Source organism: Peribacillus sp. SIMBA_075 (assembly GCF_046534585.1).
This window is the reverse complement of sequence record NZ_JAWRYN010000017.1, coordinates 1-89,739: the sequence shown is the minus strand read 5'-3', so window position 1 is coordinate 89,739 and position 89,739 is coordinate 1. Positions and strand designations below refer to the sequence as shown.

Below are 89,739 nucleotides of genomic sequence, written 5' to 3'. Positions count from 1 at the left end.
TCCCCTCTCAGATAGACTGTTAAGAACATTTTATCATGCTCTCTTTTTACTCTGTCTACCTGTAGGGGATAATACCATCCGCTTTAATGGACAACCCTCTTATTATGCACCGATGTGGGATGGTTGATAATCCAGTTGGCTGATTGCACGCCATAATTGAACATGACGTACTTTTCTAGGAAGGAAGCGTCCCATTTCTTCTTCGTTATAACCGGCATGTAAATTCTTATGGTCAAAAATAATTGGTCGGCGAAGTAAATCCGGGTTATCTTGAATAAGCTTACAAAGATCATTTAATGGTGTATTATTTATATCGATATTTAAGCTTCTGAATTTTTTAGAACGGGTTGAGATGATTTCATCTGTACCGCCTTCTGTTTTACGTAAAACCTCTTTAATTTCTTCAATAGAAAGTGGTTGTGAATATAAATTACGTTCATTGTAGGAAATTTCGTTTTTCTTAAGCCAAGCTTTTGCTTTACGACAGGCTAAGCTGCTTGGAGTAGTATAAATTGTTACCATATAAAATCGACTCCTTCAAAGTGTTAATGTTTATGGAATGAAATTATTTTTGTGTATTTGTTATACTCATACTTTAACGTTTCTTTGTGTCAGCAATATGTCAAGAAAAATAAACTTGAAAGTTATTTTAATTCCTGTACATGAACAACAGTATGTGTTCGAACCATTCTATCGGGGTGAAAACAAAAAGTAGAAGGTACGCGGTTTAGGTCTGGGACTGCCGTTCAGTAAGATGCTAGCAAAAGCGCAAAAGTGAGATCTTGTGCTTAAGGAAAGCAATGAAAGAGGCGCCACCTTCACGATCGTTATAGAGAAAGCGGATCAGATATAAAAAAGGGTTGTCCATTATCGGACAACCCTTTTTATGGCACTTGTACATGCTAACTGATTAAGCCAATTGGCTGATTGCATGCCATAACTGTACATGACGGACCTGCCTTGGAAGGAAACGTCCCATTTCTTCTTCGTTATATCCAGCATGCAAGTTCTTATAGTCGAAAATGATCGGACGGCGAAGTAAATCCGGGTTATCTTGAATAAGCTTGCAAAGATCATTAAGTGGTGTACTATTTATATCGATATTCAGGCTTTTGAATTTTTTGGAACGGGTTGAGATGATTTCATCTGTACCGCCTTCCGTTTTACGTAAAATCTCTTTTATTTCTTCAATGGAAAGAGGTTGGGAATATAGGTTGCGTTCATTGTAGGAAATTTCGTTTTTCTTAAGCCAAGCTTTTGCTTTACGACAGGCTAAACTGCTTGGAGTAGTATAAATTGTTACCATTTAAAATCGACTCCTTCAAAATTAAAAGTTTATTGGATGAAATTATTTTTATATTTGTGATACTCTTACTTTAACGTTCCTATGTGTCAGCAAGATGTCAAGAAAAATAAACTTAATAGTTATTTCAAAAGGAAAGGGAGAAAATGAAATGCAATCTGCCTTTAATGAAAAAAAAAACGATTCGGTAATATGGCCGATCAAGGACCTGCATAGGCTGATATTTTACATGGATGTGCGGATAATACCATGACAGGGGATTTTTGGTCACCTGTCAGGCTATCGATACAGGTGGCGGGACTAGCGGGTATCCTTGTTTTCATTTTAGGGATTATCCTGGCGCGAATGATGGCTAAAAAGCAATTCAGGGGAAGAGTCCTGTTGGAAACAGCATTTTTATTGCCGCTCGTTTTGCCACCGTCTGTCGTAGGTTTTTTATTGATTGTGATTTTTGGGAAGAATGGAATACCAGGCCAATTCATCGAAAGGGTTTTTGATCAGCCCCTAATGTTCACTTGGTGGGCGGCGGTTATTGCATCCACCGTTGTAGCTTTTCCGCTTATGTACCAATCCGCTAAAACAGGCTTTGAAGGTATTGATGAAGAAATCGAAAATGCAGCAAGAGTTGACGGGGCGGGCGAGTGGAGATTGTTCCTTTTTGTATCCCTTCCATTGGCAGTCAGATCCATCGTCACAGGTGCCATATTGAGTTCTGCACGTGCATTGGGGGAATTCGGGGCGACACTAATGTTTGCCGGAAACATCCCCGGACAGACACAAACCATACCAACCGCGATATATGTCGCCATGGACTCCGGGAATATGACATTGGCCTGGCTATGGGTTGCTGTGATCATCGTCATCTCATTCATGATGCTTTTTGTCGTGACGTACATAAAATGAATGCTGTTTCTCAAATATGCTTATGAAAAGATTAGGTGCGGCTTCTATGTCTTCTTTATGGGTAAAGCCGTTTTTTTCATATAGCTTCCGTGCAGGCAGGTTCATTTTACCGGTCGAAACGGATATCTTTTCCCAGCCGCCTTGTAATTGAAGGTCATTCAAAAGGGCATCCGCAATACCCTGACGAAAATAAGCGGGATGGACGATCATTCTGCAAATCCGCATTAGTCTATTTTCTATTGTATAGGATATCGCTCCAGCTAAGGCATCACCTTCTAAAAAGCATATGAACGATTCATTACAATGAATGAATTGCTCATATGTTTCCAATAAAGGAGGGATATCGGCAAAGCCGATCAAATCCGCTTCCACCGTATAGGATTTTTTTTGAAGTTTAAAAAGTTGCTGGCCAAAATCGGAATCCAAGTCCCGAATTTTCATGATCAAATCATATCACTTCCTTTCATTACATTATAAAGGAAGAGGGAGATTATTGTTTCTTATCAGTCTGTGTTATAATCGACAAACAATATGAACTAATGAAATGAGGAAGAAATTTGTTAACATTTGAAGAAAAATTGAGCATCATTGAAACTTTTCCGGAATTACAGCGAAAAGACGTTTCATTGGGGCGTGTGAATTTCCATTACCCAGAAAGTGTCCAGGAGAAAAAGATAGTCGTTCAGCATTTGCATCCCAATGGAAATGGATTCGTTTACGCTGGGCATATGAGAAAAAAAGATACTGACCGTAAAGGATTTATCAATATACGTGACTATAATGAAGCGGAATTAAAAGAATTGATTCAAAAAAGCATGGATTATCTTTCTGAACCTCCTGTTGAAATCGAAGAAGAGGAAAACGAGTTCGCTAGGTTGGAAGGAACATGGATTGGCCGTGAAAAGCAAGAGCTTTCACTTGAAAGGGAAGATCAGCTTTGGAACGTGTATTCAGGCTCGAATCTTGAGGAGTGTTTCGAGAGTCCAGTAGAGGCGGAGCGCTACTTATTGGACGAAGGTTTCCGTCAAAGCAAGAAGCGGAAAATGTAGAATTTTAGGATAATTTGTCGGTGGAATTACTGCGATAATCTTGTTTTTTTTGGATTTTCCATGATATAATATGAGTAATTATTTTTGTTCGGAATAAGTTTGATAGAAGGATTTACTGTTATAGGATTCCTCTTGAAACATTATCCAGAACCAAAAATAGTAATAAAATGGATTTTTCCAAACACAGGAGGAACTATCATGGTACAAGGTAAAGTAAAATGGTTTAACGCAGAAAAAGGTTTCGGTTTCATCGAAGTTGAAGGCCAAGACGATGTATTCGTACATTTCTCAGCTATCCAAGGCGAAGGCTTCAAAACTCTTGAAGAAGGCCAAGAAGTTTCTTTCGAAATCGAGCAAGGCGCTCGTGGACCACAAGCAGCTAACGTTCAAAAATAATTGAACACATATAAAAAAAGACTCCGATACTGGAGTCTTTTTATTTTCCCCTGTAAGGGAAACCACGTTTATTATTCTTTTTTTTCGGCCATTTCCCTTAATGCTTTGTCCAATTTTTCCTCGATCCGTTTAGAACGATTAAAATGCCCTGCCAGGTAAAAAACGATGAATATAACGAATACGACAAGCACTAGCATAAACAGGATAGGCAGGAACTGGGTTAAATTTTCAGTCATTGGATATTATCCCCTTTTTATTCCATTATACTTCATGCTTACCGCTGCTATGATATAGGGAGACAAATTTTTAAAAAAATACTAAAAGGTGATATGCGAAAACGCATATCACCTTTTAGTCAGTTCTGGAATAGCGAGGCGAACTTTTGAAGTCTGGGCAAGTCTGATTCTTGATACATCTGTTCTATCTTCAATGTCACCAATAACTGGCTTTTGGCGAATAACATGTCCCGGAAATGATCGACCGCTCCACAAAAATGATTATAGTTGGTTTCACCAGTGCCGAAGACTCCCGTTTTCAGATGAGCAATAGGCAACTGTTCCAGTTCTTTGTAAAGGGCTGCTGATTTGGCAGGAAGCTCCCCATTTCCCCATGTATAGGTACCGACGATCAATGCATCGTAATCGGGCAATGTACCTAAATCGAATTCATGCAGTTGATATAGTCCAGCTCCAGGTAATAGGGAAGCGATGGCTTCAGCAAGAGCTTTTGTATTTCCTCCGGCAGAATGATAGACAATGGCAACTTTATAGCTCATCGAATCCATTGCTGGCATTTACTTGACTGTAGGTCCTTGACTTCTGTTCGAAGAAATCGGTTTTGGTAAGGCCGATGGATTCATCATCGAACGTTTTGATCCAAGGCATCGGGTTTTCACTATACTCTTTATACAAGTTTTCAAGGCCTAGCATGCGAAGCCGTTTGTTGGCGATATATTCGATGTATTCATTGAACTCTTCCAAATCGAGGTCGGCTTTGGTTTGGATATCTTCAAGCATATACTCAGACCATTCCTTTTCGAGTTCGACGGCTTTTTCAATCGTTTTATAGATGAATTTCGTGTTTTCTTCATTATTTAACTCTGGATATTCATACATCAAGATTTGAACGAGCATTCCAATGAAATCGAAATGGACCATTTCATCGCGATGGATATAGGATATCATCGTCGCCGAGCCGGTCATAAGGTTCTGGCGTCCTAAATTATAATAGAAGGCGAAAGCCAGATAGAAATAAATCCCTTCGAGGTTCGTTGAATGGATCAGTGCCTCGAATAAATGCTGAGGGCTTGGATCGTCCACAAACTTTTGATAGGCATCCACGATCGGTTGATTACGCTTAATCACTTCCGGATGTTCTTTAATGCGGTCGAAAAGCTGTTTTTGCTTGCCTACCGGTATCAGGGAAGCAAGGATATAGGAATAGGATTCATTATGGATGGATTCCTGCTGGGCCATGTTTGCCAGGATAGCTTTTGCCGCAGGATCCTTTATATACCGAAGGATTTCTACTAAAGTAGGCGTTTGTAGACTGTCCATTCCAGCAATCATCGTAAGGATATCAAGAAAAGCGTCCTGGATATCTTCGTCCAATTCTCCCCACTGCTTTTTATCCTGAATCATGTTCACGCTTGAAGGCTTCCAAAAGTTATTGATGAGCTGTGTATAGGTATCATAGAATTTCTCATACTGAATATCGTTCCAAAGGAGAAAGCCTGAAGCTTCTCCTTTGAAAACACCGGTCGCTTTAGTTGGATGCGTTGGTTCCAGCATCCGGATCTTTTTTATATGATTGGTCATTCGTGAAAACTCCTTTAAGAATAGATTACTAAGGGTTTGATCGTCGTTAACTAGAACAGCTTTCGCAGGCATTGTCATATTCGGAAGAAGTCGAACGAACATAATACGTTGATTTCAACCCGGATTCCCACGCCGTTAAATGGATATCCAATAGGACCTTCGCTTTGATTGTGTTGTGTACATACAGATTAAAGCTGATTGCTTGGTCAATATGGCGTTGGCGGGCTGCATTTTGCCTGATGCTCTCCAGTTGGTCCAAATTAAAGCGGGTCTTTTTATAATATTCATACGTATTTGGCGTCAATCCTGGTGCGGTCACCTTGAATTTGAAGTTTTTCTTTTCCTCGTAAAATTCAATTTCATACAAAGGATCGATTCCATCCGTTGAATTACCGATTTTAGCAGTCGATGAATTGGGGGCAATAGCCATTAAATATCCATTACGGGTACCGTGCTCCTGCACATCTGCTTTTAAATCCATCCATTTTTGATCTGTATAGTCACGAAGTTCGAAATATTCCCCTGTATGCCAATCGGATCCTTCGAAATATGGGTATGATCCCTTTTCCTTGGCCAACTCGTTGGATGCTTTGATTGTTAAGTAAGCGATCTTTTCGTATAAAGCATCGGCATAGTGAACAGCCTCATCCGATTCCCAATAAATATTCTGAGTGGCAAGTAAATGATGCCATCCAAACGTTCCTAGACCAATTGCCCGGTAACGTTTGTTCGAGATGGATGCTTGCTTGACCGGAAGATTATTGACATCAATGACGTTATCCAGCATCCGGATCTGAATGGGAATTAACCTCTCCAAAACATCGCTGCTCACCGCACGGGGCAAGTTAATGGATGATAGGTTGCAGACAACGAAATCGCCGCTTTTACGGACCACAACGACATCTCCATCTTCTGTTTCATATTCATCCGTGATCGTCGAAGGGCTTAAGTTTTGAGCAATCTCCGTACAAAGGTTAGAACAATAAATCATGCCTTTATGTTTATTCGGATTCTTCCGGTTCACTTCATCGCGGTAGAACATATATGGTACGCCTTCTTCTAATTGAGAAATCATGATGCTTTTCATGATGTCCATCGCATTGATTTTTTCAAAGCTATAGTTTGGAAGTGTACCGTTTTCTGCGGCCTCGACAGCAAGTGCATAATGATTCCTGAAGCTTCCTTCGCCTTTCTTCTCGTCATAAAGATCTTCAAGTGAGAATCCAAGGGTTTGTTTGATGGTATGCGGATCGAAAAGATACCATTCTTTTCTGTCGCGTACAGCCTCCATGAACAAATCAGGAATACATACACCTGTAAAAATATCATGGGCTTTTAATCTGTCATCCCCGTTTTGGGTCTTCAAATCAAGAAAGCTCATAATATCTTTATGCCAGGCATCCAAGTAAATCGCGATGGCACCTTTACGTTGCCCCAATTGATCGACACTGACAGCTGTCTGGTTGAATAGCCGGATCCAGGGAGTCGTGCCGGAACTGTTTCCAGAGAAACCTCGGATATCAGAACCAAGCGAACGAATCTTACCAACGTAAAGACCTACACCGCCGCCGAATTTTGATACTTTTGCAGCATCGTAGTTAGATAGATAGATGCCGTCAATGGAATCCTCAATTGCGTCGATAAAACAAGAGCTTAACTGTCCATGCGTTTTACCTGCATTGGATAGAGTAGGCGTCGCAACAGTCATATAAAGGTTGGACATAGCCCAGTAAGCTTCTTTTATTAGTTGAAGACGATGCTCCGTTTTTTCCATTCGCATGATTTCCATCGCGATGATCATGAAGCGCTCTTGAGGCAGTTCGTAGACCTTGTCTTTTTTTGGGCGGGCTAGGTAGCGATCGTTTAATAAGTAAATGCCTATGTAAGAAAATAATTTATCCTTTTCCGGGTCGATCACCGAACCCAATTCCTCAATTTCCGCTTTCGTATAAGAAGCTAGCAGTTCTGATTTATAAATGGGATAACGCTGGCCTTCTGAAAGTTGCGAGAGTTCCGTGATCAGTTCATAGAATGGGCCATAACTCATGCCTTCATAACCTCGATTTGCCTGTGCATCCCTATACATCGTATTCAATAGTTCTGCTGCAGCAACGAACGTCCAATCGGGAGCATCTATATCCACACTTTCAAGAGCGAGCTGAATCAGTTTTTTTGATGCCTGTTCATCGGTTGAGTCACTTTTGCGATCAAGCCATTTTATAAAACGCTTTTTGAACTTTTCCATATCGAGACGGCCTTCGAATTCCTTTGATAACATCTCAAGCTGGATTGAATTCGTTTCGGTGTCATTTTCGCTTATGGTAGAGTTATATGTTTGAGTCATTAATAATCCTCCTTGTAAACTTCCGCTAAAATAAAAAAACCGCCCAAATGGATTGAGCGAATCAAACGATAGAATAAAGGAACCATGAAAAAATAGCCATTATACTATCGTTTCATCATCTCAATCCCCGAAGAATAAGAAACATGAAAAAATCAAGGCAGGTCTCCTGACTCATGATCATCCTACTTTGAGTCCTTCCCGTATAGAGAGAGCTATACAGTGGTTTCTCATTTCGTCACATTTACAGTTGCGGGGACAGTTCCGGGTTTACACCGGATTCCCTTTTCAGCCATCACTGGCACCTTGGATTATAAAATATTCTATATATAGTTATTAGTATTGTTTGTGTAATCAATATCTAGTATTTCTGCTTATATTATCGTAAGCCATATACGATGATAATTCAACTAATATATTTGAGAAAAACCAACCCTTATCTATTGACAAAGTGAAGGTAGAGGGATTGAGAATGAAAGATTTTATTGGGGAATGGGTAATTCGAGCACTGAATTTACGGGATTTTGTGTTAAAATAAAGTGTATAGTAAAGGTGGGTCTCCCTTATTGCGATGAGGGGATTCGCGGAAAAATATTTATGAAAAAGGGGTTAAAATCTTGGAAAAAGTATTAGTTTTTGGACATAAAAACCCGGATACAGACACAATCTGTTCAGCAATCGCTTATGCAGATCTTAAAAAGCAACTAGGTATCAACGCTGAACCAGTTCGTCTGGGTGAAGTGAATGGTGAAACTCAATATGCGTTGGACCAATTCAAATTCGAAGCTCCCCGCCTTGTGGAAAAAGTGGCAGGGGAAGCGGATGGCGTGATTCTGGTCGACCACAACGAACGCCAGCAAAGTGCAGAAGATATTGACCAAGTCCGTGTGTTGGAAGTTATCGACCATCACCGTATCGCTAACTTTGAAACAAGCGATCCTTTATATTACCGTGCGGAGCCAGTTGGCTGTACGGCAACGATTTTAAATAAAATCTATAAAGAAAACGGCATTGAAGTCCCTAAAGCGATCGCCGGACTTATGCTATCTGCCATAATTTCCGATTCTTTATTGTTCAAATCCCCGACATGCACAGAGCAAGACGTTGCAGCAGCTATGGAACTGGCTGATATTGCGGGAGTAAACGCTGAAACATATGGCTTGGAAATGTTGAAGGCGGGAGCTGACTTGAGCGACAAGACGATTGCCCAGTTAATCACTCTTGATGCAAAAGAATTCTCCATGGGAATGGCTAAAGTTGAGATAGCTCAGGTCAATGCTGTAGATCCGAACGAAGTTCTTGCTAAGCAAGCTGAAATAGAAGCAGCCATTGAATCGGTCATCGCTGTGAAGGAATTGGATTTATTCCTATTCGTCGTAACGGATATCTTGACCAATGATTCTGTGGCCTTGGCTCTTGGAAAAGCGGCTGATGCAGTGGAAAAGGCATATGACGTTTCATTAAACAATAACATTGCCGTCTTAGAGGGCGTTGTATCGCGTAAAAAACAAATCGTTCCGGTTTTAACGGACGTATTCAGTAAATAATATTGGAAAAGGGGTGCCCATTCAATACTTTGGGCCCCCTTTTCTGTACATCAAAAAAAGACTCAACCATCCATTTAAAGGTGTTTGAGTCTTTTTTTTTAATTTAAGGTTTCCTTTTCTTTTTCATAGGCGATGACAATCAGTTCTTTATTGGCTTCCTCGCCAAGTTTGCTTTCAAAGCTTTTCAGTTCATTCAATAAATCTGGTGACAGATTCGCTGCTGTATAATCCTGATCGGATGTCATGCTTTTCGCTCCTTTCAAAAGGAAATATTTCATGTTATCTATTTTGTCGGTTTGAAAAGTTTCTATTCAGCAGAATTATACTTTTTCAAGATATTTTACTTTCTGAGGTGGCGAGTTTTTCAAGCAATAACGAACTCTCCTCGTCCAGGCCTTGCACCTGGACAGGTGTACCCTGAAACTGATATTTAAGGACAACCGTATCAACAGCACCGACTGCAGAAGCATCCCATATTTTAGAATGGGAAAAATCGATGATGACCGTTTCGGCTTTTTCCTTGAAATCGAACTTAGAAACAAAGTCCTGAACCGAAGCGAAAAATATTTGTCCGCTGATACGATAAATGATTTTCTTAGCATGGATGTCTTCCGTTTTCTCAACAGCCACTTTAGAAATTTTAGCCGAGAAGAAAATCATGCTCAAGAGCACTCCAGCAAATACCCCTTTAGATAAGTCATGTGTATAAAGAACAATGAGGACCGTCACGATCATCACTGCTGCATCCGTCTTTGGAGCTTTAGTGAGCCGCTTTAGGGAAGACCAGTCAAAGGTCCCGATTGAAACCATGATCATGACTGCGACAAGGGCAGCCATCGGTATTTTAACAAGGACATCATTCAATACCACGATTAATACCATAAGAAATGCGCCAGCTACAAAAGTGGAAAGCCGGCCCCTTCCTCCCGATTTAATGTTGATACCGGATTGGCCGATCATCGCACATCCTGCCATTCCGCCAAAACATCCGGCAATGATATTCGAAATTCCTTGGCCTTTGGCTTCCTTATTTTTATTACTGTCCGTGTCAGTCATCTCATCGACTATTTGAGCGGTCAATAATGATTCAAGCAACCCGACAAACGCAAGGGCTATGGAATAAGGGAAAATGATCGCCAAAGTTTCGAAGGTCAAAGGGATGTCTGGAAGCATGAACATCGGAAGGGCTTCAGTCAATTGCCCCATATCCCCAACCGTACGCACCGTAGCTCCCGTGGTAACTGCAACGATTGTCATGAATATGATGGCGACAAGTGGTGAAGGTATGACTTTCGTGATCAGCGGAAAAAGATAAATGATAGCTAATGAAATGGCTGTCATGAGATACATGATCCATGATTCGCCCACGAAATGGGTAAGCTGTGCCGTGAAAATCAAGATGGCTAGAGAATTCACAAAACCAGTCATGACCGGCTTCGGGATGAACTTCATTAATTTCCCGATTTTTAAAACCCCTAGTAAAATTTGCAGCAAACCAGTCAATATAGTTGCAGCAAGTAAATAGTTCAAGCCGTGATCTTTAACAAGATCGACCATTACGAGTGCCATTGCTCCAGTGGCAGCCGATATCATTCCCGGCCTTCCGCCGAAAAATGAGATGGCGATGGCAATGCAGAATGAGGCATATAGACCTACCATTGGGTCAACACCAGCAATGATCGAAAAGGCAATCGCCTCTGGAATCAATGCCAAGGCAACGACAATTCCGGAAAGAACATCCCCCCGTACGTTCCCGAACCATTCCTGTTTGTATGCTGATGTATTCAAAGAAACACTCCTTCTTTCTTTTATATATGTGTGTTACTTTCATTGTTAACGCACTAAATTATAGCATGTGACCTTCTTTCTATCTATATGGATATTTCCAGGACTATTCATGCCTAAAGAAGGAAGCATTGGTGCAAAAAGTGCTTGAGCTATCATGTGGGGGGACCAGGGCTGAAGATGCCTCGATTTATCTATACGAAGGATCGGTAAACTATGTTTGTTTACAAAGCCCTTCGATAGGATCCCCAAAACTTTAGTAAACGATTACGGTAATGGGGGGAGAATGAATTACATGCCTATTTTCCTTTCACTGAAAAATCGGGTGGGTTTCAGTTGCCGGTTCTGTTGGTAGTGTGTCTCAAGACTGCGGAAATGATTTACATTGGGGCGAGTCACTGCCTAACCATCTGAACCTGATTGTAAGGCAGGCAGAAAAAGCCTTGGAATGGGATCATATGAAAGAACAACTGTATCTTAATAAAGAAATCATCATGACTAAAAGCGATGATATAATGGTATCCGTGGAAGGGAAAGTGAACTCGCACCCCGTATAGGAGGAGATATAGCATTATCTTAATGGACAGCTATTTTCAATAAGCTTTCCTTGGCGCTACATATTGGGATGGGCACCACCATTAAGCTGGAGGATTATTATTAGGTCTATAAACAGGGCATGCATGCTTATAAATTCAGCAGAACTGGATTTCCAAAAAAATAGCTTGGCCATTTTTGACGAATTGGGCTCTTACAAGCTCTTGGATAATTTGAAAGACCCTGCACATGCCGAAGGGGGGAGCAAATCTGATGGGTACATTAAGTGTCTACCTATTCAATAACGGTAATTCAAAAATACTATCGATTTCACTTTTCAAACACCGCAGTGCATTGCGTTACCGAATGGAACGGATCCATGACATTCCGGACATGGTTTTAGAAGATGCAGAAAACACGATTGAATCTGATGATTGCTGATAAACTGCACCGTTTATACCAATCGAGCCAATTATAGTCCGACCGTACACCTTTTAAGACAATGATAAAAGTCCTTGAAGGATCTTTTTTTATGTCGTTTTGTGCCTTAACTTGATTAGGCATAAAGTAAGGAAGCTTTACTTACCGGAACGATATTTTCCCTTTCACCTACTTCGTAGAGGGCAGTGTTAAGTGGCTATTCCTTATCAAGGATACTGGATTTACACTTTGGACATGTCACTTCTTTATAATGCTTGAACCTGATCTTTCGAAGGTCGCTTCTTGTCAACGTTGCGAATACATTATATCTTGTGCCGCATGCACATGTATTTTTATCTTTAACTATGTGTCTCTCATCCGTAGCAGCTGAATAAATGGTTGGAAAAAACATATATAACCCTCTTTTTTAAAATTTTTAGGCAAATTAAAAAGGGGCACGAAATAAATGATTAAGCGATTTAATCAAGATAAATCATGGCGGCCCGGCTGCCATGACAACTAAGTTGTTGGTTTAGGCCCGTGGCTTTGCGTCTTTTACTTTCATAAAATTTGCCTAAAATAATCTTAACATAAAATTGAAGTGCAGAAAAAATACTTATCAGTTTATGGGTGGGTATGATGATATTAAAGTGGTTAGCCTAAAGCTATGACCTTCAGGAAGTTTGATTCATTTCTTTGGAACCTATCTTTACAAAGCATGTTATTTAACTGATAGGCTTGAAAGTGCACTCGCTTCAAATCCTTTTCTGGTTTCCTTCGATGATTCCGCATTCACAATAACTCTGATGTTTGATGATATGTATTTTTGAATAAAGTAGTCGATCTCGGCATCACTGCCTTAATCGGGATCCGACCGAAACAAGATCCAGCTTCAGATGTATCTGGCAATACGGCTGTATATGCGTTAAACAGATAAAAACCTGACTTCCATCTGGAAGCAGGTTTTCTCGCCCGAATTTGATTAATGTGATCTGGCCAACTCCGGATTGCGGTGCATCGCGTAATAGAGGACCAGGCCAGCGATAAGGAGCAAGGTACTGGTCGTGATGAAAACAGCGGAGAATCCATAGAAACCAGCTACCATACCGCCCATTGCAGGTCCGATGATATTGCCTAAAAAGCGCAGGCTCGTATTGTACCCAAGTACTTCCCCCTGCATTGCGACCGGCGCTTCTTGGCGAATGTAGGCAATCCTTACAGGGATGATGCCGCCTATTGCCATGCCCAGTATGAAACGTACAAAAACAAGCTGCCAAAAATGATTGATGAAGGCACCAGGCAAGTAGACAGTGGCAGTAAGAAAAAGAAGCAGCACAAGAATCTTCACATGTCCATGCCGATCACCTATCTTGCCCCAGTGACGCGCCATCAATAAATTCCCTAGGCCTGCCGCAGAAAAGGCGATACCTGAATAAAATCCAAGATTGGAAGTTCCATGCAGCTCGCCAACGTATAAAGAAAGAATGGGCTGGATGCTGAAGTGGGCTACTTGAACAAGGGTCGAAATGAGCATGACATTCACTAGGATCGGATTCCGCATGATATGCGAGAGAACCTCCTTGCTTGTATAGCTCGACTTTGTTCCCTTTTGCCGTTCCATTTGATACTCCTTGGTTGCAAAAACAAGTAGTCCAGAGATGAAAATGGTGATAGAGGTGAATTTAAAGGCGGTTGAATAGCCGAGTGTGTCTGCAAGAATGCCGCCAAGCAATGGTCCGAAAAGTGAACCAGTTATATTTCCCGTTTGCAGTGTTCCCAGTACGCGTCCGGCAATCTCTTTCGGAGTTTGCGTTGATATGAAGGCCTGTGACATGGAAATGAAGCCAGTGAATATTCCCGTGAACATCCTTAAGACGAAAAGCTGCCAAACATTTTCAACGAATCCCATCAAGAAAATGGACAGTCCCATCCCAAAGGCACAGGCAATCAAGATTTTCTTTCTGCCATACCGGTCGCCAATCCGTCCCCAAATAGGAGAAAATAAAAAGGCAGTCACAAAGGTGATACCAAATGTCCATCCGGACCAATGCTGGATATATTGGGTCGAATAATCCCCGAATGTACCAATGTATAAAGATATGAATGGAAGAACCATTGTCATGCTTCCGCCTATGAAGAAGTTGGCGAACCACATGATGAAAAGATTCCGTTTAGCTATTTTATGAGCATTCATTTTACATGCAACACTTCTTTCCTTCGAAAAAATTTCGGGTTCCTAAATAATAGTATACAGAAATTAACTAATTTATTAAATGAATTTGATTTTTGCTTATAAAAACTGGTTTTTTAATGAATGTGCAAATGGTATAATTTGAAAATATTGATTTTTCCGAAAAATTAGATAAAATGAAAGACGTTCATTTTCAAATTAAAGGAGTTTTTTACATGTTGACTTTTTTAGGATTTAGCATGATTTTAACGTTTTTGGTATTAGTCATCACAAAGCGTCTATCCGTAGTCGTCGCTTTTATCCTCACGGCGATTGCTTTTGGTGTGATTGGCGGTTTTGCATCTGAAATGGGAGATATGATGGTGGCAGGTATTTTAAAGGTAACACCAACAGCAGTCATGATCGTTTTTGCTATTTTATATTTTGGATTAATGATTGACGTTGGTTTATTCGAGCCCATGATCGCTAAAATACTGAGTTTTGTAAAAGGCGACCCGCTAAAGGTTGTCATGGCAACTGCCATAATAACCATGTTGGTAGGTTTGGATGGGGATGGTTCTTCTACATTCATGATCACCGTTTCCGCCATGCTGCCGCTTTATATGAAATTAGGAATGAATAGACTCGTATTGGCCTGTGTCGTTGGTTTAGGCGCGGGGGTCATGAATATGATTCCTTGGGGAGGACCTTTGGTGAGAGCGGCCGCGAGCCTTCAAGTTCAAGTATCGGAGTTATTCATTCCTCTCATTCCAGTCATGATTTGCGGGCTTTTATGGACACTTTTTTCGGCATATGTACTTGGCAAAAAGGAAAGAGAGAGATTAGGAGTCAGGTCGATGGGAAGGACCATGCCACCTGGTATGAGTGAACAGGCTGCAGCCGCTGAAACCACACCTGAAGGAACATCCAAGTTATTTTGGTTTAATTGGCTCTTGACGATTTTACTGATGGTATTGCTGGTGATGGAATTGCTGCCAATCCAAATCCTATTTGCCTCCGCTTTTGCTATTGCGTTATTGGTTAACTTTCCGAACCCACAAGAACAGCAGGAAAGGATTTTAAGTCATGCCAATAGTTTCGTAATGATCTGTACACTCATTTTTGCTGCAGGGATATTTACGGGTGTATTCACAGAAACGAAGATGATGGACTCGATGGCCGCTTCAATTGTAACCGTCATTCCGGATTGGCTTGGGGCACATTTGCCACTGGTCGTAGCGCTTTCGAGCATTCCGATGGGGTTCATTTTTTCACCTGATGCCTATTACTTTGGCATTCTGCCGATTATCAGTGAAACGGCATCGAACTTCGGTATTGCCCCTGTTGAAATCGGAAGGGCGGCTTTATTAGGTCATTCAACCACAGGATTCCCATTATCGCCATTGGTGCCTGCCACATTCATATTGATTGGTCTTGTAGGGGTGGATTTTGGGGATCACCAAAAATTCCTGTTTAAATGGGCGTTTGGGACAACCATCATCATGACGATTGCAGCCATTGCTTTCGGTGTCATCACTTTGTAATATGTGAGCCCATTAAGCTATAATATAAGATCCTTGTCTGTGAATTTAGTAAGAGGTTCTGCTCGCTGGTATAATCTATTTTCCTATTTATCCCGCTTTCTGTTTATTTTTCCATAATAGTGGTAAATAATAAGAGGAATATACATATAAGAGAGTGAGGGGATTTATCATGAACTATAAGCAAAAATTTGTGCTGCCTATGTGTGCTGCCTTTTTACTGTATGGATGTAATTCAGCGGATGATTCAAATCAGGGCGACAAAAATGCCGAAGATATGAATACAGTGGGACAAGGAACAGATACAGAGATGGATCCGCAGGTGAAAGCAGAAGTTAAAGATATAAAAGGTAAAACCCTTGGTACTGTAAACTTTTCCGCGGAAGAGAATGCTGTGGTGATCGAGACCACTTTGGAAGGCCTTGAGCCAGGCTATCATGGATTCCATATTCACGAAAACGCAACATGTGACGCACGTGCTAAGGAAGGCCCTTTCACTACAGCGGGAGGACACTTCAATCCAACTGATGAAACGCACTCGAATCATGCAGGGGACATGCCCCCTCTCTATGTAAAAGAAGATGGGACAGCAAAATATACGGCAACATTGGATAACATGACAATAGACCAACTGAAGAAAGAAGAGTTGGCTGTCATCGTTCATGCAAATCCTGACAACTTTGCCAATATTCCTGATCGTTATGAAGCCAGTGGAGAAAAAGGATCTGATGGAGATACATTGAAAACTGGTGATGCGGGCGATAGACAAGCTTGCGGAATTGTTGTGAGTGCAGAGGCAAACTGAAATTATTGATGCAGGAGCGATTCCTTTTAAGAGGAATCGCTTTTTTCATCAAGGGACAATCATGAAAAAGCTTTAGAAGTTAGCGGATTGATTCTTTCTTTTGCTTATAAAGAAGGTTTTTTCTATTTTGATATAGAAGTAAGAATGTAAGTAATTTTCCGGTTTGGGCAGTTTTGAAAGTTAACAAGTTTAATCTTCGGAAAATTGGATATAGGCTATAAAAAAACCCGAATAGGGATCATGTCCACTGATTCGGGTTTGCTTAATCATTTTGCCGTGAAGGTTTCTTCGATTTGCTGTAATCTCTCAGATACTTCTTCTTCAGAAAGGTTATGCTCGACTACATAGCGGTTACGTGGATGCACTCGGCATTCGTGAGTGCAGCTGCGCATATGTTTGTGTTCGTTCTCTTCACTGCATAGGATTTTCTTGTTGCATTCAGGGTTAGCGCAATTGACATAGCGTTCACAAGGCTCGCCGGAGTAAATGTCGCGTCCGACAATGACGTGTTCCTTTTGGTTGATGGGTACGGCAATTCTTTCATCGAATACATACATTTGTCCATCCCAAAGGTCACCTTGGACTTCGGGATCCTTCCCGTATGTTGCGATGCCGCCATGAAGCTGGCTAACATCCTCAAAGCCTTCTTCGACAAGCCAGCCTGAGAATTTCTCACAGCGGATACCGCCTGTGCAATACGTAAGGATTTTTTTGCCTTCGAACATTTGTTTATTTTCACGGACCCAATCCGGAAGTTCGCGGAAATTTGTGATTTCCGGCTTGATTGCACCCCTGAAATGTCCTAAATCAAATTCATAGTCATTTCTGGCATCAAGGACGATAGTATTTTCATCTTGCATTTGCTCGAAGAACTCCTTCGGGCTCAAGTATTGGCCTGTCGTCCGGTTCGGGTTGATGTCATCTTCCAGACGAAGCGTGACAAGTTCATTTTTCGGACGAACATGCATTTTTTTGAAAGCATGTCCATCAGCTTCATCTATTTTAAACACGATATCGGCAAAGCGGGAATCGCTTTTCATCATGTCCATATATTGGTTGGTTTGCTCGATCGTACCTGAAACAGTTCCGTTGATACCTTCTGAGGCGACCAGAATACGACCTTTCAATTCAAGTGCTTTACATGCCGCAAGATGCTCGGCTGCAAATTCTTCGTGATTCTCGATAGGTACATACAAATAATAAAGTAATACTCTATATGGTTTTGTTTCCATTTTTTAATTACCACCTATGTTTTATATTTGCAAGATATAAAGGGTGATCATTTAGACACTTATCTCTTACAGATAATCATTATATCAAGAAAACGTAAAAATGATAAGGGCATGAGTAAAAATCAAAAGGGAGTTGTGTGGAATGTTCAAAGATTTACTGAGATATCCAATCATTCAAGCACCGATGGCAGGAGGAGCCTCCACTCCACGGCTTGCGGCTTCAGTATCCAATGCGGGAGGATTGGGATTTCTTGCCGCTGGCTATAAGAGTGCAGAACAGATGAAAGACGAGATAGGGCAGACTCGTAACTTGACCCAGCGCCCATTTGGCGTGAATGTATTTGTTCCAGGTAACGAAGTGGTGGATGAAACTTTATTATTTGCCTATCGTGAAAAAATTGAAAAGGAGGCCAAGAATGTAGGGGCTGAGATTGGAAAAGCCGATAGTGATGATGATGATTGGGAAAATAAACTAACTGCATTAAAAGAGGCTCGGGTCGATGTCGTCAGCTTTACGTTTGGTTGTCCTGCGGAAGATGTAATAAGGGAGCTCCAAAGCGTCGGTTCCCTTATTGTCGTGACAGTAACCAACCTTCAGGAAGCAAAAAGGGCGGCGGGTGCAGGTGCGGATGTTCTATGTGTACAGGGGATTGAGGCAGGAGGGCATCGAGCCAGCTTCGAAAACGGCACGGAAGACGATTACGGTCTTTTAGTATTAATACGGATGATTGAAAATGAACTGAAGTTACCAATCATTGCAGCGGGTGGACTGATGCATGGAAAGGATATCGCTGCTGTGCTTGCAGCGGGAGCGACAGCCGCACAATTGGGAACAGCTTTCCTTCGCTGTCCCGAAAGCGGGGCAAGTCCCGTCCATAAGGCAGCTCTCGGAAATCCCCGTTTTACCCAGACCTCAGTTACCCGCGCCTTCAGCGGCCGGAGGGCACGCGGGTTGGTGAATCACTTTTTAAGGGAATATGATAGCATTGCACCCGTCGCATATCCTTATGTCCATCACATGACACAGCAAATGCGAAAAGCGGCGGGACAAAAAAACAATCCTGAATTGATGGCTTTGTGGGCAGGGCAAGGGTATAAGTTGAGCAGGGAACTTCCGGCAGCAGAATTGATGGAACTTCTTTTAGAAGAACTAAAATGAGAAGGGTTTGTATGGGGATGAAGATAAGGGGATTATTGGTGGATGAGTCACCGCCGATGCATTTGTTGCTTTTGGCTGATCCTTCAAGGAAATTGGTAAAAGCATACTTGGGAAGTGGGACGTGCTTTGTTGCCGAGATGGATAAGCGAATCATCGGAGTTTATGTTTTGCTGCAAAAAGGTCCTGAATTGATAGAGATAATGAACATCGCAGTGGATGAACGGCATCATGGAAGAGGAATCGGAAAGCAATTGATTGAACACGCCATAAGCCATGCAAGGGAACAAGGTTATAAAACGATTGAAATCGGCACGGGAAATTCGGGGATAGGGCAGCTTGCCCTTTACCAAAAATGCGGTTTTAGAATAACTGGGGTCGATCGCGATTTTTTTAATAGAAACTATTCCGAGGCCATTTATGAAAATGGGATTCAGTGTCAGGATATGATTCGATTGTCACAAAGTTTAGACTAAGCAATGATCATCCAAGTTTGACGAAAAAGCTTTACAGACAAAAATGCGAGTCGCATTGCTTAGAGGGAATGAACTTGTTCGTTGGAGATATGATTTATCTTCTTTTTACTTTACTAATGCTGTTTTTATTTGCGACTGTCGTTTGCATTTTCATTCGATCAACGAAAAGGCAAAAGGATTCATTAACTAAAATTGAATCGGGTCATAAAGATTCACCTGAAAAATAACAGCAAGAGAAAAAGAGTGTCCCAAAAATAAGCGGCACTTTTTTTCTCCTTCTTCACCTTGCCAAAAAAGCTTCCAAGTTCCTTTTCACACAGGACCATTCGTGCTCGAGAATGCTGTAGACCACCGTATTCCTTATCCTTCCACATTGCAGTTTTTTCTCCATCCGTAAAATGCCTTCTTCAAGGGCACCGAGCCTGGCTATTGCTGCACGCGACCTTTTGTTCAATTCGTCCGTCCTGAATTCAACCCGTGTCATGTGCCACTTTTCAAAAGCATGCTGCAATAGCAGGTACTTACATTCTGTGTTAATGGCTGTCCGCCATTTATCGGGATGATACCAAGTCGAACCGATTTCCAGGGACTGATTATGAAATTGAATATTTCTGAAGCTAGTGCTGCCAACTATCGTATCATTAGTTTGATCGATAACGACAAATGGATGATGAAGTTCCTGCTCCCTTGCTCGGATGCCTTCCTTTACATAGGAAATCGCCTCTTCATATGACAAGATCTTTGTTGCGCTCCATTTCCATATTTCAGGTGGCAGGGAAGCAGCGTAAAGCCGTTCGATATGATGCTCCATCATTGGGGTTAGTATCACGTGTTTCCCGAGTAATTCGATATGTTCCATAATCTCCTCCTCTTGATTGATATTTTCATTATAAAAATATCCTGGTCCTATAATAAGGACCAAGGCTGATATAATTTATGGAACCAGTTTTTAGGAGGACCAAATGTTTGAAATCACTCTAACCTTAGATAAGACGAATAAAGAAGCTTTATATGTCCAATTGTATAAATACTTTAAAACGGAAATCGAGAATGGGCAAATAAAGGCAGGAATGAAACTGCCTTCTAAAAGAAAACTAGCCATGCATTTAGGAATAGGCCTTAATACAGTAGATACTGCTTATCAGCAGTTGATGGCAGAAGGGTATGTGGAAAGTCAATTAAGGAAAGGTTTTTACGTAGCTGATTTAGAACCGATCTCACCTTTGAATGAACCGTTGCATGTTACCGAAGAGAAGATGGGCCCTAAGGATGAAAGGAATATGATCGATTACAATCATGGCCGGGTGGACATGGATTCTTTCCCGCATGCTGTGTGGAAAAAATGCTTAAACAATACTTTGTATCTACAGGAAAGAAAAATGTTCATGAGTGGTGATCCCCAAGGGGAATGGGGGCTCCGGGCTGAGATCTCTTCCTATCTATTTCAATCGAGAGGAGTTCGCTGTGGCGCTGATCAAATCATCATTGGGGCAGGTACACAGTATTTCATCCATCTTCTGCTGTTGCTTCTTGGAAATGAGCGGATTTTTGGGTTGGAAGACCCTGGATTTCATCGGGTTAGGGAGGTACTGAGGTTGGAGGGAGCCAATATGGCTTTCATTCCATTAGATGAAGGTGGAATTAGTGTGGACTCTTTGAAAGAGAGTGCAGCGAATGTTGCCTATGTCACTCCTTCCCATCAATTTCCTTCCGGCATGATCATGCCGATAACTAGAAGGGTGGAATTATTGAATTGGGCAGTAGAAAAAGAGGGTTATATTATTGAAGATGATTATGACGGCGAATTCCGTCATGCAGGTAAACCGATTCCATCCTTGCAGGGGTTGGACACAAATGGAAAGGTCATCTATCTTGGCACGTTTTCAAAGTCGCTAATCCCGTCAATCAGGGTGGGCTATATGGTTTTACCCAAGGAGTTGGCTTTCGACTATCAGCAGAAGTTAATAGGATACAAACAGACCGTTTCCAGAATTATTCAGGAAACGCTCTGTCTTTTTATGATAAATGGACATTGGGAACGCCACCTGAATAAAATGCGTACGATTTATCGTAAAAAGAATAAGGTGTTGCTGAATGCAATTGAAGAGAATTTCCATGATCATGTAGCCGTAATCGGTGAAAAGTCAGGATTACACGTTCTTTTAAAAGTAAAAAACGGCATAAGTGAGTCAGAGCTCATTCAAAAAGCTGCCAGTGTTGGGGTTACAGTCCATCCAACTTCGGTTTATCACTCAAAAAACGTAAAAGGGCCGACTATTTTGATTGGGTACGGTGGTTTAACCGAAAGGGAAATCGAAGAAGGAATCCGACTTTTAAAAAAGGTATGGCTATAGCTTGATTCGTACAGGAAAATGGAAAGGCCGTGATTCTCTCAACAATAATATAAGACACCCATTCAGTTTCTTATATTATTGAGGATTTTAAGGACCGTCTGGAAAAACAAGTCCTGTTCTTCTTCAGTAATGCCATCCAGGGCTTTTCCTTCAATTTTCTCTGCAATTTTAAGGCATTTTGTATGTACCTCTTTGCCCCGGGGAGTCAGCTCGATCCGTTTTTCCTGTTCATCTTTACCAGGGACCTGTTTAATCATATTATTCTGTTCCATGCTGTTGACCGAACGTGTGATAATAACATTATCTACATCCAAGTAATTACAGATATCTGGGATTGTGGAATATCCACAGTTTTTTAAATAATTCAGGATTGTCCACTGATTATGATAAATTTCAAGGGCTGTAATTTGTTCATTCATTTTGCTGACTAATGATCTGGATACTTGTAAATATTGATGAAATAATTGAGTAGGGTTCGTCATAGGATTCTCCTTTATAATGGTCGACCAGTCCATTATATTCTTTAATTCTTAAAAGTCTATTGTAATGAATCATTTATTTCAGTCAATGTTTATTTTTGGAAACACTTCAGGAATGGGAAAGATAATGGCTGAATGAATAGAATTAATCGAGAACCCAGACTCGCAAAATCCTCACAATGGGGGAAGGATATACAAGCTGATAAGAGGAAGCTTAATAATGGATGGCGCATATTTTTTTCCATGTAAATGAATTTTTTTGCCCGTAACCTGATGGAAAACAGACTGATTTCCCATGAAAAGCAGATATGATAAAAAAAGCAATGGTGAAAAAGGGGATGGAAAATACCATCATTCAAAAGGTGCCCATATCGGTAACTGTATTTCTTCAAGAAAAGGGCTGCCAAATAGCACACTTTGAAGCTGAATGCAAAGATATCCCGCAAACAAAAAACCAGCCTCTTTAGTGGCTGGTTTTTGCTTTAAAACCTGTCGCTGGTGGAGCGGTGTTTTTTTTCCTTTTTATTTCTTTCTTCTTGTCGTTCATATTTAATTTCATCAATTGGTAAATCTTCAATGGGCATGACTACTTGATCACGTTCCAGCTGTTTTTCCTGATTTTTTTTGAATGCCTTGGATTTATCATTGCGTTCTTCAAGATACTTTTCTTTATCTTTATTATCCAATGTCAATCCCTCCATCTCTTTGTAACTCTTTTTCCCTTTATTGAGAAAATAAAACGTATAAGCGAAATATATGTGACCCAGTTTCATAAATATAAGGAGAACAAGAAAGTGCAAGGAGGGTTTGTTCAGTGAATGTCGCTGTCTTTTTCCGCTGGTTTTGGAGGGGTATTTTCCTTTTAGGCATATTAATCGTCATTCCCTATTCATGGGCTTTGATTTTAGCATTACTCACAGCCATTCTATTGGATGGATTGGTCCGCATGATTGGTGAAACGGCAAAACTGCATCGGCTTTGGGCAGTATTGATTTCATTTGTTTTATATGTAGGCGGGCTTATGAGCATCACTTATTTTTCCTTTTCGGTTTTAATCAAGAAGATCATTGTCTATTCTGAAGAATTTCCTGGATTCATACGTGAAATGTATTTGACGGCGATATTGCCAGTCATAAGGCAGTGGGAACGATATTCCCAAACATTGCCGCCAAATCTCATTCTGTCAATAGAACAAACGATGGAAAAGGGGGTCAAGGCTCTAGAGGGGTTCACAGAGGGCTTTGTTCAGGATATGGTGCAATTCGTTACGCTTATTCCGGGATTTTTCATTGATTTTTTAATTTATTTAATCGCTTTATTCTTAATTAGTCTTGAATTGCCAAAGTTAAGAAAAAAGGCATTCCTTTATTTGAAGATATCCACCTATCAAAAGATATCGCTAGTTTATCAAAATTTAAGTATAGCAGCAGTTGGCTTCATCAAGGCACAAATCCTATTGAGTTTAATTACGTTCATCATGGCTTATGGAGGACTATGGTTGTTAAATGTGAAGTATATGATTCCATTGGCACTGTTAATAGTTGTTGTGGACATTCTTCCTATCTTGGGGACGGGGTCTGTACTGGTTCCTTGGGCAATAATTGTTTGGGCGCAAGGAAACCATCATCTAGGGATTGGCCTCGTTATCCTGTTCCTGGTCATTACCATTATAAGAAGGACCATCGAACCAAAAATTTATTCAGCAAATATGGGATTGAGCCCATTGGCATCGTTGGTCAGTCTTTATTTAGGGTTTAAAATGCTTGGTTTCATTGGGCTTTTCCTTGGACCTTCGATATTGATCGTTTATGATACGTTTAAAAAAACTGGTGTCATTAAATCCAATTTCAAAATATGAAAGATTATTAGAGGTTTTTTGCCTGGTTTCTTAAATTTGACATATCTTTTATCGCTTTTCCTTGACCCTTGCAATGATTGCAGTCCCGGGAAAAGAATTGTAGAAAACGGGTTTTCCCTTTCCCTTTGCAGTGTTGGCAAATGGTTATGAGTTTCATAATTCCTCACTCCTTCAAAAAGTATCGCTTTTCTAACAGTATGAAACAATAAAGGTAGAACTATACTTAATTATTATCATTCAATCTAAATGCAGCAGGTTTTATATAATATGTATTTATTTTATTTCATGTACCGGTTGAAAAAAAATAACCCCCTTTCCTAATGTCAATTAGGAAAGGGGGTTATTATCATGAAACGATTTCAGTTTGTGATATCATCGGAAATTCTTTTACTTCGCTTACGACTTTAGCTGGTTTATATATTTCAATATAACAGATATGGTGATCTTTCATTTCTTTTATCTTAAAGTTATAGGGACCATAAGTCAGGATATCACCTTGTTTGGCTTCGTAATTCTCGGTAAGGATCCATCCGCCCATCGTATCAATATCCTCATCGTTGATATCCAATCCAAGTAAATCATTCACTTCACTGATTAATACCTTGGCATCGATGATATAGTGATCTTCTTTTAATTTGCGGACATCCGGCACTTCATCCAGGTCGAACTCATCGCGGATATCGCCGACGATTTCCTCAAGGATATCTTCAACGGTCACCAAACCTGATGTACCGCCGTATTCATCCATGAGGATAGCCATGTGAATGCGTTCCTTTTGCATTTTTAAAAGTAAATCATGAATAGGGATGCTGTCAATGACACGTATGATCGGACGAACATATCGGTTGATCACTGATGCGGCCTGGTTGTTCTTGTCGATCATTTCTGTGAATAGCTCTTTGATATTGACCATTCCGATAACATGATCTTTATCCCCATCGATGACAGGATATCGTGTAAAGTTCTCTTCCGCCATAACGGTGAAAAACTGTTGGATCGTATCATCTTTGGATACCGTTGCTATTTCTGTACGTGGAACCATGATTTCTTTTGCAATCCGATCATCGAATTCAAAAATTTTATTCACATATTTAAACTCTGATTGGTTAATTTCGCCACTTTTGTAGCTTTCAGAAACAATGATACGTAGCTCTTCTTCTGTATGAGCCAAATCATGTTCGGAAACTGCTTTTAATCCTAGCATTTTTGTAAGCGTCCTTGCAGAGCCGTTCAGTACCCAGATGAAAGGATACATGACCTTGTTAAAACCAATTAAAGGTTTGGAAACCAATAATGTTACTTGCTCCGCTTTTTGAATCGCCAATGTTTTCGGTGCCAATTCCCCTACAACCACATGTATGAAGGTAATGGAAAAAAAGGCAATTGCAACTGAGAGTGCATGTGAAGCGGAATCTGGAAGATTCAATTGATTTAAGAGCGGGTGCAAAATGGTTTCAACTGTCGGTTCTCCAAGCACCCCAAGCCCTAAAGCGGTAACTGTAATCCCGAGCTGGCATGTTGAGAGGTATTCATCCAGGTTGGATATTACCTTCTTTGCTGAAAGTGCATTCGGCTTTCCTTCTTCAATTAATTGATCGACCCTCGTGCTTCTCACTTTAACAATCGCAAACTCCGTAGCTACAAAAAATGCTGTTAAAGCAATTAAAATGGCAATAAGAACCAAGTTTATTATGTCCAAATAGTCTCCCTTAACTCGCCTACGAGACGAATAAGGAGTCCACCTCCTACATTTTTAAAATATACAAGTATATTTTTTTTGCCTTGCTGAATATTTTCGGGAATCATTCAAACTAGCTATGGTATATGGATGTGCAGCTGCTTGAACTCCCATTTTTTTAAGTGATGAAGAGAATAAAAGTATATGCCGATAAGCGATGCGTAGACGGGAAATAGAAGAATTTCTGTATGAAGGAGTGCAGCCATTTTTCAAGAATATGCACATATCCGTTACGCAAAGCAGCGTCCGTCCGTCAAAACGAACATTCTTTAATGCCCCATCAAATCACCTCAATTTAATTAATTTAAATACTTTCATTATAGAAAGAGTTAATGATTCAGTCAAATAGCTTACGGCTCCTTAAATCCGGTAAATTGCTTGTAAAGGATCAATTTGAGCTAATATTTAGCGATATTTGACTGTTTTCTTTACTTTATTGCATTCTATTATAGAATATTCAGAAAACCGAGGACCTGCTTCATAAAAAATTGGTCAGTTTCATTATTTTTTGGACGGTATAAACATATTCTATAGAAACTGGACAGGTTTTAATGCAGATTAATGGGGGTGGCGGCCATGAAAATCATGGAAAGGATGGCAGCGATCATTGCCGGCAGCATGCTAGTGGGTGTGGGTATCAATTTTTTTCTGATACCTTTTCATTTATTGGATGGGGGCATGATAGGTATTGGCCTGATTTTTCATTACTATTTTGGACTGCCAACAGGCCTTGGTGTGATTTTGAGCAGCATTCCATTATATATATATGCTTGGTTCTTTGAAAAAAAACTATTTCTGAACAGCTTGCATGGCTTGCTTTTTTCCTCTTTATGCATCGATATTTTTTCCGATGCCGTCACCGGATGGGATCTCCCCATATATGTAAGTGCGATAATTGGGGGAGGGTTGATTGGCCTTGGAATAGGCTTGATGCTTCGGTATGGGACCTCTACAGGCGGAACGGATATGTTGGCACAGATCCTTTCCAGGAAGAGTGGGCTCAATGTCGGTTTGCTGATTTTTATCATTGATGGATGCGTACTGCTTTGCGGATTAAGCGTTGTAGGGACTTCCATTTTTTTATATTCATTTTTAACAATCATCGCGGTAGCCATGCTGACTTCAGTTACCGTGATGAGAACTGGTTGATGTGGATGATGTATAAAAATCCGAAAAAAGGAAAGGATGGGGAATATGGAAAGAGTAGATTTCTAGTCAAATAAATTGTAAGGGGAAGTTATTATGAAAAAATTCTATATGTGTTCTGCGTTGTTATTCATGCTGGCTGGGTGCCAAGAGTCTGAAATGCCAGAGGATAAAGAAGTGAACAGCGCTGTTCCAGAATCGATGGATGCATCGATCGTCATTAAAGGGAAATTGGAGCCTGGAAAAGAAGTCATTCTTGAAACGACAGTAAAACAAGGAAGCCAATTGGTGAATGAAGCTGATGAGGTAATGTTTGAAGTGAGAAAGTCCGGACAGGATAAACGGACAATGCTGGAATCGAAGAGTACTGGAAGTGGCAAGTATCAAGTGATGCATACATTTGATGAACAAGGCAAATATATTGTGGTTTCCCATGTAACTGCCAAAGGCCTTCATGTGATGCCGGCAAAAGAAGTGGTCGTTCCAGAACATGAAAGTGAAGGTGCATCAGCTCATCCGAGTACGGATGTATCAATCGAGTTTCAAAGTAACCCTGTAAAGGCAGGAAACAGTTCGAACTTTGAAGCAAACGTAGAATTGGATGGGAAGCCACTGACAAATGCAGATGTGAATTTCGAGGTGTGGAAGGAAGGCAGTGAGGAGAGTCATTTCACCAAAGCAGAAGAAGATGGAAATGGTACATATCAAAATAAGGTATCATTTGAAGAATCGGGAACATATAAGGTGCAGGTACATGTAGAAAAAGATGAAGTGCATGAACATCAACTGCAAACCATTCAAGTAAATTGACTCCGTGTAAAATGTTTTTTTGGAAGGAATGTTTTAAATAGGTTTTATCCTTTCGTTAAATGGGAAGTTAATGGATAACGATACAGCTGAAAGGGAGGGTAAGCATGAATAATCAAATGATCAACAAGTATAAAAATCTCGGGATTCATATTGAAAAAACGAAATCACGCCAGGAGATTTTCACTAATGTTTCACAAAATGATTCATCCTTACTCACCACGGCTGCTTTTTCTCAACTTTCCCAAAAACGGGAGCTAAAAGAATATTGATGCAATGAGACCGGAGCACATATCAGCTGGTCTTTTTTTGTGCATTCCTAAAAGTGATATAAAGTGAAGCAGGATATGAAAAATCGAATAGAACCTTATAAGCTGAAATAGGATAGAAGGACAAACAATTTGAAATCAGCGGTAAGGGGAGTCCGATTGCATGATATCACAGCTTATTATGACTATATTGAATTGGTTTGCAGAAATGGGGTATATTGGGATTTTATTGGGGCTTATGGTTGAAATCATCCCGAGTGAGCTTGTTCTCGGATACGGTGGTTATTTGGTTGGCCTGGGGAAAATGACTTTTTGGGGAGCTGTCCTTGCAGGTGTGGTAGGTGGGACGATGGCACAATTATTTCTCTATTGGGCTGGTTATTATGGCGGACGGCCCTTTCTCTTAAAGTATGGAAAATATATTTTAATTAAAGAAAATCATATCGTAATGGCTGAAGAGTGGTTTCAACGTTATGGGGTAGGCGTGATTTTTACGGCTCGATTCATTCCTGTGGTTCGCCATGCCATTTCCATCCCTGCGGGAATTGCAAGGATGTCTGTATGGAAGTTTATATTTTATACGGTTGCCGCTGTCATCCCTTGGACCATTTTGTTTCTATCCTTAGGACGGATCCTAGGCGAAAATTGGCAGCAAATCAGGGAAATAACTGCACCTTATATAATTCCGGGAGCTGGTTTTTCCGTTGTCCTTATTATGCTTTATATCATATGGAAAAAAAATACTACGCCTCCAATCGTAACGGTCAAAAAAATGGGACGGTTATCCGATAAGTGAACACAAAAAGCCACGTAAAATGACTTTATACGTGGCTTTTCTTAATAATTATCCTTGGGGAAGGTCCTCTTCCAAAGGAAGCTGTACGACCTTTTTTGTTACCTCGATGGAACGAATGGCGTGGTCTTCCATTTCAATCACTTTAAAGCAGAATCCGTCTTTTTCCATGATGTCCCCTACATTCACATCATAATTTTCAGTAAGGACCCATCCTCCTATAGTATCGACATCATCTTCATCTAAGTGAATGCCAAGTAAATCATTCACTTCCTTTACAAGAAGTTTAGAGTCTAATATATAGTGTCCATCCTTAATTTTCCTGATTGATGCAACTTCATCGATATCGAATTCATCACGAATTTCCCCAACGATTTCCTCTAGGATGTCTTCAACTGTGACAAGGCCCGAAGTTCCGCCGTATTCATCCATCAAAATAGCCATATGAATGCGTTCTTTTTGCATTTTCAACAGCAAATCGTGGATGGGTATATTCTCCATGACTCGAATGATCGGACGAGCGTAATTTTCAATCGCTTTGATGTGGATTTCACGATTCTTTATAAGATCCGAGAAGACTTCCTTTAAGTTCACTAAGCCGATGACATGGTCTTTATCACCTTCGACAACAGGATATCGAGTGTATTTCTCCAATTTGGCCACATCGACGAATTCCTGTACCGTTTCATCTTTTGATATGGTCATGATTTCTGTCCTAGGAACCATGATTTCCTTAGCAACACGGTCATCGAATTCAAAAATGTTGCTGACATATTTAAATTCCGATTGGTTAATCTCTCCGCTTTTATAGCTATCAGATAGGATGAAACGCAATTCTTCTTCCGTATGTGCTATTTCACTTTCGGATGCAGGCTTGAAGCCAAATAATCCGACAACGAAACGAGAAGAATGATTCAATATCCAGATGAAGGGAAAGGCAATCTTATGGAAAAAAATCAGAGGGCTGGCAATAGCCAAGGCTACTTGCTCGGCCTTTTGGATGGCAACGGTCTTTGGAGCCAATTCACCTACAACCACATTCAGGAACGTTATCAGGGAAAACGAAATGACAAATGTCAGAATGTTTGTGACTTCTTGTGGGATGTTCAAGGCATTGAATAAAGGCCCAACCAATTTGAGGATGGTCGGTTGTCCTAGCCACCCCAATCCTAGAGCGGTAACGGTGATTCCAAGCTGTGTGGCGGATAGGTATTCATCCAGATCGGATGTAACCTTCTTGGCCGCAATGGCTTTTTTGTTTCCCTCTTCAATCAATTGATCGATCCTAGAGCTGCGAACCCTTATGATCGAAAATTCCGAAGCTACAAAAAAGGCAGTTAAAGCGATTAAAATAATGACTAATAAAAAACTTAATATGTCCAATTAGTGTGGGACTTAATTGAATCGCCTGATGTACCGAACGACTTAATTATCCCAGTCACCTCCCAAAACCAATAATGAATGAACTGATGGTAGTGTATTAAATGTTAGAAGAAAAATAAGTATCGTTTATCTTGTATGAAATTATGATGGTTTTTATTTTCAAACTATTGGTCATTCACCTCGATTAGTAGTGGAACCTAACTATTAGTATAAGTAACTGGACGCCAATCAGTCAAAAATTTCAAACTGAAAACCCAAGGAAATAAGGATATTTATCCATTATTTAGTTTTCAATTGTATGGAAAAGGTCGTCAGGAAATCGGTAGAGTGGCAGGATAAGGTTCCTTGATGTTTTAAAACGATTTCTTTACAGACGAATAGTCCCAATCCCGTTCCCCTTTTTTTTGTGGTGATGAATGGTTCAAAAATATTCGGCAGGACTTCGTCCGGTATCTTTGGCCCATTGTTGGAAATGTTTAAAGTAAGAATGCCGGGTGGTGATTCAGAGCCTGATATATAAATGGACGGGGATGGCATTCCGGCGACCACATCAAGAGCATTTAAAATGATATTAAGTAAAACTTGGCGAAACTCTTCTTTAGAACCGGAAATGACGGCATCATCGGCAATATTACATGTTATCGAAGCATTTACTTCCAAAATGCTGGGATATAAAAATTCGATTACCTCATTCACTAGCTGAGCAATCGAAAATAGATCAGTTTGTGCTTCTGAAGTTTCTTTTTTGGAAATATTAAGAAATTGAGTGATCCGGTAATTGAGCTGATCCAATTCCTTTGAAATGATATCAAGATATTTTATCTTTGGTTGCTCTGCCTGTAACAATTGTATGAATCCCATTATGGAAGTCAGTGGATTTCGGAATTCATGGACGAAGCTTGAGGTCATTTGGCCAAGGAGCGTCAAACGGTCTTTATGGTTTGGGCTAATGAATTGATAGCGTTCTTTAAGTTCCATCGTTTTCAATTCGGTATAACAGGATAATGCAAAATGAATTAGTTTATCGAAGTAAACGTTTATTTGCTTAATTAAATCGGATACTTCTTCTTTCGTTGCCTCGGAATTCAAAACGTGCTCAACGATGGTGGATCTGCCGATGGTTGCAGTGGAAAAGAAATTTTCCATATCCAATTGTTTATTGACTCGATCACACGCAATTTTTTCACCTACGACCTTCAGTACATCGTCTATGTCAGTATCCGATTTCCCAAGCTGATCCATTAGCAGATTGAAAATATGTTCCACTTCTCCTTTAAAATACCCCATATATCCGTCCGATAAATGGAGCAACTGATCTTTCCATTTGGAAATGATGCTGTTTTTTTGAGAAGATAAAAAGTGAATGGTCATTTCTCGATTAGATACCATTTTGCCCTCCATACTGTAGGAAAATGAATTTTACTTTCGACCCAGAAATTAATTTATTTGAATAAAATACAAAATATTAAAATAATTATTTTGCTTTTATGATAACAGATTAATGTTTTTTACACATGTGTCAATTGGATAAATATTCGGCAATTAATCGATAAATACCTTTTTTTGACACAGTTTTATTAAAGGAATTGCAGGATTTAATAATAAAAAAAGGTATCCGCAAAGTTAATGACGGTTACCTTTTTTATTAAATGCATATGGTTCAATGTGAACGATCACATGCTGGATGTTATATTCCTTCAAAAGATTCTCTTCGATTTTAACCGTAATATCGTGACCTTGGATGACGGTCAAAAGAGGGTTAACATGTACGGTAGTTTCGAGCAGGATTTCACTTCCGTGCATACGGGCTTTAATTTCACTCATGTCCTTAACGCCTTCTGTCAGTATAATGGTTTGTCCGATCTTTTGCAGGAGCTGCTCGTCGAAACCATCGGTTAAAGAGATGGATGCATCACGGAAGATATCCCAGGCCGTTTTACAGATGATGATCCCTACTACAGCAGCAGCTATCGCATCCAGCCAAGGGATTCCCATCTTAGTACCGATGATTCCTATAAAAGCACCAACACTGACAAGGGCATCGGAACGATTATCCTGTGCAACGGCGTAGATGGAAGAGCTGTTGATCTTTTTACTTAACGCTAAGTTATAACGGTAGATTCCGTACATGAAGATTGCAGAGAAAAGAGCGACATAACCGGTCAGCATATTTGGAACGGTTGTTGAATCTTGCTGGAAGAAGGATTCTATAGCACTGTAAACAACCTGGATGCCCACGGTAATCATGATGAAGGCAGCTACCAGCGAGGCTATGGTTTCTGCCCGTAAATGACCATATGAATGATTATCATCAGGAGGTCTCTTCGAAATTTTCAAACCAATCAATACGGCTATGGAAGCGATGATGTCGGTCGTATTATTTAAACCATCTGCCCAAAGCCCTTTAGAATCACCGAAATAACCGAATGACAATTTAAGAGCAGACAAGAATATGTAAGCGGCAATGCTTATGTAGGCGCCTTTTTCAGCTGAAATCGAATGTTTATCCATGTCTAATCCCTCCCCGGTGTAAATTAAAAGATATCAAAACAAACCTTAGTGAGTCTATAGAAAAGTTGTTGCATTTAGCCATCTAACCTGGTTAATTGCAGATGTATTGAAGTTGGTTAAAAGAAAGGGTACCTCCATAAATATGGGAGTGGTAAGTTTTTATGATATGACATTTTCTTTAAGTTGTCTTTTATAGAAACTAGTAGTATATTCTAACCGAGGATCGAAAATTAAATACTTCCACAAGGGGAGCCAAAAGGCTGAGAGTGAACGGTTGAGTTCAGACCCTATGAACCTGATAGTTAACACTAGCGTAGGGATGTGGTTTTGGATACAAGCAATACTGGGCATCCATTACCGCCCCGGTGTTGCTTTTTTGTTTGTGCAAAATCTGGCAGGGAGGGAACTCATGGACACTTTTCATTTTTGGAGAAGGGAGAGACATGATGAAAAATAAAACGTTATTCATGACAGAGGTTGCCATTTTTGCTTCACTGGCTTTATTACTGGATTTGGTTTCTGGATTCATTTTTTCAAGAATCTGGCCGCAAGGAGGCTCGATTTCAATAGCCATGGTACCGATTTTTCTGATGGCATATCGGTGGGGCATCAAAGGTGGTATGTTAACCGGATTGTTACTTGGGCTTTTGCAGATCGTCAGTGGTACAGCATGGATCAGCACGCCGATTCAAGGCTTCATTGATTATTATCTTGCCTTTACGGTTGTCGGGATATCCGGTGTATTCATGAATAAGTTTGTAAATAGCTATAAAAAGGAAAAGCGTTCCAAAGCGAAGTGGTATGGGATTGGCGGCATGTTTTTGGGCAGTTTTCTGAGGTTTCTGTGTCATTTCATATCCGGAATCGTGTTTTTTGGCTCTGCAGCTCCAAAAGGACAGCCAGTAGTGATTTATTCATTCATTTATAATGGGACTTATATGCTGATCAGTTTTATTTTATCGGCCCTTGTGGTGATGATGTTATATTCGGCTGCTTCAAGTGTATTACTGAAAAAAGCCTATTAACAAAAAAAGCCGGATTCTATAAAGAATTCGGCTTTTTTCGGAGATTAAGCAAATTGAGTCTTACAGGGCGAAACGGCTCAATCCTCATTTTGCAATGAATACCGAACAGGGTGCGTTTTTCGCAATGGAGCTGCTTGTACTGCCAAGAAAGAATTTTTCCAAACCGCTTTTAGCGCTATTGCCTACAACGATGAGGTCGGCAGCAGTTCTTGCCGCATATTCACATACGCTATCTGGCGCATGTCCTTCCAATATCTCGAATTTCCCCTTGACTTGACATTCACTTAGCAATCTCAACGTATTACTTTCTGCGTTCTGAACACTACTCTCAACGGCGGAAGGGGTGTTATTGACCATTTGAATTTCTGGTTGTTCGACTTCAACGACGGGATGTGTCTGGACGGGATCCACATAAAATCCAGCAGCCGGTACAAACCCCGGCGCCGAGGCGTTTCCCATGATACGCTGCTCAACCTTATCAAATAGGACATGAACTACGGTCAGCTCGGCCTCAGGAAAGGCCTTTTTCAATGTTGCTCCATATTCCACGGCACGTTTACTTTCTTCATTTCCATCAAAAGCGACGACAATATGTTTTAAATTTTTTTTCATGCCATCTCCCCCCTTTTATAAGTCTTTAAAGTGTTATACCCACTTTTTAAGGGGTTCACGCCATTAATCGGTATATAGATTGCAAATTACGGGTAAAGGATAGATACGGTCATTATTAAAAATGGTAGGATGAAAATCCTGGTCCTTCAATTAGTCGCGGGCTTATTTTTCATTCGGTGAAGGGGGTATCATCGGCAAGGAAACCGATACCCGGGTATAGTGCTAAAGAAAAGGCGACTTAGCTTAGGCCTTTTAGTCAATCGACGAGTTTTCTTTAATAAAAGGGGTAAAATATTTTTAATGAAACATGTCGCAGATTGGAAAATGGGGGTACAAATGAGAGGGTTAGTGAAATTAGGTCTAATTATTATATTGGTGATTGTGGTTTTAGGCGCCGGTTCACTTTTTTATTTCAGACAGGTTGCAGATATAAGCCATCTTCAAAATATTCTTCAGCAACCAACAGGAATCTATGATCGGGATGGAAATCTTGCCAGCACGATCACGGCAAATAAATCCGAAGGTGTTTCGATAGATGAAATACCGGAACATATGAAACAAGCGGTGGTTTCCATTGAGGATCACCGTTTTTATGAACATCACGGCATAGATTATCAAGGGATTTTGCGAGCGCTGATTAAAAATGCGAAGGCCGGAAGTGTTGTTGAAGGAGGGAGCACGCTTACCCAGCAGCTTGTGAAGATTACGATGCTGGAGTCGAATCGAACACTGAAGAGGAAGATTGAAGAGTTTTTTCTGGCCCAGGAAGTTGAAGATAAATATACAAAAGCTGAAATTCTGGATATGTATTTGAATCAAGTTTATTTTGGCCATGGGGCATGGGGAATTAAAAAGGCCGCAAATATTTACTTTTCCAAAGAGGTCTCTGAATTGACCGTTGCCGAGGGAGCCTTGCTGGCAGGTGTCATTAACTTGCCATCCAAACTTGATCCATATAAGAACTTAGACGGGGCAGTGAAGCGGCGTAATTTGGTTCTTTCTAAAATGGCGGAACATGGTTATTTGACGAAAGATGAAGCAGCGGCTGCAAAAAAAGATACAGTGACACTTCACATGGGGGAGAAGGAAACCGATCCATTAAAAGGGAAGTACCCTTATTATGTCGATCATGTTTTATCGGAAGCATCAAGCAAATATGGAATAAAGCTTGAGGACCTGCTTTCAAAGGGCTATAAAATATACACGACACTGGACCAATCCATGCAGCAGGCTACAGAATCCGTGTATGCAAATGAAGCCAATTTTCCAGTTGGAACGAGTACAGGAGAAATGGTTCAAAGTGGATCAGTCCTCCTTGATCCTAAAACAGGAGGGATAAGGGCAATTGTCGGTGGGAGAGGAAAGCATCAATTTATGGGATATAACCGGGCAACCCAGCTGACAAGATCTCCTGGTTCATCCATTAAACCACTTGTCGTTTATACTCCAGCGGTTGAAGAGGGATACGGCATCACTGCCCCTTTGAAGGATGAAAAAATGAGCTTTGGGGAATATGAGCCAACAAACCTGAGCGGTGTATATAAAGGAGAAGTACCCATGTATGAAGCGGTGATGAATTCCTTGAATGTACCAACGGTTTGGCTTTTGAATGAGATTGGCATCGATAAGGGGCTGGATTCTCTTAAACGGTTTGGGATTCCTTATGAAAAGGATGATCGAAATCTGTCGCTTGCTTTAGGAGGGATGAAGAAAGGTGTGTCCCCGCTGCAGATGGCAGGAGCCTTTTCAGCATTCGCCAACAGCGGGGAACGTATGGAAACCCATGCCATTGTAAAAATAGAAAATAATGATGGAAAAGAGGTAGCCGCCTGGAAAAAGGAAAGCACCAAAGTAACCTCTAAAGGCGTCGTCGATAAAATGAATTCCATGTTGCTTGGTACAGTGGAATATGGCACAGGGAAAAACGCAGCTGTATCGGGTTATGAAATAGCAGGTAAAACAGGTTCAACACAAGTTCCCATCGAAGGAATATCAGGGGTTAAAGATCAATGGTTCATCGGTTATTCACCTTCGTTGGTCGGTGCAGTATGGGCTGGATATGATAAAACGGATGAAAAGCATTATTTAACGACACACAGCAGTCAGGGAACTGCAATCATCTTTCAAAAAATAATGTCGAGAGCATTACAGAATCAAGCATCTCAATCTTTTAATACTCAAGATATCGGACCGCTTATAGCTAAACAACAGGCAGTTATAGCTGAGCAACAGGTAAAGAAAGAAGAGGAGGACAAAAGGAAGCAATATTGGATTGATAAAGGAAAAGAAATTCGGAATGGTTTGAAAAAATGGAGGGATTGGGATGTGCCGTGGTAATTTTCATGAAATGGGAGCATGGCACGCCCGTACTTTCCAATAAATTAGCATAAAAAAAAGACTGTCAATCATTGACAGTCTTTCATCATTCATTAAAAAATGAGATTTGCTATTATGCCGATTACGACGATTGCGCCTATCACCATTAAAATGGTTCTCACTTCTATACACCCTCTTCATGACGTAGTTGGAATCATTTAAATATTAACGGTTTGGTTCGATTGGAATCCAAATGCACTTTCATCATTTTCTTTACAAATAGCCTGTACTTTTTCTAGCATGGCATGTACATTCTCGCCTTCAAGTATGACTTTCATGGTTGCACACTCTTGAAGAATGAGCACAAAGGATACGAAAGTCGAAAGTTTCTTGGCATCGACCAATTTATGGTTGCAGATAAAATATATATTCCCTTTAAATTCTTTTGTAACTTGATATAGGTTCATGATTTGTCGCATGGATAATCTTTTATTTGTTTTAATATCAGAAGAAATCACTTTATTCATGTCGTTTACTCCTTTTGTTTTTATACTTTTGGAAAAGCATAATCAAGATGTCAATTCAGCTACAACACTTTTTAAAATGAACAAGTATGTTTGGTCTTTTTTATGTAATTGTTAGCGGGTCATGTTGTATATTTACCCGAGTGAAAGATTTTGAAACCTATTTGAAAATTTCAATTTTTGGAGGGGGAACGAACTATGCTAACACTTATTAAAAATGGGGAGCTTTATGGTCCGGAATATATGGGCCAAAAAGATATCCTCTTGGTTGGAAAGCAAATTGGCTTCATTGAGGACAAGATTGATGTCCCTGCAGAGTTCGTTGAAATGAAAGTGATTGATGCGAGTGGCCAAATTGTGGTTCCGGGTTTTATAGATGCTCACGTACATATTATCGGCGGAGGTGGGGAAGGGGGCTTTAAAACGAGGACACCAGAAATCCAATTAACAGATGCCACTTTAGCGGGTATAACGACATTGGTAGGGGTCATCGGAACAGATGGGACGACAAGGACCATGCCAGCACTGCTTGCTAAAGCGAGAGCGCTTGAAGAAGAAGGCATTAGCTGCTTCGTTCATACTGGTTCCTATCAAGTTCCAGTCAAGACGTTAACCGGTAAGATCGAAGATGATTTGATTCTTGTGGATAAAATTATCGGTGTTGGCGAAATTGCCATTGCCGATCATCGTTCTTCACAGCCGACTGTAGCTGAACTGGCTAAATTGGCCTCTCAAGCGCGTAATGGAGGTCTGTTGTCTGGGAAAAGCGGTATCGTCAACATTCATGTCGGCGACAGTCAAAACCATTTGCAGGTAATTGAAGAAGTTGTCGAGACAACGGAAATACCGATCACACAGTTTTACCCTACACATATAAATCGAAATCCGCATTTATTCAAAGCAGGGATGGAATATGCAAAAAAAGGGGGTTATATTGATTTTACGACAAGTACGATCAAGAAGTTCCTTGAAGAAGGGGAGGTCAAAGCAAGTACAGCAATAAAGAGAGCACTAGAAGAAGGGGTAGATATCAGGCAGATCACCTTAACTTCAGATGGGCAAGCAAGCCTGCCTGACTTCGATGGCAGTGGCAACCTGCGCGGTTTGAACATTGGTACATGCATGTCCTTATATGATTCTGTCGTAGATGCGGTCACCGAGGATGGAGTGTCAATTGCCGATGCCATACGAGTTGTGACGGAAAATCCGGCAAATATTTTAAACCTCACTAAGAAGGGTCGGCTTGAGGTAGGGAATGACGCCGATATCATCATATTGAAGAAACAAACGTTAGAAATAAATAGGGTTATCGCGATGGGGCAAATCATGGTCAAAGATGGTGAAGCGGTCGTGAAAGGCACATTTGAAAAATAGATCTTTCTAATACCGTGTAGTGGGGTAAGGAAAAATGAAATCTTGTTGGTAAAGTAAACCTCGATCGAGCGAATATCTAAGGTATATTGAATAAATGTCAGTTTAACTAAAATAACCGGATTAGTACTTGGGCGTCTACCTCTGAATACATATCTTTCACCAAGTCATATATGAATGCGAAGTCAATGGCGGCCTTCATTTTTCGAACCAAATGGTTCGCTGGCACCAGTTAATCTAAAGTAATCATTTCAAGTTGATTTCGCTGATTAGAATCATGTTTGGAAGCATCCTTATCACCCCAAGTTTTTATGCTTCTATTTTAAACAATAAAGACTGTAGGCAAAAGAGATTTTAATTGTATAACAAAGTTGATGAAACGGAAGGTGCGAGACCCCGCAGGCGCAAGCCGAGGGAGGACCGCCCACGGAAAGGGAGTGCACTGCGTTTCAATCAACGTTCAAATTGTACAAGCCATAAAAAAACGTTTGTCAACAGTCTGAGACCCATGATTATAATGGGTCTTTTTGTGCTGGATCCTGATTTTGATGATAGTGGATGTACTTTTTTTATTTAGGCAGCCCTTGAATGGATGCTAGCTAACAAGTGACTTGAAAAGGTCGGAGCATATCCCAAAACTTGCCGGTAACCCGCTGATTTTACATTGAATTTTTCCATAATCGGGCATATTTTCAAAATGAAGGTGAGATATAAGGAAACACATTCTAAATAAAGGTAATATACGAAAAATTCATTCTATTTAACATATTATTAAAATCTTGGATGTATTATCCTTTTATATAAGCAAATGTAGTTTATGAAACAGTAATTATTCACAGACATAAAAGACCAATGAAAACTTTTTGGGCTGTTATTTCATGACTGTTCAAATCCTTGGTAAGTTTGCGAAACAAATCTATCTTAAGGGGAGAAATGAAATGGAAAAGACGGGAAACCCAATAATGAAAGCGTATTCAAATGAAGGTGAGCCGGAAATGTTTCGTGTATTGACACCTGACGGAGAAATAGTTGGAACGATTGATGGGAAAATCGATAAATCATTAATGTTAAAGATGTATGAGAGCATGCTACTGCTCAGAACATTTGACCGTAAATCAATTAATCTCCAGCGCCAAGGCAGAATGGGAACTTATGCACCTTTCGAAGGACAGGAGGCATCCCAGGCAGGAAGCGCTTTAGCGTTGTCGGCAGGTGATTGGATGTTTCCCACATACCGTGATCATGGAGCGGCAATCATTCATGGACAGGAATTGTATCGTGTTTTCCTATACTGGATGGCACATTTTGAGGGTTCAATTTGTCCGGAAGGTAAAAGGATATTACCTCCTAGTGTTCCCATTGCCACTCAAATGGTTCATGCGGTAGGAACGGCTTGGGCAAGTAAAATTAAAGCGGAAAAGAATGTAAGCATTGCTTATTTTGGTGATGGTGCCACTTCTGAAGGGGACTTTCATGAGGCACTGAATTTTGCAGGTGTTTATAAAACCCCGACAATCTTTTTCTGCCAAAATAATGGCTATGCGATCAGTGTGCCTTTTGAAAAGCAATCAGCATCTAAAACTATATCCCAGCGTGCTGCTGCTTATGACATACATGGGGTTCGAGTGGATGGAAATGATATCTTTGCAGTATGGCTGACTGTAAAAGAGGCTGTCGAAAGGGCGCTTAAAGGTGAAGGACCTACTTTAATCGAAGCCATAACCTTTCGCTATGGTGCCCATACTACTGCAGACAATCCGAACATATATCGCGATCAGGACGAAGTTTCAACGTTCTGGAGGGAAAATCGTGATCCGATAACGCGTCTTAAAAAGTATTTGAATAAAGAGGGTTACTGGAATGAAGAACAGGAAGGAATGGTGTTAAAACAATTCAACGAACTGATAGATGCTCACCTCCAAAAGGCGGAAGGTTATCCGAAATCCAATCCGCTCGAAATGTTTAAACATGTATATGCTGAGGAGTCATGGCACCTAAAGGAACAGAAGCAGGAATTGAACCAAATCTTAAAGAAAGGTGTGAAGAAATAATGGGCAAAAGTTTAACGATGCTCCAGGCTATTACGGAAGCGCAGGACCAAATGCTGGGTCATGATGATCGTGTGTTGATCATGGGTGAGGATATTGGAGTGAACGGCGGAGTTTTCCGATCGACGGAAGGGCTTTATGAAAAGTATGGAAAAGATCGAGTTGTGGATACGCCATTAGCTGAATCCGGAATCATCGGCTCTGCCATTGGTTTAGCCCTTAACGGACTGCTGCCCATAGTGGAGATTCAATTCCTCGCCTTTATTTATCCGGGATTCGAGCAACTCGTTTCCCATGCTGCCCGTATGAGATACCGGACTCGTGGGCAATTTAGCGTGCCCCTCGTAATCCGTACGCCATATGGTGCTGGAATCAGAGGACCTGAACTTCATTCCGAAAGTGTCGAAACCTTCTTTGCCCATACTCCGGGTTTAAAGGTAGTTGCACCCAGTAATCCATACGACGCAAAAGGGCTTCTAATTGCCGCAATTGAAGATCCTGATCCGGTAATCTTTTTGGAACCGACTAAATTGTATCGTGCTTTTAAGGAAGAAGTTCCCGAAGAAATGTATCGTATACCAATTGGTCAAGCAAAAGTGGTCCAGGAGGGAAGCGATCTGACGATTTTTGCATGGGGGGCTATGTTAAGGGAGGCATTGAATGCCGCGAAAAAGATTGAAAGCGAAAAAGGCTGGAAGTGTGAAGTGGTTGATCTTCGAACATTATACCCTTTAGATAGGGATACCATCGTGCAATCCATTAAAAAGACAGGTCGTGCATTAATCGTCCATGAAGCCCATAAGACTGCCGGATTAGGTGCGGAGATTATTTCCATCATTAATGATGAAGCTCTTATTTACCTGAAAGCTCCGATCAAGCGTGTAACAGGATTTGATGTTCCGGTTCCGCCGTTTTCAATAGAAGATCATTATCTACCGACTGTTGACCGGGTAAAACAAGGAATAGTGGAGACGATTTCATTTTAATTGATAATTAAGGGAAAAGGAGGAAGGCGCATGATGGAATTTAAACTTCCTGATGTAGGGGAAGGGATGCATGAAGGAGAAATTATCCAATGGCTGATCAAGGAAGGGGATGCGGTGACGCAGGACCAACCCATTGTTGAGGTGCAAACGGATAAAGTTAATGCGGAATTGACTGCCCCAGCAACGGGAGTGGTCAAGAAAATATTCTTTTCCGAAGGGGATATCGTGGAAGTGGGAACCACTATATTCACAATTCAAGAAGGGAACCATATGCCTGCTCCGGAAACAGGCATTAGTGAAGGAGATATCCAAGTCATTCAATCTGATGATGTAAAAGTAAATGGAGAGCATGTTACAGGCAAACCGCATCTTGATGCAGTGCGTGTGTTGGCTACCCCATTCGTGCGTCAAATGGCAAGGGAAATGAAGGTTGATATCGAGCAGGTTAAAGGCTCCGGTCCTGCTGGGCGAATAATCGAAAGTGACTTGAAGCAGTTTAAAGAAAATAATTCGATAATAAGGGAAAATGCCAATAACAATGATGACAAGATTCTTCAAGTTATGTCCCCAATGAAGTATGCCGTCAAGGCAAAAGGATTGGAAAAAGAGTGGGAAGAGCGGATTCTCCTTAAGGGCATTCGTAAAAAGATCGCTGAACATATGGTGAAGTCGGTTTCGACCATTCCTCATGTAACCCATGTAGATGAATTGGAAATGGATCGATTGAAGGAATTGAAAGATCAATTAAAGGCGTATTCCGATGATAAGGATATTAAATTGACCTTTTTGCCATTTTTCGTAAAAGCCATTGTAATCGCTTTAAAGGAGTTTAAAACTTTAAACGCTTCAATTGATGAAAAAACCAATGAAATCATCTTGAAAAATTATTATCATATTGGGATTGCAACGAATACAAAAGAGGGTCTCATTGTTCCTGTCATAAAGCATGCAGATCAAAAAACCATTTTCCAACTGGCTGATGAAATCAGGCAATTGGCAAACCAAGCCCGGGAAGGGAAGTTGGGCATAGATCAAATCACAGGCAGTACATTTACGATAAGCAATGTAGGACCCATCGGTGGGATGCATGCGACCCCGATCATTAACTATCCGGAAGCGGCCATATTAGCGTTGCATAAAATGGAACAACGAATGGTCGTCCGCGATTTGGAAGGTGTAATCCGTTTAATGATGAATATGTCTTTATCTTTCGATCACCGTTTAATAGATGGTGTTACAGCTGTGCATTTTACAAATAGAATCAAGGAACTGCTGGAAAATCCAATTCGTTTAGTTGTGGAGATGAGATAAATGGTAGTAGGGGAAGTTGCTGTAGAGACGGATGTTATCATCATGGGAGGAGGTCCGGGGGGATATGCTGCGGCGATCCGTCTCGGACAATTAGGGAAATCGGTCGTGCTTGTTGAAAAGGATAAGCTGGGCGGGGCTTGTCTTAATCGGGGCTGCATACCTTCGAAGGCTTTAATTCACGCAGCCGATCAATACCAAAAGCTTAACGATTTAGGGAAAATGGGGATCAGGCTGTCTCAAGAAAGAACTACAATGGACTTGGGAATTTGGCAGGATTGGAAAGAGGGCATCACTTCCCAGTTGAACCAAGGTATTGCCCATCTGTGTAAAGAAAATGGAGTGACTGTGGTTAAAGGTCAAGCCTTCTTTTTATCTGATGACCGTATCGGAGTCGAAACCGATGGCGATTTTGAAACCTACAAGTTTGAACAGGCAATTATTGCGACGGGATCCAGACCTTTCATTCCATCATTCATTAAAGTCGATGGAGAGTATATTTTGGATTCAACAGCAAGTTTGCAGCTGCATGAAGTCCCATCTAGTTTGTCGATCATAGGCGGAGGCTATATCGGAATCGAATTGGGTATGGCATTTGCAAAGTTAGGTACTAAAGTGACCATCATTGAGATGGCCAACCGCATTCTCCCCCAGGTTGCCGAGAACCTTGTCAAGGAAGTTACCCGTAATGCCAAGAAGCTAGGCATGGATATTAAAACATCGGCGCGGGTAGAAAAGGCGAGTGTAGTGGATGGCCAAGTACACCTTCATGTTTCCTCGGAAAACCAGGGGGCGGAAGTGGTAGTGAGCGAAAAGACCCTGGTTACAATTGGCAGGATTCCTAACACAGAAGAGATTGGCCTGAATCAGGCAGGCATTACGGTTAGTGAAAAGGGCCATATAGCTGTAGATATGGAATGCCGTACAAATGTGCCGCACATCTTTGCCATCGGTGACATTACACCTGGGCCGGCTCTTGCACACCGAGCGTCCAAACAGGGTATCGTGGCAGCGGAAGTAATCGGGGGGGTGCCAAGTGCCATTGACTCCCCGTATGTCCCATATGTAATCTTCTCGGAACCACAAATAGCAGGGGTTGGTTTAAGCAGTGAAGAAGCAGAACAACAGGGATACAGAGTCAAGACCGGGAAGTTCCCGTTCAGTGCCAATGGAAGGGCGCTTGCAACGAATGAAACAGAGGGATTTGCTGAAGTGATTGTGGATGCAAAAAGCCACATATTGCTTGGAATGCACATGGTTGGTGCAGATGCCTCCAACCTTATAGGTGAAGGGGTCCTTGCACTTGAGTTGGCAGCTCGGGTCGAAGATATAGCCCTCAGCATGCATCCTCATCCAACTTTGACCGAGGGGTGGATGGAAGCGGCGGAGGCAGTTTTGGGACATGCGATTCACATCGTAAATAAATAAGATAACTGGAAGATGTAAATTCATGGGGATTACCAATGTAGTCCCCGGTTGGAGTGTTTCATTTTAATAGTTTTAGAAACCTGGTCATTGGTCCCCCATAAGGCAAGGCTATCAGGAAATTTACTCCATATTGAAGGATCAGGCCCGGATAACGGCGTTTGACCAACAGGAGCAGTATTAGCTTGCAATCATACTCTTGTAAAACTAACGGCATATTGATATCATTTTTATTTGGTGAAGTATGAGGTGATTTTTCAAGAAGGCTTTGCATCCTTCCACTCCTAAACCATAAGGATTGATGAGATAACTTATCTATTCGCCTTTCAACGATTGAAATGGGTTTTGATTTTTATAAGAAAAATTATGGGAAAAAGGAGGCAGCTGTAATGGAATCAAATGGTGGGTCACTGCAAAAGAGGTTGTTGCCGAGGCATATTAGCATGATGGCAATGGGAGGGGCAATAGGTACTGGGATTTTTAAAGGAAGTGCCGAAACCATATCGTTAGCAGGGCCAGGAGTCATTTTTACTTATATTTTTGCAGGATTATTACTTCTTGTAGTCATGGGAGCTATAGCGGAAATGGCAATCGCCTATCCCAATACGAATATGAAAGGTTTCGTTCAGAAAGCATTCGGTAAGCGAAGTTCCTTCATTATAGGCTGGATGTATTGTTTCATGTGGCTGTCCGTATGTGTCATTGAGGTAGTGGTGGCAGGAAGCTTTTTGCAGTATTGGCTCCCAACAATCCCGCTATGGATATTGAGTTTAGGGTGTGCTGCTTTAATCATTGGGGTTAACATGATGAATGTTAAAAATTATGGTGAATTCGAATTTTGGTTTGCCGGCATTAAGATTACAATGATCATTCTATTCATTATCTTGGGAGCCTGTATTTTATTTGGGGCCATCCCAAGCGGCGGATCTAATTACCTGCAAAACTTCACAGGGCACGGAGGATTTTTCCCAAATGGGTGGATGTCCATCTTTTCAGCATTACTGATCGTTATGTTCTCATATGGCGGTTCCGAGTTAATAGGCCTGACGGTAACGGAAGCAAAAGATGCTGAACGAATTTTACCGAAGGTCATTAAAAGTTATATTTGGAGAGTCGTATTATTTTTTACCTTACCGATACTTGTAATCTGCGGTCTGATTCCTTGGAACGAAATTAGCGACCAAGCAAGTCCGTTTGTACAAGTTTTGTCAATGTCCGGTTTTCAAGGATCTGCCCACATCATGAACTTCATTTTAATTACGGCCGTCTTATCTGCCGCTAACTCCGGAATATATGGGTGTACTCGGATGCTGCATTCTTTAGCTGCAGAAGGGGAGGCACCCAGGTCATTCTCTTATGTATCAAAGAATGGCGTTCCCTTGTATAGTTTAATCCTAAGTGCCGCTGCATTGGTCGTCGGCTCCATGATTACCTACGTTGCCCAGGATCGGGCATTTACTTTATTAATGGCGTTTCCGGGTTTTGTAGTATCACTTGTATGGATCAGCATTTGTTTAGCGCAGCTAAAACTTCGCAATTCATATCCTAAAGCTCCGAGTTTTAAATTGTGGGGCTTTCCATATATAACCTTATTTGCAGTAATCGCCTTAAGCATCATTTGTGTCACGTTCGTGTTCAGTGAACAGAATCGGATCAGCATCGTTGCCTGCCTTATTGTGTTGGCTACATTGATCTCCATCTCGATCTTTAAATTTAAAAGTGTGGATGAACAGGAAACAACTAGAATAGAAAAGGAATCTTGTTAAATAAATCCACGTAAAAGATACGACATGGGCAAAGGCGTCTATGTCGTATCTTTTATCTATTAATCATCAATCATACTGCAACTTCATTTCGTAGTTCAAGTACTGGACGTTTTTTTGATTGCATGTTGTAAGGAGGTTATGAATCTCTCATTTTCAAGCGGAGTGCCGATGGTCACGCGGATCGTATTTTCATAGCCTAGCAAATGACCAGAACGGATGATGACACCAGAAATCAATAGCTTCTCGAAAATGTCCCTGCCAGGATGGTTCAGTTTGACCATCAAGAAGTTGGCATGTGAAGGGAAGAATGTTAATCCCATCTCGCTTAGTTCGTTTTCTAAATATCTTCTTCCTTCCTCATTCTTACGAGCACATTGCTCTACAAATGTATGGTCATCGAGGGAAGCGAAGGCCGCAGCCTGTGCTAAACGGTTGGTATTGAAGGGTTCTTTCACTTTAACTAGCTCTTGTATGATGGAAGCATCCATTAAACCGTATCCAATCCTTAATGCAGCCAATCCATAAATCTTTGAAAAAGTGCGTAAGATGACCAGATTTGAATGGGTATTTAGAAGCGGCAAAGTTTCTAAATAATCTTCATCATCGACATATTCATAGTATGCTTCGTCAACGACCAGTAAAATATGTTTCGGCACCTTCTCGATGAAAGATGTTAATTTTTCTTTTTCGACGATCGTTCCTGTCGGATTATTGGGGTTACAGACAAAAATCATTCTTGTTTTCTCAGTTATGGCATCATACATACCCTGCAGGTCATGTACACCATTAATAAGAGGTATCTTTACAGGTGTACCGCCGTCAATCAATACATTCGTTTCATACCGTGGAAATGTAACATCAGCCATGATGACTTCATCATTTTGTTGGATGTAGGTTCTTGTTAACAAACGTATCACTTCATCAGACCCATTTCCCAGGATGATTTGATCTTGATTGATATTCAATTTCCTTGCCAGCTTTTCAGCTAATGCAGGTGCCATACCTTCAGGATAAAAGGAGATTTGCTCCATTTCGGTAAGCATGGCTTCTTTTGCTAGAGTTGAGCAACCGAATGGATTCTCATTGGATGCCAATTTAACGATCGTTTCAAGACCAAGTTCACGTTGCACTTCTTCAATTGGCTTACCGGAAACATATGAGCTTATGTCTTCAATGTTTTTTCGAACCGGGATTTTCGTAAAGGTCAATGCAGGTTCCTCCTTTAGTTGAATTCTGAATTTTCTTTTTCATTTACTAATTTTAATGATAGAATATTAACTGTTAAAATTACATACAAAAAAGAATGTTTTTTCACTTTCCATACAACATTTTACAGATATATTAGCTAATAATCCTTCATTATGAAAGGCGGTTGCTTCATGGATGAAATAGACGTTTGTTTACTGGAACTTTTACAGTTGAATGGACGCATTACGATTAGTGAACTATCGAAGAAATTGGCTCTCAGCCGGCCCAGTATTTCTGAACGTATGTATCGCCTGCAAGAAAAGGGAATCATTGAGGGGTTCAGTGCAAGGGTTTCACCACTGGCAATAGGAAGAGGTGTACTTGTGTTCATTCAGGTAAGTGAACTTAAGGTTTCCGTTTCCGATTTCGAGCAGTTAGTTAAAAATGATTTAGACATTATCGAATGCCATCGTGTAACAGGAACAGTTGGATATTTTTTGAAAGCGGCTTTAGCTGATATGGACAGCATGAGATTACTTATAGATCGATTAATACCCTATGGACATCTGAATACTTCCGTAGTTTTGACATCCCCGGTGCCTTCCCGCTCCATTCTTCCAAGGATCAATGAAATGGATGATCATGGTGCGAAAACCTAGCTGGAATTCAATTTATGCTGGTATATGACCCGAATGGACGGGTCAAACTACTGAAGGGTTTATAGGCTTTTTGCAAAAAGGAACGAGGCGAGATGCCTGTTCCTTTATTTGCGTTATTATAAATCCATCAAAGCCCCGAAATATTGCTGGGCCGTCGTAAAACAAATGAATGCCAATAGTTCAGAAATCTCTTCATCACAGAATACCTCCTTCAATACTTGGAAAAACTTTTCCTCTGTTTTTTCACGTTGAATGAGGAATACTTCTGCAAAGGCGATTGCATAGCTTTCTTTCGCATCTTCTGGCTTTAATGGAATACCTTTTGCCTGACAGTATGAACAGCCATTACCGTATGCCAGTACCCTTCTGACGTTTTCCTTTAACTCTTTCGATAGTTTCCCATCCGCAGATATGCAATTTGAGAGGTCCGACCATTTATGCGAAATCTCTTCTGAATGAAATAATCTTTGATACGGACTGGAGCCAATCGGCGAATTTTTTATTCTTGTCATGAGCATCTCCCCCTTGAGATAATCCTAATATAAAAAAACAGGAATATTAATTACGCTTGTAAAATATTTCGGTTGAATATTGTATAAATATAAAGAAAAAGAGAGGAATAATTTCTAAATGAAAATAGATGAAAAAGACCGGAGCATCCTTGCAGAATTAACGCTGAATAGCCGGATTTCCATGAGGGAATTGGCAAAGAAAGTAAAACTATCTGCCCCAACCGTTACCGACCGGGTACGGCAAATGGAGTCGTTCGGGATCATTAAAGGGTATGTTGCCGAGATTGATCATAAAAAGATCGGTTTTCCTATTGAGTGTATCGTGGAAGCAACGATAAAAAATGGGGAATATGAGAAATTCAAAAAGTATATCTCGAAGCTGCCGAATGTTGACTTTTGCTATCGAATTGCCGGGCAGGCTTGCTTTATGCTGAAAATCCACAGTGAGAACCTTGAAGAAGTGGAGGAATTCATCAATCGGACAATTCCTTTTGCTGCAACCGTTACACATGTAATCCTTTCTCAAGTGGAGCGTGAACAGGAATGAGTATTTTTATTTATTTTCAACTGTTATGAAAGTGGCTAATCATAAATGGAAGAATCAGAACGGTTTAACCGGCAAAAAAGGAAGCCATATTTTTGAATCATTCCTGAATAGTTTCTGAAGAACCCGAAAAATCACGTGTACATCAAGGTATAATATGAAAAGGTAATACATCTATATGAAAGTTTCTAGCTTTTTAGGTGATAACATAAATCTTCACTGATTATAATACATTTTATTTAAAAAGGTAGGTGGAGTGGAGTTCATGAGTAGTTTTGAAAAACTTGCCTTGATTGTATGTGGGGTTATTTTATTGAGCCAAAGCATATATCTATTTGTCGATGCAAGGAAGAATGGCTTTAACCAGTGGATGTGGGGTATTCTTGGTTTGATTCAAGCCCCAATACCGTTAATTTTTTATTTGATCGTAAAAAAAATCAAAAAAAAGGAAGAGGACGAACTATATGATTATCGTGACTACTAATACCGTTCCTGGAAAAGAAATTAAAGAACTGAAGGGGCTTGTTAAGGGGAACTGCGTTCAATCGAAACATATTGGAAAAGATATTCTTGCGGGATTGAGGACCATTGTCGGCGGTGAAATCACGGAGTATACGGAAATGATGAAAGAAGCCAGACAAAAAGCAATTGGCAGGATGGTCGATGAAGCGACAGAGAAAGGGGCGAATGCCATCGTTGCAATGCGCCTGGAAACATCGGCTATCATGCAAAACGCTAGTGAAATCATTGCTTATGGCACTGCCGTTCATGTTGAATGATTGAATGTGAAGATCTTTAGTTCTGGTTCATAAGGTCTTGCCATCTTGTTCTACTTACTATTTTTCCTATAATTATAAAAGCGATATAGAAAAACTTTTATTACATGATTTGTGCAGCGCCTGGATTTTTCCAGGCGTTTTTTAACGATCAATGCTTCAGGTGCATGTATGAACGGAAGTTTACCTTGAATAAGCTAATGGGATAAGGGGTACAGGTAATAACTAAGAACATGGATTGGAATTTGAAAAGATGGGGTGAGGTATATGGAGGGAAATGACAACTTTAAACCTGAACTAGTCAGAGAAGCAGTTAATGTGATTGAAAATGTAGCTGGAACATATCCCGGTTATCGGCGGGTGCATGCAAGGGGATATGTTTATGAGGGGGTTTTTACCCCAAACGGAAAAGCGTCCCCATTAACGGTGGCTTCGCATCTTCAGGATGAAGCCGTGCCGGTGATCATTCGGTTCTCAAATAGCTCGCCGATACCAAGCCATCCAGATGCCATATCCCCTGTGAAGGGCATGGCAGTCAAGTTTAAATTGCCGAATGGAGAGGCATCAGATCTCATTACTGTCACCATTCCGCTATTCTTTGCGAAAACACCGGAAGCGTTTGTTGATATTGCTGACTTTTTCAAGTCTGCAAAAGAAGGTTTCCCAAATCTGAAAGAGCTTACAAAAATCCTGTTGAAATACCCTGAAAGCAAGGCAAGCCTGCAAATGCTTAAAGAAATGCGTTCTCCAGCCAGTTTCTCAACATGTCAATATTACTCCATTCATGCATTCTATTTCATTAATGCGGAAGGACGGCGTCAGGCTATTAAGTATGAGTGGGTACCTGATGCCGGCCTTAGTATGCTAGCAAAAGAGGAGGTAGCCAAGCATTCGGCAGAATATCTGGAAGAAGAAATGGAAGAGAGGCTCAGGCAAGGTCCGGTGGGCTTTAAATTGAACATTCAAATAGGAGGGGAAAATGATCCGTCTGACGATCCAACCACTGCTTGGTCGGAAGAAAAACAGGTAATAACGGTCGGCCATTTAGTGATTTCTAATAAATTGGAAACGATTAGAGATCATTTATTGTTTGATCCAACCAATATTACTGAAGGAATCGAGTGCTCGGAAGATTCTATTTTACATTTTCGCCATAGGGCGTATGCCATTTCATATGAACGTCGGATAAATAACCAATGAAATGAAAACATGAAAAAGGGAAAGCCCTTATTAGAGGGTTTGCCCTTTTTCGTAAGTTTACATTTTTCCGGATCTGAAAATGGTGTAAAGCATAAGTAAGAACATCAGGGTTGCAACGACAAATCCAATCTCGATAACCGGTATTTTCCATAGGATCAGGGTTTCCCCACCTATTGCCGAGCCAATAATGAGACCGACCATGATTATGCTGAATGCAAGCAGGATAATACTGAAAGAAAGCCTGTTCGAGATTTGATCAAGCTTATGCAAAAAAACTTGAAGTTCGGGAATATTGATATCCAGTCGCAATTTCCCTTTTTTTATGATACCTGTTACTTCCTTGATATCCTTGGGTAGTTCGGCAATGGCTTCGGCAGACTCGATGAATTGATTCCAAGCGTTCTTCGCAATATTTTTTGGATTGTAGCGCTCCTTAAAAAGCCTTTCCCCGAAAGGTTCAGCTGCCTTCATGATGCTGAAATGCGGATCTAGTCCTTCAACAATGGCCTCCATGGTAAGCAGAGCCTTGCCGAGCATCGTGAATTCTGGAGGGATTTGGACTTGGTGCCGATTGGCAACTGTGAACAGGTCATTGACCGCTCCGCCTAAGCTGATTTGGCTCAATGGTATATCATAATATTTATTTCGCAGTTCATCAATATCCACCCTTAATGGCGCCATATCGGTTTCGTCCGTCAGAAGACCCATTTCTGAAAGTGTCTTGATCAGTCCATTGGTGCTTCCACGTTTCAGGTTGATGACAAGCGAGGCGAACTGATACTTCGTTTCATCCTCCAGACGTCCCACCATCCCGAAATCCATGAGTGCGACGACATTTCCTGGCAAAATGATGATGTTGCCAGGGTGGGGGTCGCCATGATAAAAGCCATCGATCAATATTTGCTGAAGCATGGAATTCGCTAATCTTTCTGCGATTTTCCGACGATCATAACCTTCATCTTCAAGCTGTTTATAATGATTGATCTTAATTCCTTGAATGAATTCCATCGTCAGGACCCTTTTTGTGGAATACTCCCAATGGATTCTTGGTATCTTAAACCCTTGATCATCGATGAATTGCTTGGCTATTCTTTCCCCGTTTCGGCCCTCGGAGTTATAATCGAGTTCTGCGCGAAGCGATTTAGCGAATTCATCAATCATTTTTCTGATTTGGTAGCGTCTGGCCCAAGATATGCGTGCTTCCATCAGTCTTGCCAAATCATCGAGAATTTCCAAATCCGTTTCCACAGTCGGCAGAATATCGGGCCGCTGCACTTTGATTGCTACGACTTCCTGTGATGGAAGCCGTGCAGTATGGACCTGCCCAATCGAAGCGGTAGCCAGTGGTTTTTCATGGAATTCAAGAAAAATGTTTTCCAAAGAATCACCCAATTCGGCTTCAATAATTTTGCGAACCTTATCAAATGGAAAGGGGGTGACCTGGTCCTGCAGCTTTTCAAGTTCGCGGATGATTTCTTCCGGAACGAAGTCACGCCTCGTGCTTGCAATCTGACCAAGTTTAATGAATGTAGGTCCCAGGCTTTGTAAAATCGTATGCAGCCGCTCTCCGATTGAGCGGAGGTTCAGGTTTTCGTCGGGCTGGAGTTTCGATGCCGCTTTACTCTCGGATAATCCAAGGCGATAGATGAAGTAACCAAAACCATTTTTCAAAAAGGCATTAATGATTTCCTGGTAACGATGTGCGTGTTTCAGTCGCTTGCCAAACATTCAAGTACCTCCAAATCACGATTGTTGGTTCTGTTTCTCTAAAATTTGGATGCGGCGCTCTAAGTCCTGAACTTCTTCTTTGGTTGCCAAGTTTAGGCCGTTGAGCGCTTGATTGACTTTGGCCTTGACGGAATCATCCAATTGTTTTTGGGCTAGTTCCCCCTTTTCGACCCAATTCTTAATAAGATCCTTGGAGTCTTCTTTGCTGATTTCGCCTTTTTTTACAAGAGAGTCCACTGCTTTTTCAATTTGTTCCTTTGTAGCAGCGGCAGCACCTAATCCTAAAGAAAACACATTTTTTAATAAGTCCATTTTTAATTCCTCCAATATAAATTTTTTACACTTTAAGAAAAATAATAGCGGGTGCCCTTCACCCTGGTTCTTTCTTGCTGTTTTTATTATCATACATCATTGGAGGCCGCTACAAAAATATAATGGGTCCTGCTGATTGTTGATGGGTAGGAAACGGATTTGTTGATCACCCAAGGGTAGTGTTTGTAGTGAAGCGAATTGGATATTATGATAAGGAAAAATAAGCTGGCGAAAGTGAGGGTGAAATGATGGGTTTTGCAAACAAAACGGTGATTGTAACGGGCGCTTCAAATGGTATTGGGAGAGGTGTAGCAAAGGGTTATGCAGAAAGCGGTGCATCGGTGGTTCTCGCAGATATGGACGAGCAGGAAGGTCTGCTGTATGCGGAAGAGCTCAAAAATAATGGGCATGAAGCCATGTTCGTTAAGACGGATGTTCGCAAGGAAGCTGACATCCAGCATTTGATGGATGTCACTCTAAAAACATATAAGACCATTGATATATTAATCAATAATGCGGGAATGGCATTGTTCAAATCGCTTTATGAGCTGACGATTGAGGAATGGGACGATATGATGAATACGAATCTACGCAGTGTTTTCCTTTGTTCCAGGGCAGCGGCTGCATCGATGCGGAATAATGAAATGGGAGGTGCAATCATCAATTTAGCATCAACAAGAGCGATAATGTCTGAGCCGGATTCGGAATCCTATGCTGCGACAAAAGGAGGGATCAAAGCCCTGACCCATGCACTTGCCGCTTCATTCAGTAATGAGAAAATTACGGTCAATTCGATTTCTCCGGGGTGGATTGAAACGGGTGATTATGACTCGTTGAGGGATGAAGATCATCAACAGCATTTTTCCAATCGGGTTGGCAAACCGGAAGATATAGCAAGGGCATGTCTTTATTTGACGGCAACGGAAAATGACTTCGTTACGGGTGCTGATCTTATCGTCGATGGAGGCATGACAAGAAAAATGATGTACGAGGAGTGAACTCATTTTTTCCGATAAAGATATTGAAGTTCAGTTCCGAGCTCACGGTTGAGCAGCTGTTCCATTTCTTCAAGCTCCTTTATGCCGATAGGGGCATCGGCAGCTGTCCAGTGAACGGTATAAACAAAATAGTAATCTCTTATTTTACGGAAAATAACAGGCGAATTCGGGAATTGATCAAAAAAAGCCCTGATATTATTGCGTCTCATGTAGGACCACTTAACAAGCTGCATGTAGATATCCATCCATCCTTTAAAAAAGTAATCAATGGCTGCCATGATGGCAGCCATTGGTTCCGGTTCTTATTTATCGTTGAATAAATTGAATAAACCTCTAGTAACACTGCCTTCGTCAGAAGATCCGCCATTTTGCGGCATTGCAGCGAATACACGGCTGGCAAGACGGCTGAATGGCAAAGATTGCACCCAGACGGTTCCGGGTCCTTTTAATGTTGCAAAGAATAAACCTTCGCCTCCGAATAAAGCGGTTTTCACGCCTTTTACGAATTCAATGTTATAATCTATTCCGCTAGTCATGGCTACTAAACATCCTGTATCCACGCGTAAGATCTCTCCTGCAACCAATTCTTTTTTATGGATTGTGCCACCAGCATGCACGAAGGTCATTCCATCTCCTTCAAGCTTTTGCATGATGAAGCCTTCGCCGCCAAAGAAGCCTGCACCTATTTTTCTCTGAAACTCAATTCCGACCGAAACACCTTTCGCTGCAGCAAGGAAAGCGTCTTTTTGGCAAATGATTTTCCCACCGAGCTCGCTTAAATCCATCGGAATGATTTTACCTGGATAAGGTGAGGCAAAGGAAACGTGTTTTTTTTCTCTTCCTTCATTCGTAAAAGCCGTCATGAAAAGACTCTCACCTGTAAGGAGCCTTTTTCCAGCGCCAAATAGCTTCCCCATCATTCCGCCGTCGCTACTCGAAGACCCATCACCAAAGATGGTTTCCATCTTGATTTGATCTTCCATCATCATTAAACTTCCAGCTTCTGCAATAACCGTTTCCTGATGATCCAATTCCACTTCAACAAACTGCATGTCATCTCCATATATTTTAAAATCTATTTCATGATTATTCATTTTCCATTCCTCCTATCCAACTTATGTTCATTGTAAAAGATAATCTCTTAACCTGCTAATATTTTTCAGTTTTTCGCCGTACTTTATATATTTTATGTTTTTACGGGTATATCAAGAAAAATGAAGAAAGAAAAAACAGCAAGACACTTAGGAATCTTAAGTGTAGGAGGAGACAACCATGGATACTTACATATTATCATTGGATCAGGGAACGACAAGTTCCCGGGCCGTTTTTTAATAAAGGCTGTTTTCACATACTTTGTTGCTATTTACCAGGTAGTGAGTTGTGGTGATTTCCCCTCCAGATGCTCGCTTTCCTTGGTGCGGGCGGTGAGCCTCCTCGGCGTAAACGCCTGTGGGGTCTCACCTGTCCCGCTGCTCTCGCATGCGTCTCGCACTTCCGCTCCAATCAACCTTAAATAGTTTCGTTTTAATAACAACAATCTTTACGAAAAGAGTCTTAATAAAAGAAGGGAAGGTTTGCATATTGCCCAAAAGGAATTCATCCAATATTTCCCGAATCCTGGATGGGTGGAGCACAATGCAAATGCAATTTGGGGTTCCATTTTATCGGTAATCGCTTCCTGTTTATCGGAAATGAATATAAAACCAGAACAGATTGCTGGGATGTTCGTTCTTCATCGGAGGTATATGGGAATACAGCGCCACATCATTTCTTTGGCCACGAAATCCCGATTGCCGGGGCAGCGGGGGATCAACAGGCCGCTTTGTTCGGCCAAGAATGTTTTGAAATAGGAATGGCCAAGAATACGTACGGTACAGGAGCTTTATGCTGATGAATACAGGAGAAAAGGCAGTGAAATCAGAGCATGGCCTATTGACCACGATTGCATGGGGGCTGAACGGAAAAGTCGAATATGCATTGGAAGGCAGTGTTTTTGTTGCAGGTTCGGCCATACAATGGTTAAGGGACGGGGTAAAACTCTTGAATGATTCGAAAGACAGTGAAAATGTATGCAAAACGGGTCAATTCAGCTGATGGCGTCTATGTCGTCCCAGCATTTGTTGGATTAGGTACCCCTTATTGGGATAGTGATGTGAGGGGAGCGGTATTCGGATTAACAAGGGGGACATCGAAGGAGCATTTCGTACGGGCAACATTGGAAGCTTTGGCCTACCAGACAAAAGATGTCCTTTGCGCCATGGAAATCGATTCAGGAATTAACCTAAAGGCATTGAGGGTCGATGGCGCGTTGGCAAAAACGACTTCTTGATGGAATTCCAAAGCGGCCTCTTGAATGTACCAGTCGAAAGGCCGGTTATTAGTGAGACGACAGCGTTAGGGGCAGCGTATTTAGCTGGGCTCCCAGTCGGTTATTGGGAAAGCCAGGAAGAGATTTCAAAGCTATGGGCCGTCGATAAGAAATTCGAACCTAAGATGGAAGAGCAGGAACGGAAGGATTTATATAATGGCTGGAAAAAGGCAGTCCAGGCGGCAAGGGTTTTTAAATAGAGCAAAAAAGGGTATAAATAGAAAGGAGATGAATTTAGAAGACGAACTTAAAAAAAGGGGTGGTATTATGTTAGTTAAGGATTTCATGATAAGGGAAGTCTATGTAGCCCGTCCTGATTTTACACTAAAGGAAATTCTGCGAATCTTGATCGAAAATAAAGTGGGCGGGGTCCCGGTTGTGGATGAACGCGATAAGCTATTGGGAATGGTGACGGACGGGGATATCCTTCGTTATTTGAAACCTGCTGAGGAAGCAATCATGGGGTATTTCACATACATTACGGTTCTTCCTGGTGAAGAATTGGATGAAAAGGTTACATCCAAAATGAATGATAAAGTCTCACAAATCATAAAAAATAAAAGAATTACAAAGCTATCCCCCGAAGATCCGTTAGATGAATTGATAAAGGTCCTTTCGAAGCATCATTTCAAGAAAATCCCCGTCGTGGACAAAAATGATAAAGTCGTCGGCATCATCAGCAGGGGAGATGCACTTAGGGCTCTATATAAGGAATTCGTTCAAAAGCTGGAGTAGTGAGAGCACAAAAAGGCCTGCTCATAATCGGGCAGGCCTTTTTGTGTTAACCATCATTGTGTGTTTTCTATTGCATTGTCTGCATCAGATTCACCTTTTGATCTTTTTTCCTTCAATTTAAAATAGGCGTCCATTACCTCCTTCCCGATACGTTTGTTGATATCGTCAGAGGGCTTGCCTTGATAGACCCATGGCACGACGACAGAGAATGCCACTTCCGGGTTATTGTGTGGTGCATAACCTACAAGTGTTAGATTGATAGTCGGGGCTGGTTCACTATATTGATTTCTTCGCGGTCCGTCGTAAAAGGCTTCGGCTGTCCCCGTTTTCGCTGCTACATGGTAGGATTTCCCTCCGAAATAGTTATATGCCGTCCCGCCTGGCTCCTGGGCAACCTGCCTGAATCCTTCCTGAACACGCTGAATCCAGACGTCTTTCCCGCCTAAATCGTTTAATACATTGGGACTCATCGTTTTAAAGACGCTGCCCAATTCATTGTGTTCGTTGGATGGGTTCCTGATTTCCTTGACCATATGTGGCTCAAGCCTTTTTCCGCCATTTGCAATCGTCGAAACGTACTGTGCCAATTGCATTGGTGTATATGTATCATACTGGCCAATCGATAAATCCAGGAGCAATCCATCTGTAGACATGTCGACGCCTTTAAACCCTACGGATTCATTAGGCAAGTCGATGCCGGTACGGACCCCCAATCCGAATTGGGCATAATGATTGCGCATGATGGAATAAGCTTCCCGGTTGATCCCTAACGGTTGATGAGGGATATAATGACCGCCGGCAATTCTGATCGCCGTCATGAACATATAGACATTCGACGATTTTTTTAATGCAGAAACATCCGTTACATACCCTAAAGGGCTATAAGATTTTTTGGGTTTGGCACCAGCTAATAAAAGTGGATGGTCATGAAACGCCGACCCTGGTGCGATGGCTCCTGTCTGAAAGCCTGTATAGACCGTAGCCCCTTTAACAGATGACCCCATCGTATAGGAGGTCGTAATGTTTCCAAGGGCAAAATCGTTCATTTCGGTCAAGCCGGTTTTACTGTTACGGCCGTATTGCCTGCCGGCCATCGTAAGCACCTCGCCTGTATTCGGGTCCATCAAAACGACGAAGGCACGATCTAAAAAGTAGGTATTTCCCTTAGCTTTCGCCCTCCGCAATTCGCTCTCGATGATAGCTTCTACCTTTTGCTGCAGCTCCATATCAATTGTCAGGACCAAGTCTTTTCCGCTTTGTCCTTCGGTGAGGGTATTCGTTTTGATGACCTCCCCTTTGCTCAGCACATTTTCAACCCGCGTCTTTTGGCCGCGCAGGACATCTTCATATTGTTTTTCGAGATAACTTTTTCCGACCCGATCATTCCTGGTATAGTCGCGTGCCAGATAATAGTCAATATTTTCACTGGGAATCCCTTCTTCGGAAGAAGAGACTTTGCCCAGAACCGAGCGGAGGGTCTCGTCATACTTATAGGTCCTTTCCCAATCAGTCGTTACGTCCACGCCTGGCATTTCATCCAAATGCTCACTAACCCTGGCGTATTCCTTTGTAGTGACATCTTTGTTCTTCACGATGGAAGGGGCGAGGGCATAGCCACTATTGAATTCCCGGAAGATGGCTATCACTTCCAATTCATCCTTGGTGAATTCCTTGATATTCTCATCGGTTACCCGTTCCATTTGAAGTTTGTATAAATCTTTTTGCTTCAGTTTCTTTTCGTCTACTTTCTTCCTCTCGGCTTTGGTAATCAAAGCTTCGGCTTTTTTCGGATGTTTTAAAATCCAAAAATCCTTTTTATCCGGGGTCGTTACCTTTTTTGTATCTTTTTCTATCAAGGTAGCAAGGACCTCAGCCGTCTTTACCATATCGGCCGTTTTCGTATTCGGGTATTTCGTATAGGTAATGGCATTGCGTGGCTCATTATCAACGACCGGATTTAAGTTCCGGTCATACATCTTCCCACGGGGAACGGGGGTATTGGCCACATCGTTTTCCGTTCGATCGACTTCACGGAGGTAATCATCCCCATACACGATTTGGACGATGCCAAGCCGGATTATTAAGCTTGAAAATAAAATGAATATTAAAAAGAAAAAAATGTTCAATCGGAAAGGAATTGGGTTTTTTTTCTTTTTTTCTTTGGTCATCATTAACATTCCTTTCTAGTAAAAGTAAAAAATAAGAAAATTCCTATCTCCAATGATATATAAAATTAACTTATTTTTCTATGCTTTATCCGTAAATTTATCTATATTTCCAAAAGATAGTTTAGGAGTTATAAAATTACTAGTAATCGCGCAATTGGGAAAATTAATACTAATTAATTGCCAATGATTTGCGAGGGATTTTAATAGATAAAAAAGAGGGGGAAGAATACGGCGCCAATAATAAAAGAGTTTTATTATCGTGTAGCTCAGTAAAAAAGGGAGCCTCAAATAGAAGGATGGTCATGGTAAATGAACAACCAAGGACTTTTCACCCTGGAGAATCGATTCACAATGCCTTAAGTCCCATGATTTTTTATTCAAGCATTAATTTGCTTCATAATTCCTAACCGGAGTTTGAGTCGCGACACTGATGATCTCTTTGAAATATCCGCATAGCTCAAGCCATTTTTCAGGGTATATAAAGATGAAGCGTTCGAACGTTTCTAGAGAGTGAAGCACCAGGCAATCGATTTGACACTTTTTTCGATTCTGTAAATTGAAAAGAAGCTCATGCGGGATGGTGTAATAAGGATGGATTTGATATGGATTCAATATGACCGGGGAAATATTATTTTCGTCTATATACTTGTCCGTCATGATCTTTTGGATTGCAAAGCTTTCGTTTGTATGTAAATCCCCGATATTGTAGTTTGGATTTAATAGTACAATGCCTCTCATTCGATTCACCCATTCTTTTTGCTAACCATTCTTGCCAAATGGGGGATGGGATATTCAAAGTAAGAGGCATCATGCTAGAAAATGGCTTTCATTCCGTTAAGGGTTTTGAGATGCTTTATATTTTCAAGCACCTTGTTGGTCAGGTCCGCTTTTTTAATAATCGGTGAACTTCTTAAATCTTCTATGAAGCTTTCATTCGTGAACCAATCAATGGAAGGGGAAGGAAAGACAATTTGATCTGCCCATGCATCATGAAGAATGGGGCTATAAACTTTATCATCTTTTGCCGCGGATGCATCAGAGGTATATATGCTTTCCCAGTAATCCTCTCTTGAACCCGTGTGTGGAACCTCTTTTGTAAATTGGCCAACACCGTGAAAAACAACCGGATCCTGAAAAAGAAGCCCGTATAAGAATTTTCCCGTTTCAATACGCTGTTTCGGATTGGCAAAGCGGTCTACGGTCAGGCCGGTCAAGGAACGGAGTCCGTCTTGTTTATTCGCGTAAGGAAAGATAACGTTCATGAAGCCTAAGTATTCCTGCAGCTGAAAATCAAGCCTTCGAAGGATTTCACCATGGCGGGTGCGTTTTATTACCCTTTCCTGAAGCATTCTTTGTTCATTAATGATAAGGGATGTTGTCAAAAGGGGTGAATGGGGTTCCTCGATGAAAGATTCCCAAATCGGGGCCATGAATCTTGAAATGCGGAATACGGGAAAATACTTCCTTATCGGAAGTTCTTTTTGTTTAGAATGTTCATATAAAAGCAGCTGGGGGAAGGCATCGGCAAATATCGCTGAATTGGCGCGCTCAAGGAACTGGAAAAATTTTAGCCGTTCCGCTTTGTCAAAGAGATGGGTCATGGATGAACTTTTCAAATCAGTCATATGGTATCCCCCATTCCTCGAAACCATATGTGCTAAAAAGGCCCAATGGACCTCTTGATTACGATTATAAAAGGCCAGATATGCTTGTGTTCTTGTAGCATTATTCCGGTTCCAGGCAGCTGCTTCGGTCCGAATGCTTTTTATAAGAGCCGATTCCATAGGTAAAAAAGCTTTAGACACATCCAAAGGCTGAAAAAGCTCTTTTTGTAAATGGGATTTTAGCGTGTCATATCTTTCAGCATCGATGATGGGTTTTGTTTTGACAGGGAGTTTGCTTAACAGCTTCTGCACATATTGCGAGAACATACAATCACCACGAATGTTTTTCGATCATTATATGCAGGGCCGTCAAGAAAGGGGCGTTGCATTTGCAACGCCCTCAAATTGATTGTTGATGGTTTTCTTTCGTCATCAGTTATTTTTCTTCTTCTTTTCCCGGTACAATAAAATATAATAAACTATCCAGAAAAGTAAAACAGGAATGAAGGAAACCGGTCTATATTGGACCGGTACGGCAAATAAGATGAAAATGGATGATAATAAAAAGGGAACCGCTAGGAGTATATATTTTCTCCATGGCATATGCTGAACCTCCTTAGGTTACGTCATTATAAGAATAAAGGATTATCCATCAATAATCTAGAAAAGTCACAATTGACAAAAATATACACACGTAGTAATCTTTTAATATAAGTTAAATATTACCATTAATCAAGGAGAAGGAGGCGAACGTCATGACTAAATCAGTTAAGCACATAGATATCATAATTGAATATCATACGTCCGCCTGCCCTGAAACTTTGTCTTTCTAGACAAAGGATTAGAACGTGCTCATTGATCATTTTAAAGCGCAGGTTGTGAATTTTCGCGGCCTGCGCCTTTATATGTGTTCTTACACATCTAAAAAAGCTTCCGCTAATTGGCGGAGGCTTTTTGGCTTTGGGGATACAGGTGCAATAGCGGCCTTTCCATATAAGAGATAGGAGGAGTTTTAAATGAGACAAATGACATTGGGAGTCTTACTGCAGCCCGGAGATCCAGAAAGCGGTTAGTGAAGGGAAAGGTTTTAACAAAAGGGAGGGGAATTCATGTTTGCGATTTTTAAAAAGCTGTCCTGGTTCTTTAAAGAACAGTGGCAGCGCTATACCTATGCCATTTTATTTCTATGTCTAGTCAATATCCTGGAGGTTATCCCGCCAAAGCTCGTCGGAAATGCCATCGATGATATGAACAATGGCAGCATGACGCAGGAGGGTGTCATGAAATACGTTGTTTATTTGCTTATGGTACTGGGCGGAAGCTACCTATTTGGTTACTTATGGAGTTTTCTGTTATTCGGCGGCGGAAACTTGGTCGAACGAAAAATAAGGTCCGGATTTATGAGCCATTTACTGAAAATGACGCCGACTTTTTATGAAAAAAACCGTACAGGGGATTTAATGGCCAGGGCAACCAATGATTTAAAGGCAATTTCCCTCACAGCTGGTTTCGGGATATTGACGCTCGTTGACTCGGTTCTGTTCACCATTACGGTTGTGGTCATGATGGGCGCCACCATCAGCTGGGAGTTGACGATTGCGGCGGTGCTGCCACTTCCGATCATGGCAGTGATGATGCAAATCTACGTGAAGAAAATTTACAAACGTTTTACGGATGCACAAGCAGCCTTTGGTTCTTTAAATGACAAGGTCCTTGAATCCATTTCAGGTGTCCGGGTCATCCGGGCCTATGTCCAGGAACGGGAGGATGAAAAGCGATTTGATGAAATGACAGAGGATGTTTATCGCAAAAATCTCGCGGTGGCAAGAATCGACGCCCTCTTTGATCCGACGATAAGCATTATCATCGGCATCAGTTATTTAATCGGTTTGGGCTACGGGGCTTATCTTGTTTTTCAACAGGCCATAACGCTTGGCGGACTTGTTTCGTTCAATGTTTACCTAGGCATGTTAATTTGGCCGATGATCGCGGTGGGTGAACTGATCAATGTCATGCAAAGGGGAAATGCTTCGCTTGACCGTGTTCAAGACACCCTTTCATATGAGGCGGATGTGAAGAACTCATTGGGTCTGGAGAGTATTCCGAATCCGGAAAATATCCATTTCAATTCCGTGTTTTTTACATACCCATCCTCAACAGTTGTGAATCTATCCAATATTTCCGTTCAGCTTGAGCGTGGTCAAACATTAGGGATAGTTGGGAAGACAGGAAGTGGAAAAACGACATTCGTGAAGCAATTGCTGCGGGAATATCCTTTAGGAAGAGGAGAAATTGCTTTTGCAGGCATACCGCTGGAGCAACTGGATCTTGAAGATATTCGTAATTGGATCGGCTATGTCCCACAGGACCATTTTTTATTCTCAAAGTCTGTGAGGGAAAATATCTTATTCGGTAAAATGGATGCAACGGAAGATGAACTGGCTGAAGCTATCCGGCTTGCGGATTTTGAGAAGGACTTAATGATGCTGCCCAACCGCCTTGAGACACTTGTCGGTGAGAAGGGTGTCGCTCTATCTGGAGGGCAAAAGCAGAGGATCTCGATTGCCAGGGCACTGATCAAAAATCCAGAAATCCTAATATTGGATGATTCCTTATCCGCTGTGGATGCGAAAACGGAAACGACCATCATTGAAAATATCCAAAATGAACGGGCAGGGAAAACGACAATCATCACAACCCATCGCTTATCAGCCGTTCAGCACGCGGATAGGATTATCGTGTTGGATGGCGGAGAGATCATCGAAGAGGGGACTCACGAAGATTTACTGCAGGATAATGGCTGGTATAGGGAGCAATACGAGCGGCAGCAGGTTGATGAAGGAACGGAGGTGAAGGCATGAAGGTCGTAAAGAAACTTTTTAATTATGCTGCCCTTTATAAAAAATTGATCATTGGCGCCCTGATCATGCTGGCACTTTCGGTAGCGGCCGATTTAACGGGTCCGTTCGTTGCCAAGAAAATCATTGATTCACATATACTTGGCATCGAATCCTCCTGGTATGAAACGGTTAAAGGAAAAGATGCTGTGGAGTATGAAGAAAAATGGTATAAACGGGCTGATTACTTCACTGAAGGTGAGAAGAAAGGCAGGGAAGTCCACGTTCTGCAGGTTGGCAATCAATTTGTCTTCGTAAATGAAGCTGTACCAATGGATGGACGCAGAACCTTGGAGAACCAATCGTTGATCATCAAGAAAGACGGAAAAGAGCAACGGGCGCAAGCAGTGAAGTTGACCAGTCAGGAAGTGATGCGGTTTTACCAACCGGAAATTCCGCGGATCCTTAAGCTTGTGGCTTTTTACTTTGGCCTTGTCATCATTTCTTCCATTTTTCAATATGGGCAGAGTTTTTATTTGCAGAAAGCGGCCAACCGAATCATTCAGAAGATGCGAAATGATATTTTTAAGCATATTTCCCGTTTACCGATACGTTATTTCGATAATATGCCAGCGGGAAAAGTTGTAGCAAGGGTCACTAATGATACGGAAGCGATCCGGGAATTATATGTAACCGTGCTCGCCAACTTTTTCTCGAGCACAATTAATATCTTCGGCGTTCTCATTGCTTTGTTTATTCTGGATGCACGTGTTGGTACCATTGGTCTTTTACTTATTCCGATCATCGTTATCTGGACGACTGTATACCGTAAATTCGCCTCGAAATATAATCACATCATTAGGGAACGGGTCAGCGATATTAATGGGATGATCAATGAATCCATTTCTGGAATGAGCATCATTCAGGCATTTGGACGTGAAAAGGAAACGAAGCAAACATTTGAAAATTTGAACCGGGAGCATTATTCCTATCAAAATAAAATGCTCCATTTGAATTCGTTGACGGGTGGAAACTTGATTGGTGTCATTAAGGTTTTGGCGCTAATGGCATTCGTCTGGTATTTCGGCGGGATTTCCCTTACAGCGAGTTCAGCCATTTCTTTAGGAATGATGTATGCAATTGTTGATTTGATCAGCCGATTGCTTCATCCGCTTCACGGAATCGTCAATCAGTTCGCCAACCTAGAACAGGCACTTGTTGCAGGGGAGCGGGCATTCAGTTTATTGGATGAGCAGGGATTGGCTGTCAGTGATGAAAACATATCCAGATACAAAGGAAACGTGCAATTTGAAAATGTTTCTTTTGGCTATAAGGATGAAGAATATGTGTTAAGGGACATTTCCTTCTCAGCTAAGCAAGGGGAAACGGTCGCTTTAGTAGGCCATACTGGATCAGGAAAAAGTTCAATAATGAATTTACTGTTCCGTTTTTATGATAGCAGCGAAGGGCAAATCAAAATTGATGGAAGGGATATTTTGGATATACCCCATCAAACGCTTAGGGAGCATATGGGAATCGTCCTACAGGATCCCTATTTATTTACTGGCACCATCGCTTCCAATATCAGTCTGAATCATAAAGGCATCACAAGGGAAATGGTTGAAAAATCATTAAAAGATGTAGGAGGGGACAAAGTGCTGAAGCATCTTCCTTTAGGGCTGGATGAACCCGTGATTGAAAAAGGAGGAACGTTATCTTCTGGACAGCGGCAGCTCATTTCTTTTGCACGTGCTCTTGCATTCAATCCGGCGATTCTGATATTGGATGAAGCGACTGCAAGCATCGACACTGAAACCGAGGCAATTATCCAGGAGGGAATGGATGTGCTGAAAAAAGGGAGAACGACCTTCATCATTGCACATAGACTTTCCACGATTAAAAATGCCGACCAAATTCTTGTACTGGATAAAGGGCGGATTTCCGAGCAAGGTACACATGAAGAATTAATGGAATTAAAAGGGAAGTATTATCAAATGTATGAACTGCAGGCCGGTCCGCATAACGGGATGGCCGGTTGAAGCACAATTGAATAAGTATGGATAATCAAGATTAAACTATAAGGAGGTGCCGGTTATTGGCACCTTCAAGCAAAATGATCAATAATAGTAATGATTACGTTTAACGTATACCCATATTAACAATGAGGTGATAATAGTGAAACAAGAAATTCATCCTGATTATCGACAAGTAGTATTTATGGATACCAACAGTGGTTATAAATTTTTGACAGGTTCCACGAAAACGTCCAATGAAACGATCGAGTGGGAAGATGGGCAAACGTATCCGTTATTAAAAGTGGAGATCAGTTCAGATACCCACCCTTTTTATACTGGAAAGCAGAAGTTTGCTGAAAAAGGTGGACGGGTGGACCGCTTTTTGGATAAATATAATATGAAGAAATGAAAGGGAGGCCATCGAGAAATCGTTGGCCTTTATTTATTAATAGGTTGAAAAAGAATTAAAATGATGCAAACAAGTGGGTGCCCCATAATTTATGAGGCACCCATCCTTTAATCATTTTGCAGCAATTGCTTCCCCTTTTGCAATATTTACGAGGGCAGCATCGAAATCCTTGATTAAATCGTCCGGATTTTCAAGTCCGACAGAGAGGCGGAGCAAGCTGTTCGTGATGCCTCGCTTTTCCCTTTCATCAGCAGGCATGGCAGCATGGGACATTTTGGCCGGGTAGGATAAAATCGATTCGACCGCTCCAAGGCTTACGGCAAAGACAGGAAGCTCGACAGTGTTCACGAAAGAGCGGAAGACTTCTTCGCTTTCCAATTCAAATGATAGGACTGCCCCTGCACCAAGCGACTGGCCTTGCTGGATTTCGTGCTGTGGATGATCGGCCAGGCCAGGATAATAAACCTTTTTCACCAAAGGCTGCTCATTTAAGTAGGCGGCAATCTTTTCTGCCCCTTTTTGGGAGTGTTCCATTCTAACGGACAAGGTTTTCAGACCTCTCATTACAAGCCAGGCGTCCTGTACACCAAGAACCGCTCCAAAGGAGTTTTGGAGGGAACCGAGTCTTACTGCCAAATCCGGATCTTTTACTACGGCAAGTCCAGCTATCACATCACTATGGCCGGATAAAAATTTCGTTGCGCTATGAAGGACAACATCAGCGCCCAGATTCAGTGGTTTTTGTAATGCTGGGGTCAAGAATGTATTATCAACAAAGCTTAAAGCACCGGCTTTTTTTGCGATATCACATACTGCTTTAATATCGGTCACTTTTAGTAATGGATTTGAAGGCGTTTCGATGTATATGGCTTTCGTATTTGGCTGAATGGCAGCTTTAATGCTTTCAAGGTCCGTCATGTCAACGAATGTATGCTCAATATTGAAACGCGTCAAAACGTTTGTGACCATCCTGAACGTACCTCCATACACATCTTCGGAAATGACGATATGGTCTCCGGCAGACAACAGCAGGAAAGCTGTTGAAATGGCTGCCATACCTGATGAAAAGGCAAAACCGTGAGTGCCTTCCTCAAGTTCGGCAATGATATCTTCCAGTGCTTCGCGAGTTGGGTTCCCGCTTCTGCTGTAATCATATTTGCCGAATTGATCGATATCGGATTGATGGAAAGTGGATGCGTGCTGAATGGGGACGCTCACACCGCCTGTTGCAGGATCGAATTTATGTTGATTATGAAGTAATTTGGTTTCAAAGCTGAAATCATGAGTGGTCATCGTAGTGCCTCCCTTTTTACATGTGCGAATGCTTGCTGTAAGTCCTGGATCAAATCTTCGCTGTCTTCAATGCCGACGGAGAAGCGCAGCAGGCGATTGCAAACCCCGTTCGCCGTTCTGACTTCAAGCGGTATATCGGCATGTGTTTGTGTAGCAGGATAGGTGATGAAGCTTTCAACCCCTCCAAGGCTTTCTGCAAACGAAATTAATGAGAGTGATTGTAAAAATGGGTTGACCGCCGCTTCATCAATGATACGGAATGAAATCATGCCGCCTCTACCGGGATACAATACATCTGTAACACAATCATGTTCCGCCAAGTAATCTACAAGTATCTTGGCATTCTTTTCATGACGTTCCATCCGCAATGCCAGGGTTTTCATTCCGCGCATCAACAGCCAGGAATCAAAGGGGCTCAAGACAGCTCCCATGCCATTATGATGAAAGGCAAGTGCATCACATAATTCAGCGCCGCTAGCAACGATCAGTCCAGCGAGCACATCATTATGACCACCGAGATACTTGGTTGCACTGTGGATCACAATATCTGCTCCAAGCAGGATTGGTTGTTGAATAAGAGGCGTGTAAAAGGTGTTATCAACGATTAACAATAAATTAAATCGTTTGGCCAATGCTGCAACGGCGCTAATGTCCGTTTGCTGCATAAGAGGGTTAGTGGGAGTCTCGATGAAGATGGCTTTCGTGTGAGGAGTGATGGCTTTTTCAATATCCTCCAAACAACAAGTGTTCACATAGTCGCACTTCAATCCCCATTTCTTAAACCCTTGTTCCAACAGACGATATGTACCGCCATAAAGATCTTCGCTGACAATCCATGCATCATCTGATTTAAATAAGGCCAGTATAGTAGAAATGGCTGCCATTCCTGAACTGCAGGCATAACCTTGGTCGCCTTTTTCCAGATCTGCGATGGATCGTTCCAATAGTTGGCGTGTAGGATTACCTGTCCTTGTATAATCAAATCCAGTCGATTGGCCGATTCCTTCATGGCGAAAAGCTGTTGAAAAGTATACTGGCGGATTGACTGTTCCTGTCGCCGTTTCACTGCGATTTCCTAATTGAGCAAGATATGTTTCAGTTTTGTACATAGTTTTCACTGCTCCTTTTTAGTTAAATAAAATAAAAAAAAGTCTTCTTTAAGAAGAAGACTTTGATTAAATAGGGACGAGTCATTCTTCTTATCTTCCAAGTTCACAAACTTGTGGAATTAGCACCTTTTCATTGGTTTGAAACAAATGAAGGTTGCTGAGGTGTCATCGGGCCATTCCCTCTACCTCTCTCGATAAGAGTTTAGATTATTCAATTTCTTTTGAATTTACTATATATATAAAATACTGTCAAGAACATTTTGGATGATAATGCTTTGATTTTCATGAAAAGGGCAATTGGAGACTAGCGGTGTCAACACTTTATGTGTCTAAAAAGAATATCCAAAATTTGCATGGGTCCAGGGATAAACACGATATTAAATGGATTTTAAAGAAAAAGGGGGAGGCTTGGCCGGTTATTTTTGCATTAAAAAAATAAAGTTTGTACAATGTATAGAGAGAAAGAATAATATGACATTATTCATTTCATATACATATGGTCTTCGATGAATAGTGCAAACAATAGGAGGAGAACACATGGAATACAGAATCGAACGAGATACGATGGGTGAAGTGAAAGTTCCTGCCGATAAATATTGGGGTGCACAAACGGAGAGAAGCCGTAACAATTTCAAAATCGGTAACGAAAAAATGCCGATTGAATTAGTTCGTGCATTTGCATACGTTAAACAAGCTGCGGCAAAGGTGAACTTTGATCTTGGCGATCTTTCGGAGGTTAAAAAGAATGTCATCGTTAAGATTTGCGACGAAATCCTTGAAGGTTCGCTTGATGAACATTTCCCACTTGTAGTTTGGCAAACGGGAAGCGGTACGCAAAGTAATATGAACGTGAATGAAGTGGTCGCTAACAAAGGGAATGAATGGTTAAAAGAAAATGGTGAATCCGAAACCCTTCACCCGAATGATGATGTTAACAAGGCACAAAGCTCCAATGATACTTTCCCGACCGCCATGCATATTGCAGCCTTTATGGAAGTCGCTGAAAAATTGGTTCCTGCCATCAAAGCACTTCGTGATACTTTCGATTCAAAAGAAAAAGAATTTTGGGATGTCGTGAAAATTGGCCGGACACATCTTCAAGATGCAACACCACTGACTTTGGGACAAGAAATTTCCGGTTGGAAAGCGATGCTCGATAAAGATCTCGCGATGATTCAGGAAAGCAGCCAAAAATTATTGAACCTGGCCCTAGGCGGAACGGCTGTAGGAACGGGAATCAATACAAAAAAAGAATTCCCAGGACTTTCGGCCAAACAAATTGCAGCAGATACAGGACATCCCTTCGTCACTTCGGATAATAAGTTCCATGCATTGACAAGCCATAACGAAATCGTCTACGCACACGGTGCGTTGAAAGCATTGGCAGCGGATTTAATGAAAATTGCGAACGATGTCAGATGGCTGGCAAGTGGCCCTAGAAGCGGAATCGGCGAAATTGCCATTCCTGAAAACGAGCCAGGCAGCTCCATCATGCCAGGTAAAGTCAATCCTACACAAAGTGAAGCGCTTACCATGATTGCGACACAAATCGTGGGTAACGATGCTACGATTGGCTTTGCAGCAAGCCAAGGTAACTTTGAACTGAATGTATTCAAACCAGTCATCATCTATAACTTCCTGCAAACGGTGAAATTATTGACGGAAGGCATTCACTCTTTCAACATTAATTGTGCAGTTGGCATCACTGCAAATGAAGATAAAATCAAAGAAAATGTAGACCGTTCACTTATGTTGGTAACAGCATTGAACCCGCATATTGGTTATGAAAAAGCAGCCAAGATCGCCAAAACTGCATTCAAGGACAACTCTACGTTAAAAGAAGCGGCGTTGAAATTAGAATTCCTGACGGAAGCTGAATTCAAAGCATGGGTAGATCCTGCTGACATGGTTAATAAATAATTGCATAGGAGTGCCCTCCCGCTGGTTTTAGGGAGGGTGTTCCCATATGTTAAAATAATGGAATCAGCAAATAATGAAATCATAAGTATCGGGGACAGGAGGAAAAACAATGTCTTTATGCCCGCTTTGCAACGGTCTAAGAAAAATTCATGTAAATTGCCCGGAGTGCAGCAGTGGTCTTGATGATAAAGGGAAATTCATGGATTACGCTGATGATTACAGTGCTTATATGGATATCGACACACTTAAAGAAAACGACGGATACCCTCAATCCCTTCAAAAAGGCCAATGCCCGCATCTCATGAAATGCTCTGAATGCGGACATGATGAAGTGGTTTTGGTCCAGGAATAGGGTTTGCCCATTAGATATTATTCGAATAAACGCAAAAAGACCCATTCATGAACGGGTCTTTTTGCGTTTAATTAGCAGATAACTTCATGCTTTCCTGCATCTGTTCATCTTCTTCAACTAAAATGCGGTGTTCGGTCCCTTTATCGAAAAAGTGGGCTTTATTCATGTCAAGGGCAAGTTTGATTTTCTCGCCTGCCTGGATAATATTCTTGGCATCGACCCGTGCGACGAAGTCCTGCCCCTCTAATGTGGAGTAAAGCATGATCTCTGCGCCCATGAGCTCGGCTACATCAATTTGGGTTGTGAATGTTGTGTTTGGGGACTCCGTGAAGTAAACTCCTTCATTATGGAAATCCTCCGGACGGATGCCAAGGATTATATCTTTTCCGACATATCCTTGATCACGCAGCATTTTCATCTTCAATTCTGGTATTTCTAGCGTTTGTGCACCAATTTTAATCGTGCCTTCTTTTAATGTTCCGGTGAAGAAGTTCATGGCAGGCGATCCGATAAAACCGCCGACGAAAACGTTAATGGGTTTCTCGTAAACGTCCTTTGGTGCACCGACCTGTTGGATGATACCATCTTTCATTACGACAAGACGTGTCGCCATTGTCATTGCCTCTGTTTGGTCATGTGTGACATATATTGTCGTGGTGTCCAGCCGTTTATGTAGTTTAGCGATTTCCGCCCGCATTTGAACCCGCAGCTTTGCGTCGAGATTGGATAGTGGCTCATCCATCAAAAAAACCTTTGCGTCCCTTACAATTGCACGGCCAAGTGCCACACGCTGGCGCTGACCACCGGAAAGGGCTTTAGGTTTCCTGTTTAGCAGCTCTTCAAGTCCGAGGATCCTTGCAGCATCATTGACCCTTTGCTTGATTTCCGCTTTTGGTGTTTTCCTGAGCTTCAATCCAAATGCCATATTGTCATAGACGGACATATGGGGATATAAGGCGTAGTTCTGGAAAACCATCGCAATATCACGATCTTTCGGAGGGACATCATTGACTCGCTTGCCGTCTATATATAAATCCCCTTGGGAAATGTCTTCCAGTCCGGCAATCATCCTTAATGTCGTCGATTTACCGCAACCTGAAGGTCCCACAAAAACTATGAATTCCTTATCGGCAACACGAAGGTTGAAGTCTTTAACAGCCGTTACCTTTTTATCATAAATCTTGAATATATGATCTAATATTAACTCTGCCATGAAAAATCCCCCTTTTAAACTCCTGATTACTTGTACTAATTAACTATAGTCTAAGCTATCAGTTTAGAAAAAAGTATGGGCACATTGCACAAAAATGGATGACAATCCCTGTTTTTGATGAAAATTAATCATTCATTAATATAATCAAGTACGCAGTCAAGGCGTGACGAAAGTTTCTAATATCGAGACCAGTTCTTTCAGTGAATTTATCTATCCGGTATTGTAAGCTGTTCCGATGTATATAAAGCTGTTTGGCGGCATAGGTAGCATTGGAGTTACATTCGATATACGTTTTAATCGTTTTGATAAGTTCAGTATCCTGTTTGGTCTTGCCGAGAATCTCATTGATATACCACTTTGAATTCGTAACGGATAGGTCATTTATTAAAGAATGGGGGATGATGTCTGCCAAATCAGCCACCTTTAGATCCGGCAGATTTACTTGTGCCAAAGCAAAACATTTTTTCTCCTGATTCCTATGATGATGCAGGTCTTGATTTACTGGGTGAAAGCGCCCGGTGAACATTCGGGTCTTTACATAAAAGTCACTTTCAAGCGTGGAAGAAATGGCGATTAGTTCTTTATTTGATAAAGATTCATCCTTGTCGGTTTCAATTAAGATTCCTGCCGTTTCATTTTCCCAGACAATGGCTGCGTCAGATGGAACGAAAGCGAGGAAGGCGTCTTCAAAATCGGAGTGGGAATAATCAGCATGAGTAAGCTTGAAATGAATGAATCGAACATTCTCCCAGCTTGTTAAAGGCAATGGTGCATTCGGTTCGGATAAAAAAGTTTTCCATGATGTGCCTGGAAACGTATTGAGGTTATTTTGGTTTATGGAAGGAACAAAAAGCAGTTCCAATAAACGGATTTCTTCAGCTGTGATTTCTGAACGGGGAATGCCAAGTATACTTCTTGTGTCTTCGAACCAAACATAGTCAGTAAAATCATTAGTATCCTTTTTATTGGTAAGAGCGTTCGGGAATTTTTGTTTGAGATTTTCAAGCATCATTTCCACCTTCTTTCTCCCTTTCCATATCATTATAGCGAAAAAGAATAAAGTTCAAAAGAATAGGATAGGATATTGCCAGTTTTTCCGAGAAGGGAAAGTGCATTCCTTCTAGGTAAAGACACGTAATAAATATTTTCTGTTCGGCAGAAAATTTAGCCATAGAAAAACACTCCGTAAATGTTAGTTTGGTGTCTAACATTTACGGGGCAGTTCAAGTTTGCCTACAGTTTTTTTATGGCTTGTAATTTGAACGTTGATTGGAACAAAAGGCACTTGCTTTCCGCGGGTGGTCCGCCCTCGGCTTGCTCCTGCTTTTTGTTCCGTGCTTTTCGTTAAAAACCATTCCTCTAAAAATGGGCTAAATGACAATTATCAAGCCTTTCCATCCAGGTTAATTATTCCATTATTTTCTTGTCAAAAGGGTAAAGAGATAATACATGTATTATAATAATATAAAAAAGGCAGATGAAACTACTTTTTCCAATAATGGGGAGGAAATGCATGATAGAGATAAAGACAGTAAATGATGTGGTTTGTGTGCACGGGACTCCTAGCGGCAAGTCGGGGATGAGTGTCTATGTTTTTTTAACGGATGGCCTATTGATAGATACAGGTGCGCAGATATTATTGGAAGGGCTTGTTCCATTCTATGAGTCCGCAGACTTCGATTTAGTGGCGCTGACACACTATCATGAGGACCATACAGGGGGCGCAGCCTGGATAATGGAACATAAAAAGGTTCCGATATTCATTCATCCGATGTCGGTCGATGCTTGTGCGAAGGATGCTGAATATCCTGAGTATCGCAAAATATTTTGGGGGAAGAGAGACGCCTTTAAGGCTGATCCGCTAGGGAAGGCCATTCATTCCCGCACCCAAAAGTGGGAGCCGATTTTTACCCCTGGTCATGCGAAGGACCATATGGTGTATTTGAATCACAGTAATGGCATGCTCTTTTCCGGAGATCTTTTCGTAACACCAAAAACAAAGCTTGTCTTACGGGAAGAGTCTGTCCCGATCATCATCGATTCTATAAAAAGATTACTCCAATATGATTTTGGAGAAGTGTATTGCTGTCATGCTGGGCATGTTCCGGATGGAAAGGAAATGTTCCGAAAAAAACTAGATTATTTGGAAAACCTCCGTGGTGAAATTTTGCGTTTACACCATCAAGGACTGACCGTTCATGAGATACAGCAACTCGTTTTACCGAATCGATATCCCCTTATCGAGATATCTGAGCATGAATGGGATTCGGAGCATATCATTACATCAATACTAAAGGAAATATTTTGAGCGCAAGGGAGAATGAATGAAATAAGGGGGATTTTCCATTGAAGGCAAGGGGTTATCGCTTCTTGCCGTTTTCATGGAAGAGTGTAGGAGTTAAATCTTGGGTCTTCATAATTTTCTAAAAAAGACTTAATGCGCAAACGGAAATTGCGTGACCATAGGTAGATACAGGGGATAGACAGTATGGAAAGAAAAAGGATCCGAACTTGATGAGAATACCGAGAGTAATGCATAGGAGGTAAAATCTAATCGGGTGAATAGAAATGAATTTCTAAAATAATCAAAGTTTAAACGCATTTGCCTCGGGCCGCTTTCTTGATGTTCACGTGATTTGGTATAATCATATGTTTAAAAGTATGCAATTCACAATATCATAACAAGAGGCCTATTGTTTAAATTCATGAAATTATTTGAATATTTATTTAAACGAGGGATTGTCAGTTTCATTAAAAATGGGCTGCTTTTTATAGTATGATAGTCATAGAATATGAACAAGCTACATTACATTGAAAAAAAGGTGATCAACTAGTGGAAACAATTCATGCAACCAGTTTTAACTTAAGAGGCTCAAAGATTGAAATAATCATAAATGAAAATATAGAATCAGCCGATATAATATTGCAAGATAATGAAACGAAAGAAGAACATATTTACGATAAAGTAATTTGTAAAAGTTTGAATGAGGAAACCTGTTTGACCATTTCACTTGATAATATGAACTGGCCAGATGTACATAGGACAACTTATACAATTTTGCTTAAAATGAACCAAGAGTTGTTCAGACTGGTCAAACCTACTATAAAAAGAATGAAGAATCGATTGTTCGCCCGTTCTTATTATCAAATTTCACAAAACGAGACTGCAATCATCTTTCTGAACAAAAAAAACACCCTAAGTATAATGTATGGCAATTCAGCCAGCATATTTCGTGCATCCTGTAAAGTGGTTTCGGATAATTTATACATCTCCGCTATGGAAGTGGAGGGGGAAAAGGCAAGGTTTTTCCATGAAGAAGGAGAGTTAGGTAAGCTATTTCTGACAATATATGATCCTGCAACCGAGTGCACCTCAGCAATTGGAGCCGTGCAGGGTGAAAGGAATACAATAGAAGTGGATTTATCAAAACTTGCTGAAATTCCTTCCTCTGCCAACTTGTATGTTGAAGCGAAAATCGGCAAGGTTTTAAAGTCATACAAACTTCAGTTCAATTCCAACCTTGTTCACAGGTATAGTGAGCTTTCCTTTTACGAAATGGATCCGTTGGCTAATTCATTGGAAAGCATTAAAACACGATATTTTGATGAACTTGAAATAAAGGGTGACCATCTTCTTGTTCGATTGATGGAGCCTTCCTGTCAGCCCACTTCCGTTGTTTTTGAAAAAAGCACATCAGCAGAATGGGTTCAAACGCACGAATTCAGACAGGATGGACAACTTTTAGTAATCGATTTGAAAAAAATCTTTAATGATATCTTTTTTAAAACTGGTCAAAAGTGGAAGGTTTATGTTAAAGAGGTCATTGCCGGGGATGTACAGTTAAGTAAATTAAAACCCATATCAACATTTGCATTTCCTCAATTGGAACAGCTACCTCTTGAACTGGTGAAAACTCACGCCATGGCTTATATCTCGCCTAAAGCTGAGTTGGGAATTCTATTGGGTGAAAGTGAAGACGTCAATAAAGCACGTTTCTATATTACGAAGAATAGACTGCCAATACATGACTTAAGCTTCCATGAATATGAATTATCTTTTTCCATGGAAGATATCCAAGATGCCAAGGTTAATTCCGCGTACGTAGTTATTAAAAATAGAAAAAGCGGAGAAATGCATCGAGTGCCATCGATTCTAAAAATAAACTCCCGACAAATTGAAGTCCATTCGAATTTGGAGCCATTTATTAGAAGTGGGATAATTCCATCAAGGTGGGATGTTTTCATTGAGATAACGTATGCGAATGTAATGGAATTGAATCGGGTTGGTTTTTACGACCAAAAGAAACTTCCTATGGAAGAAAGATATTTACCTTCGATTCAGGCAGATGAAGAGAATGTTTTTACACCTTATTTAACAGCCCGGAATGAACTCTCCTTTGTTATTGGTACAGAGTTTGCACTTCGGCATGAAAAATTAAAGTCAAAAATTCTGATTAAGAATGTTGTTCTAAAAAAATCGATACTTGAAATCGAAATAATACTCTCTTTGCCAGACGCTCAAAGTTATCAAGTAAAGGGAATGTTACTTAAGCATCGTAACAATGAGGCATTTACGCGACTTCCCGTGACTTTAAAGAAGAAGAGCATATTATCTGAAGTCAATTTGGACGAGCACGAATTTGAACAGTTTTATTGGGATTTTTATGTATTGGTTGACGTAGAAGGTGAGGATTACGAATTAAAACTTAAACGTCCAACAGATAATGTCCGTAAAAAATTGAATAGGACTATTAATGATTATTCATATTCAAAAGAGGACGACCATGTTGTATATCCTTACATTACAAGAAGTAACTCTCTTGCGTTAACATACAGAATGAAAAGTGTTTATGAAGCACCAATTTTCAAGTGGAAAGAAAAAATATCCTACTTCGTTTATAAAATGCTTAATAGGTACTATGATCATAAAAATATTTGGCTTGTTTACGAGAAGATGTCAGAAACCGCACAGGATAATGGCTATCACTTTTTTAAATATTGCTATAATGAACAACCGGAGAGAAATGTCTATTATATTATAAAAAAAGATTCTCCTGATATGGCTAACCTTAAAGGGTTTGAGGATCGTGTAATCCACTTTATGAGCTTTAAACACTTGATCTATTTATTTTCCTCTAAACTGCTCATCGCATCAGAAACCAAGGGACATTCTTATGTTTGGCGTGTACAAAAGGGTAAAGTGATTGAGTATTTAAGAAGGAAGAGAATTGTCTTTTTACAACATGGAGTGCTGGGTTTAAAGAAAATCGATAGTACGCTAAATAAGGGTTCATCAGAGGAAGTGGATTTGTTCGTTACCTCTTCAGATTTTGAAAAAGAAATCGTGAAAAATTATTTTGGATATAACGAGAAGGATATCATCGTTACCGGTTTAAGTCGCTGGGATGACGTAAACAAAGAAGAAACTCCAATAAAACGACAAATTTTCTTAATGCCTACATGGAGGAATTGGCTTAATGAAGTGTCTAATGATGCATTCATTGAATCGAATTACTTTAAAAGTTATATCGGTTTATTGAATTCGGAGAAATTGATGGATTTGCTCCGGATACACCAGGTGGAATTGAAGTTTTATGTCCATCCTAAATTTCAGCCTTTTATTGATCAATTCCATACAACTTGTGATCAGATCGAGATAATCAAGTTTGGTGATGTTAATATCAGCAAGTTGATCCGTGAATCGGCACTCTTGATCACTGACTACTCAAGTGTTGCTTGGGATATGTACTATCTTGAAAAACCGACTATCTTTTATCAGTTCGATCTCGATGAATATACGGAATTACAAGGAAGCTACATGGATATGAATAAAGAATTATTCGGGGATCAAGCACTGAATACGGATGATTTGTTAACTTCCATTGAAAATAGCATACGTAACAACTTTGAAGAACAAGAAATCTTTAAAGAGAAAAGAAGTCAATACTTCGCTAATATCGACAATCAAAACAGTGAACGTATTTATAATAATATTTTAAAGAATGAAAAAAGATTAAAGCCAAGAAAAGTTTCTTTTTATAAAAAACTCACAAAGGTGACATTGCTGAGAAAGATGTGGCGCTTTGCAAAACGCAAAAAAATAACTAGGAAGCTGGCTTTTTCATTAAGAGATCATTTAATGAATCTGAATGAAAGGGGGGTTCGCGGCCTATGGGACAGAAGATAATCACGGTGGATCATCTAGTATGTAAAGATGAAAAAATCTCCTTTCATTTCAAGAATCCCCATCCAGTGAAAATCATTGGCATTGAAGAAAGCATGAAAATAAGATGGACATTCGATACGGATATAATCGATTCAAAAATGGTAATCGACCTTAAAAGCTTTAACGCAGAATATTATCAAGCGGCATCACGCTGGAAATTGTATGTGGAAGAAAATGGGGAACTGCATCGAATACAAATTAGCGGGGGAAAGAATGAGTATTTCCATTCAATCCCCTCTATTGGCGTTCAAGTGATAACCCCCTACATCACCAGAAATGGTGGTTTAAGCATCGTGATTAAACAACCGATCCACCTGTCGGATGAGGTTCTTTCAGCAAAAATGTCGCTGATGTCTTTAAATTTTAAAGGTAACTTCCTGACTGGTACCGTACGCCTTGAAATGAAAAGGGAATATGAAATGGTCGGACTAGTCTTAAAGCCGAGGGATATATCCGAGGACAAGCAGTATTTGTTCAAGGTGAAAGGGAAAGATAAACTTTCTTTTGAAATCGATGTTGATTCAATGGAATTGCGCCCGTTTTATTATGATTTTTATTTGTTAGTCAGGGTTGATGGGAATGATCATTATATTCGATTTAAGAATCCTACGTGGTCGGCATCAAGAAAGTTGAATAAAAGACTTTTTGGAATGTCCTATACTTTTGATAACGGTTTTTGGATTTATCCATATATCACGGCATCAGGTACATTGGCATTAACTTATAAGGAAAAAACAGAATACGAATCGAATATGTACTTTTTTAAAGAAATTCTTGCTTCTTGGGTTTTTAATATTCTTCGTCCTTATTATATGAAAAAAAATATTTGGTTGATTTACGAGAAAACGGCTGATAGGGCCCAAGATAACGGTTATTATTTCTTTAAATATATTTATGAAAATCATAAGCATCAACAAGCTTATTATATTATAAAGCCTGATTCAGAAGATTATCCGAAATTGGAAGGCATGAGAAATAGAGTAGTTGAATTCATGAGCTTTAAATATATGGTTTACATGTTTTCTGCTCAGCTGCTAGTGTCTTCTGAAACAAAAGGGCATGCGTACGACATACGCATTCAAAAGGGCCGCATTAGAAAAGCGATGAATTATAAGCCGCTTGTCTTTTTACAACATGGTGTTATTGGCTTGAAGAAACTTAATAGCATCTTTAAAAAATCAAGCATTAATGCACCAAGTCTTTTTGTCGTTTCTTCACCTGCTGAAGGAAAAATCATCCAGAACCATTTCGGCTATAGTAAAAAGGAACTTATTGTAAGTGGCCTGCCGCGATGGGATGTCATTGAAAATAAGTCTAGGGGGAAAAGTATTTTATTAATGCCGACATGGCGTGTTTGGCTTGAAAACTTGCCTTTTGAGGAAGTGGAAAAAAGTGAGTATGTTCAAGTGATCAGGACGTTTTTACAATCTAAAGAATTGAGCCAGCTATTGGAGCAACATGATTTGACGCTGTATTTTTATTTGCATCCTAAATTCGAAGACTTTATTGACCATTTTTCAAATAATAATCATAGGATCATCATTTCTAATGAACAGGACTTAAATTCCTTATTAATGCAAACTTCCATGTTGATTACGGACTACTCAAGTGTTGCGTGGGATATGTTTTATCAGAAAAAGCCTGTTATTTTCTACCAATTCGATCTAGAAACATACAATAAGTATCAAGGCAGTTATATGGATTTAGATCATGAGTTATTTGGTGATCAAGTTTTCACTACAGAAAAGTTGATATCGACCATTAAAGATTATACAGAAACCGGTTTTGAAGAAAAAGAAGGCTTTGGTCTTTTAAGAGAAATGTATCTTCCCTACATTGATCATTCCAATAGCCAACGAGTTTATAATGGAATTCAAGAGAAACAAGGGATGTTGAAGAAGATTAAACGCAAGCAGTCGATTTTAAGGCTTTTGAGTAATCCTGGGTTACGTTTCCTTTGGAGTAAACTTAATAATGTGAAACCCATAAAGAGAGTGGGAGAACGAATTCGGTTGAAAACTAAATAAGTACATTTACATTTGAAAAATGGCGAATACATTTATTTTTTGCTATGTTTTGTATGCACTCAAACAACTTCCGTGAGGAAGTTGTTTTTTATTCTTTAAATAATAACAAATCATAAGGAATGTCCGGTCAAATGATCGCACGGACATTAGGGCTATTGATGTTTGGAATGGTTGAATACTTTACCGATAAGTTAAAAACACAGGTTATGGATTTTATCAAAACTCGTGAAAAACTGGCAAAGGAAATTAATATATATGTAAAAAGTTCAAATGAAAAAGAAGCACTTGCACAATCTAGAAAGGGTTATGAAAAAGTGAGAGGGGAAATGTTCGGGATATTGCCAGTATTTGATACATAGCAGGATATTTGAGCCTTGAATTAGGGGTGTAAAGTCATAGCTAAAGGAAAAGAGCTTAGTTCGTATTTTCTTTTTGTCCTTATGTACCTCTATTGAAAACTTAGTCGGATTTCTACCTGACCTATAGAATTGGTGATTCACTCTTTGTATTCCGATTGGTTCAGGGCCCTCCAAAGAGAGCCCCTACTGGGTTTATTTATTGATATTGGGATCTGTTTCATCATAAAAATCATGTGCTTCCTCGATGTTTTGAAGGTTAGCGACTTCATACACATTTCCGCCTGCCATTCCTTCATTGATGATACGGTCGATATCCAGGAAAACAGAGTCCTTGCCATCATATTCGGTATCCTTCAAAAATGTCATTTTTTCTTTATCCAAAATAAATCCCTCCAGCCTTTTCTTTAGTTTAGGCAAAGGAGAGTTTTTTATACTGTTCAGGGGTTTCAAAATCAAAAGGGGGATAGGGTTCATTCATATACATGATAGACCATTAAGTCATGTATCATGCTTTTTAATTTGGTTTCTTCTGTTTCAGAAGGTTTGTTGGCTGTCCACTCGATGGATCCATCTTTATGATATATGGCTTGAACTGCCTGCCTGTTGAAATAAAAGGAAATTTTCCATCCTGGCAAATTTTTATGCAGTGGTGACCATTGAAAATGGGTGATCATATGTATAACCTCCATATATGCTGTCTCTCATTTCATTATAATGGAAAACGGCAGCTGGAGGTGTTATTTTATTTTCAGGTTGGAAAAAGTTAATTCGATGAAAAGGTTTTTTAAATGCAAAAGCCTGTTGACTTCAATTTCCTCTTCATCGAACTGCATGGGCTTTGAGTTCACTTCGTATATGAAGAGCGAGCCTGTTTCGTCTTCCCCAATATCAATGGAAAACTCACCGAGAAAACCGACTTTTTTAGAAAGAATCTCTCCGCATTTTTGAGCGATATTCGCTAATTTTAGATTCAAGCTTCTTGATTGCAGGTTTTGATAAGGGAAAAGCTTACCCCCTTGTGGAGTGTGGGTAGTGATTTCCTGAGTTTGTGACATCCTTACTGCTTTGCCGGTCACTTTATAAAAACCTTTTTCATAATGGACGAGAATCCGGTAATCGTAACGATGTCCAAGAAGTTTTTTTGGGCTGATCGCCTGTTGGGCAAGGTAGCTTCTCTTTAATAAATCCTTTTTTTTCGTTTCCCAGAATGAGGTGAAATCAGGGAAGGATTCACTATGCTTCAGGCTATTGAACAAAAGCGTATCATCATGATTTTTGATGATCGTATAAATGCCCTTCCCTTGGCTTCCTTTGCAGGGTTTAAGGTATATATGCCTGTGGGTTTCCAGAAAAGCATCCAGGCAATCGCTGTTCCTTAGAATCATGGTGGGTGGAAGATGATTGGTGAGGGATCCATCTTCCATTAAAGCTTCGAACATTACAAATTTATCAAGAAAACAAGGGTTGAATAAGTTCATTCTATATTCTTTAAGGTGAGTGATAAGACGTTGGAATTCCTCTGACGCCTCATAGCCCCTTGAGGGGATTCGGTTATAGACGATGTCTGGGAGCGGCATCTTACACTCAATCCACTTGTTTGAAATGGAGGAAAAAACATACCCTCTCAACGTCTCGGAGTGAAGGGCATTTCCTGTGAATGCAAAGGTCAGAATCCCGTGCTTCAATAAAAATGATGATAGGTCCCGAAAAAGGGTCAAGTTTCCTCCCAAGCCTGATTCCTTTTTGGGATTGGAAGCAGTCAAAATTCCGACGACAAGCATCCGGTTACCTGGAAATACTGTGATTGGAGTTAGGGGTTGATTCAAATGGTCCTTTTTATAGCTTATTTCCTCTACGGCAACTCCGGCGAAAAGTTCCGCATTCTCTTCGGTGTGGTACCAGTTTTCAGAGGGGATATCGTAGAAAATGTTCATCGCTGTACACTGATTGAATTTGTAATGGTCTGTTCCGTAAGATAAATGGCATAATCAAGGCTTAGCTTTCTGGTTAGCAATTCGAAATCCTTGAGCTTTGGATGGGAGAAGATAGAACGTCCTGGTTTGGAATTGGCCTCAAACATCCAAACCTGCCCTTTTTTATCCAATCCAAAATCAAAACCTATTTCTGCGATTATGCCGTCCAAGTGCTTTTCCATACTATCACTTAAAACCAGTGCAGCCTCCGATAGCTTTTGTTCGACTTCTTTCGCCTCATCGTCATCTCCAAACAGTTCGGCAACCGTTTTGATGACGCCCCCGCTTTTAATATGGGTCGTGACGCTGCCGGCACCGGCTATTTTTGCGGCGATCGCGGTTACCTGCCATATTCCATTACTGTCCTTGTTCGTATGGACCCGGAAATCTACAGGGCGTTTTTCATATCGAATTAATGGGACGCCCTGCTGTACGATAAGATTCTCAAGGGGTCGGTCATGAAAGATATGTTTAACGATGGCTTCCAGTGTGGAAAACTTTTGCAATTTATTTTCTTTTGCCTCATTTTTATAGCGGCAATAGTAAACATCTTCATGCTTATCATAAATAATTTGATGAATGCCTAGTCCGAGACTGCCGTGAATTGGTTTAATATAAACTTGGCGGTAATGGGAAAGAAGGGTTTCCACCACGGATATGGATTGAAATGGATACGTTTCAGGTAAATAAGGCAGTGCCCGCTCATCCGCGCATAACCTTTCATTTACATCCCATTTATTGAAAAAACCTGGATTATACCATGGAATGGTATATTCTTTTTGAAATTTATGCTTCACCTCTTTTGGTCCATCGCGGTTTTCCGTCAAACGATTGGGGAGGCGGTCATAGATGACATTTGGAAAAGGAAATTCACAAATGTGCCAGTCATCGTTCTCAAACACATAACCTTTGATTGTCTCCTCATCCCAATTGATTACATTTTCTCCAAAAACAAAGGGGATACAGCCTGTTGTCCGGCTCAGTGAAAGGAGCTTTGCAAAAAAATCCGATCTCTCCCCCAATGGTTTGTTGGAAATGCCAGTGAAGCCTGAAGAAAAAATTCCGACAAGCGGACCAATATGGATGCTCTTGCCGTATATGAATAAATGAAGAGGAATATCGGTCTGATCGAATATTAGCGATTCCGCAAGACTTTCTGATAGGACGATTGATTGATTGATGGCCGGGTTTTGTTTAACGATGGCAGGACATGAATGCCGCCCGAAATAAATTAATTCAATCTCTGCCAAATCTCCAAGCTCTGAAGGGTAGAATAGAACATTGCCAGGGATAGCGGCAATTTCGGCAGGATAAGTCTTTCTCACTTTCTATTCACCTGCTTTCTGAAGATGATCGGCTAAATACCGGCTATATTGAAATGGTGCACGATGAATATCTTTCATGGCCTCCGGCTGAATTGCCTGAATGATTTTCCTGCCGGGTTTCGAGTTGATGTCCATTATCCATATTTGCCCTTTTTTATCGATGCCTAGATCAATTCCCAACTCGAATAACCTTTCAAAAACGGCTTCGGTTTCTCTAGGAAGGGTGCGAAGGATATGCTGGATCTTTTGTTCGACAGCAATCGAAATCGTTTCCGGGTTTTTTTTGATGAAAGTATCCAATGAAATGGCTTCCCCGCCCGTGGCGAGATTTGATGTAATTCCGTCTTTTTGTCCAGTGCGAATTCCGCGGCCCCGTTCCATCCATTGATTCTTCTCGTTTTTTTGTAGTAAAATTCGTAAATCGAATGGCTCGTTTTTTTCGTTGCAAAGATCCAAATATGGCTGGCAAAGGTAACGGTATCGATTTAATAAATGATGCAGCCATTTGTTCAGCTGAGATGTGGAGGTGAATTGGCGATCGTATTTGGTGCCTTTTTTCGTCATGGAAACCAAAGTTCCGTCTGCGGTTTTTGATAGAAGATAGATACCTGTACCGCCTGCACCGAATTCAGGTTTAATAATCACCTTATCCAGGCGTTCCAAATGATCGGTAATATCTTCAGGTGTTGTCACTTGAAAGGTCTCTGGGAAAAATGCCTGTAGGAGTGGATGATTTTTTAGGATTTGGTAAACTTCCCATTTACCAGGAAGTCCAAGCCCTAAGAAATTCGAGTTATCTTTTAACCAATCGATTTTATCTCGCGTTTCCGTTGACTCACGGGATAATCCATGAAAACAGCGATCATATACAAAATCAGGTAAATCAAAGGACGTTGGAATCCATGTTTCATTCTCGGCATCAAAACGCTCGCCCCGCACTTTTTTTAAATCCCTATCAATATTTTCCGGTGTGAATTTACAAACTTTCATATTAAATGATTTAGCGGTTTTGGCTATTTCGGTGAAGTAATTGTTTTCATGTGAATCCGACGTGGCCATTAATCCTATTAACACGTGCTAGCAACTCCTTTTATGGATAGTTTTCGCGGTTAAGGACGAGCATGAAATCTATGATGGATTTTACTGATGGACGAAAGATTTCATAGTTGCCTTGAAATTTTTTCGATGGTTTCGAATTCACTTCGATGATCCATGGGTGTGTATCGGTATCCAGTGCTAAATCGATTCCGAGCTCGCCGAATGAATCGTCATGGTTTTCGACCAAGGCCTGGGCTGCGTTTTTAGCCAGCCGTACGAGCTTTTGATATATGTGGCTGGCTTCATGAAGGTCAAATGCTTCCCTTAGGAAATCTGGCCCGTTTTTCATTAATCCGCCTTGTGCAAGATTGGAAACAATAGTGCCTGGGTCTCCAATCCGGGCAACCATTGATGTAACTTTCCATTGAAGCTGATCATTCCGGTGAAGCAGTATGCGGAAATCAACTTTTCTCTGATCAGTTTCGAAAAGGGAAATCCCCTTTTGAAGAATGAAGGCTTGTTTTCTGGAAAATCTTTTTAAGGCGTTATACAATTTTTCATCCGTATCTGCAAAATGTACATCCCGGAGATGTCCGGAGTGCTCGATTTTCCATTTTTCAGCTACTTGCGTTAACCTGCAAATATTCCTGCCTTGACTGCCAGATGCCGGTTTGAAGTAGATTACCGAATGCTTTTCTATAAATGTCAAGAACGGCTCCTTTTCGTTAAAAAGTATCGTATCAGGCAAATTTGGCAGCAAATCATTTTCTGAGATCAATAGCTCATGTACATCATATTTGGAAAGGAACCTTCCATTGAACATCGGTATCGACCGTGCCTCCAGTTCATTTTTGAACAGCTCGAAAGCATGCGATGCTTCAAGTTTGCGCGAATGGATCCTGTTATAAAAGACATCAGGAATGGGGAGGGGCAAGATGTGCCAGCCATCTGGCCCTGTCTGATATCCTTCTACTACTCCATCTTTAAGCGACTGAAGTTTTACTAAATAGAAGGGGATACCCTGTTGATTACAGTATGATTTCATTTCCTGGTAAAATTTTTCCATTTCGCCGAATGTCCCGTCTTGCAAGGGAGTCTGGTTCATGAGTGCAGCGAAGAAAGGGCCTATTTTGATTGACCTTTCTTCCTTATGAAATGTGACGGAAGTTGGATCTGGAAAAGCAGGTAAGGATAAAATCTGGTTCATGTCAAATGAAAGTTTCAATGTAGGCATTGATGAAGGGAATGGTTGGACAAGCACAGGGACGGAACGGCATCCAGCCATGATCGTAACGGGTTCTCCAAATTGAAGGCCCCATTCCTCAAATAGTTTTTCTTCGATAAACAGAAGCGCCTTCTTTCTAGTCACTGCAGGGTTTACCGTAATGAAAACTTTCTGATGGTTAAGGTTCATAATAATTCCCCGTTTGCACTAAGTTTGATATCCTTTTATAATTAAATGATGGGCAAAAGTGGATAACACATTCTATGTTTTTTTTATCAGAAGGTGTCATTAAGCCCATAGTTCAAGCAATAAAAGGAGAAATTTTCATGGATGAGTTTTGGGTAAAGATACTGTTTATGGTTGTCGTAGGTGCTGTAATAGGAGGTTTCACCAATTTATTGGCTATCCGAATGCTATTCAGACCTTATAAACCAATCTATATTTTCGGGAAACAGCTGCCGTTGACACCAGGGTTGATCCCGAAGCGGCAGGATGAGTTAGCGAAACAGTTGGGTAAGTTGGTGGTTGATCATTTAATCACGCCAGAGAGCATCCAAAGTAAAGTCATCAATGATGCCTCTATACAGAATATGAAAATTTTCGTTCAGGCAGAAGTAAAGAAAGCATTGTCCACTGAAAAAAGTACTGCTCAATTGCTTGATCAATTGGGAATGAAGAATTCTTCATTCACGATAGAACAGAGATTACAAGCATTCATTCTTGGTAAATATGAAACATGGTCGGAAGAGAACCGGAGCAAAAGCTTGAAGGATATCGTCCCGCCGCAGATTCAACAAAAAGCACTTGACTCGATTCCTGATATGTCACGATTCATCGTAAAAAAGGGAAAAGAGTATTTTAACAGTGCAGAAGGCAAAGGCCGTCTTGAAGACATGTTGGATGATTTCTTCAAGGAACGGGGCAAGATGATCAATTTAATTCAGATGTTCATTGGAAACGAAAAGTTAATTGATAAGATCCAGCCGGAAATCATAAAATTCTTTGAACAATCCCGAACGATTGATATATTGTCAGGGATGATGATGAAAGAGTGGGGAAATCTGGAGAAATGGGATGTAGAGAAAATAGAGGAATTGATCGGTAAAGAAACGATTAGACAATTGATTACCGAAAAAACGGCAGAAATGATGCCAGTCTCTTCTATCATGAATAAGCCGGTTCGAGAATTGACAGCCAGTTTCACTAACACCATTGTGGAAAAAGGTGTCCCGATTTTCGTGGGAAAAGGTGCCGAGTATTTAATCAAGCATTTTCAGCCGCTTTTCCAAAAGCTTCACTTGGACGATATCGTGGAAGAACAGGTTTCGTCATTTTCGGTGTCCCGGCTTGAGGAAATGGTCGTTTCAATCACTAAGAGAGAATTGTCCATGATCACATACCTCGGGGCTTTGCTTGGTGGAATCATCGGTTTATTTCAAGGTTTCGTAACTGTTTTAATAGGATGACGTGTAATTCTCAAGTGGATTTGTTATAGTGGAAAAGATGTAGGAATACAATGATTACAGGGAGGGGAAATAAATGAATAACGTATATGATGCAGCGTACGAAATGGAAAAGGCGATTAGGGCAAGTAATGAATATGCCGACTTGCAACGCTTATATGATCTTGTCAATTCTGATGAAGCAACAAAAGGAATGTTTGAAAACTTCCGCAATCTGCAGATGTCATTGCAGCAAAAGCAAATGATGGGACAGGAGATCGCTCCAGAAGAGGTTGAGCAAGCACAAAAGACGGTACAGCTTGTCCAACAAAACCCAACCATTTCACAATTGATGGAAGCTGAACAACGGATGAGCATGGTGATCGCAGACCTCAATAAAATTATCATGAAGCCGCTTGAAGATTTATATGGCTTGCCTGAGCAACAGCAATAAGAGTTGGAGACTCCCTTCTATAATGGTTGGGAGTTTTTTTGTTCCCAAGAATGTACCGTATGCAAGGGTCATGAACTACTATTTGTTCTACTCTCTAAATTTTAGTCATAAATTTGAAAGAGGATACTACAGATGGGGGAGATCAGCATGGTATATCGTCTACTTGCGGTCAATATCGACGGGACATTGCTCCAGTCGAATGGCCGTTTAAATAAATCGACTAAAGAAGCAATCGATTATGTACACCAAAAAGGTGTCCATGTTGCACTTGTAACGTCAAGAAACTATCATTCAGCAAAAAAAGTGGCCAAAGCCCTAAAAATAAATCCGATGATCGTTGCTCAGCAAGGAGCTTTTGTCGGAGCTTCCATTGAAAAGCCCATTATGGTAAAAAGAATTTCAGAAGAACTGACTGCAGAGCTTGTACAAATGCTTGAAAAGGCCACATGCCAAATTTTGCTCGTCCATGAAAAATACTCGCTGGGAAATCGGGTGAACCTCCCTGAGAATTTACTTGGCAAAACGGTTATGTATCTGAATGATCAAAATATTTATGCGCAAAATTATGTGGATGATATCAGTGAAGAGCTCATTGACCAGCCGATGGCCCCTACGAAAATGGATATAATATTTTCAGAAAAAAGTGATCAAAATGATATGCTGAAATTAATAAAGGAAATGTTCCCTGAGGTAGATGCAATCTTGCATCCAGGACATAAGCTGACAATTGTTCCAAAGGGTGTTTCTAAATGGAGTGGTGTATTGTATTTAGCTGATCATTTAGAGGTGAAAAGAACGGAAATCGTCTCGATTGGAGATGGATTGGATGATATGGAGATGATTGCCTGTTCTGGTCTGGGTGTTGCCATGGGCAATGCGGATGAGGAAGTTAGGAAAGTGGCAAAATGGGTGACGCGCTCCAATGATCAAGATGGTGTGGCCTACATGCTAAGGGAGTTTTTCCGGAAACAGCATCCAATCGATTTTCTGCAGAAGATGAATATGCTTAAGTGAATGTCGGGCTCCTTCATATAGAAGGGGCCCCATTCATAATTCCGCTTTACGCGGCCTGGTATTTGTCATAAATAATTCTAAGCATCTTTCCATAAACTAAAGGAAATCAGTAATGGAAAGGAAGAATTCAATGGGTGTAATCAACGCGAAAGAGGTTCAAGTCGGAGACGAGGTGTTTGTGATTTATAATAATTCCCATGTTCCTACCGTTTCGAATATAAGGGCAGCGGAAATTGTCCCGCATCCCAAAGATCCAAATGCAGTTGCCTTGTTCTTGAACGATACATTTCATACTATTGAAGATGATGATGCATTGTTCTCTTCGGAAGCCGCAGCGGAAAAAGCATACAGTGATTATATGGATAACCAGGACCAGATGACTTGAGAAGACGTGTACGGAGAAAGAATGAAAAAATGAAAGCCCTCGCCTTTGAACTGTGCCCCATTTTACGGACAGTATAAAAAAGTGCCTAAGCAGCTAATAAATGGTCCCGGTATTGTACCGGGGCCATTTTCCTTAGC

84 protein-coding genes, 2 pseudogenes and 4 riboswitches are annotated in these 89,739 nt (G+C 40.8%); of the genes and pseudogenes, 44 read left to right on the top strand and 42 right to left on the bottom strand.

Going from position 1 to position 89,739, the window contains the following annotated elements; genetic code table 11:
• Window positions 1-102: 102 nt before the first annotated feature.
• Both spx (SB775_RS14490) and spx (SB775_RS14485) read right to left on the bottom strand, forming a co-directional pair.
• The gene (spx, locus tag SB775_RS14490; protein WP_089365147.1) at window positions 103-522 is read right to left on the bottom strand and encodes a transcriptional regulator Spx; all 420 of its coding nucleotides are present in this window, start codon (window positions 520-522) and stop codon (window positions 103-105) included.
• Between the two features lie 388 nt (window positions 523-910).
• Window positions 911-1,306, bottom strand: a complete 396-nt coding sequence (gene spx / locus SB775_RS14485) for a transcriptional regulator Spx (protein WP_284471583.1) — start codon at window positions 1,304-1,306, stop codon at window positions 911-913.
• 246 nt (window positions 1,307-1,552) lie between these two features.
• Between spx (SB775_RS14485) and modB the strand changes: the two genes are divergently transcribed.
• Window positions 1,553-2,206 (top strand): molybdate ABC transporter permease subunit, encoded by a 654-nt coding sequence (gene modB / locus SB775_RS14480; RefSeq protein WP_089363741.1) that lies wholly within the window; start codon window positions 1,553-1,555, stop codon window positions 2,204-2,206.
• Here the strand turns inward: modB and SB775_RS14475 are convergent.
• On the bottom strand, window positions 2,168-2,647 hold the full coding sequence (locus SB775_RS14475; RefSeq protein WP_250211813.1) for a GNAT family N-acetyltransferase: 480 nt from the start codon (window positions 2,645-2,647) through the stop codon (window positions 2,168-2,170). The genes modB and SB775_RS14475 overlap by 39 nt on opposite strands.
• Before the next feature lie 116 nt (window positions 2,648-2,763).
• Between SB775_RS14475 and SB775_RS14470 the strand changes: the two genes are divergently transcribed.
• Window positions 2,764-3,255 (top strand): hypothetical protein, encoded by a 492-nt coding sequence (locus SB775_RS14470; protein ID WP_089363742.1) that lies wholly within the window; start codon window positions 2,764-2,766, stop codon window positions 3,253-3,255.
• Between the two features lie 198 nt (window positions 3,256-3,453).
• Window positions 3,454-3,651, top strand: coding sequence for a cold-shock protein (locus SB775_RS14465; protein ID WP_028393295.1), 198 nt, complete (start codon window positions 3,454-3,456; stop codon window positions 3,649-3,651).
• 71 nt (window positions 3,652-3,722) lie between these two features.
• Here SB775_RS14465 and SB775_RS14460 read toward each other — a convergent pair whose 3' ends face one another.
• The 4 genes from SB775_RS14460 to SB775_RS14445 all read right to left on the bottom strand — a co-directional run bounded on the left by SB775_RS14460 (window position 3,723) and on the right by SB775_RS14445 (window position 7,812).
• A complete protein-coding gene (locus SB775_RS14460; RefSeq protein WP_410861991.1) occupies window positions 3,723-3,887 on the bottom strand; it encodes a hypothetical protein in 165 nt (54 codons plus the stop codon).
• Window positions 3,888-4,006: 119 nt separating this feature from the next.
• A complete protein-coding gene (locus SB775_RS14455; protein WP_061465985.1) occupies window positions 4,007-4,426 on the bottom strand; it encodes a flavodoxin domain-containing protein in 420 nt (139 codons plus the stop codon).
• Window positions 4,416-5,468, bottom strand: a complete 1,053-nt coding sequence (locus tag SB775_RS14450; RefSeq protein WP_061461932.1) for a ribonucleotide-diphosphate reductase subunit beta — start codon at window positions 5,466-5,468, stop codon at window positions 4,416-4,418. The genes SB775_RS14455 and SB775_RS14450 overlap by 11 nt, the downstream gene beginning before the upstream one ends.
• Before the next feature lie 46 nt (window positions 5,469-5,514).
• The gene (locus SB775_RS14445; protein WP_089363743.1) at window positions 5,515-7,812 is read right to left on the bottom strand and encodes a ribonucleoside-diphosphate reductase subunit alpha; all 2,298 of its coding nucleotides are present in this window, start codon (window positions 7,810-7,812) and stop codon (window positions 5,515-5,517) included.
• Window positions 7,813-7,951: 139 nt separating this feature from the next.
• A riboswitch (cobalamin riboswitch) is annotated at window positions 7,952-8,133 on the bottom strand.
• 293 nt (window positions 8,134-8,426) lie between these two features.
• On the opposite strand from SB775_RS14445, the gene SB775_RS14440 reads away from it, so the two are divergent.
• Window positions 8,427-9,356 carry a manganese-dependent inorganic pyrophosphatase gene (locus tag SB775_RS14440; RefSeq protein ID WP_061461933.1) on the top strand — a complete coding sequence of 310 codons (930 nt, stop codon included), beginning with the start codon at window positions 8,427-8,429 and terminating at the stop codon, window positions 9,354-9,356.
• Window positions 9,357-9,454: 98 nt separating this feature from the next.
• Here the strand turns inward: SB775_RS14440 and SB775_RS14435 are convergent, their stop codons facing one another.
• Both SB775_RS14435 and SB775_RS14430 read right to left on the bottom strand, forming a co-directional pair.
• Entirely contained in the window at window positions 9,455-9,601 is a 147-nt protein-coding gene (locus tag SB775_RS14435) for a hypothetical protein (protein ID WP_155727240.1), read from the bottom strand.
• 85 nt (window positions 9,602-9,686) lie between these two features.
• Entirely contained in the window at window positions 9,687-11,144 is a 1,458-nt protein-coding gene (locus tag SB775_RS14430) for a SulP family inorganic anion transporter (protein WP_089363744.1), read from the bottom strand.
• A gap of 804 nt (window positions 11,145-11,948) precedes the next feature.
• On the opposite strand from SB775_RS14430, the gene SB775_RS14425 reads away from it, so the two are divergent.
• Window positions 11,949-12,116 (top strand): helix-turn-helix domain-containing protein, encoded by a 168-nt coding sequence (locus tag SB775_RS14425; RefSeq protein ID WP_410861990.1) that lies wholly within the window; start codon window positions 11,949-11,951, stop codon window positions 12,114-12,116.
• Between the two features lie 473 nt (window positions 12,117-12,589).
• Window positions 12,590-12,680, bottom strand: a riboswitch (cyclic di-GMP riboswitch).
• A gap of 397 nt (window positions 12,681-13,077) precedes the next feature.
• Here SB775_RS14425 and SB775_RS14420 read toward each other — a convergent pair.
• The gene (locus SB775_RS14420; protein WP_089363747.1) at window positions 13,078-14,289 is read right to left on the bottom strand and encodes an MFS transporter; all 1,212 of its coding nucleotides are present in this window, start codon (window positions 14,287-14,289) and stop codon (window positions 13,078-13,080) included.
• 212 nt (window positions 14,290-14,501) lie between these two features.
• On the opposite strand from SB775_RS14420, the gene SB775_RS14415 reads away from it, so the two are divergent.
• Both SB775_RS14415 and SB775_RS14410 read left to right on the top strand, forming a co-directional pair.
• On the top strand, window positions 14,502-15,809 hold the full coding sequence (locus SB775_RS14415) for a CitMHS family transporter (RefSeq protein WP_410861989.1): 1,308 nt from the start codon (window positions 14,502-14,504) through the stop codon (window positions 15,807-15,809).
• A 169-nt stretch (window positions 15,810-15,978) separates the two neighbouring features.
• Window positions 15,979-16,611 (top strand): superoxide dismutase family protein, encoded by a 633-nt coding sequence (locus SB775_RS14410; protein WP_061461939.1) that lies wholly within the window; start codon window positions 15,979-15,981, stop codon window positions 16,609-16,611.
• 266 nt (window positions 16,612-16,877) lie between these two features.
• Here the strand turns inward: SB775_RS14410 and trhO are convergent, their stop codons facing one another.
• Window positions 16,878-17,843 carry an oxygen-dependent tRNA uridine(34) hydroxylase TrhO gene (trhO, locus tag SB775_RS14405; protein WP_061461940.1) on the bottom strand — a complete coding sequence of 322 codons (966 nt, stop codon included), beginning with the start codon at window positions 17,841-17,843 and terminating at the stop codon, window positions 16,878-16,880.
• 142 nt (window positions 17,844-17,985) lie between these two features.
• Between trhO and SB775_RS14400 the strand changes: the two genes are divergently transcribed.
• Both SB775_RS14400 and SB775_RS14395 read left to right on the top strand, forming a co-directional pair.
• A complete protein-coding gene (locus SB775_RS14400; protein ID WP_410861988.1) occupies window positions 17,986-19,002 on the top strand; it encodes a nitronate monooxygenase in 1,017 nt (338 codons plus the stop codon).
• A gap of 17 nt (window positions 19,003-19,019) precedes the next feature.
• Window positions 19,020-19,475 (top strand): GNAT family N-acetyltransferase, encoded by a 456-nt coding sequence (locus tag SB775_RS14395; RefSeq protein ID WP_089363786.1) that lies wholly within the window; start codon window positions 19,020-19,022, stop codon window positions 19,473-19,475.
• A 280-nt stretch (window positions 19,476-19,755) separates the two neighbouring features.
• On the opposite strand, the gene SB775_RS14390 is transcribed toward SB775_RS14395, so the two are convergent.
• Complete coding sequence (locus SB775_RS14390) at window positions 19,756-20,334, bottom strand: GNAT family N-acetyltransferase (protein ID WP_410861987.1); 579 nt, start codon at window positions 20,332-20,334, stop codon at window positions 19,756-19,758.
• Between the two features lie 103 nt (window positions 20,335-20,437).
• On the opposite strand from SB775_RS14390, the gene pdxR reads away from it, so the two are divergent.
• Window positions 20,438-21,829, top strand: a complete 1,392-nt coding sequence (gene pdxR / locus SB775_RS14385; protein ID WP_410861986.1) for a MocR-like pyridoxine biosynthesis transcription factor PdxR — start codon at window positions 20,438-20,440, stop codon at window positions 21,827-21,829.
• Window positions 21,830-21,891: 62 nt separating this feature from the next.
• Here the strand turns inward: pdxR and SB775_RS14380 are convergent, their stop codons facing one another.
• The gene (locus SB775_RS14380) at window positions 21,892-22,311 is read right to left on the bottom strand and encodes a MarR family winged helix-turn-helix transcriptional regulator (protein ID WP_061461943.1); all 420 of its coding nucleotides are present in this window, start codon (window positions 22,309-22,311) and stop codon (window positions 21,892-21,894) included.
• A gap of 479 nt (window positions 22,312-22,790) precedes the next feature.
• Window positions 22,791-22,994: a hypothetical protein gene (locus SB775_RS14375; protein ID WP_410861985.1), complete on the bottom strand. Its 204-nt coding sequence runs from the start codon at window positions 22,992-22,994 to the stop codon at window positions 22,791-22,793.
• A 128-nt stretch (window positions 22,995-23,122) separates the two neighbouring features.
• On the opposite strand from SB775_RS14375, the gene ytvI reads away from it, so the two are divergent.
• Complete coding sequence (gene ytvI, locus SB775_RS14370; protein WP_410861984.1) at window positions 23,123-24,166, top strand: sporulation integral membrane protein YtvI; 1,044 nt, start codon at window positions 23,123-23,125, stop codon at window positions 24,164-24,166.
• A gap of 346 nt (window positions 24,167-24,512) precedes the next feature.
• Here ytvI and SB775_RS14365 read toward each other — a convergent pair whose 3' ends face one another.
• Window positions 24,513-25,865 (bottom strand): hemolysin family protein, encoded by a 1,353-nt coding sequence (locus SB775_RS14365; RefSeq protein WP_317777213.1) that lies wholly within the window; start codon window positions 25,863-25,865, stop codon window positions 24,513-24,515.
• A gap of 615 nt (window positions 25,866-26,480) precedes the next feature.
• Between SB775_RS14365 and SB775_RS14360 the strand changes: the two genes are divergently transcribed.
• The 4 genes from SB775_RS14360 (at window position 26,481) to uptA (ending at window position 28,922) form a co-directional block, all read left to right on the top strand.
• Entirely contained in the window at window positions 26,481-27,053 is a 573-nt protein-coding gene (locus tag SB775_RS14360) for a YitT family protein (protein ID WP_410861983.1), read from the top strand.
• Window positions 27,054-27,146: 93 nt separating this feature from the next.
• The gene (locus SB775_RS14355) at window positions 27,147-27,860 is read left to right on the top strand and encodes a FixH family protein (protein WP_061461946.1); all 714 of its coding nucleotides are present in this window, start codon (window positions 27,147-27,149) and stop codon (window positions 27,858-27,860) included.
• Between the two features lie 104 nt (window positions 27,861-27,964).
• Window positions 27,965-28,129 carry an Lmo0850 family protein gene (locus tag SB775_RS14350; RefSeq protein ID WP_176431976.1) on the top strand — a complete coding sequence of 55 codons (165 nt, stop codon included), beginning with the start codon at window positions 27,965-27,967 and terminating at the stop codon, window positions 28,127-28,129.
• Between the two features lie 160 nt (window positions 28,130-28,289).
• Window positions 28,290-28,922, top strand: a complete 633-nt coding sequence (gene uptA, locus SB775_RS14345; protein ID WP_410861982.1) for an undecaprenyl phosphate transporter UptA — start codon at window positions 28,290-28,292, stop codon at window positions 28,920-28,922.
• Between the two features lie 48 nt (window positions 28,923-28,970).
• On the opposite strand, the gene SB775_RS14340 is transcribed toward uptA, so the two are convergent.
• The 3 genes from SB775_RS14340 to SB775_RS14330 form a co-directional block, all read right to left on the bottom strand.
• The gene (locus tag SB775_RS14340; protein ID WP_410861981.1) at window positions 28,971-30,302 is read right to left on the bottom strand and encodes a hemolysin family protein; all 1,332 of its coding nucleotides are present in this window, start codon (window positions 30,300-30,302) and stop codon (window positions 28,971-28,973) included.
• A 279-nt stretch (window positions 30,303-30,581) separates the two neighbouring features.
• On the bottom strand, window positions 30,582-31,691 hold the full coding sequence (locus SB775_RS14335; protein ID WP_410861980.1) for a histidine kinase N-terminal domain-containing protein: 1,110 nt from the start codon (window positions 31,689-31,691) through the stop codon (window positions 30,582-30,584).
• A gap of 234 nt (window positions 31,692-31,925) precedes the next feature.
• Window positions 31,926-32,813 (bottom strand): cation diffusion facilitator family transporter, encoded by an 888-nt coding sequence (locus tag SB775_RS14330; protein ID WP_125161088.1) that lies wholly within the window; start codon window positions 32,811-32,813, stop codon window positions 31,926-31,928.
• Between the two features lie 235 nt (window positions 32,814-33,048).
• A riboswitch (TPP riboswitch) is annotated at window positions 33,049-33,150 on the top strand.
• A 106-nt stretch (window positions 33,151-33,256) separates the two neighbouring features.
• On the opposite strand from SB775_RS14330, the gene thiT reads away from it, so the two are divergent.
• Entirely contained in the window at window positions 33,257-33,838 is a 582-nt protein-coding gene (thiT, locus tag SB775_RS14325) for an energy-coupled thiamine transporter ThiT (protein ID WP_410861979.1), read from the top strand.
• 84 nt (window positions 33,839-33,922) lie between these two features.
• Here the strand turns inward: thiT and SB775_RS14320 are convergent, their stop codons facing one another.
• Window positions 33,923-34,450, bottom strand: coding sequence for a universal stress protein (locus SB775_RS14320; protein WP_410861978.1), 528 nt, complete (start codon window positions 34,448-34,450; stop codon window positions 33,923-33,925).
• Between the two features lie 300 nt (window positions 34,451-34,750).
• Here SB775_RS14320 and SB775_RS14315 point away from each other — a divergent pair, with 300 nt between their 5' ends.
• Complete coding sequence (locus tag SB775_RS14315) at window positions 34,751-36,787, top strand: transglycosylase domain-containing protein (protein WP_089363756.1); 2,037 nt, start codon at window positions 34,751-34,753, stop codon at window positions 36,785-36,787.
• A 197-nt stretch (window positions 36,788-36,984) separates the two neighbouring features.
• On the opposite strand, the gene SB775_RS14310 is transcribed toward SB775_RS14315, so the two are convergent.
• Window positions 36,985-37,293 carry a hypothetical protein gene (locus tag SB775_RS14310; protein ID WP_061461953.1) on the bottom strand — a complete coding sequence of 103 codons (309 nt, stop codon included), beginning with the start codon at window positions 37,291-37,293 and terminating at the stop codon, window positions 36,985-36,987.
• A gap of 195 nt (window positions 37,294-37,488) precedes the next feature.
• On the opposite strand from SB775_RS14310, the gene iadA reads away from it, so the two are divergent.
• Window positions 37,489-38,664 carry a beta-aspartyl-peptidase gene (iadA, locus tag SB775_RS14305; RefSeq protein ID WP_410861977.1) on the top strand — a complete coding sequence of 392 codons (1,176 nt, stop codon included), beginning with the start codon at window positions 37,489-37,491 and terminating at the stop codon, window positions 38,662-38,664.
• A 62-nt stretch (window positions 38,665-38,726) separates the two neighbouring features.
• Here the strand turns inward: iadA and SB775_RS14300 are convergent.
• Window positions 38,727-38,893, bottom strand: a pseudogene (locus SB775_RS14300) (transposase); the annotation flags it as partial.
• A gap of 706 nt (window positions 38,894-39,599) precedes the next feature.
• On the opposite strand from SB775_RS14300, the gene pdhA reads away from it, so the two are divergent.
• From pdhA to lpdA, 4 genes are read left to right on the top strand one after another with little or no spacing between them, the layout of a single operon-like run.
• Window positions 39,600-40,712 (top strand): pyruvate dehydrogenase (acetyl-transferring) E1 component subunit alpha, encoded by a 1,113-nt coding sequence (gene pdhA, locus SB775_RS14295; RefSeq protein WP_410861976.1) that lies wholly within the window; start codon window positions 39,600-39,602, stop codon window positions 40,710-40,712.
• A complete protein-coding gene (locus SB775_RS14290) occupies window positions 40,712-41,695 on the top strand; it encodes an alpha-ketoacid dehydrogenase subunit beta (protein ID WP_410861975.1) in 984 nt (327 codons plus the stop codon). The genes pdhA and SB775_RS14290 overlap by 1 nt, the downstream gene beginning before the upstream one ends.
• 30 nt (window positions 41,696-41,725) lie before the next feature.
• A complete protein-coding gene (locus tag SB775_RS14285; RefSeq protein WP_410861974.1) occupies window positions 41,726-43,006 on the top strand; it encodes a dihydrolipoamide acetyltransferase family protein in 1,281 nt (426 codons plus the stop codon).
• Window positions 43,007-44,431 (top strand): dihydrolipoyl dehydrogenase, encoded by a 1,425-nt coding sequence (gene lpdA / locus SB775_RS14280; protein ID WP_410861973.1) that lies wholly within the window; start codon window positions 43,007-43,009, stop codon window positions 44,429-44,431. It begins immediately after the preceding gene.
• A 58-nt stretch (window positions 44,432-44,489) separates the two neighbouring features.
• On the opposite strand, the gene SB775_RS14275 is transcribed toward lpdA, so the two are convergent.
• Window positions 44,490-44,702, bottom strand: coding sequence for a hypothetical protein (locus SB775_RS14275; RefSeq protein ID WP_410861972.1), 213 nt, complete (start codon window positions 44,700-44,702; stop codon window positions 44,490-44,492).
• Window positions 44,703-44,817: 115 nt separating this feature from the next.
• On the opposite strand from SB775_RS14275, the gene SB775_RS14270 reads away from it, so the two are divergent.
• Window positions 44,818-46,194 carry an amino acid permease gene (locus tag SB775_RS14270; RefSeq protein ID WP_410861971.1) on the top strand — a complete coding sequence of 459 codons (1,377 nt, stop codon included), beginning with the start codon at window positions 44,818-44,820 and terminating at the stop codon, window positions 46,192-46,194.
• 95 nt (window positions 46,195-46,289) lie between these two features.
• On the opposite strand, the gene hisC is transcribed toward SB775_RS14270, so the two are convergent.
• A complete protein-coding gene (hisC, locus tag SB775_RS14265; RefSeq protein ID WP_410861970.1) occupies window positions 46,290-47,402 on the bottom strand; it encodes a histidinol-phosphate transaminase in 1,113 nt (370 codons plus the stop codon).
• A gap of 171 nt (window positions 47,403-47,573) precedes the next feature.
• Here hisC and SB775_RS14260 point away from each other — a divergent pair, with 171 nt between their 5' ends.
• On the top strand, window positions 47,574-48,041 hold the full coding sequence (locus SB775_RS14260) for an Lrp/AsnC family transcriptional regulator (protein ID WP_061461963.1): 468 nt from the start codon (window positions 47,574-47,576) through the stop codon (window positions 48,039-48,041).
• A gap of 116 nt (window positions 48,042-48,157) precedes the next feature.
• Here the strand turns inward: SB775_RS14260 and SB775_RS14255 are convergent, their stop codons facing one another.
• Window positions 48,158-48,553, bottom strand: coding sequence for a carboxymuconolactone decarboxylase family protein (locus SB775_RS14255; RefSeq protein ID WP_410861969.1), 396 nt, complete (start codon window positions 48,551-48,553; stop codon window positions 48,158-48,160).
• A 118-nt stretch (window positions 48,554-48,671) separates the two neighbouring features.
• Here SB775_RS14255 and SB775_RS14250 point away from each other — a divergent pair, with 118 nt between their 5' ends.
• The 4 genes from SB775_RS14250 to SB775_RS14235 all read left to right on the top strand — a co-directional run bounded on the left by SB775_RS14250 (window position 48,672) and on the right by SB775_RS14235 (window position 51,073).
• On the top strand, window positions 48,672-49,100 hold the full coding sequence (locus SB775_RS14250; protein ID WP_410861968.1) for an Lrp/AsnC family transcriptional regulator: 429 nt from the start codon (window positions 48,672-48,674) through the stop codon (window positions 49,098-49,100).
• A gap of 262 nt (window positions 49,101-49,362) precedes the next feature.
• The gene (locus SB775_RS14245; protein WP_284471551.1) at window positions 49,363-49,581 is read left to right on the top strand and encodes a sigma-Y antisigma factor component; all 219 of its coding nucleotides are present in this window, start codon (window positions 49,363-49,365) and stop codon (window positions 49,579-49,581) included.
• On the top strand, window positions 49,562-49,876 hold the full coding sequence (locus SB775_RS14240) for a YbjQ family protein (RefSeq protein ID WP_061461967.1): 315 nt from the start codon (window positions 49,562-49,564) through the stop codon (window positions 49,874-49,876). Before SB775_RS14245 ends, SB775_RS14240 begins: the two co-directional genes overlap by 20 nt.
• Window positions 49,877-50,140: 264 nt before the next feature.
• Window positions 50,141-51,073, top strand: a complete 933-nt coding sequence (locus SB775_RS14235; protein ID WP_410861967.1) for a catalase family peroxidase — start codon at window positions 50,141-50,143, stop codon at window positions 51,071-51,073.
• A gap of 57 nt (window positions 51,074-51,130) precedes the next feature.
• On the opposite strand, the gene SB775_RS14230 is transcribed toward SB775_RS14235, so the two are convergent.
• Together SB775_RS14230 and SB775_RS14225 are read right to left on the bottom strand one after the other, a co-directional pair.
• On the bottom strand, window positions 51,131-52,801 hold the full coding sequence (locus SB775_RS14230) for an ABC1 kinase family protein (protein WP_410861966.1): 1,671 nt from the start codon (window positions 52,799-52,801) through the stop codon (window positions 51,131-51,133).
• Between the two features lie 15 nt (window positions 52,802-52,816).
• On the bottom strand, window positions 52,817-53,113 hold the full coding sequence (locus tag SB775_RS14225; RefSeq protein WP_061461970.1) for a phasin family protein: 297 nt from the start codon (window positions 53,111-53,113) through the stop codon (window positions 52,817-52,819).
• A 248-nt stretch (window positions 53,114-53,361) separates the two neighbouring features.
• Between SB775_RS14225 and SB775_RS14220 the strand changes: the two genes are divergently transcribed.
• Window positions 53,362-54,111, top strand: coding sequence for an SDR family NAD(P)-dependent oxidoreductase (locus tag SB775_RS14220; RefSeq protein ID WP_410861965.1), 750 nt, complete (start codon window positions 53,362-53,364; stop codon window positions 54,109-54,111).
• 2 nt (window positions 54,112-54,113) lie between these two features.
• On the opposite strand, the gene SB775_RS14215 is transcribed toward SB775_RS14220, so the two are convergent.
• Window positions 54,114-54,401, bottom strand: coding sequence for a hypothetical protein (locus tag SB775_RS14215; protein ID WP_410861964.1), 288 nt, complete (start codon window positions 54,399-54,401; stop codon window positions 54,114-54,116).
• Window positions 54,402-54,413: 12 nt separating this feature from the next.
• Window positions 54,414-55,205: a TIGR00266 family protein gene (locus tag SB775_RS14210; RefSeq protein ID WP_061461973.1), complete on the bottom strand. Its 792-nt coding sequence runs from the start codon at window positions 55,203-55,205 to the stop codon at window positions 54,414-54,416.
• A 462-nt stretch (window positions 55,206-55,667) separates the two neighbouring features.
• Between SB775_RS14210 and SB775_RS14205 the strand changes: the two are divergent.
• Both SB775_RS14205 and SB775_RS14200 read left to right on the top strand, forming a co-directional pair.
• Window positions 55,668-56,679: pseudogene (locus tag SB775_RS14205) on the top strand (FGGY-family carbohydrate kinase); the annotation flags it as partial.
• A 67-nt stretch (window positions 56,680-56,746) separates the two neighbouring features.
• Entirely contained in the window at window positions 56,747-57,214 is a 468-nt protein-coding gene (locus tag SB775_RS14200) for a CBS domain-containing protein (RefSeq protein ID WP_318683917.1), read from the top strand.
• Window positions 57,215-57,267: 53 nt separating this feature from the next.
• Here the strand turns inward: SB775_RS14200 and SB775_RS14195 are convergent, their stop codons facing one another.
• The 4 genes from SB775_RS14195 to SB775_RS14180 form a co-directional block, all read right to left on the bottom strand.
• Entirely contained in the window at window positions 57,268-59,382 is a 2,115-nt protein-coding gene (locus tag SB775_RS14195; RefSeq protein WP_410861963.1) for a peptidoglycan D,D-transpeptidase FtsI family protein, read from the bottom strand.
• A 384-nt stretch (window positions 59,383-59,766) separates the two neighbouring features.
• Window positions 59,767-60,120, bottom strand: coding sequence for a hypothetical protein (locus SB775_RS14190; protein WP_410861962.1), 354 nt, complete (start codon window positions 60,118-60,120; stop codon window positions 59,767-59,769).
• Window positions 60,121-60,194: 74 nt separating this feature from the next.
• Window positions 60,195-61,313: a DUF2515 family protein gene (locus tag SB775_RS14185; protein ID WP_410861961.1), complete on the bottom strand. Its 1,119-nt coding sequence runs from the start codon at window positions 61,311-61,313 to the stop codon at window positions 60,195-60,197.
• Between the two features lie 105 nt (window positions 61,314-61,418).
• Window positions 61,419-61,589, bottom strand: coding sequence for a hypothetical protein (locus SB775_RS14180; RefSeq protein WP_155727248.1), 171 nt, complete (start codon window positions 61,587-61,589; stop codon window positions 61,419-61,421).
• A 506-nt stretch (window positions 61,590-62,095) separates the two neighbouring features.
• Here SB775_RS14180 and SB775_RS14175 point away from each other — a divergent pair.
• From SB775_RS14175 to SB775_RS14165, 3 genes are all read left to right on the top strand, one after another.
• Window positions 62,096-63,847 (top strand): ABC transporter ATP-binding protein, encoded by a 1,752-nt coding sequence (locus tag SB775_RS14175; RefSeq protein WP_410861960.1) that lies wholly within the window; start codon window positions 62,096-62,098, stop codon window positions 63,845-63,847.
• Window positions 63,844-65,862: an ABC transporter ATP-binding protein gene (locus SB775_RS14170; protein WP_410861959.1), complete on the top strand. Its 2,019-nt coding sequence runs from the start codon at window positions 63,844-63,846 to the stop codon at window positions 65,860-65,862. The genes SB775_RS14175 and SB775_RS14170 overlap by 4 nt, the downstream gene beginning before the upstream one ends.
• Before the next feature lie 136 nt (window positions 65,863-65,998).
• Complete coding sequence (locus SB775_RS14165) at window positions 65,999-66,247, top strand: type B 50S ribosomal protein L31 (protein WP_061461980.1); 249 nt, start codon at window positions 65,999-66,001, stop codon at window positions 66,245-66,247.
• Window positions 66,248-66,358: 111 nt separating this feature from the next.
• Here SB775_RS14165 and metC read toward each other — a convergent pair whose 3' ends face one another.
• Together metC and SB775_RS14155 are read right to left on the bottom strand one after the other, a co-directional pair.
• Window positions 66,359-67,540, bottom strand: coding sequence for a cystathionine beta-lyase (metC, locus tag SB775_RS14160; protein WP_410861958.1), 1,182 nt, complete (start codon window positions 67,538-67,540; stop codon window positions 66,359-66,361).
• Window positions 67,537-68,649, bottom strand: coding sequence for a methionine biosynthesis PLP-dependent protein (locus tag SB775_RS14155; RefSeq protein WP_089363778.1), 1,113 nt, complete (start codon window positions 68,647-68,649; stop codon window positions 67,537-67,539). The genes metC and SB775_RS14155 overlap by 4 nt, the downstream gene beginning before the upstream one ends.
• An 87-nt stretch (window positions 68,650-68,736) precedes the next feature.
• A riboswitch (SAM riboswitch) is annotated at window positions 68,737-68,850 on the bottom strand.
• A 336-nt stretch (window positions 68,851-69,186) separates the two neighbouring features.
• Here SB775_RS14155 and fumC point away from each other — a divergent pair.
• Window positions 69,187-70,569 (top strand): class II fumarate hydratase, encoded by a 1,383-nt coding sequence (fumC, locus tag SB775_RS14150; protein ID WP_410861957.1) that lies wholly within the window; start codon window positions 69,187-69,189, stop codon window positions 70,567-70,569.
• A 109-nt stretch (window positions 70,570-70,678) separates the two neighbouring features.
• Window positions 70,679-70,921: a hypothetical protein gene (locus SB775_RS14145; RefSeq protein ID WP_061461984.1), complete on the top strand. Its 243-nt coding sequence runs from the start codon at window positions 70,679-70,681 to the stop codon at window positions 70,919-70,921.
• 67 nt (window positions 70,922-70,988) lie between these two features.
• Here SB775_RS14145 and SB775_RS14140 read toward each other — a convergent pair whose 3' ends face one another.
• Both SB775_RS14140 and SB775_RS14135 read right to left on the bottom strand, forming a co-directional pair.
• Window positions 70,989-72,134, bottom strand: a complete 1,146-nt coding sequence (locus tag SB775_RS14140; RefSeq protein WP_061461985.1) for an ABC transporter ATP-binding protein — start codon at window positions 72,132-72,134, stop codon at window positions 70,989-70,991.
• A gap of 124 nt (window positions 72,135-72,258) precedes the next feature.
• The gene (locus SB775_RS14135; RefSeq protein ID WP_410861992.1) at window positions 72,259-73,146 is read right to left on the bottom strand and encodes a PucR family transcriptional regulator; all 888 of its coding nucleotides are present in this window, start codon (window positions 73,144-73,146) and stop codon (window positions 72,259-72,261) included.
• 501 nt (window positions 73,147-73,647) lie between these two features.
• Between SB775_RS14135 and SB775_RS14130 the strand changes: the two genes are divergently transcribed.
• From SB775_RS14130 to SB775_RS14115, 4 genes are all read left to right on the top strand, one after another.
• Complete coding sequence (locus SB775_RS14130; protein WP_061461987.1) at window positions 73,648-74,442, top strand: MBL fold metallo-hydrolase; 795 nt, start codon at window positions 73,648-73,650, stop codon at window positions 74,440-74,442.
• A 525-nt stretch (window positions 74,443-74,967) separates the two neighbouring features.
• Window positions 74,968-78,321 carry a CDP-glycerol glycerophosphotransferase family protein gene (locus SB775_RS14125; RefSeq protein ID WP_410861956.1) on the top strand — a complete coding sequence of 1,118 codons (3,354 nt, stop codon included), beginning with the start codon at window positions 74,968-74,970 and terminating at the stop codon, window positions 78,319-78,321.
• On the top strand, window positions 78,306-80,387 hold the full coding sequence (locus SB775_RS14120) for a CDP-glycerol glycerophosphotransferase family protein (RefSeq protein ID WP_410861955.1): 2,082 nt from the start codon (window positions 78,306-78,308) through the stop codon (window positions 80,385-80,387). Before SB775_RS14125 ends, SB775_RS14120 begins: the two co-directional genes overlap by 16 nt.
• 131 nt (window positions 80,388-80,518) lie before the next feature.
• Window positions 80,519-80,746, top strand: coding sequence for a hypothetical protein (locus tag SB775_RS14115; RefSeq protein ID WP_410861954.1), 228 nt, complete (start codon window positions 80,519-80,521; stop codon window positions 80,744-80,746).
• Window positions 80,747-80,938: 192 nt separating this feature from the next.
• Here the strand turns inward: SB775_RS14115 and SB775_RS14110 are convergent, their stop codons facing one another.
• The 6 genes from SB775_RS14110 to SB775_RS14085 form a co-directional block, all read right to left on the bottom strand.
• The gene (locus tag SB775_RS14110; protein ID WP_061461991.1) at window positions 80,939-81,127 is read right to left on the bottom strand and encodes a hypothetical protein; all 189 of its coding nucleotides are present in this window, start codon (window positions 81,125-81,127) and stop codon (window positions 80,939-80,941) included.
• 89 nt (window positions 81,128-81,216) lie between these two features.
• Window positions 81,217-81,420, bottom strand: a complete 204-nt coding sequence (locus tag SB775_RS14105) for a YheE family protein (RefSeq protein ID WP_410861953.1) — start codon at window positions 81,418-81,420, stop codon at window positions 81,217-81,219.
• A 63-nt stretch (window positions 81,421-81,483) separates the two neighbouring features.
• Complete coding sequence (locus SB775_RS14100; RefSeq protein WP_410861952.1) at window positions 81,484-82,680, bottom strand: YheC/YheD family endospore coat-associated protein; 1,197 nt, start codon at window positions 82,678-82,680, stop codon at window positions 81,484-81,486.
• The gene (locus SB775_RS14095; RefSeq protein WP_410861951.1) at window positions 82,677-84,044 is read right to left on the bottom strand and encodes a YheC/YheD family endospore coat-associated protein; all 1,368 of its coding nucleotides are present in this window, start codon (window positions 84,042-84,044) and stop codon (window positions 82,677-82,679) included. The genes SB775_RS14100 and SB775_RS14095 overlap by 4 nt, the downstream gene beginning before the upstream one ends.
• A gap of 3 nt (window positions 84,045-84,047) precedes the next feature.
• Complete coding sequence (locus SB775_RS14090) at window positions 84,048-85,118, bottom strand: YheC/YheD family endospore coat-associated protein (protein WP_089364922.1); 1,071 nt, start codon at window positions 85,116-85,118, stop codon at window positions 84,048-84,050.
• 16 nt (window positions 85,119-85,134) lie between these two features.
• The gene (locus tag SB775_RS14085) at window positions 85,135-86,496 is read right to left on the bottom strand and encodes a YheC/YheD family endospore coat-associated protein (protein ID WP_410861950.1); all 1,362 of its coding nucleotides are present in this window, start codon (window positions 86,494-86,496) and stop codon (window positions 85,135-85,137) included.
• 137 nt (window positions 86,497-86,633) lie between these two features.
• On the opposite strand from SB775_RS14085, the gene SB775_RS14080 reads away from it, so the two are divergent.
• The 4 genes from SB775_RS14080 to SB775_RS14065 all read left to right on the top strand — a co-directional run bounded on the left by SB775_RS14080 (window position 86,634) and on the right by SB775_RS14065 (window position 89,602).
• A complete protein-coding gene (locus SB775_RS14080; protein WP_176432071.1) occupies window positions 86,634-87,773 on the top strand; it encodes a DUF445 domain-containing protein in 1,140 nt (379 codons plus the stop codon).
• A gap of 73 nt (window positions 87,774-87,846) precedes the next feature.
• Entirely contained in the window at window positions 87,847-88,203 is a 357-nt protein-coding gene (locus tag SB775_RS14075; protein ID WP_061461998.1) for a YlbF/YmcA family competence regulator, read from the top strand.
• 147 nt (window positions 88,204-88,350) lie between these two features.
• Window positions 88,351-89,217: a Cof-type HAD-IIB family hydrolase gene (locus SB775_RS14070; RefSeq protein WP_061465992.1), complete on the top strand. Its 867-nt coding sequence runs from the start codon at window positions 88,351-88,353 to the stop codon at window positions 89,215-89,217.
• A gap of 112 nt (window positions 89,218-89,329) precedes the next feature.
• Window positions 89,330-89,602, top strand: coding sequence for a transcriptional regulator SplA domain-containing protein (locus SB775_RS14065; protein WP_410861949.1), 273 nt, complete (start codon window positions 89,330-89,332; stop codon window positions 89,600-89,602).
• Window positions 89,603-89,739 lie beyond the last annotated feature (137 nt).

Coding starts and splice junctions, on each gene's coding strand:
- spx (WP_089365147.1), bottom strand. CDS start 522: ATGGTAACAATTTATACTACTCCAAGCAGCTTAGCCTGTCGTAAAGCA.
- spx (WP_284471583.1), bottom strand. CDS start 1,306: ATGGTAACAATTTATACTACTCCAAGCAGTTTAGCCTGTCGTAAAGCA.
- modB (WP_089363741.1), top strand. CDS start 1,553: ATGACAGGGGATTTTTGGTCACCTGTCAGGCTATCGATACAGGTGGCG.
- SB775_RS14475 (WP_250211813.1), bottom strand. CDS start 2,647: ATGAAAATTCGGGACTTGGATTCCGATTTTGGCCAGCAACTTTTTAAA.
- SB775_RS14465 (WP_028393295.1), top strand. CDS start 3,454: ATGGTACAAGGTAAAGTAAAATGGTTTAACGCAGAAAAAGGTTTCGGT.
- SB775_RS14460 (WP_410861991.1), bottom strand. CDS start 3,887: ATGACTGAAAATTTAACCCAGTTCCTGCCTATCCTGTTTATGCTAGTG.
- SB775_RS14455 (WP_061465985.1), bottom strand. CDS start 4,426: ATGAGCTATAAAGTTGCCATTGTCTATCATTCTGCCGGAGGAAATACA.
- SB775_RS14450 (WP_061461932.1), bottom strand. CDS start 5,468: ATGACCAATCATATAAAAAAGATCCGGATGCTGGAACCAACGCATCCA.
- SB775_RS14445 (WP_089363743.1), bottom strand. CDS start 7,812: ATGACTCAAACATATAACTCTACCATAAGCGAAAATGACACCGAAACG.
- SB775_RS14435 (WP_155727240.1), bottom strand. CDS start 9,601: ATGACATCCGATCAGGATTATACAGCAGCGAATCTGTCACCAGATTTA.
- SB775_RS14425 (WP_410861990.1), top strand. CDS start 11,949: ATGGGTACATTAAGTGTCTACCTATTCAATAACGGTAATTCAAAAATA.
- SB775_RS14420 (WP_089363747.1), bottom strand. CDS start 14,289: ATGAATGCTCATAAAATAGCTAAACGGAATCTTTTCATCATGTGGTTC.
- SB775_RS14415 (WP_410861989.1), top strand. CDS start 14,502: ATGTTGACTTTTTTAGGATTTAGCATGATTTTAACGTTTTTGGTATTA.
- SB775_RS14410 (WP_061461939.1), top strand. CDS start 15,979: ATGAACTATAAGCAAAAATTTGTGCTGCCTATGTGTGCTGCCTTTTTA.
- trhO (WP_061461940.1), bottom strand. CDS start 17,843: ATGGAAACAAAACCATATAGAGTATTACTTTATTATTTGTATGTACCT.
- SB775_RS14400 (WP_410861988.1), top strand. CDS start 17,986: ATGTTCAAAGATTTACTGAGATATCCAATCATTCAAGCACCGATGGCA.
- SB775_RS14395 (WP_089363786.1), top strand. CDS start 19,020: ATGAAGATAAGGGGATTATTGGTGGATGAGTCACCGCCGATGCATTTG.
- SB775_RS14390 (WP_410861987.1), bottom strand. CDS start 20,334: ATGGAACATATCGAATTACTCGGGAAACACGTGATACTAACCCCAATG.
- pdxR (WP_410861986.1), top strand. CDS start 20,438: ATGTTTGAAATCACTCTAACCTTAGATAAGACGAATAAAGAAGCTTTA.
- SB775_RS14380 (WP_061461943.1), bottom strand. CDS start 22,311: ATGACGAACCCTACTCAATTATTTCATCAATATTTACAAGTATCCAGA.
- SB775_RS14360 (WP_410861983.1), top strand. CDS start 26,481: ATGAAAATCATGGAAAGGATGGCAGCGATCATTGCCGGCAGCATGCTA.
- SB775_RS14355 (WP_061461946.1), top strand. CDS start 27,147: ATGAAAAAATTCTATATGTGTTCTGCGTTGTTATTCATGCTGGCTGGG.
- SB775_RS14350 (WP_176431976.1), top strand. CDS start 27,965: ATGAATAATCAAATGATCAACAAGTATAAAAATCTCGGGATTCATATT.
- uptA (WP_410861982.1), top strand. CDS start 28,290: ATGATATCACAGCTTATTATGACTATATTGAATTGGTTTGCAGAAATG.
- SB775_RS14335 (WP_410861980.1), bottom strand. CDS start 31,691: ATGGTATCTAATCGAGAAATGACCATTCACTTTTTATCTTCTCAAAAA.
- SB775_RS14330 (WP_125161088.1), bottom strand. CDS start 32,813: ATGGATAAACATTCGATTTCAGCTGAAAAAGGCGCCTACATAAGCATT.
- thiT (WP_410861979.1), top strand. CDS start 33,257: ATGATGAAAAATAAAACGTTATTCATGACAGAGGTTGCCATTTTTGCT.
- SB775_RS14320 (WP_410861978.1), bottom strand. CDS start 34,450: ATGAAAAAAAATTTAAAACATATTGTCGTCGCTTTTGATGGAAATGAA.
- SB775_RS14315 (WP_089363756.1), top strand. CDS start 34,751: ATGAAACATGTCGCAGATTGGAAAATGGGGGTACAAATGAGAGGGTTA.
- SB775_RS14310 (WP_061461953.1), bottom strand. CDS start 37,293: ATGAATAAAGTGATTTCTTCTGATATTAAAACAAATAAAAGATTATCC.
- iadA (WP_410861977.1), top strand. CDS start 37,489: ATGCTAACACTTATTAAAAATGGGGAGCTTTATGGTCCGGAATATATG.
- pdhA (WP_410861976.1), top strand. CDS start 39,600: ATGGAAAAGACGGGAAACCCAATAATGAAAGCGTATTCAAATGAAGGT.
- SB775_RS14290 (WP_410861975.1), top strand. CDS start 40,712: ATGGGCAAAAGTTTAACGATGCTCCAGGCTATTACGGAAGCGCAGGAC.
- SB775_RS14285 (WP_410861974.1), top strand. CDS start 41,726: ATGATGGAATTTAAACTTCCTGATGTAGGGGAAGGGATGCATGAAGGA.
- lpdA (WP_410861973.1), top strand. CDS start 43,007: ATGGTAGTAGGGGAAGTTGCTGTAGAGACGGATGTTATCATCATGGGA.
- SB775_RS14275 (WP_410861972.1), bottom strand. CDS start 44,702: ATGCAAAGCCTTCTTGAAAAATCACCTCATACTTCACCAAATAAAAAT.
- SB775_RS14270 (WP_410861971.1), top strand. CDS start 44,818: ATGGAATCAAATGGTGGGTCACTGCAAAAGAGGTTGTTGCCGAGGCAT.
- SB775_RS14260 (WP_061461963.1), top strand. CDS start 47,574: ATGGATGAAATAGACGTTTGTTTACTGGAACTTTTACAGTTGAATGGA.
- SB775_RS14255 (WP_410861969.1), bottom strand. CDS start 48,553: ATGACAAGAATAAAAAATTCGCCGATTGGCTCCAGTCCGTATCAAAGA.
- SB775_RS14250 (WP_410861968.1), top strand. CDS start 48,672: ATGAAAATAGATGAAAAAGACCGGAGCATCCTTGCAGAATTAACGCTG.
- SB775_RS14245 (WP_284471551.1), top strand. CDS start 49,363: ATGAGTAGTTTTGAAAAACTTGCCTTGATTGTATGTGGGGTTATTTTA.
- SB775_RS14240 (WP_061461967.1), top strand. CDS start 49,562: ATGATTATCGTGACTACTAATACCGTTCCTGGAAAAGAAATTAAAGAA.
- SB775_RS14235 (WP_410861967.1), top strand. CDS start 50,141: ATGGAGGGAAATGACAACTTTAAACCTGAACTAGTCAGAGAAGCAGTT.
- SB775_RS14230 (WP_410861966.1), bottom strand. CDS start 52,801: ATGTTTGGCAAGCGACTGAAACACGCACATCGTTACCAGGAAATCATT.
- SB775_RS14225 (WP_061461970.1), bottom strand. CDS start 53,113: ATGGACTTATTAAAAAATGTGTTTTCTTTAGGATTAGGTGCTGCCGCT.
- SB775_RS14220 (WP_410861965.1), top strand. CDS start 53,362: ATGGGTTTTGCAAACAAAACGGTGATTGTAACGGGCGCTTCAAATGGT.
- SB775_RS14215 (WP_410861964.1), bottom strand. CDS start 54,401: ATGGCTGCCATCATGGCAGCCATTGATTACTTTTTTAAAGGATGGATG.
- SB775_RS14210 (WP_061461973.1), bottom strand. CDS start 55,205: ATGAATAATCATGAAATAGATTTTAAAATATATGGAGATGACATGCAG.
- SB775_RS14200 (WP_318683917.1), top strand. CDS start 56,747: ATGTTAGTTAAGGATTTCATGATAAGGGAAGTCTATGTAGCCCGTCCT.
- SB775_RS14195 (WP_410861963.1), bottom strand. CDS start 59,382: ATGACCAAAGAAAAAAAGAAAAAAAACCCAATTCCTTTCCGATTGAAC.
- SB775_RS14190 (WP_410861962.1), bottom strand. CDS start 60,120: ATGAGAGGCATTGTACTATTAAATCCAAACTACAATATCGGGGATTTA.
- SB775_RS14185 (WP_410861961.1), bottom strand. CDS start 61,313: ATGTTCTCGCAATATGTGCAGAAGCTGTTAAGCAAACTCCCTGTCAAA.
- SB775_RS14180 (WP_155727248.1), bottom strand. CDS start 61,589: ATGCCATGGAGAAAATATATACTCCTAGCGGTTCCCTTTTTATTATCA.
- SB775_RS14175 (WP_410861960.1), top strand. CDS start 62,096: ATGTTTGCGATTTTTAAAAAGCTGTCCTGGTTCTTTAAAGAACAGTGG.
- SB775_RS14170 (WP_410861959.1), top strand. CDS start 63,844: ATGAAGGTCGTAAAGAAACTTTTTAATTATGCTGCCCTTTATAAAAAA.
- metC (WP_410861958.1), bottom strand. CDS start 67,540: ATGACCACTCATGATTTCAGCTTTGAAACCAAATTACTTCATAATCAA.
- SB775_RS14155 (WP_089363778.1), bottom strand. CDS start 68,649: ATGTACAAAACTGAAACATATCTTGCTCAATTAGGAAATCGCAGTGAA.
- fumC (WP_410861957.1), top strand. CDS start 69,187: ATGGAATACAGAATCGAACGAGATACGATGGGTGAAGTGAAAGTTCCT.
- SB775_RS14145 (WP_061461984.1), top strand. CDS start 70,679: ATGTCTTTATGCCCGCTTTGCAACGGTCTAAGAAAAATTCATGTAAAT.
- SB775_RS14140 (WP_061461985.1), bottom strand. CDS start 72,134: ATGGCAGAGTTAATATTAGATCATATATTCAAGATTTATGATAAAAAG.
- SB775_RS14135 (WP_410861992.1), bottom strand. CDS start 73,146: ATGATGCTTGAAAATCTCAAACAAAAATTCCCGAACGCTCTTACCAAT.
- SB775_RS14130 (WP_061461987.1), top strand. CDS start 73,648: ATGATAGAGATAAAGACAGTAAATGATGTGGTTTGTGTGCACGGGACT.
- SB775_RS14120 (WP_410861955.1), top strand. CDS start 78,306: ATGGGACAGAAGATAATCACGGTGGATCATCTAGTATGTAAAGATGAA.
- SB775_RS14115 (WP_410861954.1), top strand. CDS start 80,519: ATGATCGCACGGACATTAGGGCTATTGATGTTTGGAATGGTTGAATAC.
- SB775_RS14105 (WP_410861953.1), bottom strand. CDS start 81,420: ATGATCACCCATTTTCAATGGTCACCACTGCATAAAAATTTGCCAGGA.
- SB775_RS14100 (WP_410861952.1), bottom strand. CDS start 82,680: ATGAACATTTTCTACGATATCCCCTCTGAAAACTGGTACCACACCGAA.
- SB775_RS14085 (WP_410861950.1), bottom strand. CDS start 86,496: ATGAACCTTAACCATCAGAAAGTTTTCATTACGGTAAACCCTGCAGTG.
- SB775_RS14080 (WP_176432071.1), top strand. CDS start 86,634: ATGGATGAGTTTTGGGTAAAGATACTGTTTATGGTTGTCGTAGGTGCT.
- SB775_RS14075 (WP_061461998.1), top strand. CDS start 87,847: ATGAATAACGTATATGATGCAGCGTACGAAATGGAAAAGGCGATTAGG.
- SB775_RS14070 (WP_061465992.1), top strand. CDS start 88,351: ATGGTATATCGTCTACTTGCGGTCAATATCGACGGGACATTGCTCCAG.
- SB775_RS14065 (WP_410861949.1), top strand. CDS start 89,330: ATGGAAAGGAAGAATTCAATGGGTGTAATCAACGCGAAAGAGGTTCAA.